Annotated in this window: 101 protein-coding genes, 1 pseudogene and 2 riboswitches (1 of these 104 cut by a window edge); of the genes and pseudogenes, 9 read left to right on the top strand and 93 right to left on the bottom strand. The window is 48.9% G+C overall.

The features are described 5' to 3' along the window. The 3 genes from HMPREF0980_RS13210 to HMPREF0980_RS13200 form a co-directional block, all read right to left on the bottom strand. Positions 1 to 711, bottom strand: the 5' portion of a protein-coding gene (locus tag HMPREF0980_RS13210) for a substrate-binding domain-containing protein (protein ID WP_049729562.1). 354 nt of this gene lie to the left of the window's left edge; 711 of the gene's 1,065 nt are visible here — the first part of the coding sequence; it begins with the start codon at positions 709 to 711; the stop codon falls past the left edge of the window. Between the two features lie 150 nt (positions 712 to 861). Beyond that, on the bottom strand, positions 862 to 1,269 hold the full coding sequence (locus tag HMPREF0980_RS13205; protein WP_049729561.1) for a VOC family protein: 408 nt from the start codon (positions 1,267 to 1,269) through the stop codon (positions 862 to 864). Positions 1,270 to 1,383: 114 nt separating this feature from the next. Beyond that, positions 1,384 to 2,130: a GntR family transcriptional regulator gene (locus tag HMPREF0980_RS13200; RefSeq protein WP_049729560.1), complete on the bottom strand. Its 747-nt coding sequence runs from the start codon at positions 2,128 to 2,130 to the stop codon at positions 1,384 to 1,386. 217 nt (positions 2,131 to 2,347) lie between these two features. On the opposite strand from HMPREF0980_RS13200, the gene HMPREF0980_RS13195 reads away from it, so the two are divergent. Beyond that, on the top strand, positions 2,348 to 3,106 hold the full coding sequence (locus HMPREF0980_RS13195; RefSeq protein ID WP_049729559.1) for a GntR family transcriptional regulator: 759 nt from the start codon (positions 2,348 to 2,350) through the stop codon (positions 3,104 to 3,106). A gap of 3 nt (positions 3,107 to 3,109) precedes the next feature. On the opposite strand, the gene HMPREF0980_RS13190 is transcribed toward HMPREF0980_RS13195, so the two are convergent. The 7 genes from HMPREF0980_RS13190 to HMPREF0980_RS13160 all read right to left on the bottom strand — a co-directional run bounded on the left by HMPREF0980_RS13190 (position 3,110) and on the right by HMPREF0980_RS13160 (position 11,552). Next, positions 3,110 to 4,771, bottom strand: coding sequence for a GGDEF domain-containing protein (locus tag HMPREF0980_RS13190; protein WP_049729558.1), 1,662 nt, complete (start codon positions 4,769 to 4,771; stop codon positions 3,110 to 3,112). Positions 4,772 to 4,966: 195 nt separating this feature from the next. Further along, positions 4,967 to 7,969 carry an InlB B-repeat-containing protein gene (locus HMPREF0980_RS13185; RefSeq protein ID WP_049729557.1) on the bottom strand — a complete coding sequence of 1,001 codons (3,003 nt, stop codon included), beginning with the start codon at positions 7,967 to 7,969 and terminating at the stop codon, positions 4,967 to 4,969. A gap of 114 nt (positions 7,970 to 8,083) precedes the next feature. Next, complete coding sequence (locus HMPREF0980_RS13180) at positions 8,084 to 8,707, bottom strand: prepilin peptidase (RefSeq protein WP_049729556.1); 624 nt, start codon at positions 8,705 to 8,707, stop codon at positions 8,084 to 8,086. Positions 8,708 to 8,728: 21 nt separating this feature from the next. Further along, positions 8,729 to 9,697: a tRNA dihydrouridine synthase gene (locus HMPREF0980_RS13175; RefSeq protein WP_049729555.1), complete on the bottom strand. Its 969-nt coding sequence runs from the start codon at positions 9,695 to 9,697 to the stop codon at positions 8,729 to 8,731. An 84-nt stretch (positions 9,698 to 9,781) separates the two neighbouring features. Continuing rightward, the gene (locus HMPREF0980_RS13170) at positions 9,782 to 10,612 is read right to left on the bottom strand and encodes an MBL fold metallo-hydrolase (protein WP_049729554.1); all 831 of its coding nucleotides are present in this window, start codon (positions 10,610 to 10,612) and stop codon (positions 9,782 to 9,784) included. 3 nt (positions 10,613 to 10,615) lie between these two features. Next, positions 10,616 to 10,906: a DUF1330 domain-containing protein gene (locus tag HMPREF0980_RS13165; protein ID WP_049729553.1), complete on the bottom strand. Its 291-nt coding sequence runs from the start codon at positions 10,904 to 10,906 to the stop codon at positions 10,616 to 10,618. A gap of 67 nt (positions 10,907 to 10,973) precedes the next feature. Next, complete coding sequence (locus HMPREF0980_RS13160) at positions 10,974 to 11,552, bottom strand: TetR/AcrR family transcriptional regulator (protein WP_049729552.1); 579 nt, start codon at positions 11,550 to 11,552, stop codon at positions 10,974 to 10,976. Positions 11,553 to 11,731: 179 nt separating this feature from the next. On the opposite strand from HMPREF0980_RS13160, the gene HMPREF0980_RS13155 reads away from it, so the two are divergent. After that, positions 11,732 to 12,148 (top strand): DUF2000 domain-containing protein, encoded by a 417-nt coding sequence (locus HMPREF0980_RS13155; protein WP_049729551.1) that lies wholly within the window; start codon positions 11,732 to 11,734, stop codon positions 12,146 to 12,148. Positions 12,149 to 12,181: 33 nt separating this feature from the next. Here HMPREF0980_RS13155 and HMPREF0980_RS13150 read toward each other — a convergent pair whose 3' ends face one another. The 22 genes from HMPREF0980_RS13150 to HMPREF0980_RS13045 all read right to left on the bottom strand — a co-directional run bounded on the left by HMPREF0980_RS13150 (position 12,182) and on the right by HMPREF0980_RS13045 (position 37,713). Beyond that, positions 12,182 to 12,802 carry a formate/nitrite transporter family protein gene (locus HMPREF0980_RS13150; protein ID WP_049729550.1) on the bottom strand — a complete coding sequence of 207 codons (621 nt, stop codon included), beginning with the start codon at positions 12,800 to 12,802 and terminating at the stop codon, positions 12,182 to 12,184. A gap of 24 nt (positions 12,803 to 12,826) precedes the next feature. Beyond that, positions 12,827 to 13,684: a bifunctional 5,10-methylenetetrahydrofolate dehydrogenase/5,10-methenyltetrahydrofolate cyclohydrolase gene (locus HMPREF0980_RS13145; RefSeq protein WP_049729549.1), complete on the bottom strand. Its 858-nt coding sequence runs from the start codon at positions 13,682 to 13,684 to the stop codon at positions 12,827 to 12,829. Between the two features lie 16 nt (positions 13,685 to 13,700). Beyond that, the gene (locus HMPREF0980_RS13140; protein WP_049729548.1) at positions 13,701 to 14,327 is read right to left on the bottom strand and encodes a cyclodeaminase/cyclohydrolase family protein; all 627 of its coding nucleotides are present in this window, start codon (positions 14,325 to 14,327) and stop codon (positions 13,701 to 13,703) included. Between the two features lie 16 nt (positions 14,328 to 14,343). Further along, a complete protein-coding gene (locus HMPREF0980_RS13135) occupies positions 14,344 to 16,023 on the bottom strand; it encodes a formate--tetrahydrofolate ligase (RefSeq protein ID WP_049729547.1) in 1,680 nt (559 codons plus the stop codon). 69 nt (positions 16,024 to 16,092) lie between these two features. Next, on the bottom strand, positions 16,093 to 17,502 hold the full coding sequence (gene lpdA, locus HMPREF0980_RS13130) for a dihydrolipoyl dehydrogenase (protein ID WP_049729546.1): 1,410 nt from the start codon (positions 17,500 to 17,502) through the stop codon (positions 16,093 to 16,095). A 13-nt stretch (positions 17,503 to 17,515) separates the two neighbouring features. Further along, positions 17,516 to 18,514, bottom strand: coding sequence for a lipoate--protein ligase (locus HMPREF0980_RS13125; RefSeq protein WP_049729545.1), 999 nt, complete (start codon positions 18,512 to 18,514; stop codon positions 17,516 to 17,518). Positions 18,515 to 18,529: 15 nt separating this feature from the next. Further along, a complete protein-coding gene (gene gcvPB / locus HMPREF0980_RS13120) occupies positions 18,530 to 19,960 on the bottom strand; it encodes an aminomethyl-transferring glycine dehydrogenase subunit GcvPB (RefSeq protein WP_049729544.1) in 1,431 nt (476 codons plus the stop codon). Beyond that, complete coding sequence (gene gcvPA, locus HMPREF0980_RS13115) at positions 19,961 to 21,274, bottom strand: aminomethyl-transferring glycine dehydrogenase subunit GcvPA (protein ID WP_049729543.1); 1,314 nt, start codon at positions 21,272 to 21,274, stop codon at positions 19,961 to 19,963. 12 nt (positions 21,275 to 21,286) lie between these two features. Continuing rightward, a complete protein-coding gene (gcvH, locus tag HMPREF0980_RS13110; RefSeq protein WP_049729542.1) occupies positions 21,287 to 21,667 on the bottom strand; it encodes a glycine cleavage system protein GcvH in 381 nt (126 codons plus the stop codon). A 40-nt stretch (positions 21,668 to 21,707) separates the two neighbouring features. Next, a complete protein-coding gene (gene gcvT / locus HMPREF0980_RS13105) occupies positions 21,708 to 22,796 on the bottom strand; it encodes a glycine cleavage system aminomethyltransferase GcvT (protein ID WP_049729541.1) in 1,089 nt (362 codons plus the stop codon). 151 nt (positions 22,797 to 22,947) lie between these two features. Then, a riboswitch (glycine riboswitch) is annotated at positions 22,948 to 23,037 on the bottom strand. Between the two features lie 117 nt (positions 23,038 to 23,154). Beyond that, on the bottom strand, positions 23,155 to 25,944 hold the full coding sequence (locus tag HMPREF0980_RS13100; RefSeq protein ID WP_242847409.1) for an ABC transporter permease: 2,790 nt from the start codon (positions 25,942 to 25,944) through the stop codon (positions 23,155 to 23,157). After that, on the bottom strand, positions 25,941 to 26,621 hold the full coding sequence (locus tag HMPREF0980_RS13095) for an ABC transporter ATP-binding protein (RefSeq protein ID WP_049729539.1): 681 nt from the start codon (positions 26,619 to 26,621) through the stop codon (positions 25,941 to 25,943). The genes HMPREF0980_RS13100 and HMPREF0980_RS13095 overlap by 4 nt, the downstream gene beginning before the upstream one ends. Before the next feature lie 57 nt (positions 26,622 to 26,678). Next, on the bottom strand, positions 26,679 to 27,593 hold the full coding sequence (locus tag HMPREF0980_RS13090) for a sensor histidine kinase (protein WP_242847408.1): 915 nt from the start codon (positions 27,591 to 27,593) through the stop codon (positions 26,679 to 26,681). Positions 27,594 to 27,638: 45 nt separating this feature from the next. Continuing rightward, positions 27,639 to 28,307, bottom strand: coding sequence for a response regulator transcription factor (locus tag HMPREF0980_RS13085; RefSeq protein WP_049729686.1), 669 nt, complete (start codon positions 28,305 to 28,307; stop codon positions 27,639 to 27,641). Between the two features lie 179 nt (positions 28,308 to 28,486). Next, positions 28,487 to 29,593: a hypothetical protein gene (locus HMPREF0980_RS13080; protein WP_049729537.1), complete on the bottom strand. Its 1,107-nt coding sequence runs from the start codon at positions 29,591 to 29,593 to the stop codon at positions 28,487 to 28,489. A 114-nt stretch (positions 29,594 to 29,707) separates the two neighbouring features. Beyond that, complete coding sequence (tsf, locus tag HMPREF0980_RS13075) at positions 29,708 to 30,628, bottom strand: translation elongation factor Ts (protein ID WP_049729536.1); 921 nt, start codon at positions 30,626 to 30,628, stop codon at positions 29,708 to 29,710. A 50-nt stretch (positions 30,629 to 30,678) separates the two neighbouring features. Continuing rightward, entirely contained in the window at positions 30,679 to 31,428 is a 750-nt protein-coding gene (gene rpsB / locus HMPREF0980_RS13070) for a 30S ribosomal protein S2 (RefSeq protein ID WP_049729535.1), read from the bottom strand. 216 nt (positions 31,429 to 31,644) lie between these two features. Beyond that, on the bottom strand, positions 31,645 to 32,892 hold the full coding sequence (locus tag HMPREF0980_RS13065) for a C40 family peptidase (RefSeq protein WP_242847407.1): 1,248 nt from the start codon (positions 32,890 to 32,892) through the stop codon (positions 31,645 to 31,647). A 144-nt stretch (positions 32,893 to 33,036) separates the two neighbouring features. Continuing rightward, entirely contained in the window at positions 33,037 to 34,122 is a 1,086-nt protein-coding gene (locus tag HMPREF0980_RS13060; RefSeq protein ID WP_049729533.1) for a C40 family peptidase, read from the bottom strand. A 239-nt stretch (positions 34,123 to 34,361) separates the two neighbouring features. Then, positions 34,362 to 35,441 carry a C40 family peptidase gene (locus tag HMPREF0980_RS13055; protein ID WP_049729532.1) on the bottom strand — a complete coding sequence of 360 codons (1,080 nt, stop codon included), beginning with the start codon at positions 35,439 to 35,441 and terminating at the stop codon, positions 34,362 to 34,364. Positions 35,442 to 35,470: 29 nt separating this feature from the next. Next, positions 35,471 to 36,553 carry a C40 family peptidase gene (locus HMPREF0980_RS13050; protein ID WP_330375911.1) on the bottom strand — a complete coding sequence of 361 codons (1,083 nt, stop codon included), beginning with the start codon at positions 36,551 to 36,553 and terminating at the stop codon, positions 35,471 to 35,473. A gap of 218 nt (positions 36,554 to 36,771) precedes the next feature. After that, positions 36,772 to 37,713, bottom strand: a complete 942-nt coding sequence (locus HMPREF0980_RS13045; RefSeq protein WP_049729530.1) for a CPBP family intramembrane glutamic endopeptidase — start codon at positions 37,711 to 37,713, stop codon at positions 36,772 to 36,774. Positions 37,714 to 37,893: 180 nt separating this feature from the next. Further along, positions 37,894 to 37,999: riboswitch (TPP riboswitch) on the top strand. Between HMPREF0980_RS13045 and thiT the strand changes: the two genes are divergently transcribed. The 4 genes from thiT (at position 37,996) to HMPREF0980_RS13025 (ending at position 40,062) form a co-directional block, all read left to right on the top strand. Next, the gene (thiT, locus tag HMPREF0980_RS13040; protein WP_049729529.1) at positions 37,996 to 38,562 is read left to right on the top strand and encodes an energy-coupled thiamine transporter ThiT; all 567 of its coding nucleotides are present in this window, start codon (positions 37,996 to 37,998) and stop codon (positions 38,560 to 38,562) included. Its footprint overlaps the riboswitch before it by 4 nt. Before the next feature lie 106 nt (positions 38,563 to 38,668). Beyond that, on the top strand, positions 38,669 to 38,917 hold the full coding sequence (locus tag HMPREF0980_RS13035) for a DUF3781 domain-containing protein (protein WP_049729528.1): 249 nt from the start codon (positions 38,669 to 38,671) through the stop codon (positions 38,915 to 38,917). 82 nt (positions 38,918 to 38,999) lie between these two features. Then, the gene (locus HMPREF0980_RS13030; RefSeq protein WP_049729527.1) at positions 39,000 to 39,554 is read left to right on the top strand and encodes a helix-turn-helix domain-containing protein; all 555 of its coding nucleotides are present in this window, start codon (positions 39,000 to 39,002) and stop codon (positions 39,552 to 39,554) included. A gap of 16 nt (positions 39,555 to 39,570) precedes the next feature. Continuing rightward, positions 39,571 to 40,062, top strand: a complete 492-nt coding sequence (locus HMPREF0980_RS13025) for a prolyl-tRNA synthetase associated domain-containing protein (protein ID WP_049729526.1) — start codon at positions 39,571 to 39,573, stop codon at positions 40,060 to 40,062. A gap of 74 nt (positions 40,063 to 40,136) precedes the next feature. Here the strand turns inward: HMPREF0980_RS13025 and HMPREF0980_RS13020 are convergent, their stop codons facing one another. From HMPREF0980_RS13020 to HMPREF0980_RS12860, 33 genes are all read right to left on the bottom strand, one after another. Continuing rightward, positions 40,137 to 40,913, bottom strand: coding sequence for a hypothetical protein (locus tag HMPREF0980_RS13020; protein WP_049729525.1), 777 nt, complete (start codon positions 40,911 to 40,913; stop codon positions 40,137 to 40,139). 60 nt (positions 40,914 to 40,973) lie between these two features. Next, complete coding sequence (locus HMPREF0980_RS13015; protein WP_049729524.1) at positions 40,974 to 42,155, bottom strand: ABC transporter permease; 1,182 nt, start codon at positions 42,153 to 42,155, stop codon at positions 40,974 to 40,976. After that, a complete protein-coding gene (locus tag HMPREF0980_RS13010; protein ID WP_049729523.1) occupies positions 42,152 to 42,823 on the bottom strand; it encodes an ABC transporter ATP-binding protein in 672 nt (223 codons plus the stop codon). The genes HMPREF0980_RS13015 and HMPREF0980_RS13010 overlap by 4 nt, the downstream gene beginning before the upstream one ends. A gap of 12 nt (positions 42,824 to 42,835) precedes the next feature. Continuing rightward, positions 42,836 to 44,782, bottom strand: a complete 1,947-nt coding sequence (locus tag HMPREF0980_RS13005) for a permuted SH3 domain-containing protein (protein WP_049729522.1) — start codon at positions 44,780 to 44,782, stop codon at positions 42,836 to 42,838. 154 nt (positions 44,783 to 44,936) lie between these two features. Beyond that, positions 44,937 to 46,103, bottom strand: a complete 1,167-nt coding sequence (locus tag HMPREF0980_RS13000) for an MFS transporter (protein ID WP_049729521.1) — start codon at positions 46,101 to 46,103, stop codon at positions 44,937 to 44,939. A gap of 43 nt (positions 46,104 to 46,146) precedes the next feature. Then, on the bottom strand, positions 46,147 to 48,192 hold the full coding sequence (locus HMPREF0980_RS12995) for an oxidoreductase (RefSeq protein ID WP_049729520.1): 2,046 nt from the start codon (positions 48,190 to 48,192) through the stop codon (positions 46,147 to 46,149). A 104-nt stretch (positions 48,193 to 48,296) separates the two neighbouring features. Then, positions 48,297 to 48,785: a PaaI family thioesterase gene (locus HMPREF0980_RS12990; RefSeq protein WP_049729519.1), complete on the bottom strand. Its 489-nt coding sequence runs from the start codon at positions 48,783 to 48,785 to the stop codon at positions 48,297 to 48,299. Continuing rightward, on the bottom strand, positions 48,775 to 49,809 hold the full coding sequence (locus HMPREF0980_RS12985; protein ID WP_049729518.1) for a GGGtGRT protein: 1,035 nt from the start codon (positions 49,807 to 49,809) through the stop codon (positions 48,775 to 48,777). The genes HMPREF0980_RS12990 and HMPREF0980_RS12985 overlap by 11 nt, the downstream gene beginning before the upstream one ends. 9 nt (positions 49,810 to 49,818) lie before the next feature. Continuing rightward, positions 49,819 to 50,511: an iron-sulfur cluster assembly scaffold protein gene (locus HMPREF0980_RS12980; RefSeq protein ID WP_049729517.1), complete on the bottom strand. Its 693-nt coding sequence runs from the start codon at positions 50,509 to 50,511 to the stop codon at positions 49,819 to 49,821. 4 nt (positions 50,512 to 50,515) lie between these two features. Further along, positions 50,516 to 50,992: a LeuD/DmdB family oxidoreductase small subunit gene (locus HMPREF0980_RS12975; protein WP_049729516.1), complete on the bottom strand. Its 477-nt coding sequence runs from the start codon at positions 50,990 to 50,992 to the stop codon at positions 50,516 to 50,518. Positions 50,993 to 51,009: 17 nt separating this feature from the next. Further along, entirely contained in the window at positions 51,010 to 52,266 is a 1,257-nt protein-coding gene (locus HMPREF0980_RS12970) for a 3-isopropylmalate dehydratase large subunit (RefSeq protein WP_049729515.1), read from the bottom strand. 11 nt (positions 52,267 to 52,277) lie between these two features. Then, positions 52,278 to 53,426, bottom strand: coding sequence for a 2-methylaconitate cis-trans isomerase PrpF family protein (locus HMPREF0980_RS12965; protein ID WP_049729514.1), 1,149 nt, complete (start codon positions 53,424 to 53,426; stop codon positions 52,278 to 52,280). Between the two features lie 63 nt (positions 53,427 to 53,489). Beyond that, the gene (locus tag HMPREF0980_RS12960) at positions 53,490 to 54,896 is read right to left on the bottom strand and encodes an aldehyde dehydrogenase family protein (RefSeq protein WP_049729513.1); all 1,407 of its coding nucleotides are present in this window, start codon (positions 54,894 to 54,896) and stop codon (positions 53,490 to 53,492) included. 52 nt (positions 54,897 to 54,948) lie between these two features. Continuing rightward, positions 54,949 to 55,851, bottom strand: coding sequence for a hydroxymethylglutaryl-CoA lyase (locus tag HMPREF0980_RS12955; protein WP_049729512.1), 903 nt, complete (start codon positions 55,849 to 55,851; stop codon positions 54,949 to 54,951). Positions 55,852 to 55,862: 11 nt separating this feature from the next. Beyond that, positions 55,863 to 57,056, bottom strand: coding sequence for a CaiB/BaiF CoA transferase family protein (locus tag HMPREF0980_RS12950; protein ID WP_049729511.1), 1,194 nt, complete (start codon positions 57,054 to 57,056; stop codon positions 55,863 to 55,865). A gap of 30 nt (positions 57,057 to 57,086) precedes the next feature. Continuing rightward, positions 57,087 to 58,205, bottom strand: coding sequence for a 3-dehydro-scyllo-inosose hydrolase (gene iolN, locus HMPREF0980_RS12945; protein WP_049729510.1), 1,119 nt, complete (start codon positions 58,203 to 58,205; stop codon positions 57,087 to 57,089). 19 nt (positions 58,206 to 58,224) lie between these two features. Continuing rightward, entirely contained in the window at positions 58,225 to 59,319 is a 1,095-nt protein-coding gene (locus HMPREF0980_RS12940; RefSeq protein WP_049729509.1) for a zinc-dependent alcohol dehydrogenase, read from the bottom strand. Positions 59,320 to 59,353: 34 nt separating this feature from the next. After that, on the bottom strand, positions 59,354 to 60,313 hold the full coding sequence (locus tag HMPREF0980_RS12935) for a transketolase family protein (RefSeq protein WP_049729508.1): 960 nt from the start codon (positions 60,311 to 60,313) through the stop codon (positions 59,354 to 59,356). Between the two features lie 12 nt (positions 60,314 to 60,325). Further along, positions 60,326 to 61,237, bottom strand: coding sequence for a transketolase (locus HMPREF0980_RS12930; protein ID WP_049729507.1), 912 nt, complete (start codon positions 61,235 to 61,237; stop codon positions 60,326 to 60,328). A gap of 232 nt (positions 61,238 to 61,469) precedes the next feature. Beyond that, complete coding sequence (locus HMPREF0980_RS12925; RefSeq protein ID WP_084002777.1) at positions 61,470 to 62,255, bottom strand: Uma2 family endonuclease; 786 nt, start codon at positions 62,253 to 62,255, stop codon at positions 61,470 to 61,472. A 225-nt stretch (positions 62,256 to 62,480) separates the two neighbouring features. After that, a complete protein-coding gene (locus tag HMPREF0980_RS12920; RefSeq protein WP_049729505.1) occupies positions 62,481 to 63,488 on the bottom strand; it encodes a sugar phosphate isomerase/epimerase family protein in 1,008 nt (335 codons plus the stop codon). Between the two features lie 35 nt (positions 63,489 to 63,523). Beyond that, positions 63,524 to 64,651, bottom strand: a complete 1,128-nt coding sequence (locus HMPREF0980_RS12915) for a Gfo/Idh/MocA family protein (protein WP_049729504.1) — start codon at positions 64,649 to 64,651, stop codon at positions 63,524 to 63,526. A 36-nt stretch (positions 64,652 to 64,687) separates the two neighbouring features. Further along, positions 64,688 to 65,734 carry an autoinducer 2 ABC transporter substrate-binding protein gene (locus HMPREF0980_RS12910; protein WP_049729503.1) on the bottom strand — a complete coding sequence of 349 codons (1,047 nt, stop codon included), beginning with the start codon at positions 65,732 to 65,734 and terminating at the stop codon, positions 64,688 to 64,690. 53 nt (positions 65,735 to 65,787) lie between these two features. Next, entirely contained in the window at positions 65,788 to 66,741 is a 954-nt protein-coding gene (locus HMPREF0980_RS12905) for an ABC transporter permease (RefSeq protein ID WP_049729502.1), read from the bottom strand. After that, complete coding sequence (locus HMPREF0980_RS12900) at positions 66,734 to 67,708, bottom strand: ABC transporter permease (RefSeq protein WP_049729501.1); 975 nt, start codon at positions 67,706 to 67,708, stop codon at positions 66,734 to 66,736. Before HMPREF0980_RS12900 ends, HMPREF0980_RS12905 begins: the two co-directional genes overlap by 8 nt. A gap of 20 nt (positions 67,709 to 67,728) precedes the next feature. Beyond that, positions 67,729 to 69,258, bottom strand: coding sequence for a sugar ABC transporter ATP-binding protein (locus tag HMPREF0980_RS12895; RefSeq protein WP_242847406.1), 1,530 nt, complete (start codon positions 69,256 to 69,258; stop codon positions 67,729 to 67,731). 17 nt (positions 69,259 to 69,275) lie between these two features. Continuing rightward, positions 69,276 to 70,112 (bottom strand): sugar phosphate isomerase/epimerase family protein, encoded by an 837-nt coding sequence (locus tag HMPREF0980_RS12890; RefSeq protein ID WP_049729500.1) that lies wholly within the window; start codon positions 70,110 to 70,112, stop codon positions 69,276 to 69,278. Positions 70,113 to 70,140: 28 nt separating this feature from the next. Beyond that, a complete protein-coding gene (locus HMPREF0980_RS12885; RefSeq protein WP_049729499.1) occupies positions 70,141 to 70,971 on the bottom strand; it encodes a sugar phosphate isomerase/epimerase family protein in 831 nt (276 codons plus the stop codon). Positions 70,972 to 70,997: 26 nt separating this feature from the next. Continuing rightward, a complete protein-coding gene (iolM, locus tag HMPREF0980_RS12880) occupies positions 70,998 to 72,173 on the bottom strand; it encodes a scyllo-inosose 3-dehydrogenase (RefSeq protein WP_049729498.1) in 1,176 nt (391 codons plus the stop codon). Between the two features lie 57 nt (positions 72,174 to 72,230). Next, complete coding sequence (locus HMPREF0980_RS12875; RefSeq protein WP_049729497.1) at positions 72,231 to 73,187, bottom strand: ABC transporter permease; 957 nt, start codon at positions 73,185 to 73,187, stop codon at positions 72,231 to 72,233. Then, entirely contained in the window at positions 73,171 to 74,709 is a 1,539-nt protein-coding gene (locus HMPREF0980_RS12870) for a sugar ABC transporter ATP-binding protein (RefSeq protein ID WP_049729496.1), read from the bottom strand. The genes HMPREF0980_RS12875 and HMPREF0980_RS12870 overlap by 17 nt, the downstream gene beginning before the upstream one ends. A 117-nt stretch (positions 74,710 to 74,826) precedes the next feature. Beyond that, positions 74,827 to 75,792, bottom strand: a complete 966-nt coding sequence (locus tag HMPREF0980_RS12865) for a sugar ABC transporter substrate-binding protein (protein WP_049729495.1) — start codon at positions 75,790 to 75,792, stop codon at positions 74,827 to 74,829. Positions 75,793 to 75,810: 18 nt separating this feature from the next. Next, positions 75,811 to 76,827, bottom strand: a complete 1,017-nt coding sequence (locus HMPREF0980_RS12860; protein WP_049729494.1) for a Gfo/Idh/MocA family protein — start codon at positions 76,825 to 76,827, stop codon at positions 75,811 to 75,813. Positions 76,828 to 77,102: 275 nt separating this feature from the next. On the opposite strand from HMPREF0980_RS12860, the gene HMPREF0980_RS12855 reads away from it, so the two are divergent. Further along, a complete protein-coding gene (locus tag HMPREF0980_RS12855; RefSeq protein ID WP_049729493.1) occupies positions 77,103 to 78,005 on the top strand; it encodes an AraC family transcriptional regulator in 903 nt (300 codons plus the stop codon). A 103-nt stretch (positions 78,006 to 78,108) separates the two neighbouring features. On the opposite strand, the gene HMPREF0980_RS18690 is transcribed toward HMPREF0980_RS12855, so the two are convergent. From HMPREF0980_RS18690 to glmS, 19 genes are all read right to left on the bottom strand, one after another. Further along, a complete protein-coding gene (locus HMPREF0980_RS18690) occupies positions 78,109 to 78,276 on the bottom strand; it encodes a hypothetical protein (protein ID WP_084002769.1) in 168 nt (55 codons plus the stop codon). 11 nt (positions 78,277 to 78,287) lie between these two features. Then, positions 78,288 to 79,349, bottom strand: coding sequence for an inositol 2-dehydrogenase (gene iolG, locus HMPREF0980_RS12850; protein ID WP_049729492.1), 1,062 nt, complete (start codon positions 79,347 to 79,349; stop codon positions 78,288 to 78,290). Positions 79,350 to 79,374: 25 nt separating this feature from the next. After that, positions 79,375 to 80,352: a sugar phosphate isomerase/epimerase family protein gene (locus tag HMPREF0980_RS12845; protein ID WP_049729491.1), complete on the bottom strand. Its 978-nt coding sequence runs from the start codon at positions 80,350 to 80,352 to the stop codon at positions 79,375 to 79,377. A gap of 13 nt (positions 80,353 to 80,365) precedes the next feature. Next, positions 80,366 to 81,514 carry a Gfo/Idh/MocA family protein gene (locus HMPREF0980_RS12840; protein WP_049729490.1) on the bottom strand — a complete coding sequence of 383 codons (1,149 nt, stop codon included), beginning with the start codon at positions 81,512 to 81,514 and terminating at the stop codon, positions 80,366 to 80,368. A gap of 2 nt (positions 81,515 to 81,516) precedes the next feature. Further along, positions 81,517 to 82,713, bottom strand: a complete 1,197-nt coding sequence (gene iolM, locus HMPREF0980_RS12835) for a scyllo-inosose 3-dehydrogenase (RefSeq protein WP_049729489.1) — start codon at positions 82,711 to 82,713, stop codon at positions 81,517 to 81,519. A gap of 31 nt (positions 82,714 to 82,744) precedes the next feature. After that, on the bottom strand, positions 82,745 to 83,920 hold the full coding sequence (gene iolM / locus HMPREF0980_RS12830) for a scyllo-inosose 3-dehydrogenase (RefSeq protein WP_049729488.1): 1,176 nt from the start codon (positions 83,918 to 83,920) through the stop codon (positions 82,745 to 82,747). Positions 83,921 to 83,962: 42 nt separating this feature from the next. Beyond that, a complete protein-coding gene (locus HMPREF0980_RS12825; RefSeq protein ID WP_242847405.1) occupies positions 83,963 to 85,492 on the bottom strand; it encodes a sugar ABC transporter ATP-binding protein in 1,530 nt (509 codons plus the stop codon). Between the two features lie 8 nt (positions 85,493 to 85,500). After that, positions 85,501 to 86,457 carry an ABC transporter permease gene (locus HMPREF0980_RS12820; RefSeq protein ID WP_242847404.1) on the bottom strand — a complete coding sequence of 319 codons (957 nt, stop codon included), beginning with the start codon at positions 86,455 to 86,457 and terminating at the stop codon, positions 85,501 to 85,503. Positions 86,458 to 86,566: 109 nt separating this feature from the next. Further along, positions 86,567 to 87,595, bottom strand: a complete 1,029-nt coding sequence (locus HMPREF0980_RS12815; RefSeq protein ID WP_198146268.1) for a sugar ABC transporter substrate-binding protein — start codon at positions 87,593 to 87,595, stop codon at positions 86,567 to 86,569. A gap of 328 nt (positions 87,596 to 87,923) precedes the next feature. Then, positions 87,924 to 88,823 carry an AraC family transcriptional regulator gene (locus HMPREF0980_RS12810; RefSeq protein ID WP_147629830.1) on the bottom strand — a complete coding sequence of 300 codons (900 nt, stop codon included), beginning with the start codon at positions 88,821 to 88,823 and terminating at the stop codon, positions 87,924 to 87,926. 232 nt (positions 88,824 to 89,055) lie between these two features. Then, positions 89,056 to 90,522 (bottom strand): cohesin domain-containing protein, encoded by a 1,467-nt coding sequence (locus HMPREF0980_RS12805; RefSeq protein WP_049729484.1) that lies wholly within the window; start codon positions 90,520 to 90,522, stop codon positions 89,056 to 89,058. A gap of 85 nt (positions 90,523 to 90,607) precedes the next feature. After that, positions 90,608 to 91,849, bottom strand: a complete 1,242-nt coding sequence (locus HMPREF0980_RS12800) for an LCP family protein (protein ID WP_049729483.1) — start codon at positions 91,847 to 91,849, stop codon at positions 90,608 to 90,610. Positions 91,850 to 91,954: 105 nt separating this feature from the next. After that, positions 91,955 to 93,049 carry a UDP-galactopyranose mutase gene (glf, locus tag HMPREF0980_RS12795; protein ID WP_049729482.1) on the bottom strand — a complete coding sequence of 365 codons (1,095 nt, stop codon included), beginning with the start codon at positions 93,047 to 93,049 and terminating at the stop codon, positions 91,955 to 91,957. 7 nt (positions 93,050 to 93,056) lie between these two features. Further along, on the bottom strand, positions 93,057 to 94,577 hold the full coding sequence (locus tag HMPREF0980_RS12790; RefSeq protein WP_049729481.1) for a lipopolysaccharide biosynthesis protein: 1,521 nt from the start codon (positions 94,575 to 94,577) through the stop codon (positions 93,057 to 93,059). 2 nt (positions 94,578 to 94,579) lie between these two features. After that, entirely contained in the window at positions 94,580 to 95,656 is a 1,077-nt protein-coding gene (locus tag HMPREF0980_RS12785; RefSeq protein ID WP_049729480.1) for a glycosyltransferase, read from the bottom strand. Positions 95,657 to 95,665: 9 nt separating this feature from the next. Further along, positions 95,666 to 96,646 carry a glycosyltransferase family 2 protein gene (locus HMPREF0980_RS12780; RefSeq protein WP_049729479.1) on the bottom strand — a complete coding sequence of 327 codons (981 nt, stop codon included), beginning with the start codon at positions 96,644 to 96,646 and terminating at the stop codon, positions 95,666 to 95,668. Between the two features lie 15 nt (positions 96,647 to 96,661). Beyond that, positions 96,662 to 97,675 (bottom strand): alcohol dehydrogenase catalytic domain-containing protein, encoded by a 1,014-nt coding sequence (locus tag HMPREF0980_RS12775; protein ID WP_049729478.1) that lies wholly within the window; start codon positions 97,673 to 97,675, stop codon positions 96,662 to 96,664. Continuing rightward, on the bottom strand, positions 97,668 to 98,384 hold the full coding sequence (locus HMPREF0980_RS12770) for an IspD/TarI family cytidylyltransferase (protein WP_049729477.1): 717 nt from the start codon (positions 98,382 to 98,384) through the stop codon (positions 97,668 to 97,670). The genes HMPREF0980_RS12775 and HMPREF0980_RS12770 overlap by 8 nt, the downstream gene beginning before the upstream one ends. Positions 98,385 to 98,542: 158 nt before the next feature. Then, positions 98,543 to 100,369, bottom strand: coding sequence for a glutamine--fructose-6-phosphate transaminase (isomerizing) (gene glmS, locus HMPREF0980_RS12765; protein WP_049729476.1), 1,827 nt, complete (start codon positions 100,367 to 100,369; stop codon positions 98,543 to 98,545). Positions 100,370 to 100,632: 263 nt separating this feature from the next. On the opposite strand from glmS, the gene HMPREF0980_RS12760 reads away from it, so the two are divergent. Together HMPREF0980_RS12760 and HMPREF0980_RS12755 are read left to right on the top strand one after the other, a co-directional pair. Next, positions 100,633 to 102,042 (top strand): MBOAT family O-acyltransferase, encoded by a 1,410-nt coding sequence (locus HMPREF0980_RS12760; protein ID WP_049729683.1) that lies wholly within the window; start codon positions 100,633 to 100,635, stop codon positions 102,040 to 102,042. A gap of 14 nt (positions 102,043 to 102,056) precedes the next feature. Then, positions 102,057 to 103,202: an alginate O-acetyltransferase AlgX-related protein gene (locus HMPREF0980_RS12755; RefSeq protein WP_049729475.1), complete on the top strand. Its 1,146-nt coding sequence runs from the start codon at positions 102,057 to 102,059 to the stop codon at positions 103,200 to 103,202. 36 nt (positions 103,203 to 103,238) lie between these two features. Here HMPREF0980_RS12755 and HMPREF0980_RS12750 read toward each other — a convergent pair whose 3' ends face one another. From HMPREF0980_RS12750 to HMPREF0980_RS12710, 9 genes and pseudogenes are all read right to left on the bottom strand, one after another. Beyond that, positions 103,239 to 104,630, bottom strand: coding sequence for an LCP family protein (locus tag HMPREF0980_RS12750; protein ID WP_049729474.1), 1,392 nt, complete (start codon positions 104,628 to 104,630; stop codon positions 103,239 to 103,241). A 63-nt stretch (positions 104,631 to 104,693) separates the two neighbouring features. Beyond that, the gene (locus HMPREF0980_RS12745; RefSeq protein WP_049729682.1) at positions 104,694 to 105,557 is read right to left on the bottom strand and encodes a LicD family protein; all 864 of its coding nucleotides are present in this window, start codon (positions 105,555 to 105,557) and stop codon (positions 104,694 to 104,696) included. A gap of 7 nt (positions 105,558 to 105,564) precedes the next feature. After that, entirely contained in the window at positions 105,565 to 106,785 is a 1,221-nt protein-coding gene (locus HMPREF0980_RS12740; RefSeq protein ID WP_049729473.1) for a glycosyltransferase family 4 protein, read from the bottom strand. 135 nt (positions 106,786 to 106,920) lie between these two features. Next, positions 106,921 to 108,116: pseudogene (locus HMPREF0980_RS12735) on the bottom strand (DegT/DnrJ/EryC1/StrS family aminotransferase). Between the two features lie 45 nt (positions 108,117 to 108,161). Next, positions 108,162 to 108,845 (bottom strand): sugar transferase, encoded by a 684-nt coding sequence (locus HMPREF0980_RS12730; RefSeq protein WP_049729472.1) that lies wholly within the window; start codon positions 108,843 to 108,845, stop codon positions 108,162 to 108,164. Between the two features lie 25 nt (positions 108,846 to 108,870). Further along, positions 108,871 to 110,043 carry an aminotransferase class I/II-fold pyridoxal phosphate-dependent enzyme gene (locus HMPREF0980_RS12725; protein ID WP_242847403.1) on the bottom strand — a complete coding sequence of 391 codons (1,173 nt, stop codon included), beginning with the start codon at positions 110,041 to 110,043 and terminating at the stop codon, positions 108,871 to 108,873. Between the two features lie 2 nt (positions 110,044 to 110,045). Then, a complete protein-coding gene (locus HMPREF0980_RS12720; protein WP_049729471.1) occupies positions 110,046 to 111,311 on the bottom strand; it encodes a glycosyltransferase in 1,266 nt (421 codons plus the stop codon). 70 nt (positions 111,312 to 111,381) lie between these two features. Further along, positions 111,382 to 113,328, bottom strand: a complete 1,947-nt coding sequence (locus HMPREF0980_RS12715; protein WP_049729470.1) for a polysaccharide biosynthesis protein — start codon at positions 113,326 to 113,328, stop codon at positions 111,382 to 111,384. Between the two features lie 220 nt (positions 113,329 to 113,548). Next, a partial coding sequence (locus HMPREF0980_RS12710; protein ID WP_304437663.1) for a glycoside hydrolase family 25 protein occupies positions 113,549 to 115,343 on the bottom strand: 1,795 nt, incomplete at its 5' end.

The raw sequence follows: 115,343 nt of genomic DNA, 5'->3' as shown, positions 1-115,343 counted from the left end.
TATCTGAGTCTCTACGTTAGACTGTGCATTATTTACGTCATTTTCGTTATAGAGCGTGTCAAGGCACTCGATATCAGGCGCATGCTCTGCCATATAAGCCTTAAAGCCATCCATTCTTTCTTCCAGCGTCTCTACGACAACCGACATACGCATCCCTATCTTGCCTTTTGGCTCTATATTGTTGGCTTCCAGTCCATCCAGCATCGACTGGGCCGCCGTCTCACCGATGGTCGTATTGTCGCAGTAATAGTGCACGCCATAGTAGTCGCCATAGTCATTGGAATCTCCGCCTTCGAGTCCCATGCTGACAAAGTTGACATAGATGCCGGCATCCTTGGCTTCCTGCGTCTTCGGAACCGTTCCGTCCGGAGCCAGTGTAGCTGTGATGATTGCATCGGGTGAAGATGCGATAACGCTTTCATATGCCTTGATGTAAGCATCCGTCTCGGATTCGGAAGCAGGTCCGCTCACCGAGTAATTAATCTTGATTCCTTCTTTCTCTTCAATATCGGCAATCGCGTTTCTCATTCCTATCTCTGCATACTGCCAATACTCTGACTCTGTAGATGGTGACAGATAGACGATGTCATACTCATCTTTTCCATCTCCGCCTTCTTTTTTGGAATCTGAAGATTCCTTGTTTCCACAGGCTGCCAGTCCGAAGACCATAAGACCTGCCAGGACTGCCGACAACATTTTTTTCACTTTCATATCTTTTCCTCCTTCTGATATCCGTTTCATTAAAATGATGACGTTACTATATAGTATTGTTATGACATATTATATTTCTATTTATCTCATTTGTCAATTATGAACTATATGTTTTTGCTTTTTTTTTACTATTTGTGCATTTTGACTACACTACAGTCTCTCGTTCAGCTCAATGTTCTCTCCGTCCGGTCCCCTGAAGAATACCCATCTTGATCCCCCCGGCGGAAATACATGTAGCGCTTCTGTATAGCTTCCTTCCTCGAATCTAATCCCTTTCTGCTCCAGCTGCTCCATCACCTTGTCCAGATCATGCACTGCAATCGAGACGTGGTCAAACCACCCGTCTTCTCTCTTGACTGCATACGGAAACTGCACAAGTTCAAGCATACAGGAACCATTTTGAACAAACTTTACAAGCACATCCCCTTCCGGAATCTTGTTTACCGCCTCATGAATCAGTTTAAAATCCAGCTTCTCTTCGTAAAATTCCAGCGTTCTTCTGATGTCATTGACATACAGGCCTACGTGTGCAAGGCCTTCCACCTGTATCTCTCCCATATGATACCTCCATTTGATTTCATCCATATAGCAATTCATCATTATATAGTAATGATATAACATAATCAGTTATTTGTAAAGGAAATTCAAAAGAATTTCCTTTGGCCATTTCGTCTATATATTCACTTCACAACGGAACACATTTCTGTCACCCCTGAATTTGGCAATAGAATACTCGATTGGTTTCCCGTCTGCCGTGTAGGTCACGGATGTCGTCAGCTGAATCGGATCCCCTTCCTTGATACCGAGCAGTTCTGCCTCGCTTTCCTCGGCGGAGATAGCTTCCAGCTCCCTGACTGCTTTTACCGGTGTCGTCTCGGCATTCTTATCGAGGAATTCATACAGCCCCGTCTTGTTCATGTCCATATCGAGCATACCTCTGCAGCTGATGGGCAGATAAGCATCGGCCAGGACATTCGGCTCATCATTCACAAACCGGAGCCTGCGCAGATGAATCACATCATCGCCTTCCATCAGCTGAAGCATCTTGCTCACAAGGTCATTAGCCTTTATGACTGACAGCTCCAGCACCTTCGTCGTCGTCTTGACGTTCTGAGACCTCAGCAGATTGTGTGAAGCCCGGATAACATTTGTAAAATCTTGTATTACTCTCTTTTCTGCAACGAAAGTTCCCTTACTCTTGATGCGGTAAAGCTGCCCTTCCATCACCAGTTCCATAATCGCCTGTCTGGTTGTTGTCCTGCTGATTCCAAATATATCACTTAGCTCCAGTTCTGTAGGAATCATATCGCCCGGTTTCAGTTTGCCCTCCCTTATCATATCCAGTATAATCTTCTTTAACTGGTAGTACATCGGCACCGGTGTGTTTTTATCGATACTCTCTTTTGAAAACTGATTCATATTTGATATCCTTTCTCTAACTCAACCTTACCCTTTTATATTATTCTATTTTTCTGCAAAAGGCAACGTGTATTTGCATTGTATTTTGCCTTAGCGGTCCCTTTCCACCAATGCAGTTTTATTTTCTTGACCTCTTTTATTTTTAATGATATTATAATGATATGACATAATTACATAAAAGCAAATGACGAATAAAATATGAGATAGGAGTTATCGTATGTTGACAAATGCATCGAAAATTGACAAATCAACACCCGTACCACTTTATTTTCAGCTAAAACAGCTGATTATGGAAGAAATCAAAAACGGCAGCTATAAAGTAGGCGGCCTGATACCGACAGAAAAAGAATTGAGCGACACCTTTCAAATCAGCCGCACCACCGTACGCCAGGCTATCACAGAGCTGGTGCAGGAAGGATGGCTGTACCGTATCAAAAGCAAAGGGACTTTCGTCTCACAGCCTAAGATAAGCCAGGATTTTATCAAAAGACTGGAAAGCTTCAACGACCAGATATTAAGGACCGGCATGTCGCCCAGCACCGAAGTGCTGAAGCTCGAAGTACGGAAGGCGACGGCAAAAGTAGCCGCGAGCCTTGAAATGAAGGAAAGGGAAGCCATCATATATCTTCACCGAAAACGGCTTGCAAACGGAGAGCCGATAGTCACAATCGAGACCTGCCTGCCTTATGAGGACTGCAGCTTTATCCTGTCACACGATCTGGAAAAGGAACTGCTATACAATATACTGAATGAGAGGAAAGAGACGAGCGTCTTCCGCGTTAACAGAATCGTAGAAGCTGTGGAAGCCGATTCCCGTGATGAACAATTTCTGGATATAGAAAAGGGAAAGCCAATCCAGCACTTCACTTCTACCGGCTATAATGCCTACGGCAAGCCGATAGAGTATTCCCTGGCCAGATACCGGGGCGACCGCAGCAGCTTTGAGATTACGGTCTTTCCCGACAATTCCCAGTAATGCCTACCGACCATTGTGAAAGCGCTTCTTCTCTTCATACATCCTGGCATCCGCCTTCTCTATAAGTTCACGTATGGCTGCCGTACCTGTCTCCCTGTCTGGTGCGGCATAGCCCATAGAGACAGACAGCTTGATGTCCAGGCTGTCATTATGCTTCTTAATACAGCTCCCGAGCAGCCTTCGGCATTCATCCTCTCCGATATATGCCCCTTTTAATATGATGACAAATTCATCACCTCCGATGCGGTAGTACATCCCCCGGTTTCCAAAAGCTTCTCTGAGACACCTGGCGGCAAGTTTCAGCAGCTCATCACCCGTCCTGTGCCCAAACCGGTCGTTGACCTCCTTCAGATTGTTGATATCAAGGGCTATGACACCTGTAATTTCCGCAGAGCGGCCGGCTTCAAAGGAGGTTATATGCTCTTCGTACAGCGTACGGTTTCCAAGGCCCGTCATCATATCTTTGTAGGCCAGCCCCTGCAGCACTTCCGACCGGGCAGATTCTTCGGAAACCTCTTGGAATTTATGTATGGCAAGCATGATGAGAATGGAAAGGAAGATAAAAAATCCGATAATAAAAAACTTTTCATTTTGATTTCCGCCTGTCTCGTAAAAGCTCAGCAGAGACAGGGAGGAAAACCCTGCAAATATCCCGACGCCTCCCAGCGTCCACCTTGCATACAGGGAATGTCTGTTTACCGCGCCACGCATGATATAGTAAGCAATAGCTATGATACTTACGATGATTAGTATATGGGTCAGATATACCATATGTTTAAAATCTGATATCTTGACTGCATACGCCACGTTCTGTACCAAGAAATTTGCAATATATCCTGTCACCAGAATACCGAACACTTTCCTGCTGTACTCACACACAAGCTGGACGAACAGCAGCAGCGGTACTGGCATAAGCATAAACAGCTCGAAGGACAGCACCATCAGCATCTGGCTGTCGTCAAATATGAGCTGTGGCAGTCCTGAATCGGTAAATACCCAGGCAGACGACAGAAGGGCAAACAGTCCGAGAAAGAAGAATATCATCGGGGAATCTTCCGCTTTCTTAACATGCTGCCAAAGCGACATCGCTAAAATGCATATACCTGAAATAGCCGACATCACACAGAATAAAAGGGCCCACAGGTTATCGGCCAGTATGCCGTCCGTCATCTCTCCCGCCGTAGTAAGATAGCCCTGCTGCAATACGGCATTTCCTGCTTTTTCTGTATTTATCAGATGTATCTCCAGCTCCTGCCCGCCGCTGCCTGCGGGCAGCCTGATGTCGCAGTTGATGCGCGCCTCCATATAATATGGAGACGCATTATACATTCCATATTCATATAAAGGCTTGCCATTAAGCGACACTTCTATCTTCTGATATCCGTTTGGCAGTACAAGAACTGTGCCATCTATTATATCTTCTGGAAGCTGAAGATAAAAATAGCCTTCCTTCCCTTCTGAACGGTAAGGGTATGATCTGATTTCTTTTCTCACACCGCCTTCCAGGCAGCTTGCACCTGTGTCTATATAACGTTTTTCAGCATTTTCAAGCCGCATGCTGTCATCTTTACCAGACCAGCCGGCAATTGCCATAACAACAAGAAAGGATACTGCTACAGCGATACAGATAACAAGAACAGGCAGCTTCTTCTGATTCAGATTCATACAAAGTCCCCTTACGTTATTTCTTAAGTTATTATTATAGCATATATCGTTCATCTGATGATAAAAATACTTTATTATTACCTATTTAGTAACATTAGAACTGTTACAAAAGGATATCCGAAAGCGGGGACAGGGATGTCATATCAAGTAACATCCCTGTCCCCGCTTCCGGATTCCCTTTATATTTTAATTGTCTTATTTCGAATGGGCAGATACGGTGTGCATTGCAAAATATTTAAGCTGCTCTTTCTTCCTGCTTCTGATATAGAACAGTTCCAGTACAAAGGCTGCCAGGATTATGAAGAAATGAAGGATGCACTGGCTCTGTACCGATGTCTTACCACCATCCGCAAGAGGCACTTCTTCATCCTCGCTCTGTACCGTCTTCTGATAATCTGCTATCGAGTCTGCCACCCTTCCGGCCAGCGTTGTAACTGGTTCAAATATAGTCTGCACGACATTGGCAGGAGTTACGGCCCCGTCAACGGCATCTGGTGCGGGCGGAGAAGCCGACGCCGGTGCCGACGATGTCCCTGCCGCGGCTGCGTCTGTATCTGCCTTATACTGTACGCTTATAATGTTCTCTTCCGGCTTGTCACTCACGAGAAGCTCATACGTGCCGTCCGACAGCCGATACCTCTGTCCGTCATACTCTGCCGTCTCCGGCGCCTGCGCGGCAACCGTGGTTCCGTATTCAGCCTGCGCCGACATGCTCCGGGATTCGTCCAGGACATCCCCATAATAATACTGTACCGTATAATCGTAGCTGTTTACTTCAAAAGTCCCTTCTATCACGATATTCTCAGCCGGCATGTCAAAGCTGTAAGGATGGTTCCACCCGCTGAAGCGAAAGCCCCTCTTGACAGGCTCCGGATCCGGTGTAACCGTACTGCTGTATTCATGCATAACAGGCATCCCATATATCTCGCCGTCAACCATATATGTGACGGAATAGCTGTTGATATCATAGCTTCCCTCGACAACGATATCCGCTGCAGGCATCGTCTCGGGAAGGGCATCTATATTCCACCCGCCAAACGAATATCCTGTCTTCTCAGGAGCTTCTTTGAGTTCTCCTGTCTGTTCTCCGAACAGATAAGTATCTGGTTCTGCGATACGCTGCCCGTCCGGCTGCTGATAGATTACCTGGTAGTTTTTCCGGTCATAGTACAGCCTTAAAACAAGCTCCTCCTCTGCGCTGACAGTGCCTGCCGCTTTGCTGCCTTGCGCATCCGGATTGTAGTCAAACCCTTCAAAATCAATCGGCACCGCCGTCACCTCATCACCCGTTTTACCACTCCTATCTTCGGCAGCATTGGCATCCAGGACATATGATCCGTCCAATCCTTCTTTATAATGCTCTACCCGGTAAGGGGTGTCGCCTCTGGCCACGAAACTGCCGTAGATAGTTACATCTTCATCCGGCATGTCAAAATCCTGATCCACGTTCCACCCGTCAAAGTCATAGCCCGCTTTTGCAGGAACTTCACGAAGAGTGACTTTATCCCCGTATTTATGCGTCTCTTTTACGGCGTCGGCCTTACCATCTATCACATAAGACACTTCATGGACATTTCTGTCATAGTACAGCTTCAGTACCAGGCTTTCCAGACCAGTCACCGTTCCTTTAGCCACAGTTCCTTCTGCGTCCGGGTTGTAAGCATATCCTGTATACTGTGCCTGCTCAGCCTCGACTTCCGTGCCCGGATCGTATACGTCCCCTTCCACATCATCTTCAAGCCGATAGCTGCCGTCCAGCTGTTCCAGATAATGTTCGGTATGGACTTTGAACAATGCCGGCTCCACCTGGATATGGATATCCGAATCTGGTTCAAAATAAGTAAAGTTAAATCCATTGCATACGTATGCACCTGTCTGGCCGTTTCCGCTCGTTCTTAATTCTGATATAACGCTTCCTTTTGCGAATGCCACCGGATTCCCCTTGTCATCGGTACCCTTTGCCTCACTTGACAACGTCATCTTCACCGGCATTACCTGGCTGTTTCCGGCCTTCAGCCATACGCCGAATGAGGTGAAACGGCTGCTGCACCATTGCGAGTATCTTGTATAGTCCAGCCCGGAAGCACCGTTCCCTGTCAGCGTATACCCATCCCTGTATCCGTCCGCCACATGGTACGTCACCTGATATGTGGCTTCTTCCGCCGGCGCCACTTCTATCTGTATCTTAGAATCAGCTTTAAAATACGTGTGGCTGTACGGCATGACGACTTTGGCATTCCTTCCGTCCAGTTTGGATATTACGGTGCCTCTCGTATACCTGACCGGATTTCCGTTCGTATCTGTACCTGTCACGTCATTGGCAAGTGTCATCGTCACCGGCATCACTGCCGTGCCTGACTTTGTTTTGAGCCAGACTCCGAAAGACGTCAGTCTTTTTTCACAGGCAATCGAATCTGTCGTATATGTCTTTCCGTCGCCGCCCTTCGTAAGTTGATATGCGTTCTGGAACTGTCCGGCCACCTTATACGTTATCGTATAATTGCCCTCAGGGACTGCCGACCTGCCGCTTCCGACAGCGTCTGGCGTACCAGACGCCCCCGCGCTGGCGTCAAAGGATATCTCGACCATTTTATCTTCTGTTATTTCCCGCATCTCATATGTAGAGGTGCCATCTTCCGTTCCCATGGCATCGAGCACGGTGCCGTTAACCGTCACCTGCCTGATCTCATACCCGTCGTCCGGCCTGATTGCCAACGTTACAGAGGACGCTTCCTCTATCTGCTTCTCGTAATCCTCTGACAAATCTATTTCCACCGTTTCACCGACGGTTTTCATCACCACGCTGCCTGGGGCAGTATCTGCCCCCTTAAAGGTCACTTTGTGCTGTACCACATCGGTCGTATCCTCTTCACTTGAAGACGGAACTGCCGCCTCCGGCTGTACCGGCTCGGATACTTGCTGCTGTTCCTGCGCCGCCTGTCCTTGTCCTGCCTGTTCCTGTCCTGCAGTGCCTTCTTCCTGTCCGGTTAGATCCGGCCCGGAATCCGCCACTTCCACGTCCACTCCGTCTGCGCTGAACTTCTGCTGTCCGGTCTCGACCGTACTTTCTGGCTGCGCTTCCGGCTGTTCCCCCTCTAGCTCATTCGCCTTGAGCTCGCTGCCCAAGGAGTAGATCACATTGGCGCCCAGAAGAGCAACTGCCAGAACAAGAGCCAGCCATTTCTTTAATCGTTTCATAATTCTATTCCGCTCCTAACATCGTATATCGTAAGCTAGATAATTACACTCTATAATATAAAGACAGTTTTGAAAATGGAAAAGGCTCACAAAAGCAGCAAAGTTTACACCTTTTTATAATAGATACCACCCTATCATCCGTTCGCCCCATATCATTCCCGCCAGCATACCTGTACATAGAAAAGGGCCAAACGCAATGGCATCTCCTTTCTTCATCCGGCCGGAAATCATACCGAACAAAATGCAGCCGCCGGCCGACAGGATGGCTGCTGCCACCGACACGACCGTAATCCTGCACCCAAGAAACAGACCACAGGCGGCCGTCAGCTTCACGTCCCCGCCGCCGAAGGAACCTGGCACGACAGTGGCAATAAGCAGAAGCGGCACGCTGACGCAGAGGGCGCCGGCTGCTCTTTCCCACACGGCCAGGCCGGGAAGCGTCCATACGGATAGGAATGCCAGTACAATGACAGCGGCCAAGTATATGTCCGGAATCTCTCTGCGATGCAAGTCCGTTAGCGTCACTGCTGCAAGTATGCATAAAAAGCCAAACATGGTAAGGCGCGCGCCTGTGCCCTCGTACCGGTGCAGGCAGTACAGTACAGCCGCCGCACCTGAGGCACGGCAGAACCACGCGCGCGCAATACTGTTCCCAAGCCTGTCTCCCCTGGTGCAGCATAGCTGTATTGTACGAAATGCAGCGGCCCCTGCGGCCGCTGCTGTAATAGTACAAATCAAATGTATCCGGGTCTCCTTTCCTTAATCGCCCATGTCTTCTGGCTCCCTGTCCGGTTCCCTTGCCCGGCACTCCCCGAACAAGGCATCTATTGCATCATCATAGGCAGCAAGCCTCTCTGACTTACGTATCCTCTTGGCATATTTCTTGCTGTCCGGGAACAGGTGAATCATATAGCACCACAATTCTTTCATCTTGAAAAGGATGACTTTGTCCCCCGAAAGCACTTCTCTGTAACCGCTGTACACCCTGTCGTGGAACGCACGTATCCGCTCCTGATCCAGAACCTCTCCTTTTTCTGCCGATTGTATCAGCATCGGATTGACAAGCAGACCTCTTCCGAGCATCACCTTATCTACCCCTGGAAAGCGTGCCCGGAACATTTTCAGGTCCTTTGCCGTAAATATATCCCCATTATAGCACACCGGGCATCCGCTCATCGACAGCGCTTCTTTAAACACTTCCAGGTTGGGGCTGTTCTTATAGAAGTCCTGCTGCGTCCTTGGATGGATGATAAGCTCTTTCAAAGGATACTTGTTATAAATCTCCATAAGCCTGTGGAATTCTTCCGGACTGTCTCTTCCAATCCTCGTTTTGACCGATATGTCCGCCTCCACTTTGTCAAATATTTCATACAGGAACCGATCCAGTTCCGTTGGCTTTGCCAGAAAACCAGATCCCCTGTATTTGGATACTACCGTCCTGGACGGGCAGCCAAGGTTCAGATTTATCTCACCGTAGCCGAAGTCTTTCAGCTTTTTTGCCGTCAAGATAAAATCGTCGGCATTGTTCGTGAGAAGCTGCGGTACGACTCGCATCCCCCCGTTATGTTCCGGAAGAATGTCGTTTTTTTCCCTGGAGCTGAGCTTCCCGTGCTGGTTTGGCGCGATAAATGCAGTGATATATTTGTCAATGCCAGGAAAGGACGCCTGGAATGCATTGCGGTGTATGTAACCGGTAATCCCCTCCATTGGGGCAAAATAATACTTCATGAATCATCCTCCCATCCCCGCCCTCTGTATCATACATCTTGCTATAATGCGGAGATACAGATTATTATACCTGCCCGGCGCCCGTTATTCAATACAGGCTTTTATTGTAGCCGCAAATAATGGGTTCGTCGCCAGGTGGCTCCAGCCCATATGTGCCTTAACTGCCTCCATTTTTTCTGCTTCTGTCCTGTCCGGATACAACACCTCCACCCGCAGCACACACTGCTTCAGCTTATCCAGGAGTGCTCCGCTCCTCCGGAGCGCTTCTGTTATCCCGCTGCCTTCATATATCTGGTCCCATGCGGGACAGCAGTACCGTATATGTTCCAGCGTCTGTAATGTCTGAATGGAACGCATACTTCCACTTATATCTGTAAGAATCGGCAGATCATCCCGCGCAGGTATGGCATCTCCCGTAAAGACCACGCCTGCTTCTTCAAATACGTAGGATACCGAGCCGGCAGAATGCCCTGACGTCTCAAGCACCCGTATCGTCACGCCTTCCCCGGGCCTGATGATGCTCCCTTCCCTGACCGGTACGTCTACCATAACGGAAGCCCCGGCCAGGGTATAGAAGTTAGGTATGGGACGCTTCTCAAACTGTACGCCGATATCCTCTATCCACTCCCGTTCCGCCTCCGGCGCATATACGTTACAGCCCGTAATCTGCCTGAGTGCAGAAGCCCCGCCGATATGATCGGGATGGGCATGTGTCAGGAACAACGCATCGATTTCGTCCGGACTTCGTCCTATCTGTCTCATGTACTCTGCGATACTATCTTCACATCCCGCAACCCCGGCATCTATGAGGCAGCACCTCCTTCCTGTAATGAGGTACATATAGACATATCTCTCAATCTGATCTGTCACATGAAAATTAATCCTGATCTGATGTACATTGCTGCATACTTCCATCTTCTACCCCTCCACGATAACTGCCCTGCTGTCCACCGAGTTCTCTCTTTTTGACGCAATCTTTCTATATGCTTCCGACTGAAGGCATCTTTCAAGATTCCTTCTGCTCTCCCACTCGATGACGATGACGCGTGCAGGACTCCATCTCCCATCCAATGGCGTGACTTTGTCGGAACGCACGATATACCTCCCTCCGTACGCTTCAACGAGCGGTCTGACTTCTCGTATGTATTCGTCATATTCCCCTCGTCCCAGATTCTTGTCTGTATAGATCGTAACGATAAAATAGACCATTTTCTCCCTCCTTTACGCAAGTGTACACTTGCATCACTGTTATAAAAGAATGGTACCGGAGGTACCATTAGCTTTTCCGTATCCCGTCCGCAAATACACGGACGCTGCTGCAGATATACTTCTCTTTTTCAATCTCGGTCAGATTCGTTCCGAAGGATGCCTGTAAGAATACAAATCCGAAGTTCATGGACAGGAACATCATTGCCAGGCTCTCATAGTCACTCTCTTTTATCTTCCCTTCGCCGGCCATCTTTTCCAAATACTCCGTCAGCACCTTCTTGAATACCGCCGGCACTTTTAATATGGATTCCGCGGTATGTGGATATAGTTCCGGCGTCCGCAGCCCCACCGACACTTTTACCATACGGGGCGTCACCTTCCGCATATATGTCCTGGAAAAGGATATGAGGTCGCTTAAGACATCCCCGCCATATGAAAAATCTTCCTCCGACAGACATGGATTCCACTCCGGCAATTCCATTGCCGACAGCACAATCTCTTTCTTCCCCTTAAATTTACGGAATATCGTGCATTCGTTCACTCCGGCCTTTTTCGCTATATCTTTTGTCGTCGTCGAAGAATACCCCCGCTCCATGATAAGCGACATGGCCGACGATATGATCTTCTCCTGTGTTTCGTCCTGCATGTACATCACCTCCTCCGCTTAAGCAAGTATATACTTGCATATTATCATTTCTGATACGATGTGTCAACCGGTTGGTTCACGGTGATGTTATGCGGGGACAGGTGTCATATCTTACAAGAATCTTTTCTCGGTTTGTATTAAAATAGCCCAAGAACAGGAATCAGGAAAGGAAAAGAATAATGGAAATACAGAATCAAAAATGTGTCATGGTAATAGACGAAGCGCTTCCGTCCGGCATTGCCGCCAACACGGCCGGCATCATGGGCATCACCCTTGGCAGACATATTCCCGAGGCCGTAGGGCCTGACGTGCGGGATAAAAACGGCAGGACCCATCTCGGCATCATCGCGGTACCGGTACCCATCCTCAAAGCGTCCGCTGATAAAATCAAAGAGATAAGGGAGCAGCTCTATGCCCCCGAGTTCTCAGACTTGACTGTCGTCGACTTCTCAGACGTAGCACAGAGCTGCAACGTATATGATGAATTCATAGAAAAAGCGGCAGGTGCGGATGGATTTACCTATTATGGCATCGGAATCTGCGGAAGGAAAAAAGCAGTAAACAAGCTGACCGGTAATCTTCCTTTGCTGAGATAGCTTTGCCTACGGGCTTATATCGTCCTGACCGTGTTATGCATTCTCTGCCTCCACCTTCGTTATTGCCGGTATGAGCATGCCCCCAAGGCTGTTGCCCAGTGTCATAATCAGCAGATATCCGGCCGCTTTCGGCGACCATGCGCCGGCCAGCGTGAAATAGAACATATTTGCGACACAATGTTCAAAGCCGCACAGGATAAACACGCTGACACAGAGAAATAAAATCAGCGGGTTCCCCTTCTGTTTGAAACCGTCTACGGCGATAAACATAAGAAGGCCGCAGAAGATGGAGAGCAGCAGGATGCTGAAAGGTGTATCGTCAAGCTTCGTCCTGCAGATTCCTGCCGCTGCTTTTCGTATCCCTCCTATCCGTGTCATGAGCACGGCCTGTGCGGCAAGCGCGGCCCCTGCCAGATTGCCGGCCCAGGTGACAGAAAGCAGAAGGCCGTATGTCTTCTTATCCGTCTGGTTTATCAGATATCCCACTTTTCCGGTGTAGAGATAGAGACCGTTCAGCACGACCGCATACAGTCCTACCGTAAAGAGCACGGACCCCAGTACCTTATGATCCACAGAGAGATAGACGGCTCCCCCGACGCCGATAGACAGTCCGGCGGCGACCGCCAGAAAGAACATCTTCGTATATCGTCTCATAGTTCCCCCCTTCCGGAAAATCTTCTAGTTGACCCCACTGAAATATGCCGCTCCTCTTACAACGTGCTTCGCCAGCACCGAAGATGTCACGCTGCCGACCCCTCTCGGCACCGGGCTGATATAGGACACCTTGTCGCGTACAGCATCATAATCCACATCACCGCATAGGTTTCCTTCTTCATCTACATTGATTCCCACATCAACCACGACGGCGCCGGCCCCGACCATATCACCGCCGACCATCTTCGCCCTGCCGGCAGCCGCCACTAATACCTCCGCCTCCCTGCATGTCCTTTCAAGCTCTTCCGTCCTTGTATGGCACACTGTAATCGTGGCATGTCTCTTCAGCAGAAGCATGGATAATGGTCTGCCGACGACCATGCTCCTGCCGATGACTGTCACTCTCTTTCCTTTCAGGCTTATCTTATAGTAATCAAGCATCTCCATCACTGCCTCCGGTGTACACGGAGCATAGCCTGTCTCATCATCGGTAAACACCTTGGCGATATTTACAGGGCTCATGCAGTCCACGTCCTTCATCGGATGTATCATCCCCCTGGCCGGCTCTTCATCCAAGTGTGCAGGCAGAGGCCGGAAGAGAAGGATTCCGTGGATGTCCGGATTGTCATTTACTCTGCGGAATTCTTTCTCAAACTCTTTCTGCGTGATGTCTTCCGGCAGTTCCGTCACCTGGCAGCCGATTCCAATGCCCTCCAGCCTCTTTCTCGCCCCCCGTTCATACGCCAGATCGTCCGGTCTCGCCCCCACACGTACGATGCCAAGACATGGAAGTACCCCTTGTTCTTTTAATATCTCTGTTTCTTTTATGAGGCTCTCCTTCATAGCCGCCGCTACGTCCGCCCCTTTCATCTGCATGCCCATTGCCTTCCCTCCTGCCCTAACGGATATGCTCCAATACGTTTCCGTATATCTTTTCTTTCAGAAGCCTTTCTTCCCGGATAAGCGCGTCTGCCGTTTCATTCAGCTCCTCTGCCCGTTTTCTGTCCTTCATCAGCTTCGTATTGATGAATACATTCAGGGAAGCCCCTTCCAGCGCCGCTTGGGCGAACAGTATGCCTACGCCTACGTCGCTTAAAGCTATCCTGCTGCCTTTCTCACCGAGCACGCCGAGCAGACGTATTACTTCTGTCACCGTCTCCATGATTTCAAGCGGCACGATGCTTGCATCGTAAAGCGCCTGTTCCAGCACTTGTGCCTTTTTCTCTTTTTGTTCTTCCGTCTCTTTCGGCATTCCGTATGCTCTTGACAGAGGTTCGAAAGCCTGTGCATCCTTGTCTGTAAGTTTCACGAGACGGTTCCGCAGCATTTCCAGTCTGTCTCTGACCTCTGTTACTTCTGCCTCCACATCTGCATACCTTTTCTTGCCGGCCGTCAGGCTTGCCACCATCATGCCAAGGGCGGCACCCAGAGCCCCCGCTGCAGCGGAAGCCCCTCCACCACCCGGCACCGGGGCGGAGGAGGAAAGCGCCTCAAGAAATTCCGTCGTCTTCATCTCCAGCATCATCGTTCTTATCTCCTCCTTAGAACAGCCCGGATATCACGCCGTTCTCATCCACATCAATCTTCTCTGCAGACGGCACCTTCGGAAGTCCCGGCATCTTCATGATATCGCCTGTCAGCGCCACGAGGAAGCCGGCTCCTGCAGATGCGGCTATGTCCCGTATCGTAATGCGGAAGCCTTCCGGCCTGCCAAGCTTTTTCGGGTCATCGGTCAGAGAGTACTGGTTCTTTGCCATGCATACGGGAAGACTGCCAAGTCCGATGCTTTCCAGGTTCCTGATTTCTCTTATTGCCTTAGGCGTGTAGTCTACGCCGTCCGCTCCATATACTTTACCGGCTATGGCCTCAATCTTATCCGGTATAGATGCTTCCGTATCATATACGAACCGCATCGTGCTCTCTCCTTCGCAGAGGCGAATCACTTCCTCCGCCAGCTCCCGTCCGCCGGCGCCGCCGCCAGCCCACACATCGGACAATGCCACATGTACGCCTAGCTCACGGCATTTTTCCCGTACAAGATCCAGTTCCCGCTGCGTGTCTGTCGGAAACTTATTGATTGCCACTACAGCCGGCATGCCGTATACTTTTGTAATGTTCTCGATATGCTTCAATAGATTTGGAATCCCCTTCGTTAGCGCTTCCAGATTCTCTTCCTGCAAATCCGCTTTCGCCACTCCCCCGTTGTATTTCAACGCCTTGATGGTCGCCACAAGGATTACGGCATTGGGGCGGAGGCCAGACATCCTGCATTTGATGTCCACGAACTTCTCCGCGCCCAGATCTGCACCGAACCCGGCTTCCGTCACCATGTAATCCGCCAGCTTCATGCCCATCTTCGTGGCAATGACGCTGTTACATCCGTGTGCGATGTTGGCGAACGGACCGCCGTGGATAAACGCCGGCGTCCCTTCCAGCGTCTGAACGAGATTCGGCTTCAGGGCATCCTTCAGCAATGCCGCTACGGCCCCCTGTGCATTCAGGTCGCCTGCTGTCACAGGCTTTCCTGTCCTGGAATATGCAACGATGATCCTGGCTACCCTCTCCTTCAGATCCGTTATATCATTCGCAAGACAGAATACCGCCATGATCTCAGAAGCGACCGTAATGTCAAAGCCGTCCTGCCGCGTCACCCCATCTGCTTTTGACCCGAGCCCGTCTACGATGCTTCTAAGCTGACGGTCATTCATATCCACACACCTTCTCCACGTCACTTTGTTCGTGTCGATATCCAGCATGTTGCCCTGATGGATATGGTTATCCAGCATAGCGGCTATCAGGTTGTTGGCCGCCCCGATAGCGTGCAGGTCTCCGGTGAAGTGTAGATTGATATCTTCCATCGGTACGACCTGTGCATAGCCACCTCCCGCCGCGCCCCCTTTGACTCCAAATACCGGTCCGAGAGACGGTTCCCTTAAAGCTACCATCGTCTTTTTGCCAAGGCGGTTCATGGCATCTGCCACGCCGATGGTCGTCGTCGTCTTTCCCTCGCCTGCCGGAGTCGGATTGATAGCTGTTACAAGCACCAGCTTTGCGTCCGGACGGTCCGCCAGCTCCTCCGTGTAATAACGATAATCAATCTTGGCCTTATATCTACCGTAATTCTCTATATACCTGTCCGGAATCCCAATAGAGGCGGCAATATCATTGATTTTTTTCATTTCCGCATCCTGGGCAATTTCAATATCACTTCTATATCCCATCGTTCTCTTCCTTACACCTTATGACAGATGTATTTTCCTTTCCTATATGCTTGCTGAATATGTCCCGTCTCAACGCCTGCGCGGAATGACGTGGATTGCCTCTCCAAATACTTCTTCCAGAGCCTCGCCGATTCCTTCATTGTAGGTCGGATGCGCACGCATTCCTCTCAGGAGCTGCTCCACCGTCAGTCTGTTGGAAACGGCTGTAGTAAATTCGCCTATCATATCTGTGGCTCTCGCGCACATCATATGCGCGCCTAAGACAACCCCTGTATGGGCCTCTGCAACCACTTTGATAAAGCCCCGCTCTTCTTGGGTGATGAGAGACTTTCCATTGGCGCTCATGATGAATTTGCCCGTCTTTGTATCGAACCCTTTTTCTCTGGCCTCTTCCTCCGTCATCCCGACCGATGCAATCTCTGGATTCGTATATACGCAGCCGGGAATCACGCTGAGATCCACAGATGGATTCCTTCCGGCAATGATATCCGCCACATACATTCCCTGTGCTCCGGCCGCATGAGCAAGCTGCGTGCCCTTTATCAGATCGCCGACCGCATAGACGCCGTCCATATCTGTGCAGAACCTGTCATCCACCACGATTCTCCCTCTTTCCAGACGGATTCCCGTACTCTCGTCCAGAAGGGCGTCTGTATCCGGGCAGCGTCCGGCGGCGCACAGCACGTGCCTGGCCGTAATCTTCACTTCCTGCTCCTTTTCTTCAAATGTGCATACAAGATGCTCTCCCTCATTCTCGATACGCTTTACCGACGCCCCTGTATGGATATCCAGTCCCCGTTTTTTCATGATCATCTTCAGATTCTGGGATATCTCCTTATCCATGTTCGGCACCAGGCGCGGCAGCGCTTCTACGACGGTCACCCTGCTCCCAAGAGCCAGATACACGGTCGCAAATTCCATGCTGATGACGCCGCCGCCGATAATGAGCAGGCTTTCCGGCACTTCCGTGAGCTTAAACAGCTCATCGCTCGTCAGCACTCCCTCCAGGCCAATTCCTGGAATAGGCGGCAGCATGGGCTTCGACCCCGCCGCCAGCAGCACATGCCCGGCCGCATACATATGTTCCGTCCCGCCGCGGTCTACGACCCTGACTTCCCGGTTCTTCCCCAGCGTCCCTTTTCCATATATCACCGTCACCTTATTGGCCTTAAGGAGCTGCTCCACCCCATTGCAGAGCTGATCCGCCGTCTCTTCCTTGTAGGCCAGAATCTGGCCGTAGTCATATGTGACGCCAGAAGCAGTCACCCCGAACTGTCCACCCGAAAGCATCTCCTGATACAGGGAGGACGCATGGATCATAGCTTTTGCCGGGATACACCCCCGGTTCAGGCAAGTTCCGCCGACCCGGCCGGCCTCTACAACCGCTGTCTTAATCCCGTTCTTCGCAGCTCTGATAGCGGCTGTATATCCTCCCGGCCCCGCGCCGATTACAATCAAGTCAAATGTATCTTCTACCATATCAAGCCTCCTTTCAAAATTCTGCCGCTGACAGCCATGTGATGATATCCGCCAGCATCGCTTCTTCCTGCCCGTCATCAGACCAGAAGAGCCCGAGCTGCGCGCACACGGCAGAGCGCCTGTAATCCAGATTCTTCATATATTCCGGCAGCGCAAGCATGAAGCCCGGCTTCATGGAATCCGACCAGACAGCCACATCTTCTATCCTGCCATTCTTCACCTTGAACTGTAATGTTACATTCCCCCATGAAAATTGTTGGGAAAGCTCATGCTCGAATTCCATCCTGCGTCCATAGGTCCACTCCCAGGATGCATATTTATGCTCTGCCGCCGACAGCCCTGCTCCTTCAAATTCTCTTTGCCCGCGAAGTCCGGACTGTCTTCCGTACACTTCCTCAAATGCCCGGCGCAGCGATATTTTCAGCTGGTCAATGGTCAGTTCCGGACGGAGCTGCCTCAGATTGACGACTCTCGACCTGACAGATTCCACACCCTTCGACTTCAGCTTCTCTTTTGACACGGTCAGGTATTTTGACAGTTCCCCGATATTGACATCGACCATCAGCGTGCCGTGATGATAACAGTAAGATCCCTGTTCATAGAACGCGTTGCCGGAGAACTTCTTTCCCTGCGCCAGTATATCATTGCGCCCGGACTTCTCTGCTTCTATGCCGAGCTTCTGCACCGCACGCACGATGACCTCCAGCTGTCTGTCCATGTCATAATTCCCTTTTCTTATCAGAAAGGTGAAGTTCAAGTTGCCCAGGTCATGATATACCGCGCCGCCGCCGGACAGGCGGCGTACAAGATATCCGCCGTCGTCCTTAAGCCTGCTGACAAGGCATTCCTTCCAGGCATTCTGGTTCCGACCGATGACGACCGTATTGGCATTCTGCCAGAGATACAAGATACACTCATCCTCTGCGCAGCTTAGAAGAAGCTGCTCTTCCAGCGCCAGATTCTTCCGGGGGTCTGTCTGTTCTGCCTCTATGTATGTGATTCGTTCCACCATATGTCCATATTCTCCCTATGCTTCAAAATGGTAACGAAGGACCGGATGTCTGGCGGCACCCACCTCATCAAGCCTTGACACCGGCGTGGCCGTCGGCGCGTCATGCAGACGCTGTGCATCTTCCTCCGCCTCGTGATACAGCCTGCGGAATACCTCTATCGCTTTGTCCAGCGTCTCTTTCGATTCTGTCTCGGTCGGCTCAGCCATAAGCGCCTCTTTTACAATGAGGGGGAAGTACATGGTAGGCGGATGGATGCCGTTATCGAGAAGCCCCTTGGCAACATCTGTCGCGGCTACCCCGGTCTTCTTTTTCAAGTCTTCCAGGCTCATGACAAATTCGTGCATACATACTTCGTCGTAGGCCATCGTGTACAGGTCTTTTAACTTATACATCATGTAGTTCGCATTCAATACCGCGTTCTGGCTTGCCTCACGGATTCCTTCTCTCCCAAGTGTCAGCATATAGGCCAGAGCCCGTACGACGACGAGGAAATTTCCGTAGAAGCTCTTCATCTCGCCGATGCTCTCCTCCGGCCTGGCGAAGGACAGCCGTTCTTTTCCGTCCACAAGTACGGAAGGAAGGAACGGGACAAGAAAGTCCTTGCATCCTACCGGACCGCTTCCCGGGCCTCCGCCACCGTGCGGGGTGGAAAATGTCTTGTGCAAATTCATATGGATGACGTCAAATCCCATATCTCCTGGTCTCACCGTTCCCATCACCGCATTCAGGTTGGCTCCGTCATAATAGTTCACGCCGCCGCAGCTGTGGATGATTTCGGTAATCTCCAATATATTCTTGTCGAACAGACCTACCGTATTCGGATTAGTCAGCATCAGGCCTGCTATGTCGTCTCCTGCCGCTTCTTTCAGCTTCCCGATATCCACGCATCCGTCCGGACCGGAAGGCACGCTCACGACAGAATAGCCGGCCATAGCTGCACTTGCCGGATTCGTGCCATGTGCCGAATCAGGAACGATGATCTTCGTGCGTTTCTTGTCTCCCCGGCTTTCATGATACGCCTTGATCAGCAGCAGACCTGTAAATTCTCCGTGGGAGCCTGCCGCCGGCTGCATCGTCATGCGGTCCATCCGTGTGATTTCACAGAGATACTCTTCCGCAGTCTTTATGACTTCAAGGCAGCCCTGTACCGTATGTTCCGGCTGCAGCGGATGAACTTCTGTAAATCCCGGCAGGTCAGCCATGTCATTATTGATCTTCGGGTTGTACTTCATCGTGCAGGAGCCGAGCGGATAGAATCCATCGTTGACCCCGTGGGACTTTTTCGCCAGCTCCGTATAGTGCCTGCTCAAATCATTTTCCGACATCTCCGGCAGATGCAGCTCCATCTTCCGCCTGTCTTTTTCTGCAGGCTCCACTTCCGGCACATCACACGCCGGAAGCATATCCATTCCTCTGCCCGGTCTGCTTTTTTCAAATATAAGCATCTACTGCACCTCCTTCAGTATACGGACTACCCTGTCGATATCCTCTTTTGCGTTCCTCTCTGTACAGCACCAGAGCATATTACCGTCCGCAAGCGGATAACCTCCGAGAATCCCTTCCTTTTCCAATGCTTCCAATACTCTGTCTGCCGGCACTTTTGGGCTGGTGACAAATTCATGGAAGAATTCTGCCTTGTTCAGAGTCTTATAACCAATCGCATCCAGTTCCGCCGCCATATAATGGGCCTTAGACATGCACTGCCGTGCGGCTTTTTGGATACCGTCCCGCCCCATCGCCGCCAGATATACGCCCACTCCGAGCGCACAGAGCGCCTGGTTGGAACAGATGTTGCTGGACGCCTTCTCCCGCCGGATATGCTGCTCTCTCGCCTGGAGCGTCAGCACATATCCGGTTCTTCCTTTAGAATCTTTCGTCTCACCAACAATGCGGCCCGGAAGTTTCCTTGTCATCCCTTCCACGCAGGTCATGAAGCCGAGATACGGCCCGCCGAAGCCCAGCGGAAGCCCTAGCGGCTGCCCTTCACCGACAGCCACATCGGCACCGTACTCCCTCGGCGTCTTCAGAACGCCAAGCGATATAGGGTTCACGCCCATGATATATCTGGCACCCGCACCATGGGCGATCTCGCCTGCCTTTGCGGCGTCTTCCAGATTGCCATAGTAGTTCGGATGCTGGATATAGACGCAGGCTGTCTGTGCGTCAATATGTGCATCCAGCCAGGACAGGTCTGTTACGCCGCCGGCCTCCGGTATTACTTCCAGCTCCATCTCATTGCCAAAGCAATAGGTCCTGACCGTTTCCAGTACATATGGAGGTACCGTTGCCGATATGAAGGCCTTCTTCCGTTTCCGTTCCCGGCACATGGCGACACCTTCCGCCGCGGCCGACGCTCCGTCATAGACGGAAGCGTTGGAGGCGTCCATACCGGTCAGGTCACAGATCATCGTCTGATATTCGTAGATCGACTGGAGGATTCCCTGGCTAATCTCAGCCTGGTACGGAGTGTAGGCCGTCATCAGGTTCTCTTTTGAAGTGACGCTTTTCACGATAGCCGGTATAAAGTGGCGGTAGGCCCCGGCCCCTCTGAAAACGATAGGAAATACCGTATTTTTGGCAGCCATCTGCTGCATCCTCCTTCGGACCTCCAGTTCGGACATGCCTTCCGGCAGATCCAGGACGCCCTTTACTTTTACTTCATCCGGAATGTGGATGAACAGATCATCCATGGAAGAAAAGCCAATTTCGGCCAGCATGGCCTTCTGCTCTTCTTTGGTGTTTGGAACGTATGAGCCCATAGGAACACCTCCTTACTCTTTCTCGCTCTCGACAAATGCTTCATACTCTTTGGCTGACAATAATTCTTCCTTGTCAGACACGTCCTTCACTTTTACGAACCATGCTTCATAGGGCGATTCGTTGATACGTTCCGGAGCGTCCAGCAGTTCTTCATTGATCTCGCTCACAACGCCGGATACGGGCGCATATACGTCCGAAACCGCCTTGACCGATTCCACGTCTGCAAATGACTCTCCCACCGTTATCTCATCCCCCTCCTCCGGGAGGTTGACAAATACAAGATCGCCAAGCTCAGACTGTGCATAGTCTGTCAGGCCTATCACAAACGTTCCGCCTTCCTCTTTTACCCATTCATGTGATTTGGAATACAATACTCCTTGCTCTAATTTCATACGATCCCTTCCTTTCTTGTTCTTTTATTCTATCATCCGTTTACTTGCTTCTTTTATAAAATGGAAGTGCGGTAATCTCCGCTTCTACCATACGGCCACGTACTTCTGCCGCTACCTTTGTGCCCGGTTCCGTATATTCCGCCTCCACAAGTGCCATGGCCACGGGGTAGCCAAGATAAGGACAGTGCGTGCCGGACGTCGTGTGTCCGATTACGGTATCCCCCATATATACATCCTGATGCTCCCGGATGATTCCCCTCCCGGTTACTTTAAGCCCTACCCGCTTTCTCTTTGGCTCTCCTTGCTCTTCCATGGCTTTCTTGCCGATAAAGTCTGCCTTGGCCAACTTGACCGCAAATTTCAGGCCTGTCTCAAGCGGTGTCACCTCTTCGTCCATCTCATGTCCGTAGAGCGGCATGGCCGCCTCCATACGCAGCGTATCCCTGGCTCCGAGCCCGCAAGGAATCAGTCCGTCCTCCTTTCCGGTTTCCAGCAGAAGATTCCACATCTGCTCTGCTTTCTCATTGTCCAGATACAATTCCACTCCATCTTCACCGGTATAGCCTGTCTTTGACACGATGCAGGGAATCCCGCCTACTTCAGCCTCAAATACCGCATGGTAATACTTCTGGGGAATGCATTCCTCCTCTGTGAGCCTGCGGAGGATATCCATGGCCTTTGGCCCCTGGAGCGCGAGCTGTGCGTAACAGTCAGAAACATCAGTAAAAACAGCCTCTCCCGACTGGTGTGCCACCATCCATTCATAATCCTTATCTTTGTTTGCGGCATTGACTACGATAAAGTAACGGTCATCCCCTTCTTTATAGACTATCAGGTCGTCTACCGTCCCTCCATCCTCATTGCACATCGGACTGTACCTCGCCTGTCCGTCTGCCATCCCTTCAAAGTTGTTCGTAAGCAGCATCTGCAGATTGGAAAGTGCATCCCTGCCCTCACACCGTATCTCTCCCATGTGGGAGACATCAAACAGCCCTGCCTGTGTCCGCACTGCCATGTGCTCTTTCATCACCCCCGTACCATACTGCACGGGAAGTATGTATCCGGCAAACGGGACCATCTTCCCGCCTGCCTTCACATGCGCTTCGTAGAGTGGTGTCTTCAGCTCCATATCTCTACCTCCTTCATAGTCTGTATAGATTATCTTTACAAGTTTATATCGATAATGGGCTGCTCCTGAGTCTGCTGCCTCCGATGATACAAAAAGGGGCAAATATAAATATCACGCTGATATCCATACTCACCCCTGTCTTCCAGAGTATCGTCCGAACTTAATTCCTTTGCCTGAGAGTTTCGGTCACCCCTTTCCCCTTCGGCGCTATCACTCAGATAGACTCTCTTAAATCCATCACCCGATATATGAAACTATCTTGATTATACTGGGCTTTGAATTATCTGTCAATAATTGTTTTTTATTAACATTTCGCTCAATTGATTTATATTTCACATAAATGTCTATATGTTGTCAATCAGTACATTAGTGCCAGCCGCCGCGTCAGCTCTGTCTTCTCCATCCTTTTATAGACAATCGCAGGAACGGAGGCACAGATGCATGCAAGCACGAAGATCATAACCGCAAACAGAGCCCAAGGATAGGTAAATGTAAAGTATGCAAGCCTGGCCTTCATATACATGCATACAAGACCAAGTATGCCGCTGCCTGCCGTCAGCATAAGCCCTGCTGTCAGAAGACAGTAATACAGGCCTTCTGTCATAAGCATCCGCTTAAGCTGCCTGTGCGTCATCCCCATGCCTTCCAGCAGTGCCAGCTCTTTCTGCCTCGACCAGATGCCTGTCACCATGACATTCAGGTAATTCATAAGTCCGGCGAATATCAGTATCATGCCGAGCACGCCCAGTATGAGCCGGCTTCCCTGCATATATCTTTGGGCCTCTAAGAGCAGGCCCGACTTGCTGAGGACAAAGAGCCCTGCCTCTTCTCCGCGTCTGATGTTCTCCCTGCCTGCTATCTGCTGAATCGCTTCTACTGCGGCATGCTCCTTGCCTTTCTCCACGCTCAGCTCCAGAAAAAAGGTCTTCTTTGTAATCCCAAGCTTTTCAAATCCTTCCTCGCTGATAACAAAATAGTCGATGCGGGGCCCGTGCCACGTACGTTTTAATTCCGGGAATCCCTCCGCACTCGTGTCCATATAGCCGCACAGCGTCATCGGCTCCGACCTTTCCGTCTTTACCTCTCCCATCTCTTCCAGCTCCTGCACGGAGGCATCCATCCGCCTGTCACGTTCTTCTTTGGACCATAGCCTGGAAAATACGATCGGTTCCCCGACACTTTCCACGGCCTGCTTTTCCTTGTCCGGTGAAAGGATATGGTCGTGCAGGTACAGTACGCCGGTGCCATCTTCCAAACTCTCCATATCGGCCTCCGAGCCGCTCTCCCTGGCATATTCCTTCAGCTCTTTTATCTCTTTCCTGTCCAGAATCTGTATCGTACAGCTTCCTGCCGCCTCGATAAGGTCTATGACCGTGCCGATGCTGTCATCGTAATTCTCATCTGTCTCCTCCTCTTTGTCCCTCACCAGCGGGCGGACACCTTTTTTCGTATATTTCGGATACATGTATCCGCCGACAGCCGCGTATGATTTCTCCTTATCCACCCCGTCCACGGCCAGCAGCCGTTCAGTTACTTCCTCGCTTAACGGCGAGAACGTATCGTAATCGTTGTCTGTCAGAAGGGCAAAGTTATCCCCTTCTGTCTCCAATGGGTCCTCCTGGGGGGCTCTGCCTTTATATTCCTCTCCATATCCCTGCGACTTTCCCCATGGACCAAATGCACCGGACACGAGAAAGTCCGGCCTGCTTTCTATCGCATGGCTGTAATCGGTCCCCGCTGCAATTACGGCGGCTCCCAGAGCCACCTCCAGCCCGAGGAACAAGGACAGAACCGTACGCAGGCATCTGCCGCGGTGGCGGAACAGGTTCTGCCACGCCATGTGGCACACTTCCCGTTCCGGCGACCTCTCTCTCCTTCCAACCGCGCCTTCCTTTGGCTGCCGCCTTGTCTTCTTCTGCCCTGTTCCGGTATAGTGCAGCGCCTCTACACAAGAACGGCTGACTGCACGGCAGATCGTCTCTGCCGCAGCGCCTAAAACCACTAAGCCTGTGAAGATTACGGCAAGGGCAACCAGCTCCGGGCGAAGCACCTTTAGCCCTGCTGCCCCTCCGTACCGGAACAGGTACTGTCTGCCGAGTATCCGGGGAATGGCGGCTGACAGAATCACTATGGATAAGATCACGCCCGTGGGAATCCCCATATATAAGATGCGCCATATCTGCCCGAAGTAGATGCGGCGGACCTGCTTTTCAGTCGTGCCGACCGTATTCAGAAGGCCGATCTGCCGGATATCCTTTGCCATGGATATGTGCATAACGTTATGTATGAGGAAAAAGATGCTTGCAAGCACGAGCGCTGCACCGGCTGCCGCCAGGCCATATCCTCCCATAAACCGGTTCACGGCTTCATATGTGTATGTATTGCCTCCTGTAAACCTCTGAGACGTGCTGTCCATTTTGATATCGTCATAGAGCCTTTCTTCCGTCCTCCGCCCGTCCATGCTGTCTTTCTGCCGGATGAGAAGAGCATCCGGCCTCTCAATGCAGCCGCCCCACTTCACCAGCTTCTCTTCTGAAATGTATCCTTTTGCCGTATGTGAGGACGGTTCCGCATAATCTTCGTACCAGCCGCACAGGGTAAATGTCTCTTCTTCTGTCCGAAACAGCCCTATTTCTACCGTAAGCCGGAATTTCATCCCCTTCTTGGGCTTACGGATGCCGAGATGTTCCAGCGCCCGAAGCGGCAGCATAAGGTCTTGCCTGCCCTCCGGATAGTCCCCGTTTATACCTGTATATGCAGGCCTTTCCATCACTTCCCACGCCGTATTGTCCAGATATGTCATCTCGCAGAGAGGTGTGCTGTCCGGTTCTCCATATGCATACCCAGGGGTGCTGCTTCTTCCCACTTCCTTTATGTAGCTTAAGCTCTTAATCTTTTCATACTGTCCCTTCGTCGGGTCTTCCAGATATGTGGCAGCCGCCGTACCGTCCTGCCGCACGGACTTCAGGTATTCCGCCTGAATCTTCCCGATGGAAACGCCGAACACCATGCAGAGCGTCACGATGCCAAGCACTACCGCGCCGAATAGGATCCGGTTCCTGCCTCTGCCTGCCTTCCCAATCTTCCTTGACAGCATACGTATGACCTGGCTATTTGTATTGGGAACATGGCCGCTGCTTCGTCTCATAGCTGTTCCTCCTGTCCCCATATCTTACCGTCTTCGATACGAACAATCCGGTCCGCCATCTGGGCCGCTTCTTCTTCATGGGTGACGATTATGAGCGTCTGATGGAACTGCCTGGCACATGTCTGAAAGAGGCCCATGACTTCCATGCTTGTCCGGGAATCCAGATTGCCGGTCGGCTCATCTGCCAGGATGATTGCCGGCTTGACGGACAGCGCTCTCGCAATTGCCGCCCTCTGCTGCTGACCGCCGGAGAGTGTCTCCGGCATCTCGTAAAGCTTCTCCTTCAGCTTCAGCACTTCGGCAATATGGTCTATATACGCTTCGTCAACCGGAATCCCGTCCAATCTGAGCGGCAGAACGATATTCTCGTACACGTTTAATACCGGCACGAGATTGTACTGCTGGAATACAAATCCGATATTTCTTCTGCGGAAGATGGTACGTTCTTCCCTGTCCATATCCCTCAGGCTGTTCCCTCTGATCCATACCCCGCCCGCGGTCGGCTCGTCCAGCCCGCCCATCATATTCAGAAGGGTGCTCTTCCCGCTGCCGGAACTGCCGACGATAGCCAGGAATTCCCCTTCCTCAACCATCAGGCTCACTCCATCGAGCGCACGTACCTCGTTTGCCCCATTTGTATAATACTTCCTGAGACCTGCTGCTTTCACCATCTCCATATGCTGTCTCCTCCTCTTGCATACTGCTGTATATAAGTGCCAGTATAGAGGATAAATCTAACAAAGTTCTAACAACTGAATCTCTACTTTTACCCCCGGTTCCATCCTGCCTATCCTCATGAACCCGCCATGACGGGTTACAATCTCTTTTGCGAGGTACAGACCGATGCCAAACCCTTCCTCGGACGTGACCCGGCTGCCCCGGTAGAAACGCTGGAATACCTTGTTTTCCTCCCCTTCCGCTATGCCGATTCCGAAGTCCCGGACCTGGATGCAGCAGAACATCTCATTCTTTACAGCGGATACTTTTATCAAGCCTTTGGCCCTGCTGTACTTTACGGCATTGTCCAGTACATTTACCAGGGCTTCGCCGAGCCAGCCGGCATCATGGGGGCACTGTATCGTCTCCGGGACTGCCGTCTCGACAGTGATTCCTCTTTCTTGCGCCTTCCGTCCTATCTGCCTTAAAGCCCCGGATATCGTGGCGGACAGATCTGTCTCCTCCTTCCTGACCTGTAAGATGTGGTGCTCCAGGCGGGACATCTTGATGAAGCTCTCCACGAGAAAATGCAGTTTCTGTTCCGCACATCTTACTGCCTCCAGATACTCCTTCGAATCTCCATCTTCCATGCTTTCCTCCTGCAGAAACTCCAGATAAGTTTCCATATTCGTAAGAGGCGTACACATCTGATGGGCAATCTCCGTAATCAGCTGCTGTATCTGCGCGCGGCTTCTCTCCACCTCTTCCTGCCTGCCCACCGTCATCCTCTGGATTCTGGACAGCATATGCTCAATATGGGCATAGAGCGTTTCCTCACAGGCAGACACGCCTGTAACCTCCTTTCCATTCAATATGTCGGCAGCCAGCTCTGCTATCTCTTTGAGCTCCTTCTCCCGTCCTCTCCTCTGCCTGTAATACGCAGCCCCAAACCCGGCGCACAGCCCGCCAAGGCCGGCTCCAATCAGTCCCATCCACATGTGCTTCCCGTCTGTCCCTTTCCTTTGTACCTTGCTCTGTCATTTACCAAACCTGTACCCTATGCCGAACACATTCTCTATGTACTTCTCCCGTCGTTCTTTTGGTTCAATCTTCTTTCTCAGCCGGTTCACGGTGACGCTGACCGTATTCTCACCGACAAATTGTCCGTCGATGTCCCAGATATGCTCCAGTACACTGTCCTTCGTCAGCACCTGTCCCTCATTCTCCATCATAAATTCCAGAAGGCGGTACTCCTTTGGCGTTAGATGGACTTCCTCTTCTCCAACCCAGACCTTCTTCTTACCCGGATGCAGCCTTAATCCGCGGCAGGAAAGCACTCTCTCCTGACCGCCGCATCGACGCGTCACCGCCTCAATCCGTCTTAAGAGCACTTTCATCGGAAACGGCTTCACCACATAATCATCCGCGCCTGCATCAAAGGCCGCCAGCATGTCTGCCTCTTCATCCCTTGCCGTCAGGAAGATGGCCGGTAATTTCCTTCCCTTTGAGATGTCTTTAAAAAGTCCTATCCCGCTGCCGTCCGGAAGGCCGATATCCAATATGAGCAGCGCTGTCTTTTCGTCCGCCGCGACCGCTCTTGCCTCCTTACACGTATAAGCCTGCAGCGTCTCATATCCTTCTTTTTTCAAGGCAATATCCAGAGCCTTGTTCAGCAGCCTGTCATCTTCTATGATTCCTATCGTCATTTTATTTTCCTTTTTTACAATTTTTCTTAATCCGACGGTTATATTATATAATAGCAGAGCGGGATACACAAGCAGCGTCCATATCCGTATCACAGGAACAGAAAGAGCCGGAACGGGGAAGGAAGATGTCTCGTAAGACAACATCTTCCCCCGTTCCGGCTCTTTCCTGGTTTCCTTGATTATTTCAACTGCAGCTCTTCTGATAAGTATATCTGTTGACCATCCTTTTCGATGATCTTCGGCATGATGACCGGGAACCTGCTGCCATCTTCTAATTCCATGATATTGGTGGCACTGCCCCAGAGTTCAATCTTCTCGCCGGCCTGCATCTGCGGAAGCTTGATGGCTGCGTCTTTCGTATCTGTATATCCTTCGTAGATATAGTAGATCTGTCCTGATTCATCTTCTGCCATGTAGAAAGAAGCTTCACTTTCCATCTGTATGTTTATCATATTTTCCCTTATGCCCGAAGCTTTGCCCTGCACCGCACCTTTACTGTGAAAACCGGCCGTCGTAGATTCCAGGTCCTTCACCAGCTTATCGTAGTCCTTGGCATAAGGCTTCATGCTTTCCTCTGCATTCTCTTTTACTTCAGTAATCTTTGCGGCTGCTTCCTGTTTCTTTTCTTCTGTTGGAATATAGCTCGTATATGTAAACCTGTCTGCAGACGCAATCTTTATCCGCGCAAATCCCTGGCTGTTGGAAAACGTAAGATAATCTACAGGTCTGTCTTGTTCTTCCATCGTCAGGATATAGGTATCACTTCCATTTTCATGTTCATATCCATCCTTTTTACTCAACAGCTTCTCAGCATCTTTCTCAGGAGTGTTCAGGCAGATTCCCTGCTCGGTCACGAAAAAATCAGAAGAGGACGTGTCTGAAGAAGCGTATGCCTCGACCTGGATTACCTGGCATTCATCCCCCGCTTCCAGCAGGTCCACTGTCTGGTTAACAACAACGGCATTCATTTTTCGTTCTTCTTTTGAAAAAGTAACGTCGATACTCTCTCCGGGCTGCAGCATAACTTCTCCGCCCTCATATCGTTCCAGTGACATATCCCACCCCTGCCCGGTAAAGTCACCTACACTGGCCGGAAGTTCATAATAGACGCCATCGAGCACAAATTCCGGCGTGCCATCATTCTTCAGCATCGAAAGAATCTCCTTATCCGTACAGTATGCAGGCCCGCTCTGTCCTTTTTTATCTTCCTGACCTTTTGCACACCCGGCTAATACAGATAATGTCAACAAGCCTGCAACACACAGGCGGATATAGTGATTCCTCATATTTTCCTCCTATTACAAATCGCCTGATAAAATTGAGGGCATATCACTTTCGCAATATACCCTCGACATTCATACGTTTTCAACTAGCATTCTACCATTATTGCGATTGAGAAATTAGTTTCCCATCTGTGCCGCTACTTCAGCCGCGAAGTCTTCGTTCTTCTTTTCAAGTCCTTCTCCGGTCTCAAAACGGATGAATCTCTTCACTGACATATTCGCACCAGCTTCTTTAGCAACCTTCTCTACATACTTGGCAACTGTCAGGTCGCTGTCCTGTACATATACCTGGTCAAGCAGGCAGATTTCTTTCATCTCCTTGTTGAGACGTCCGATGATCATCTTCTCGATAATGTTGTCCGGCTTGTCAGGATTCTCTACTTTAGCCTGGGCAAGCAGAATCTCTTTTTCATGGTCGATATATTCCTGTGACACTTCCTCACGAGACGTATACTTCGGAGACATTGCAGCAACCTGCATAGCCACGTTCTTCAGGCATGTTCTGATATCGTCGTTGACAACATCTGTATCTGCTTCTACAAGAACACCGATACGTCCGCCACCATGGATGTAGGATACGACACATCCGTCCGTCACTACTTTTTCAAATCTTCTGATGTTCAGGTTTTCACCTATAACAGAGATTTTTTCTGTGAGGGCATCTTTCACCGTCTTAGAAGTATCTTCCTTCCATGCCTCAGCCATAAATGCATCCATATCAGCCGCGTCCGTGCCGACTGCCTGTTCTGTCACCGCTTTGACGAATCCCTGGAACTCGGCATTCTTTGCCACGAAGTCTGTCTCGGAGTTCACCTCTACGATTGCCGCTGTCTTATCATCTTTTACCTCAGCCATGACAAGACCTTCTGCTGCGATACGTCCAGCCTTCTTCTCTGCTTTGGCCTGTCCGTTCTTCCTCAGGTATTCTACTGCTTCATCCATATTGCCGTCTGTCTCGTTAAGAGCCTTTTTGCAGTCCATCATACCTGCGCCTGTCATCTCTCTTAACTCTTTTACCATACTAGCTGTAATTGCCATCTTATCGTCCTCCATCTACAATTATAATCAGGAAGTTCCCTTCCTCTGAATTAGTTTGCTTCTGCTGATTCCTCGTAAGCGTCTTCGCCTTCTACGTATTCTTCTTCGTATCCGGTTGCTCCCTGGTTAGCTTCGATAACAGCATCCGCCATCTTGGAAACGATTAATTTAACTGCACGGATAGCATCATCATTTCCTGGAATCACATAATCCAGCTCTTCCGGGTCGCAGTTCGTATCAGCGATTCCGATAAGCGGAATGCCAAGCGTATGTGCTTCCTGTACACAGATTCTTTCTTTCTTAGGGTCGACTACAAAGATTGCATCCGGCGCTTTCTTCATCTCTTTGATACCGCCAAGGTTCTTCTCAAGCTTCTCCCACTCTTTCTTCAGCTGGATAACTTCTTTCTTAGGCAGCACATCAAAAGTACCGTCTTCTGACATTCTTTCGATTTCTTTTAAGCGGTTGATTCTGCTCTTGATCGTCTTGAAGTTCGTGAGCATGCCGCCGAGCCATCTTTCATTTACATAAAACATTCCACAACGTTCAGATTCCGTCTTGATAGCGTCCTGCGCCTGCTTCTTCGTACCTACGAACAGGATGGATCCGCCTTCAGCCGCGATATCAGAGATTGCCTGGTAAGCTTCATCTACTTTGCCTACAGACTTCTGTAAATCGATAATATAGATACCGTTTCTCTCTGTGTAGATGTATGGAGCCATCTTAGGGTTCCATCTTCTTGTCTGATGTCCAAAGTGGACACCTGCTTCTAAAAGTTGTTTCATTGATATAACACTCATGTCTTTTCCTCCATTTGGTTTTCATTCTTCCGCATACTTCTTTTCTGTAAGACCGTCTCATCTGAGCTTAGGCACCGATACAGACAACCATATGCGTGTTTTTTTGCGACTGTTGTATATTACCACAAAAAGCCTGTAAATGCAAGGGTTTTCTTGCATTTACAGGCTCGATTCTACATTTTCTGATGATATGGATATCCGTCCCGCTCTTCCCGATTACCAGTAACGTCTGACACCGAGGACGGTCCTGTAGTTCGCCGGGCTGCTGATCTTGATTCCGCCGGCCGGATATGGCTTGCTGTTGGATGCGTGGACAATCTGGTTGCCCCCTATGTATATCGCGACATGGTCGCTGTACACGATGACATCGCCTGGAAGTATATTAGAATATGCTACTGCTTTCCCTCCGGCGAGCTGTCCCCACGAATCCCTCGGTGTCGAGATGCCGAACAGCTTGTGTACCGATTGTACAAAGCCGGAACAGTCAGCTCCGTTTGTCAGGCTCGTGCCCCCGTAGACATAAGGATTGCCTACATATGTACATGCTTTTGACGCGATCTGCTGTCCGAGAGACGCGTTGCTTGGCTTATTCGTACTGTTGCCGCCGTTATTATTGGACGGCTTGTTCGTATTACTGTTATTATTCGAGGGCTTGCTGGTGTTATTGTTGTTTGTAGGTTTGCTCGTATTGTTATTCGCATTGCCGGACGGCTTCGACGTTCCGCCTGTGCCGGCGTTGTTTGTATTCCCTCCGGATGACGGCTTGCTGCTGCCGTCTGCCGTTTCATCGGAGCCGCCTTCTTCGATAGCCGCCGTCATGTTTTCCGTATCTTCCGTCAACTCTCCGAGCTGCTCGGCAGCTTCTTCCTTTGCAGCGGCCAGCTGTGTGTCAAAATCGGCTATCTGGCTTCTCATACTGGACAGTGTACTTTCCAGACTCGTCTGCTGGCTGCTCAGGTCTTCCGCCATAGCCTCCATCTCAGCTTCACCGGACTCCAGTTCCTCTTTCAGCGACGCGACCTCATTTTTCGTATCCACATATTCCTTGAGCATCTTTCTATCGTAGGAATGTACTTTCTGCACGTATTCCGCCTTATTGACCAGATCGGAATAGCTCTTGGCAGACACGACTGTCTCGAGAAAGCTCGTATCGCCCTGTTCATACATGTACTGGATGCGAAGCTTCATCGCCTCATACTGTTCCTGCTCCTTTTCGCTGGCTTCCTTATAATCACTCTCAGCCTGCGCGATACGTTCTTTCTGCCCAGCCATATCCTGCTTCAAGGCGTCAAACTGTACGAGTAGGCTGACCAGCCTGGCATTGACACCCTCAGCCTGGGCTTCCACTGCCTGCTTCTGACCTTCCAGGTCCTCAACGCCGTCAGGCGCTGCCATTACAGGAGCTACAATTAAAGAACTCATCACTAAAGTAGTGATGAGTGCCTGTCCTAAACGTTTTTTCATATTCTCACCCATCCTTATTAATCATTGGACGGCAGAAATTCATATCTTCTGCCGCGTTCTCTCATACGCCCCCGCATATCTAAGGTCAGAATACTACATTTTTCTATTTTTTTCAAGATATTTACATAAATTGCCAGTTTTTTCCTACCAGTATCTTGCATATCCTACTGCTCTTACATTGCTGACCATAATATTCGTACCGGTCTGCTGCGCCTCAATCATCTTGCCATTGCCGATATAGACACCTACATGCCCGGGCTTCCAGGCGATATCTCCCGGCTGTGGATTGGATACTTTCTTTCCGGCGGCATATTGCGCCTCAGAGTTTCTCGGAATCGATATCCCTGCCACGCGGTGGGCATACTGGACGAGCCCCGAGCAGTCAAGCCCGACTCCTGGTGTCGTTCCTCCCCACTTGTACGGAACGCCGAGCTGTGAATAAGCAGCGCTCACTATCGCTTGTGCGACAGACGTATCTCCTTGTCCCTGATAGGACGGCTGAGGAGCGGAAGGCGTACTGCCGCCTCCGGTGCTTCCTGAACCTGCATTGCCCGACGGAGCCTGTGCCGTCTCCTGCTGCCGTGCCTGCTGCTGTCTTTCCTCTTCCTCTTTCCTACGTTCTTCCGCAGCTTTTTCAACCGCCGCCTGTATCTCTCCGTCGAGGTTGGCAATCTCTGCCTGCTTGCTCTCAAGTGTCACGTCAAGGCTGTCCTTGTCCGACTCGAACTGCTGCTGCATGCTCTCCATGCTGGCCATCTCATCTTCCAGCGTATCCTTAAGGTCTGCTACCTTCTGCTTCGTCTCCACATACGCTGTAAGCATCTGCCGGTCATATGTATGTACATTCTGGACATATTCCGCCTTGTTGACAAGATCCGAAAAGTTCTTAGCGGATACAAGCGTCTCTACAAAGCTCGTGTCTCCCTCCTCATACATGAATTTGATGCGGAGCTTCATGTCTTCATATTGCTCTTCTTCCTGCTTCTGGGCTTCTTTTAAATCATCTTCCGCCTTTGTAATCTCTTCACCCTTCTCTATCAAATCACTTTCCAGCTGGCTGATCTTGGACACGAGTTCTGTCAGTTCCTCCTGAAGGGAACCGACTTCGCTCTCGGCTGCCGCTTTATTCTTCTTCAAATCCTCCACTGACGGCTCTGCAAATACTGGAGTCGCGATGAGCACGCTCGCCACGGAAGCTGCTATGACAGCCTGGGTCAGTCTATTCTTCATATTTTCACCTTTCCTGTAAATTGTTCTTTTTATTCTGCGTGTGTTCCATGCCGCATACCTGCTGCACCGCTGGCGCTCTTCGAGATATGCCTGGCTAAAATTTCATATATACATGTAAAGGATACTATATATTGTTACCGGATTCAACATTTTTCTGTAAAATGCGACAGGTAAATTATAGAACAGGTAAAAGTTCCGGTACAAAAAACGGACCGGTCGGGACCGGTCCGCTGATTTTATTAGAAAATTCTTCTGACACATTTGATAGGTCTGTATGTAGCGCTGCTGATCTTAATTCCGCCTTCTGGATAAGGTGCGGAATTTGAAGCATGCACGATGCTGCCTCCACCGATGTAGATGCCGACATGCCCGCCGTAGAAAATCAAATCTCCGGGCTGAGCCTCCGAATAGCTTACCGCCCGGCCACAGCCTTCCTGCGCGGCGTCGTTATGAGGAAGAGATACTCCGAACGCTGCATATACCGCCATCGTAAAACCAGAGCAGTCGGTTCCATTCGTCAGGCTGCTTCCGCCATATACGTATTTGTTGCCCACGAACTGGCACGCATAATTGGCGACTGCTGAGCCGTTGCCGCCGGAAGGAGGTGCGTATTGTTTGTCATCATTACCGCCCCCGTTTTCTGAACCGCCCTGGCCTGCGCCATTTGCATTTGCCTCATCCTGTCCGCCTGCTTCTCCTGCTGCCTGCTGCTCTTCCACCGCTGCCGCCAGCGCATCCTGAATGCTCTGGTCCAGCTGTGCGATCTGAGACTGCTTGGAAGAAATCGTGCTGCTTAAAGATACTTTCTCCTCCTCCAGAGCGGCCTGTTTGGACTGCATATTTTCAACTTCCGTGTCCAGGCTGTTCTTCAACGTCTCAACTTTTTCTTTTGTCTTAATATATTCTTCGAGTTTTTGCTTATCATAACTGTGCACATTCTGCACGTATTCCGCTTTGTTAACCAAATCGGAAAAGCTCTTCGCAGATAATAGTGTCTCTACAACGCTGCCGTCCCCTTCTTCATACATATACTGGATACGTAGCTTCATGTCGCTGTACTGCTGACGTTCCTGATAGGCCGCTTCTTCCAGCTCTTCGTTCGTCTTCACTACCGCTTCCGTCTTTTCTTCCAGTTCCGCTTCCAGTGACGTAATCTTGGCTAACGTAGCGGACAATTCGCTCTGCAGGGAATTGACCTCGCTCTCGGCTGCCGCCTTGCTGTTCTCCAAATCGTCTACCGACGGTTCTGCGAACACGGGCGTTACAACCAACGCCCCCGCCAATAATGAAATAGTACACACTTTACACAGTTTCCTCATAAGTCTCTCCTTAGTCTAAGTATTTCCCCTTACCAGTAACGTCTGTACCATGGTGAACCATATACATTCGCTACCCTAACTACATCCCCTGTGTGTGGTGCATGAATCATCTGTCCATTTCCTATATATATGCCAATATGGGTTCCGTAACATACCAGGTCTCCCGGCTGCGGGCTGCTGACAGCTTTTCCGCCGCCTCCCTGCACCTGTGATGTACGTCCGATACTGATTCCGGCTACTCTGTGACAATATTGCGTAAGTCCTGAACAGTCAAGGCCTACTCCCGGTGTCGTGCCTCCCCATACATATGGCACGCCGAGCTGGCTGTACGCTGCGCTGACTATCGCCTGCGCCGTAGCGGTATTACCTGTTCCGGTATAATCGATACCCGAGGAACCGCTTCCGCCGCCGTTTCCACTGCCGGAGCCACCACCTGTACCGGAACCGCCGCCACCGTTATTGTCTGCTGCCGCCTGACGTTCCGCTTCCTGCTGTCTGGCAGCCTCGGCTGCCGCGGCCTCTGCCGCCGCCTGTATCTGTGCGTCAAAATCTGCGATTTCTGACTTTTTCGTCTCAATCGTCGTGTTTAATTCATCTTCTTTGCTTTCATACTCAGACTGCATCCCCTCCAGGTTCGTCTTTTCTTCCTCCAGAGTCGTCTTTAAATCTGCAATCTTTTTCTTTGTATCCACATATTCCTGGAGCTTGTCACGGTCATAGTCATGTACATTCTGTACATATTCGGCCTTGTTGACCAAGTCTCCGAAATCTTCTGACGTTACAATCGCCTCTACCGCGCTCGTATTGCCTTCCTCATACATGAACTGGATACGGAGCTTCATGTCCTCATACTGCTGCTTTTCAAGTTCTTCTGCTTCCTTAAGATCCTCTTCTGCCTTTGTGATTTCCTCCCCTTTGGCAATCAAGTCTTCCTCCAGCTGCCCGAGCTTGTTCAGCAGGTCTGTCAGCTGACTCTGCAATGAACTGACTTGTTCTTCCGCCGCCTTCTTGTTCGCCTTCAAATCATCTACCGACGGTTCTGCGAACACAGGCACAGCAATCAAAGAACTGGTCAGCATCACCGTCACCAACGTAGCTTTCCATCTCTTCATACTAATCATCCTTTTTACTTATTTTTAACTCCCTCATTCGTCTAACATAGACATAGTACCCCTACATCTAGGAATGATTATACCTTATACTGCCAAATTTTGCAATAAAATTTAATAATTTCGTAACAATTATCTTCATAGAATAATAAGGTCCGCTTTTACAATATATTCACTTTCGGCTGCTTCTGCCATTATCGTGCATTAAAAAATCTGGCAGCTTATATAGCCGCCAGATTTTCATTTTCACCCGGTTTATTTGGATAATCCGGTCTTTCTTCAATTCTCTGTATGAATACGAACATCGTTGCCGCTACTGCCGCACATACGACTGTGACGATCCCTATCCTCATGATATCTGCTGCCAGCCAGTCTAGAAGCTCGTATTTCGTTGCCAGCACCGAGAATATGTTCATGACTACATGAGCAGCCACAGGTGCCTTTATCGAACCATATTTTTCGTAAATGTATGCCAGCATCAGGCCAAGTACAAAGCTGTAGATCATCTGCACAAGGTTCACATGCAGTATCGCGAACACGACAGATGAGTATATGGCAGACTGCAGATATCCCGCTCTTGCCCTCATACGTTTGAACATGAGTCCCCGGAATACGAGTTCCTCACAAATTGGCACAAGAATTCCAAGACAGATGACCTGAATCAGCAGAGGCGGCGTATAAAGTATCTCCATCGTCTCCTCGTAAGTACCGCTTATGGCGGACACCCCGCTGATTGCAATCAGATTGTTCAGTCCCCAGCACATCGCCACTGACATCAGCAGCACGGCACTGTATTTCCATATAGGTGCTTTCTTGTTAGGAAGGATTCCTGCCGCCCGCTCCTTCACCCTGTCCTTGTGAAAGAATATAAGCATCACAGGTATGGTGATAAATGCCGCTATCCCTTCAATAGCCGTCTGCCATTTCATGAGTTCCTCAAGTATGGCATTATACAGGTTCATCATCTGCTCCTGATTCTCCATCGCTTTCATAGCCGCGTCATAATGCGCTGACATATATAAGAAAGAACATACCATAGCACCGGCCATCATCGTGGCGAACGCGATTCCCCACTTGATGAGCAGCGGACCCCACAGACGCATGAACCGCTTACCGCCGCTCTCGACAGGTACAGGCGGTGTTCCATTTTGCTGCTGTTCCATATTAAACCTCACTTTCTTTCAATTACTCTCTCTATTCTACTTCTCATTACCATAACATGCAATTAAAAAAGTATAAATTCTTTGAAACAATTCAAAGGGGTCAGACCCCTATGGCCATAGGGGTCTGACCCCTTCCGTACAACCCCCGTACTTGACACATCTGTATTTTCTGACTATTATAGTAATGGAACGGGGCGCCGAAGCGGCTGAGATGTGCGCGGTTGTGCACAGACCCTTATAACTTGATCCGGATAATGCCGGCGTAAGGAAGGAGAATTTAATATGTCAAAATCAAGTGTCAAGACAAGCACTTCTTCAGGTGTTGTCATTAAGAAACTCGTTTTTTCTGCAGTTGGAATCGCTCTTGCTATGGTGACTTCTTACATTAAAGTGTGGGACATGCCTATGGGAGGTTCCGTCACTTTATTATCCATGTTGTTCATCTGTCTCATAGGATATTGGTATGGGCTGAAATATGGTCTACTGACCGGGGTCGCCTATGGAATACTTCAGTTTGTCGTAGATCCGTACATGCTCTCGATTCCTCAGGTGGTGCTCGATTATCCGCTTGCCTTCGGGGCGCTCGGTTTGTCGGGCCTCTTTTCAGACAGGAAATATGGCCTGCAGACGGGTTATATCGTGGGAGTCCTTGGCAGGTTTATCTGCTCTCTTCTCTCCGGTGTCATATTTTTTGCATCTTATGCGCCGGACGGGATGAATCCGTGGGCTTATTCCGCACTCTACCAGGGTTCTTACCTTGGGGCTGAAGCTGTGATTACTCTCGTCATCATATCGCTGCCGCCGGTCACGAAGGCGCTGAAATATGTAAAGGGGCAGACAGACGCATAACAAGAGAAAGGTGCCGCAAAACAGTTCGTTTTCTGCTGTTTGGCGGCACCTTCTTTAAAATAGATCTTGTAGTATCATTATTAGAAAACACGAAGGAGATATAGAGATGGATACAATGAATGAACCGCTTCTTAATCTTGACCGCTTACATACAACGGAGCAGGGTGTCTTACGTATCAGGCGAAACCTTTCTTTGGAAACGGATCAGGTGGTTGACTGGTGCAAGGCAAAACTAAAACAGCCCGGTGCCTCTGCCACCAGAAAAGGAAAAAACTGGTATGTGCGCATTGACGGCTGTATATTAACCATCAATGCCAGCAGCTACACGATCATAACAGCGCAGAAAGAAAAGTAGCAGAACCTGTCTTTACTTTCTTCCTGGTTTGCAATATAATAGAAAAAAATTCTATATACCGGAATATCGGGGAGGGATCCAATTGGATGATTTAAACCAGCTCATTGCAGATAACTTAAAAGAGATTCGCAAGGCCAAGGCATTGAGCCTTGAACAGGCATCTTCCCTCACCTCCATCAGTAAAAGCATGCTGAGCCAGTTGGAGCGGGGCGAAGTAAATCCAACGATTTCCACTGTATACAAGCTTTCTCTCGGCCTGAAAGTACCGGTGACCGCATTCACTGCTCCGAAGCCGACCCCCTTTTCCCGGACAAGCAAAGCCGATGTCGCTCCTCTTATCAGCGATGACGGCCGTTACCGGCTTTATCCGGTCTTCAGTTTCCGGGACGGACAGGATTTTGAAATCTTTGATTTCGAATTTGACGAAGGCGGACAGATGGCGGGAAACAGGCAGATGGCAGGCACCCAGGAGTTCATCACCGTATACAGCGGACAACTGACGCTCGTGTTCAAGGACACGGAATATGTGCTGGAAGCCGGCGATTCCGCCGCATATAATGCATTTGATGACTACATTTACAAAAATACAGGGAAAGGGATGATAACTGCATGCATCGTAGTGCACTATCCGAATTAAGAAAGGAGCAAGAGACATGGAAGATCAAAAACAACGCGTATACGACGCACTGAACAAACTGAACATCAAATACGAGGTGGTGGAACACGAGCCTGTACACACGATGGAGGATATGGACCGTCTGGGGCTTCCCGCCAAAGGAACGCTCTGCAAAAACCTGTTCCTGCGTGATGCCAAAGGTAAGCGGCACTTTCTCGTGACTTGTGATGAGAAAAAGACGGTTGACCTGAAATCACTCGGCCGTGCTCTTGGCGCGGGCAACTTAAGCTTTGCCTCCGAAGAGCGGCTGGAACAGTATCTTGGGCTTAAGCAGGGCAGCGTCTCTCCCTTCGGGCTTATGAACGATGCTGACCATGCGGTAGAATTTTTTATTGACAAGGATCTCGGACGGTGCAAAAGTCTCGGAATACATCCGCTGGAAAACACCGCGACTGTATTCCTGTCCTTCAAAGACCTGGACAAGTTTCTCTGGAATCTGGATGTGGATGTCATGAAAATCAAATTATAGCCATGTATCATGCAAGGGACAGACTGGCCGCCTCCGGCTGTCTGTCCCTTGCTTATACCATGTCAATGATGTATTTATACTACCAGTTTCCCTGCTTTTCCGAGCACCTCGCCTCTCGTTCCTCCGGCGTCTGCCAGTCTCACATGTGTTCCCGCCACCCGGCTGGAAGCATCCGTACCATACTTTGCGTGATAGTGATTCCCCACATCGTTACGGAGCAGTTCCCCGACCTTGTCATTGAACTGGTCCATATTAACCGCGGAAATATCAATTCGTTCCCGGCCTGCCACCTGTGTCAAAGCCTCACCGATGTTTCCTTTTACCGTAAAATTCCCCAGATTAACACTGGCCGCCAAATATGCAGCCTGCAGTTCCTGCTTAAAATGTTCAATATAAGATGTTCCCTGCTGATTCAAAAATCTCTGTCCGGTATCGCACCCGTCTAGATATATTTCTCCACTGTAACCTACAGGCAGTATATTATTAACTTCAAACAAAAGCGCCAGCTCCCCAGCTCTGTAATCTCCGAATGTCCCCTCCTGGGCAGCACTTACCGGAGCTTCTCCATGTCCGACCAGTATGAGGGATTCCGCCGGTGCTATCGGATCCATATACTGAATGCCTGCCTGTTCGGCCGCGGAACCTCTGGAAGGGATGTATCCGATACGCTTAGGGACAAAAGCCGCATCTCTGTGCAGTACCCGTTTTCTTGCGTCGATATGCTGTGCGTCTGTCATCAGCTGTGCATCCAGCGGCGTTACCGTAAACGGCGCCGCGGCTGAAACTGTAAAATCCTGTATCGTGTATGTCTTCAGTCTCTGAATCGGCTGTGAAGATTTTTGCTCTAGCATATTTCTATTTCACAACGACGTCTGAAACATACTTTCTTAAGATCTGTCACGGATGGCCGCCTATCCGGCATACCTGAGCGCATCAATCGGCTGCTTTTTGGCGGCTTTATCTGCCGGGTATATGCCGAAGATAATACCGATACCCATGGAAAATGCAATTGATATCCAGACAACACCCAGCCTCAGCTCGTAGTTCATATCATCTCCGCCCACTCCTGATATAATCCGAAGGGTAACCCAGGACAGAAAGATTCCAACGGCACATCCCATCAGACTGATCATGAGCGCCTCGATAAGAAACTGAAGCATAATGGTGCCTTTCCCTGCCCCGATTGCTTTGCGGATTCCGATTTCACGCGTACGTTCTGTTACGGACACAAGCATGATGTTCATGATGCCAATACCGCCCACGAGCAGAGAAATCGCCGCAATACCGCCGAGCAGAAGCGCCAGTGTGTCGGTGACACTCTCCATGGCCTCCATGACCGCGGACTGGTTGATAACAGTAAATGCATCCTCGTCCTCGTTGAACCGTTCCATCAAGGCCGCCGACAGGGCGTCCTGTGCATCGTCGAGCGTCTCTTCACTTGCTGCTGACGCGCAGAACGCCGTCACATCGGACGATACGTCGTCCGTAAGACGGATGAGGGACGTGTACGGAATATAGGCCTCATAGTTTTCCGTTGTGCTGGAATCACTGTCCTTCGCAGCCAGCACGCCGATAATCTGATACTCCGTCCCGTTAAACTTTATCGTCTCGCCGGCCACATCCATCCGCCCCATCACCTCTGTGGCGAGACCGGCATTGATGACCGCCACGTTCGTATGTTTTTCCACGTCAATATTTTTGATAAACCGGCCCGCATACAATTCCAGCCCCTGGATGTCATAATAATCGCCGGTCGTCCCATAGAGGGAAATGTATTCCTCCGAATAGGAACTGGCTGCGGCCACACTGCTCTGTGCCACCGGCGCAGCCGCCTCTAGCTCTTCATCTTCCGCCAGTTCGGATACATCCGCCAACTTCAACGGCCTGCCTTTGTCATCCTGTACCGTGACCGTCAGCAGATTGGTGCCGATGCTGGAAATCTGGTCTGTCACGGATTCCGTTGTCCCGCTTACGAGCGATACAAGCACGACAAGCGACATGACACCGATGATGATGCCGAGCATGGTCAGAAAGGAGCGCATCTTGTTTGAGGCTATCGATTTCCATGCCATTTTTACAGCCTGCCGTATCATGCTTCTACCTCCTCTACCCTGCCGTCTAGTATATGGATACTCCTATTCGCCTGGCTGGCTACGGAATCGTCGTGGGTGATGAGTACAATCGTATTTCCCTGTTCGTGCAGCTCGTGGAACAGGTTCATAATCTCTTCACCTGTCTTGGAATCCAGATTCCCCGTCGGCTCATCGGCAAGAAAAAGTGACGGGGACGTCGCAATCGCCCTTGCAATGGCAACCCTCTGCTGCTGTCCTCCAGACAGCTCATTTGGCCTGTGGGACCCTCTTCCTTCCAGCCGTACTTTAGAAAGAGCTTCCATTACCCTATCCTTTCTCTCATTTTTCGGCATCCTCTGGTAAATCAGCGGTAACTCTATATTCTCTGACGCTGTCATATTTCCAATCAGGTTAAAGCTCTGGAAAATAAACCCTATCTTCTTATTCCGTATCCGGGCCAGCTCTGACTCGGAATACGCTTCTATGGCCTGGCCGTCCAGCGTGTACGTCCCCTCGTCCGCCATGTCAAGACATCCGATGATATTCATCATCGTAGACTTTCCACTCCCGGAGGGACCGACTATGCTGACAAATTCTCCCTCCTCTATCTGCATGCTCGCACGGTCGAGGGCGCGTACCTCCGCCCCGCCAATCCGGTATATCTTCGATACATCATGAAATGTAATCATATCTGTCCCCCTTTACTGTTCCACCCCGTTTTCCGGCCCGCCCTGTGGCATGCTTCCCGAATCCGGCATCTCGCCGCCTGGCATCTGACCGCCATCCGGCATACTGTCGGCACCGTGCATCATCCCATCCTGACCGCCCTTCACTCCGCCGGACCCTTCCGTAGCTGTACTGCCGGCCTTCAGATAATACACGGTGTCCCCCTCACTCAGGCCGCTTACAATCTCCACCTGGCTTCCATTGGACAGACCGGTCTCTACTTCAACCTCATCCGTCAATTTTCCCTTCTCATCCTTTCCTGTATATACGAAAGTGCTGTTCCCTTGTTCCTGGAGAGCATTGACCGGTATAAGCACCGCATTTTCCGACTCCTCGATGCGAATGGTTGCCGATGCGCTCATGCCCAGCATCATGCCCTCTGTCTTCCTCAACGTGATTTCCACCGGATATTTCGCACTGCTGCCGCCTGAAGAGGCCGTCTGGGCTACATTAGTGATAGTCCCTTCAAATTCCTCCCCATCCAGAGCATCCAGTGTGACAGCGGCCGACTGTCCTTGTTCCACAGACAGGATATCCAGCTCATCAACATTGATGGATACCGTCATGTCCTCTCCCGATGCAATCGTAAATGCTGCTGCTTCATATATGCTGTATTCGCCGCTGTCTGAAGTGCCGGTATCGCCGCCGGATGTGCCGCCGCCCGAAGCCGCGCTCCCTGCACCGGCGCTTCCTGTTCCGGAGGTATCCCCCAAGGAGGCCCCTGCGGCCTCCGCCCCGGCAGTCCCGGCGTTCCCTCCTGACAGGCCGCCTGTGGCACTTCCCGACGCAGAACTGCCCTCCTGACCGCTATTTTTCGCATCATCTGTACCCGGTGCCGCCGTCTTGGCAAATCTGGCCTTTATCTTAAGTATGCTGTCCCCGGAATCACTTTTCAGGACTTCGCCTGTGACATCGGCACCTTTTACCTCCGGGATAATGTTGGAGGAAAACTCATACCCGCTCTTAGCCGTCAGCTTAATGGTCGCCGTGTAAGCCGTATCGGCCTGAAATACGTCCGTCGCGCAGTTCCACGTAATGGTCCCTGCGTATTCGTCCGTCTCTTTGATGTCGGACTGCGGCTTTTGTCCGGCCGCCGGCGCCTCCACAGTAAGGCAACAGTCTGAAATGCTCTGGACACCCGATGTTGTGTCCGCCGCAGAAAGTAAGATAATCTCCGCTTTGCTGCCCGTATCCGACATGGCCACGCCCCCGGAGGAAGTGCCTGATTCGTTTCCTGTCCCCGACGCATCTGCAGCGGCTGCATCTTCTGAACTGCTGCCTGTCCCTGATGATGTACTCTGCATAATCTCCGTGTCCGCAGACACATTGACACTGTCGACCGTACCCGCACACGATGCCGTTACCGCCTTTGTCTCCAGCAGCGTGTCGAGAGATTCCTCCGCGGCTTCCAGCTCCTCCATCTGCCCGTACAGCACCTTTGCCTCAAGGTATTCCATCGTGCCGGATTCCTCCGCATCGCTGGACAGGCCGTCAATCTGCTCCTGCACACTTTCTTTGCTTTCTTTTACTTCCAGCAGCTCGCTGGCAATGGACGCCTCATCGAGCGTGGCCAGCATCTGACCTTCCTCTACCGTGTCTCCGGGCTCCACAAGGACCTCCTTTACCTTAATACCGGTCGGTACCACAACGTCCGTAGTCGCCCCGCTCTCAAGCGTTCCCGTGCCGGCTACAGTCGTACTGATGTTCCCTTTTTCCGCCGTTGCAGACTGAACCGTCATCTCCGCCGCCTGACGAGTCTTTCCCTTCGCCCGTATAATGAGCCCGGCCGCCATTGCCAGAAGAAGCACCGCCATAATTGCCGCCATAATCCAAAACGCTTTCTTCTTCCTGACCCGCTTGAACTTCCGGCCCAATTCCTTCCTATCAACATGTAGTGAAAACTTCTTGACCCGATTCTCCATAATCTCCTCCTGTAGCTGTAAATAGGTTTTAACAAAATCAACTATCATAAGATTACTGGAAAAATACGGGTATTTTGTGAGTAGAATGTGAAAGAACTGTGATATCGGCACTAAATTGGGGACGGGGTATTTTTAAAAATACCCCGTCCCCAATTTATGTCTTTCTCGCCGGCAGCAGTATGAGTGCAGCGGCAGCAGCGGCGGCAAGGCAGAGTACATCCAGCATCATGGCTCCAAAGAGGCCGAAACTGCTGATGCTGATGCCCATGAGCCATGGAAATATGACCGCCCCGCCTGCTATGCAGAGGAACAGGAGTGTGGATATCTTTCCGAGCGCTGCCGGGAACCAGCCATATCCAATCGTGAGCACAAGCGGGATGCATGCTCCCGAGAGAAGGCCGGCCCCTGTCACTCCGATTACGGTGACTGCCGGCATTCCGCTCATGATACCCGCCGCGAGGGATGCCGTACCTGCCAGAAGGCCTGCTTTCAATATCCGCTCCTCGGACGTATATCTTGTGAGGACGGCACTTATGAGCCGGCTGAATATAAGGCCAATCCAGAATGCGGACACGCTTAAATTGGCTGCCGCAGGTGTCAGATGAAGCGTTTCCTGCATATACGCAGGCAGCCAGCTGTTGATGCCCATTTGATGCCCGCAGTAAAAGAGCAGAATTCCCATAAGGCAGAAAGCTCGAAGGCAGATAACGCTGCCGCCTTTGCCGTTGTTCCCTGTGCGCTCCGGCTCCTCTGCCGCATATCCCTTCTGTACGGCAAAATAGGCCAGCCCTGTCACGATACATATGATGCCGAGATAAAAGTACGTGTCCCGCCAGGCCGTTCCGTTTTCCATCAGCACCGTCGTAAAAAGCGGCCCTGCGAACGCCCCGATTCCGAAGCTGCAGTGCAGCAGGTTCATATAGAAGCCGCTGTTCACCGTATTCAGTCTCGATATGGATGCATTCAGCGATGCATCCAGGAACTTCATGCTGACGCCAATCCAGAGCAGCAGCAGGAGAAAGCTGTAATAGGATTGCGAAAATTTTATGGCCGTCAGCAAGAGCCCAAGGAGGAAGTAAGACACGAGCACCAGGTGTCTGCTGTCGAAGCGGTCGATGAACAATGCGGACAGCAGAATCCCGACAATACAGCCTGTATTGATAATGACCGCAAATATTCCGCCCTGTGCCAGCTCGATTCCAAACTCTCTGACGAGGATAATCATCTGTGTTCCCGTCATCGTCGTAAAGACTGCATACACAAACATCAAGACGTACAGCACCGCTGTAATCTTCAAATTATCTGACTTGTTCTTTTCCATACCAGCACCTCTCTTAAAAGCCTGTCCGTCTTTTCGTAAGACGCTATAGGCATATCACCTGCATATGCGCGGTATAGACAGCATCTTTTATCTTTCCTGCCTGCACGGCGTCTCCAATTCTGACAACCGGATACGGCTTATCAGGAAATGCTTCCTGACCGTTCGGTTTCAATCCTCCTGCCAATATTACCGTATCTGCTTTCAGCACTTCCTCTTTTTTATCCTTCAGATTGAAAATGCGCACTTCCCCTTCTGTAATCTCCTCCACCCTGCAAGACGGGCAGAGCCTTACGCCGTTCTTTTCAAGCGTATACAGGACTGGTTCTCTGCAGAATGCGTCCATGTCGCTGCATATGCCATCGAGCATCTCCACAACTGTAATCTTATGTCTTTGCACCGCCCCGGCCCGTTCCCTCGCCTCAAACTTCAGTCTGCCTCCAAGCTTCTCTGCTCCAAGGCAGACCACATCCACCAGCTGACCGGAAAAATATTCCGCCGCTTCGGCACCGGAAGCCCCGCCACCGACAATGACAACATTCTCCCCCACGCTGTCAGGCGCCGTCAGTGCGTCATATGCGCTGATGACATTTGAAAGACTGCTCCCCTTGATTCTCCTAATGTAATGGGAACCACAGGCAAGGAACAGCACATCGGGCTTCAGGGCGTCAACCGCTTCTTCCGTCGCTTCCGCACCAAGGCGTACCTCTACGCTCAGCCTGGCAAGTTCCCGGCGGTACCAGTCCACAAGCTTTCCAATCATCTCTTTATGGGGCGGTACTTTAGCTGCGTTTATCGTGCCGCCAAGCTGCCGGCGCTTCTCAAACAGAACCACTTCATGCCCTTTCAGAGCCGCAACCCGGGCTGCTTCCATCCCGGCCGGCCCCCCTCCGGCTACGACAACCCTTTTTCTGCGGGTATTGACTGCCGGCGCGGCGCAGTCAGCCATATGGCCGCAGCATACGGTATCAAGGTCCGGGAACTCTGCTTCCCTCCCCGTCTCAGGATTAACCGCACAGCATATCTGTCTGTCGTCATCGAGCGTGTCCAGGCAATACTCGCAAGACAGGCAGTGGCGGATGGCCTCCGGCCTGCCGGCCTGTACTTTGGCTGCATAGTCAGGGTCCGCAAGCTGTGGCCTGCCGAGCGCGATAAGGTCTGCCTTCCCCTCCGCAATAATCTGCTCCGCATATTCCGGCTCACGGATTCCGATGGCCGTGAACACCGGTATATCCACCACCTGTTTGATAGCTTCAGAATATGGCACAAGCAGTCCCTTTGCCTGGGGCAGACAGTAGGGCGGTGTCGTCATGAGATAGGCAGACGGCTGTGAAGCTGAGATGTCAATTGCCGCCACACCGCTGTCAGCAAGCACCTTTGCAAGCGCCACCGCCTCTTCTAGCTCCCTGCCCCCTTCTACAAATTCATTGGCGCTGAAACGCACCATAACAGGAAATCTGGGTCCGAGTGCTTTCCGGCACTTTTCTATTATTTCAAGAAGAAACCGGTTCCGGTTCTCAAAACTTCCACCGTATTCGTCCGTCCTCTTGTTGAACACAGGTGACAGGAATTCCGCTATCAGATATCCGTGGCATCCGTGCAGCGTTATGGCATCCATGCCCGCCTGCTTCGCATACATAGCAGCAGCCACAAACTGTTCCTGGATGCGGTGGATTTCCTCTACGCAAAGTATCCTGCCAGGATGATCCTTATACTTAGACAACCCTGACGGGGACACCCGAGGCGGTATGGATGCTTCGCTTCCATAGTGAACGAGTTCAACCGAGACCTTTGCATGGTAACGGTGGAGCTTCTCCACAAGCCTCGCCCATGACGCCGTATACTTCCTGTCACAGATCATCGGCTGCCGCGGGTGGTTGCGCGTATCCGCAGCTACCCCTGCCGCCTCCAGGATAATGAGGCCGGCGCCTCCCTTTGCCCGCCTGACATAGTATTCTTCCATCTGGGGGGTCACACACCCGTCCTCGGATGATAGATTTGTGTTCATAGGCGGAAATACAATTCTGTTCTTCACCTGGACAGATCCTATCTGCACAGGCGACATCAAGTTCTTAAATGCGTTCTGCTTCATACTCTTGTCCTCTCTTACATGTATTATCAAACTGTCAGCATCACCCGGTCATATCTGCATGCTCCGTATCTGTGCATCCATCATGGAGCATACGGTATTTGAAGCTATACGAAGGTTCCAGATGCCGTAGCTGCAGGCTGTCTGCCGTCCGACGATACGACCTCGGCTGTCAGGAACAGAATCCGTCTGCCCTGCCTGTTTATCTTCGCCCGTACGGTAAAGACTTCTCCAAGGCGCAGAGGTCTCAAAAAGTCTACGGACAGGTGTACCGTAGCAGCGCTCACTGACTGCTTATAAAAGCGGACCAGCAGGCCACACGTCATATCTACCGCTGTAGTTATCAGTCCCCCGTGCATCGTCTGCATCGGATTCAGTTCCCATTCCTGCACCTGGAATTCCATCTTAAGCTCCTTGTCCGTGAAACAGCAGCCTGCAAAGGTCCCGCGCATCTTATCATAGATATACCGCGTCTCCTCCTCTCTTTCGCCGAGGAACGCCGCCTTCATGATTCGGTCCATATAGGCCTGCCCGTCTTCCATGTCCTGCCTTCCATAGACCGGACCGTCGAGCTGGCCGAATACTTTATAATCCACCTTCTATCCCTCCCACGGTCCCGCTGCCGCCTCTGATTTCCCCGACAGCTACTGCGAGGCGGACGGTCGCCCCGACCATCGGATTGTTGCCCATCCCGACAAATCCCATCATCGCAACATGGGCCGGTACAGAAGAGGAACCGGCAAATGTCGTGTCACCGTACATCCTGCTCATAGAGTCTGTCAAACCGTAGGAAGCCGGCCCTGCTGATGTCTCATCCGGTCCGAGCGTCCTTCCGATTCCACCCCCGGAAGCACAGGCAAAGTAAGTCTTGTTTCGCTCAAGACATCTCTTCTTGTACGCTCCGGCAACAAGATGGGTAAATCTCACCATATTCGTCCCGTTACCGGAGATTGACACATCCACGTCCTCCCACTCCATGACCGCCACGCCCTCTCTGGCCTCGTCGGCTCCATAGCACCGTATGCGGGCCCGCTCACCGCGTGAGTAAGACTTTTCATCCAGAATGGCAAGCACGTCGGTCTTATAGTCATAGCGTGTCTTCACATACGTAAATCCGTTCATTCTCGATATTATCTTTGCCGCATCTTTGCCCAGCCCGTTCAGTATCACTTTCAGCGGCGTCTTTCTCACCTTGTCTGCCGACTGGACGATACCGATGGCTCCTTCTGCGGCCGCAAACGATTCATGCCCCGCCAGAAATGCGAAGCACTTGACTTCCTCCGACAGAACCATGGCCGCCAACCGTCCGTGCCCGGTACCCACCTGACGTTCATCAGCCACTGAGCCTTCCGCACAGAACGCCTGAAGCGCCTCTCCTATGACCAGAGCCGCTGCCGAGGCGGTGGCGGCGCCGGAGGACAGTGCGGCTGCCGCGCCGGCCGCATATGCCCAGCAGGCATCGTCAAAACAGATAGGCTGGATGCTTCTTACGATGGCACGGACATCCAGGCCATGGGACAGGCAGACGGCTTCTGCCGTCTCCAGATTTTCGATGCCATAATTATTTAAAAATGCTTCTATCCGGACAATCTTCTTGTCCATATTCTGAAATCTTACCATTACAGTCACCTACTCCCTTCGCGGGTCGATATAGCGGACCGCCTCTTCGTACCTACCACTCACGCCTGTCGCTTCCGCCAGCGCTTTATCCGCCTGCAAGCCTCGGCGTATGTCTTCCATCATCTGACCGATATTGACATATTCATAGCCGATGATTTCCTGCTCCTCATCCAACGCCATCTTCGTCACATAACCTTCTGTCATCTCCAGATAGCGGGGGCCTTTCAGCTGTGTCGCATATGCGGTTCCCACCTGGCTTTTCAGCCCTCTCCCCAGATCTTCCAGCGCGGCTCCGACATCAAGGCCGCCTTCCGAGTATGATGTCTGTGTCCGCCCGTACACGAGCGCGAGGAATATCTCCCGCATGGCTACGTTGATGGCGTCACAGACAAGGTCTGTGTTGAGCGCCTCCAGGATCGTCTTGCCTGTAAGTATCTCAGACGCCATTGCAGCCGAGTGGGTCATGCCGGTGCAGCCGAGCACTTCTACGAGCGCTTCTTCTATCATGCCCGCCTTGATATTCAGTGACAGCTTGCACGCTCCCTGTTTTAATCCGCACGTCCCCACGCCGTGGCTGAAACCCGAGATATCTGTTATCTGCTTTGCCCGGTTGAACTCTCCCTCCTGTGGTATGGGGGATGCTCCTTCATCTGCGCCGCACTTTACACAGCATTTATCCAGCAATTCTTTCGTATAATTCATCGTCTCACACCTCTTTCAGATACGGGAACAGACCTCCGGCCTCGATAATCTTCATCAGATGCCCCGGCAGCTTCTGGCACTTATACCGTTCCGATTTCGTCAGATTATAGATATATCCTTCCTCTGCATCTACCTTCAGCCGGTCCCCTTCCCGTATTTTATCCGTGTCTTTACACTCGATGGCAGGAATGCCTACATTGATCAGATTCCGGTAGAAGATCCGGGCAAATGACTTGGCTGCCACCACGCTGACTCCAAGATATTTGAGCGTCAGAGGAGAAGTCTCCCTGCTGGAACCCGAACCAAGGTTGCTGCCCGCCACAAAGATATCGCCTTTCTTCACTTTCCTGTAAAAATCCGGATCCACCGCACTCATGGCATATCTGGCCGCTTCCGGTATTGGAAGCTCCATATACTGGGGCGGGGAGATGATATCTGTGTTGATATTGTTTCCATACTTTAATGCATTTCCTTCTGTCATATTACGTGCACCCCCTGTCACTGTTCTTCGGCAGCTCTTATCCTGCCTGCCACCGCACTGGCCGCCACCGTAAGCGGAGATCCCAGGTAGATTCTGCCGTCCCTGCTGCCCATACGTCCGAGAAAGTTCCGGTTGCTTGATGAGATGCACGTCTCGCCGGAAGCGATAAGTCCGCTGTGCAGCCCTACGCACACACCGCACGTAGGCGCCATGATGATGCCTCCTGCCTCTGCAATCATATCAAGATAACCGAGTCTGCCCGCCTCCTGCCATATATTTCTCGAAGCCGGGGATACCAAAAGGCGCACGCCCGGAGCCACCTTTTTCCCCCTCAGATATTGCGCTGCCATTTTCAGGTCGTTCAGCCGCCCGCCGGTACAGGAACCGAGGTACGCCTGCTGTATCTTTACATCGCCCACATTGTCAACATCCGTCACACGGTCCACCTCATGGGGACAGGCCACCTGTGGCCTCAGCTCCTCCGCCCGGAACCGGTATGTCCGGCAGAAGGAGGCATCTTCATCACTGAAGCACGGTTCATATTCGTCTATGCCAAGACTTTCAAGATATTCCTTTGTCGTAATGTCAAAAGGCATAATTCCGGCTTTTGCCCCCATCTCAACCGCCATGTTCGTTACCGCCATGCGTTCATCCATGGAAAGCTTCTGAATCGTATTCCCCTGATATTCCACGGACATATACGTCGCTCCCGCGTGACCGACTGTCCCTATCGTGCGAAGAGACAGGTCCTTTGCCATCACATTGGATGACATGCTGCCTTGCCATATGACCCGGATAGACTCAGGCACTTTCAGCCACGTCCTCCCAGTCGCAAGGATACCGAGCATCTCCGTAGACCCCACTCCACTTGCAAATGCATTGAGCGCGCCGCCCATGCAAGTGTGGGAATCTGTCCCGAGCACTATCATTCCGGGCCTGACATTGCCCGTCTCTGCCATCACCTGATGGCACGGCCCCTCGAATTCATAATAGTTCCGTATGCCGTTCTCAGCAGCCCACTCCCTCGTAAACTTCACAATCTCCGCCTGCTGTATGCTGGCCGGAGGCGTATAATGGTCTGAGATGATGACAACCTTCTCCGGGTCCCATACCGGCTTGCCAAGTTCCTTCAGCTGTTCCGCAATCTGGATACGGGGGCCGAGGATATCGTCCATCATGGCCCGGTCCACGTCTACCCATACGATATCGCCCGGTTTCACTTCCGGCTCTTTTGCCGCTCCGGCAATCATCTTTTCCGCTAACGTCTTTCCCATATGCATCACCCTTACTGTCTTTCCGGCAGATATACGATGCCGTCCATTATCCTTCTCGCCGTCCTGTATACGCCTGCCTTTTTCAGCTCGATTCTGTCTCTGTCCACATCCACCTCGGATTCGACTGGAATCCTGCCGGACGGATGGCCGATATACACTTGCGCTCTATCTTTTGCCTCTTCTTTCAGTACGTCATACACGACACTTCCGGGTATGCGCAGTGCCGCCGCCGTTGCCACGGTACCTGTTATCGGATATGCCTTGTGCATCTTCAGCATGAACAATAGTCTGGCTGTCACGTCAATCTCCTCTTTACCGACCTTCACTCCATTGACCGCCACATAGCCGGCCGGTTCAGACACGATGGAAAAAAACGGGTTATACGGACTTTTGACAGCCGCCTCTTCCGGCCTGCCGCATAGACCGAACATCACCGCCGCCTCGCCTCTTATCTCCTCTATCAATCGCATCAAAGATGCGTTATGTTCTATTTCATACGGACTTTCTGTCCCTTTCATATCAAGGGCTTCAGCCTTGATAAATACGACCGGATTGCCCGCGTCTATGAGCGTGACCTCATATGGCCGTCCCTCTGCCCGGATTACATCTCTCACATTGCCGGTAGGCAGAAGCTTTCCTGTAAGCCCACCTGCCGTGTCCGACCAGTCCAGTGTGATCTTCGCTCCGGTTCCAGGCACTCCGTCAATCCGGAAATCACCCGCACATATCGCCCTGCCTTCTTCTGTCGGCACATAAGCGGTCAGAATCTTACCGGTATTTTTCATGTGGATCCGCACCTTTGTGAGCTGACCGTCCGCACGGACCATCCCTTCGTCGATGGCATAAGGACCCACAGCTGAGGATATGTTCCCACAGTTTCCGCTGTAATCCACCTTATCGGTATCAAAGCTGACCTGGGCAAACGTATAATCTACGTCCGCGTCTTTTCTGGACGAAGGACCGATGATGGCCAGCTTGCTTGTGAGCACGTCAGCCCCTCCCAGCCCGTCTATCTGTCTCGTATCAGGGCTGCCAAACACAGCCCTGATAACCTCATCCCTTGCTTCAGCGTCTGACGGCAGTTCATTTTCCCTGATAAATATTCCTTTGCTCGTTCCGCCCCTGACAATCGAACATCTTAAGCTTCTTCTGCCTTCCATCTTTACATGACCTCCTTCAGACCCATTTTCCTTCTTATGTCATATCGCAGCTTTGATTCTGCTTTAATTCTTCATCACATCCCCGAACAATGCTTCATCTGACGGTATCGTTCCTTTGATTGGAACCGACAGCCACGTATTGTTCAGGAAATGCTTCAGCGTGATATTCTCTGATACGATATTGCCGCCCCACGTGCCGCACCCAAGCGAACCGGTAAACGGCATTCCATTGTTCCAGTCCCCGCTGTTGCCCACGCTCTGAGGCTGACGCACCATCACCCGCGTCGTCTTCGTGTTCAGCGCGAGCGCAAGGATATGCTCCTCATCATTGGATTGGATGCCGCAGGAATGTCCTGCTCCCTGATACGCGTGAATCTCATTTACTATCTGCACAGCCTCGTCAAATCCCTTATACTTATATACTGCCAGCACAACGCTCAGCTTCTCTCCTGAGAATGGGTATTCTGCTCCTCTGCCTGACTCTTCCACGAGGATAAACTCACAGTCATCCGGTACGTCATCGATTCCTGCTATCTGTGCGATTCTTTTTGCCGGCTGTGTCACGATGTCCCGGTTCAATATGTGGTTCTCCGGGAACTGTGGCCACAAAGCTTTCTCAAGCTTCGGCTTGTCTTCTTCCGCCACAAGATACGCTCCCTCTTCCTTCAGACATTCGATGAACGCGTCATAGATACCCTCCTGCACGACGATAGAATTCTCGCATGAGCAGCCGGACGCATAGTCGAACACCTTGCTCACATGTACATTACGGGCCGCCTCCTTTAAGTCCGCCGTCTCATCGATGACTACGACCGCGTTGCCCACGCCCACACCATAGGCGGGGGTACCGGAACTGTATGCTGCCTTCACCATACCTGCACCGCCCGTGGCGACGACAAGATCTGTCTGTGCCATAATCTCCCGGCTCATCTCCATCGTCGGGTGCTCCGCACAGATAAGCAGATCCTCCGGCGCCCCGTAGCGCTTCAGTACATCCCGCATCACTTCTACCACGAGATATGTCGTCCTCTGGCTTCTCGGATGAGGGGAGAAGATGATTGCATTGCGGCTTTTCACCGCCAGCATCCCCTGGGTCGCCGGACATAATTCCGGCTGCGTCGTAGGGATGAGAGAGCCGATGACGCCGACCGGCTTGGCAATCCTGCGGATTCCCGTCTCCTTGTCTTCTTCCACCACGCCGACAGACTTCTGTGGATTGATGTCGCTTAGCACGCCTCTCACTTTTTTGTACAGCTTGCCAAGCTTCGCCTCATAGGTCCCCATCCGCGTCTCCTCAAGGCAGAATCTGGCTATCTTTTCTACTGTTTCCTCCTGGACGAGCGCCCATCCAACGGCTCTTGTCAGCCGGTCCACCTGTTCCTGGCTGTAGGTATCTGCCACAGCCTGGGCTTTTCTCGCCCGCTCCACCAACCCCTTTACATATTCGTGCTCGTTCCTTTTTTCTGACATGATTCATTCCTTCTTTCTCTCTAATATCCATATGTACCGTCCACGTTGACTGTCAGATGTTGTCATACGTGCATGCATTCAGCATATTGCCCGTCAACTCAGCATGTACCGTCTGCCTGACAAGCGCCGCGGCCTTCAGCAGCTTCTCCTGGCACACGCCGTGGGCTATCTCCATATAGTCCAGCATGTTCACCAGATCTTCCGTGGCCACATTCCCTGCGGCTCCCGGTGCGAACGGGCATCCTCCGAGCCCTCCAACGGAAGACTCGAACGAATCTATGCCCTCCTGCATGGCAGCCAGGATATTGGCAAGCCCTAATCCTCTCGTATTATGAAGATGGAACGTAAACGCGGCATCCGGATAGCTCTGTCTCACATCCGCGGCAAGCATGGCGGTCTGCTTCGGATTAGCAATCCCAATCGTATCACACAATACAAACTCTTCTATCCCCGCAGCCCTTCCTGTGTCAATCAGCTTATATACCTGTTCCCGGCTCACATTACCTGCATAGGGGCAGCCGAATGCTGTCGCGATATCCAGCCTTATCTTCAGCTCCGGCACAGCCTCCCTAATGTTCCTCAACTCTTCTGCCGACTCCTCTGTCGTCCTGTTCACATTCGCTTTATTGTGAGCCTCGCTTGCAGAAATGACATAGCTTACTTCTTTTACACCGCAGGACATGGCGTTCCTGGCCCCTCTTGCATTCGGCGCGAGAGCGATCTTGCGAAGCCTCTCAGCCGGATAGTCCACGGATGCCGCAAGTGCCATCGCATCCGCCATCTGCGGCACGGCCTTCGGATGCACGAAAGATGTAATCTCCATATCTCTGACCCCTGCATCCACAAGGCTGTCGATAATCCTCTTCTTATCTGCAGTGTCTATAAAGTCCTTTACATTCTGGAAACCATCCCTTGGCCCAACTTCTATAATCTTAACCTTTTCCGGCAGTCTCATAAGAATCTCCTTTACACTATCCCCTGCTTCGCCAGCTCTTCTAACTGGCCGGCGGACAGGCCGAGCAGGTCCCTGTACACTTCTTCATTGTGCTGCCCGAGCAGCGGGGCAGGTCTGTCGATCTGCGGATTCGTCTCGGTCATCTTGAACTGCGAGCCGTTCAATACCGTATCACCGGCAGCCGGGTGCTGCACATGTACGAACATTTCCCTGGCCTGTGCATGAGGGTCTTCCACGACCTGCGCCAGATTATTGATCGGCGACGCAGGGACGCCGTTCTCAAGAAGCAGCTCCACAACATCCTTGGTCGTATAATTACTCGCCCATTTCTGTATGATTGGACGGAGTTCCATGTAGCGCTCCACACGCTTCGGGTTCTTATCATACCGTTCGTCCAGCGCCAGCCGGGGCCTGCCCATCACCTCGCACAGCTTCACCCAGAGCTTGTCGTTCGCCGCCCCGATTACCATCATCCCGTCTTTCGTCTCAAACGTATCCGTCGGGTAGTTGGATTCATAGCGGTTTCCTATCCGCTCCGGAAGCCTGCCGCCCATTGTATAGATCGGATAGATGATCTGCATGCTTGCGATGCCGCAATCCATCATACCGATGTCCACTTTCTGGCCGACGCCTGTACTGTTCCGGTATTGGAGCGCAGCCAGCAGGCCGATGGCGAGAGAATATCCCGCCAGGCTGTCTGCCATGGCCGTCCCGACTCTTGTCGGACCGCCGTCCGGCCACCCGGTCACGCTCATGAGGCCGCAGCTTGCCTGTCCGATGACATCGTAACCCGGACGCTGCGTATACGGACCATAATGCCCGAAACCGGACACTGCCCCGTATATGATCTTCGGGTTTCTCTCTTTCAGCACCTCATATCCAAGGCCAAGCTTCTCCATCACGCCCGGCCGGTAGTTCTCGACTACGATATCGGCCTTTTCCACCATCCCAAGAAACAGCTCTTTTCCTTCCGGTTTCTTCAGGTTCAACGTGATTCCCGTCTTGTTGCGGTTTACATTCATATAGTATCCGCTCTCTCCGTTCACGAAAGGGCCGAAACTGCGGCTGTCATCTCCCTTGCCCGGTATCTCTATCTTAATTACTTCTGCTCCCAGATCTGCCAGCATCATCGTGCAGAACGGACCTGCAAGGACACGGCTCAAATCCAGGATACGTATACCACTCAGAGCGCCTTTTGTCTTCATATCATTCACCTTCTTCTGCCCCAGCGCCGCTTATTCCATTCCGACTCTCGGAAGTCCATATACAGAACGCCAGCCTTCGCTTCCAGGTTCTTTTAAATAAGCAGCCATCTCTTCCTCCGTGCGGTATGTCACTTCTTCCGTCGGCGGAACCGTTCCGGCCGGGAATGCCTCCAGCAGTTCGTCCACACAGTAGGTGAGATATTCACATGCCGCCAAAATCGGACGCTTTGCTTTCCTCGCCTCGGCGATGGCAGGGCTTCCCACTACCCCCTCTGGCGTACCTTTATACGTAATCGGAGAAGTCATCTCCGTCTCGCTCCATCTCTGAGGCCTGTGGAAGCTGTCGGTGGAATTGTCGAATCTTCCCGGCTCGAAGTAGCTCTTCGGATGTGTCTCATCTGCATGGCTTAAGTCCACCATTCCTTCAGGAAAGCAGAGCATCCCCACCGAAGTCTCACATTCGTCTGCATGTACGAACGGCGTCTTCACCATATCTTCTTTTGCCCCCGGGTAGAAGAATTCGCGGATAGCGCGGTGCCAGTCCATCACCTGGATGATACATGGAAGCTGATACCGGTACAGGAATTCATGGAGTGCCGTCTCCAGCACCCAGAGCTGCCCGTGGTTGTTGATATAGATCTGCTTGCGGAATCCGTCGTTCCACAGGCCAAGCATCGTCGCGACAAGCGTCTCCACCGCTACCCTCTGTGGTACCATAACCGTGCCCGGCATACCGAGATGGTGGTATGGATGTGCACCATACGGAAGCGGATTGTACGCCAGATTCACCTCGCAGCCGTCTTTTGCAGTCGCACGGCGGACACCTTCTGCGATGGACTGGCACTGGAACGTATCGAGCGCAGATACGGTATGCATACCGTGGCATTCGGTACACCCTACCGGTACGAGCACCACATCATTTTTCTTTCTCTTCTCGACGACCTTCCACCTCGGTGTCGTCTGGATATATGTGTCTGCGATACCAATCTCAGAAGGCGACGGAATCTCGTAACGTTCTTTCAAGAGCCGGTCTACTTCTTCCTCGCTCATATCCCATATTTTTTTCTTCAGCTGCCCGACCTTCGTATTCTCAAATGTAATTGCCGGATGCTCTGTCGTAATCCATATGTTGCTTCCATAGTCTGCCATATTCTCTTCCTCCTTTTAATTATCTGTTCCTGTATTCTTCCAGCCTGTCTTTTTCTTCATTGGCCAGAACCATCACCTTCACCGCCTCATCTTTGTGCTCGATGGCCCGGTCGAATGCATCCTGAATCTTCTCCAGCGGATAATATGATGTGATGAACCTTGTGAAATCAATCTCATCCTTTACCCGTCCCATGAACTTGATTGTCTTTGTAAAGAACCACGGCTGTCCGGCGCTTCCCTGAAGATTCAGTCCCTTCCAGATCGCTTTTCCTATTTCTATCGGAATCTTCCGGCCGATAGAGTGCCCGATAAAACGGATCCTCGCATGAGGTCTTGCGACGTCTACCGTCATGCTGACACCGGCATCGCTTCCGGTACATTCCACGACAAAGCTTGCGCCTTTGCCTTCCGTATGCTCAAGCACGACTTTCTCTACGTCTTCCTCGAACGGATCAATCGTCACGTCAACGCCGACGACCTCTTCCGCCATCTTCCTGCGGAACGCGATTGGTTCCACCACGATGACTTTTGCACCGGCCGCCTTGCAGATCGTTGCCGCAAAAAGTCCGATTGCGCCTGCCCCGAAGATGACGCAGTCATCTGTCCTGGCCACATATCCGTCCCTTCCGTAGATACTGTAGTAAGCTACAGAACAAGGCTCCACGAGAGCGCCTTCCACATACGTCATGTTATCCGGAATCTTATAGCAGAACTGTTCTTCGCCTACGAGATATTCTCCCATACCGCCAGGCGCTGATGGCATGAAGCCGACTTCATTCCAGTTCGTACAGTAGGAATTGTTGATTCCTTCCTTACAGATGTCACACCGGTTACAGGAATTCGCACATTCGCCTGTGACGCGGTCTCCCACTTTGAGAGAGATGACATCAGAGCCGACGGCCACTACTTCGCCACACCACTCATGTCCCGGCGTGTAAGGACCGAGGTCATAGCGCCCCTCTTTCGAATGTCCGAGATAGCATTCCACGTCTGATCCGCATATGCCTGACGCATGCACCTTTACAAGTATCTGTGTCGATTTCAGTTCCGGCACCTGGACTTCCTCCAACCTTAAATCTTTTGGTCCATACATAAAAGCATCTAATGATTTCATCGTTTCTCCTCCTTCTTTATGTGCAGCAGTCCGTTTATACGCCTGCCAGCATTCCTTTTATCTCTCCGGCCATATGCTCGGGTGTGAGGCCATTCTTCCTAAGCTGGTATCCAAGCGAGGCCGTCACGCCGAAGGTGTCCTGAATCCCCATCATGCGCAGCACCGCATTTGTCTTTATCCCGGCGAGCACCTCAGCTACGGCACTGCCAAGCCCTCCGATTATGTTGTGGTTCTCACATGTCAGTATGTAGTCCGTCTCTGCCGCTGCTTTTTTGATGATATCTTTATCGATCGGCTTGACAGTCGGCATGTTGATGACCCGCACATCGATTCCCTCTGCCGCCAGCAGCTCTGCCGCGTCCAGCGCGGTAGCCACGGTTATGCCGCAGGCGAAGACAGTCACGCTGCCACCGTCCCTCATCGTCACGCCCCTGCCTGGTTCAAAGTGCGGAACTTCTGTATAGACATTGCGCAGATACATCTTCGGCTGCCGGAAGTAGACCGGACCTTCATAATCCGCCATGTATCTCGTAATTGCTTCCAGTTCATACGTATCTGCCGGTTCCACCACGCACATGCCGGGTATGCTTCTCATCAGTGCCACGTCTTCCACGCCGATGTGGGTCCCTCCGTTCTTTTCTGCTGTCAGCCCTGCATAGAGCCCGCACACTTTTACATTTGCTTCATTATAGGCAACCGCGATGCTCACCTGGTCGCAGGCACGCTTCGAGGCGAAATTGGCAAAGGAACTGGCAAACACGTTTTTGCCTGAGAGGGCAAGGCCCGCGGCTGCGGCCATACAGTTCTGCTCTGCAATGCCGAAGTTAAAATGCCGCTCAGGGAACTCCTGTGAAAATGCCTTTGTTCCAAAACACCTCATAAGGTCTGTATCACAGACGACGATGTCCTCCTTATCTTTCCCGAGCTCAACGATTACTTTTCCGAAGATTTCCTTGCTGACTAACGTCCGTTCTTTCTGTAATGCTTTCTCCATCTCCTTCACCTCCTATGCATTTTTCAATTCCGTGAGTTCATCTGCATTGAGAAACAGAATCTTTTCATCGATATCTTTCCCGTATGCCGCATAAGCCTGCTCAATCTCTTTCAATGCGGCAGCTCCCTCTGCCTTTGTCATCTTTCTGCTGTGCCAGTCCGCCTCATTCTCCATATATGACACTCCTTTGCCCTTAACCGTGTCGGCGATGAGAACATGCGGAAAGTCTTTCGTCTCATCCATTCTGTCGAAAGACTCCCTCAGCGCTTTCAAGTCATGGCCGTCGCACTCCTGCGTATGAAAGCCGAAGGCTTCCCACTTTGCCTTCAGGTCGCCAAGCGGCATGATATCGTTCGTAAAGCCGTCAATCTGAAGCCTGTTGTTGTCGACGATTACCTTAAAATTGTCGAGATTATATTTGGCGGCCGCCATAGCCGCCTCCCACACTTCTCCTGACTGGCATTCCCCGTCCCCGAGAACACAGTACACATCATATTGCTTTCCATCCATCTTCCCTGCCAGCGCCATCCCAAGCGCCATGGAGAATCCCTGTCCAAGTGCTCCTGTCGAGGCTTCCACCCCCGGAGTCTTCAGACGGTTGCAGTGCTTCGGCAGCATGCTGTCATCCGCGTCAAACTCTTTCAGCTTCGCGGCGGGAAAGTATCCCAGGTCTGCCAGAATAACATAGAGTGCCGGACTTGCATGGCCTTTCGACATGATAAACCGGTCCCTGTCTTCGGCGTGAGGATTCTTCCGATCAAGGCGCATCACCCCGCCGTAGTACAGCGTAGTCAATACCTCCAGGACTGACAGTGAGCCGCCAGGATGCCCTGAACCCGCGTAGGCCATCATGGCTGTCAGGTTGTAGCGTATCTCTTCCGTCTTTTTTCTGAGCTGGTCATAATCCTGCTGCAATTCATTCATATCTCTTCTCCTTTCTGCTCGTACTGTTATAACAGAATTTGCACGTATTATAACAATATTCTTATCAATGATTATTTTTGAATATAATTCCGTTTATTCAACTTACTATTATATTAACAATATAGCCAAACCACTTCTATAAATTTATTGCTATATAAAATAACAATATTCTTTACTTCGCAAAAAGAGAAAGCCCTTCCCGTATAAACGGAAAAGGCTTTCTCATCTGAAATTAAACATCAAAAACAGAAAAATCAATGGACAGGCCGTCAAATATTCCGACAGGTACATTATCCCGGAAAGAATACGTCTGAATGTGGAAATTCTCTTCCCTGTCACCAAATTCATATACCGTAACCGACTCATTGTCCGGGTCGACTACCCAGTATTCCCTCACCCCGGAAGTCCAGTATTTGTTCAGCTTGACGAGATAGTCCCTCTTTCGGCTGCCCGGCGATACGACCTCCGCCACCAGATCGGGCGCTCCATTGATTCTTCTGCCATCACTTTTATCTCTGTCGCAGACGACAACAAGATCTGGCTGCAGCATCGTCCCGTCGTCATTGTCAATCCTGACATCTACCGGTGCGAGAAGCACTTTGCAGGGGCCTCCCCGCCCTTTGATATGATGACGGATGTAATAATACAATTCCCCGACAATCTCCTGGTGCCGTACGGTAGGCGCCTCCATGAAGATAAGGTAGCCGTCCAGAAGCTCAGCTCTTACGTCATCCGGAAGGTTGTAATAATCCTCCTCGGTGTATGTGCCATTTCGCTTTAATGCGTCATAAGCTGGTACCGGCTCACATATCATATCTGCCCGCGCACTGGGACGGTAACGGTCAAAGTCCAGACCAAGAGCAGCCGAGAGCGCATTCATCGTGTCATTCTGTGGGGATCTGGTAGCACCGCTGAATATCTTGTTGACCGTTCCAAGCGAGACTCCCGACATCCGTGCCAGCTGCTCATTCGTCAGCCCCAGCTCTTTCTTCCGCTCCCTTAACAACCGAATCTCCATCGGCATCCCTCCTCTCGAAAATAGATACTGCCTGACAATATCAATCAACATAAGCTTCCTATGTAAATTATTATATATAAATATAAAAAAGTCAACCTATTATTATATAAAAATATAAAAAGCCATATTATACCCTTTGCAAAACTGTCACGTTCAGAAAGGATACAATATGGCCGGCCAGAAAGCCTTTCTATACTATGTTATTGCCACGGCCCGTATCATCTGTCAGATATCAAACCCCAGCCCTTTGATTTCCAGCAGATGCTGTGGGAAATCTCTCGTATAATCGTGCGGCATGGCCTCTTTCAGCAAATCTGCCGACTTGGCTGTCGCGATGACGCTTGGCATGACAACGTCTTCAATCTCCAGACTCAATGGCCCGTCATAGCCAAACTGCAGCAGCGTCATGAGATAACGCTTCCACCAGAACACGTCATGCCCGTATCCCAGCGCACAGTACGTCCAGGAACGTTCAAACGCCGGATTGCTCAGATAAGCCGCCGTCTCATGGCAGCCGTTCAGATCCTTGACATCTTTTTCGATATGCGTGTCCTTCGCATGAACATGGTGGATGGCCTGTTCCGCCCCGAGTGCCTTCGCCGCCTCTATCGGATCCATCCCCATGAAAAACAGATGGCTTGGGTCCAGATTGGCACCGATGATTGGTCCTATCGCATTCCTCAGCCTCAGCAAAGTCGGCACGTTATAGACTATCTGTGTCGGATGGACCTCCAACGCAATCTTTTTGATTCCGTGGCTTTCTGCAAGCCTTGCTGTCTTTTCCCAGTATGGTATCCCGACCTCATTCCACTGGTAATCGAGCATCTCCAGCATGACAGGCGGCCAGCAGCAGATAACCCAGTTGGAGTACTTTGCCTCCGGCCCCCCGCCCGGCAGCCCGGACATCATCGCTATCTTCTCCACTCCCAGCAGTTCTGCAAGCCGGAACGTCTTCTCTACGAGCAGCGCGTCCTTTTCTCCCTGGGCATCCGGGGACAGCTGATTCCCGTTGCAGTTGAGCACTTCCAGCTTCAGCCCTCTGCTCTCTATTGCCCTCATGTAGCTCTCTCTTGCCTCTTTGCTTTCCAGCAGCCTGTCGATATCCATATGAGGCGCGTTGGAATATCCGCCTGTCGGAATCTCCAGCGTTTCGACTCCGAGCATCGAGGCCGTATCGAGCATCTCTTCAAAAGTAAGTTTACCGAGACTGTCTGTCATTAATGATAAGTGCATATTTTACCCTCCTTCTCTCTCATGTCCGGTATGCATCATCTTCCTATCTCGTCTACAGAGACCCATCTGTTCTCCTCTGCGGATTTGACTACGGCATCCAGCACCTTCTGCGCTTTCATCCCATCCTCAAAGCTGGGGCTTGGCATGCTTCCTTCCTCGAACGCCTTGAGAAATTCATAATATTGATGCAGCACCGTATGTTCCCATCCGAGCATATGTCCGGCCGGCCACCAGTTCTTCATGTATTGATGCATCTCCTCTGTCACGATGATATTCCGGAATCCTCTGCGGTCTTCGCAGTCATTACTCAGATATACATTTAATTCATTCATCCTCTCCAGTTCAAAGCGCAGAGAACCTTTCGTTCCGTTTATCTCGAACCACTGGAAGTTCTTTCTTCCCATATGAGCCCTCGATGCCTCGAACATACCCATGAAGCCATCTTTGAACCTGGCCAGCCATACGGTGTTGTCATCATTGGTAACCGCCTCCTTGCTGCCGTCTGCCGTCTGCCGTTCCTTTACGACTGTCTTCATGACAGATACGACTTCATCGATTTCGCCCACAAGCCATCTTGCCATATCAGTGATATGTATGCCCATTTCCAGCGGCCCCTTGCCGACCATCTCGCTCTTATATCTCCAGGACATCGGTGCGCCGAACAATGCCCAGTCCTGCTGGTAGAAGCCCTTGTAGCTTACTATCTGTCCAAGCTGCCCTTCTTCAATCAACTGCTTTGCCAGCGCCACCGCCGGAATCCTCCGGTAGTTGAAATTCACCATATTCAGGACGTGATTGTCCCTGGCGGCCTCATACATCTCATACGCTTCCTCATAATTGCGGGCGAGCGGCTTTTCGCTCAAGATATGTTTTCCATTTCTGGCTGCCTCCACAGCAATCTCTTTGTGGAGAAAACCAGGAACTGCGATACTGACTACATCAATTTCCGGATCCGTGACCACCTTGTGCCAGTCTGTCTCACTCTTTTCCCAGTGGAATCGTTCCCTCGTATCCTCCAGACCTGCTCCGACCCCGCATATCGTCTTCAGTACCGGCCGTATGCCCAGATCTTTCATGAACATAGTGACATCATTGAGCGCGTGGCTGTGTGCCCTTCCCATGAACATGTGTCCTACGAGCGCAAAGTTTATTGATTTCTGCATCCTTTTCCCTTCTTTCCAGTTCCTCATGCCACACAATCAGAAATTATAGTCATCTACATTATCCTTCGTAAATATGAGCGGTTCTCCCAGCAGTACGATGCCTTTATCCTTGTCTATTATCTCAAGCTTTCCAAGTCTTCCCGCCTCGATATACCCCTGCTCCTTTGCCTTATCTACTTTCCCGTCTATCTGTGTCTTAGCCAGGTACATCGCCCCGTAACCGATGTCATACGGGCTCCACAGGCAGCATTGCTTGATTGTTCCCTTCTTTAAGTAGTCTTTGATAAGGCTTGGAACGCCAAGTCCCGTAACGGCAACTGTCCCTACAAGGTCAAGCTGTTCAATCGCCTCGCATACTCCAGGGCTTGCCATACCGGTCACGGCAAAGACACCTTTCGTGTCCGGATGGCTTCTCAAGTAGTTTAGCGTGACGTCCCTGCTTTTTGCAAGATCCTCATCACCGGCCAGGATATCTGCAATCCTCATGTCAGGATAGTTGGCTTCCATGTATTTCTTCATCTCTTCAATCCATGCGTTCTGGTTCGGGGCCGTAAGCACAGCGGTCACTACGAGAAAATCACCGGAATCGCCTGCTTCCTCTACCATCATGTCCACCATCGTCTTGCCCATGCCTTCAAATGTGACCTGATTCAGGAATAATTCTCTGGAATCTGCATTCACGTCTGCATCCCATGCTGAAGTATAGATGCCTGCATCCATAGCTGCTTTCATAGCAGGGGAAAGCGCATCCGCATCATTGGCCGATATGGTGATGGCGGTATATTTCTTCTGCGTCCACTGGTCGATGATATCGGACTGTGCCGCGATATCTGCGTTGACCGGCCCGTTAAAGTCGAGCGTATATCCGAGCTCGTCGCAGGCCTCCTGCGCCCCTTCTCCGGCTGCTACCATATATGGGTCGCTCGTGAACTTCGGGCACATCCCAATCGTCACCTTCTCTTCACCTTTTGTGCCGTCTTTCGCGTCCTTGGACGTATCCTCTGCTTTCTTCGTCGTACATCCAGCGATACCACAGACGAGCAGCATTGCCGCTAATACGGCTGATAACATTCTTTTTCTCATAATATCTTCTCCTTTTTTTCTGTTTATTTATACTGCCGGCAGCAGTATAGTTCTTACTCTTGTCTGACTTCCAACGCACGGTTCAATAAGATACCGAGCAGAAGGACGACGCCTGTCACACACAAGGCCCAATCGCCCCGGATGGACAGCATAGCCAGACCATTTTTCAGGAATGCCAATATGACAACCCCCAGAAAGGTTCCGATAATCGTTCCCTTTCCGCCTTTTATATCCGTCCCTCCAAGGACGACGGCTGCAATCACATTCAGCTCCATGCCGATTGCCGCATTTCCTCTTGCCGTGGACACCCTTGATGTATAGATAATGGCTGCCACTGCTACGAGGAATCCTATCAGTATGTATACGAGCATTTTAAATTTTCTGACCTGCACACCTGAAAATTTCGCTGCCTCTTCGTTATATCCCATGGCAGTGACATATGTCCCAAACGGCGTCTTCTTGCTCAGTATCCAGACGAGTATCGTCAGTACGATAAACACGACGACCTGAATCGGAACGACTCCCAGTATATATGCTCTTCCTGCGTAGGCATAGGCATCAGGGAACACAGATACCGCGCCGGCGTCTGTGGCTGCATAGGCGATTCCCCTGTAGAAAGAGAACGTTCCAAGCGTCACTACAAACGGATGCAGCTTTCCATATACGATGAGCACCCCATTAAAAGCTCCCCCCGCAATGCCTACCACAATTCCTAATATCAAGGAAAGGAAGAAGGGGCACCCCGCCTGATACGTGAAGCCAATCGTCACCGAGACGAGCGCCAGCAGCGAACCGACAGACAGATCGATTCCCGTCGTCATAATGACGAAAGTCATTCCAAGCGCCGCCAGCCCGATTTCTACCGATGCCCTGAGTGCATCAAAGATGTTGCTGGCCGTAAAAAAATATCCGGTGCTTGAAAATACGACACATTCCACGACGATAATGAGCAAAAGCATGCAGATACGAGCCGGTTCTTTTCTTATAAATGTCTGAAATTTATTCATAATGCTTATCCACCACCTTATGCCGCGCTGCGTCTACTGCAACAGCTAATAGTATAATCGCTCCCAATACAAGTGACTCGAATGTTGAAGGCACTGCCATCACCGACATGCCGTTCAATATGATGCCAATCAGTATCGACCCGACAAGAGGCGACAGCGCAGAGCCTCTTCCCCCTGCCATGGATGTTCCCCCAATTGCCACCGCCGCAATGACACGCATCTCGTAACCATTTGCTATCGCCGCCTGAAGCTGCCCGATCTGACAGAGGAAGATTCCCCCTGTGAGTCCGCAGCATATTCCGAGCAGCATGTAAGCTCTTATATATGTACTGGCAACGGGGAGTCCTGCCATCCCGGCCGCCCCTCTGTTCCCGCCGATTGCATATACGTCCCTCCCCCATGTCGTGTGCCTGCTCAATACGGCACAGACGGCAAACACGAGGAGAAATACGTATACGGAATTATTGATCCCAAGAAATGTACCGATGCCAAGCGCCCGGTGCTCCGCCGTCAGGTTCATCGCCCCGCCGCCTGCATACACAAGCAGTATCCCCCGCAGCACGTTCTGTGTGGCCAGTGTCACGATAAACGACGACAGGTTCAGCTTCGCAACGAGCAGGCCGTTGATCAGCCCGAGTATCCCCCCTCCGGCCATAGCCGCCAGAAGACCGAGAAGCAGCGAATCCGTCCAGGTAACGACATAGCCGAATGCATAGGCACAGACGGCGAGCTGCGATCCGACCGATATATCAATCTCTCCGAGCAATATGACAAAATTAAGGGCGATCGCCATAATGCCGATGACCACAGTCTGTACGAGTATCGCCTGAATATTGTCAAAAGTCATAAAGCCGCTGGCAGCCGCAGAAAAGGCCATAAGCAAAATAATAGAGAATACAAGCGACGGTGTCGACGGACGAAGGAGCAGCCTTATAACTGTGGCGTTTATACTTTTTTTCTTTTCCATAGTCTCCATTCCTCCCTCATTTAATCCGTATCAATCTGTCTGCCGTCAGCCACTCCGGAAGCGGCCAGACCTATCTTCTCCTGTGTGGCCTCCTCTTTGTCAAACTCTCCGGTCAGCTTTCCTTCATGCATGACAAGAATACGGTCCGACATGGACAGCACTTCCGGAAGCTCTGATGATATGAGCAGAATAGCTTTGCCCTGGCCTGCCAGTTCATCAATCAATTTGTATATCTCTGATTTTGCGCCGATATCGATGCCCCTCGTAGGCTCATCCAGTATGAGTATCTCCGGCTCTCTCACCATTATCTTGGACACTACGACTTTCTGCTGATTGCCTCCTGAGAGCTGGCTTACCGGTTTATCGACAGACGCGCCGCGTATGCTTAAGGTATGGATATATCTGTCTGATATCTCTTTTTCTTTCTTAAAGTTGACGAAACCGTATCTTGTCAGGCTGCCAAGCGATGCCAGAGAGATGTTGCTCCCGATGCTCATCGGCAGAATCAGCCCCTGAGATCTCCGCTCTTCCGGCAGATAGACGATCTTTTTCCTCATCGCGTCCTCGGGCGACTTGATATGCACTTCTTTCCCGTGTATCTTTACGACTCCGGAGGCCACCGGAAGCACCCCGAACAGTGCCTGTCCAATCTCACTGCGCCCGGCCCCTATGAGTCCGGCCATGCCTACCACTTCGCCTTCGCGTATCTCAAAGCTGACATCGGAAAACCTTCCATCTGACGATAACCCTTCGACAGACAGCACAGTATTTCCTATCCTGCTCACTCCTCTTGTGAAGAGCTGCGACAGCGGGCGGCCTACCATCAGCTTCACCAGCTTGTCCTGGCTGAATTCAGAGATTACATCTGAGGCGACCCATCTTCCGTCCCGAAGCACCGTGATTCTGTCACAGATACGAAAGATTTCTTCCAGCCGGTGGGAGATATACACAACGCCCACTCCCGCCTCTTTCAACTCCTGGATCACTTTAAAAAGACGCTCGGTTTCCCGGTCGGTCAGAGAGGCGGTCGGTTCATCAAAGATGATGACCTTGGCCTGCCGGATGAGCGCTCTGGCAATCTCTATCATCTGACAGTTTGCCACGGAAAGATGTTTTACCTGAGAGGCCACATCCAGATTGACATCGAGCTTTTCAAATACCTCTCTTGCCTCTTCCTGCATCTTCCCGGTGTCAAAACCGCCCCATCTTTTTCTCGGCCGCTTCCTTCCGACAAAGAGATTCTCCGTCACGGTCAGCTCTGGAAACAGGTCAATCTCCTGCGGTACCATACCTATCCCTGCCGCCTCTGCATCGTGGGTAGAGTTAAAGTGCACTTCCTTTCCCGATACCTTTACGTCTCCGGATGTCCTGCTGTAATATCCATATAAAATCTTCATCAGTGTACTTTTCCCGGCACCGTTTTCTCCCATCAGCGCGTGAACCTCTCCAGCGTAGATTTCAAAATCAATATCTTTTATCGCTGTCACTTTATCGAAACATTTGGTAATCTGCTTCATCTCACATAGTGTTTCTTTCTGCCCGGTTCCCAACTCTTCCCCCTCCTATCCTACGTATCACCGTTATACTCCCGGAATGATTCTTTCAGTATCGCGATATCCTTTCTGAGCAGCTCTACTGCATCTTTATCGCAATGGTTCATCGGCTGCCGTTCATAAAAGTTCTCAAGGTGAACGTAACCGGTATAGCCGATATCACAGAGCGCTTCTACCGACTCATAGAAGGAAGTCACACCCTGTCCGAGTAAGGCTGCGCTCAGTTCTCCTTCTTTACCATCCTTTACATGCACTTCGCAGATCTTGTCTCCAAGGGCATATATCATCTCTGGAGCAGAATATCCTTTGTTGATATATGGATTCTGTGTATCCATATATATCTTCAGGTTCGGGCATGCCACTTCTTCGAGCAGCCTTAAGTCTTCCTCCACAGACAGGGCATTTTCAGAAGCCACCGTGATTCCATCCTCCGCAGCCAGGCGGCAGGCATATGCAAGACAGGCCGCCACACTTCTGAAATCTTCTTCCGAATGAATGGCACTCTCTCCGAACGCCGGTATCTGTACGAGGGGGAGTCTCATCCTCTTTGCCGCCTCCACCGCTTTTTCGATAGCCAGCACAGCTGCCTTTTTCTGCATAGAACCGTCGGGCTTCGTCATCCCATAATAATCCAGACAGTTTACGGCAATGGCGGTCAGCGCGATGCCGTTCCTTGCCGCCTCTTCCAGATATATATCCTGGATATACGGGTTGGATAAGGGAAAACTGCGCTCATAATCCCCCTGTGCCAGTTCTACCCCGTCAAGCCCCATATCCTTTGCAAACCTGCACACATACGGCCCCTGAACAGGAGAGCTCCATTCGCACAGACCAAACATTACTTTTTTCACTATGTATCCCTCCTTGCATGAACACCGCTTATCTGCACGCTTCCTTCAGTATCTCCAGATCCTTCTTCGCCACGTCAATATACGTATCTGCCGTTCCACACAGCGGCATCCTGTCATAGAAATTCTCCAGGTGAAGCCATCCGCTGTAGTCTATCTCGTGAAGAACCGCCATCGTCCCTTCAAAGTCAGTATCCCCTTCTCCGAGATATGCGGAACTTCCGCTTTGCCCGATACCGTCTTTGACATGTATCTCTGGATAGAGGATGTTGTTTCGCGCCAGCTTTCTTAACATCTCCGGCTGTGACCAGTTCTTCCAGACACGGTAATTCTGCGAATCGTACAGGCAGGAAAAGTTCGGCTGTCCTACCTTGTCGAACAGCTCCAGGTTCTTTTCTATCGTCAGCAGATTCTCCGTCGCAATCGTAATACCGTGCTTTGCCGCTTCCTTACATGCATAGGTGAGCGCTTCGGCGGTGACATGCATGTCCTCCTCCGTCTCAATATATCCGTCACAAAAGCTTGGCATCATGACCATCTCCATCTTCATATATGACGCCGTGTCAATGGCCAGATCGATGATTTCCCTCACCCGTTTTCCTTTTTCTGTCGTAGTCGGATGCTTCAGCCCACAGAAATCGAACTCGCACACCGCCATAGACGGAAATGCAATCCCATACTTCTCTCCTTCTTCCAGATAATAGTCTCTGAACCATTTCTGTCCGAGCATAAAGCCCCTCTCCTCATATCTCAGGAAGCCGAGTTCCAATCCGTCCAGTCCCATCTCATGGGCAAGCCTGATATTACCGACGAGCTGTCCCGGAAGCGCAAAATCCAGTGCACCGTATTTAATATTCAACATAATATAGCCTCTCTTTCTTTCCTTAATTACCAGTTAGGGGTTATCACAAATTTTCCGCCTTCCAGTCTCTTTGCCGCCTCAATCGCCTCGATAGCCTCATCCAGGCTGTAACACTTTGTCAGGAACTTGCCGGGATCGATACGCCTGCTGGCAATGAGCCGTATGACATGGGGCCATATGTCATGCCCGGAGCTTCCGATAGAGCAGTGGTAGTTCACACCCTTCTTCTGGAGGTATGTGGACATGATTGGAGTTCTTACCGGAGATATCCCAATCTGTGCAATCGTTCCGCCGACCGCAACCATCTGTTCAATCTCAGGAATCGTCTCTGCCTGATGGTGGGTCGCCTCCACCGCCATCTCTACTCCTATCCCTTCCGTCAGCTCCAGCACCTTTTCACTCGGACTTGTACCTGCGGCATAAAGCTCATCCGGATTGAACACGTAATCCGCACCCACTTCCTTTGCCAGCTTCATACGTAATGGTTCTTTTTCAAAAGTGATGATCTTTGCCGCACCTGCCGCCTTTGCAAGAGATGTGGCCGACAGACCGATAGGCCCTGCCCCAAAGACAGCGACATTACCTCCCGGGCGGAATCCGCCGCCCCGGACGAACATTCCGTTATAGGCCACAGCAGTAGGCTCTACCATGGCAGCCACTTCCAGGGCCCGCTCTTTGCTTCCATACACAGATACAAGATCGCCGACGTGGAAGCAGAATTTTTCCTTCGCAACGAGATATTCCGCATATCCGCCGTCCAGCGTGAACCCAATCTCTTCCAGATTCTCGCACTGGTTGACGAGCCCTGCTCTGCATGCGGCACATTCCCCGCACCAGTTCATCGTCTCTGCCACGACGAGGTCGCCTTCTTTGAAGTTCTTGACATTCGTTCCTACCCGTACGATTTCACCGGAAAATTCATGTCCGATTACGACCGGCAGCCTGCAGTGCCCGCAGTAATACAGGTAATCGTCCTCATCCGCACCGAGAAACATCGTGTCAGAGCCGCATACCGCCGCCCCGCCTACTTTCAGGAGCACTTCATCGTCTTTTGGTTCCGGCACAGGTATATCGACGAGCTTAAGTGACGGATGGTAGAAAAGATCGCTGCCCATGCTTGCTCTTCTGTCCCTGCTCTCCCTTTCTGTCGGCTTATAGCCTTCCCTTGGTTTCCACTGTGCATCTGCTTGTAATGCTTTCATGTTCTAATTCCCCCAATCATCTATTATTCAATCCTGTCACCTGCCGTACATAAGAGACTATTTCCTTATCTTGACTGCCTTGCTGCGGTAGGTGTCGAGTATTACAGATACGATAATCAATGCCCCCTTGAATATCTGCTGATAGAAAGCAGATACACCAAGCATCGTCAGACCGCTGTCTATGCATCCGACGACGAGCGCACCGATGATACATCCAAAGATAGTACCAATGCCTCCCGCCAGGCTCGTACCTCCGATAACGGTGGCAATAATGGCGTCGAATTCATAATTGACTCCTACTGATGCATTGCCTGCATTGACGCGGGAAGTCAGGATGATTGCCGCGATACCGGTCATGATTCCCATATATGCATATACTAAAAATGTTATCAGCTTTACATTGATGCCACACAGATGGGCAGCTTCTTTATTGCCTCCTATCGCATATACGGACTTTCCAAAGGCGGTCTTGGCCAGTATAAGATGGCTTAAGACTGCCAGGACGGCATATATGATAATCGGTATCGGTATGATTCCGACACTCCCTCCGCCTATCTGTCTGAAAGTATCGTTCAGATTCGTGATTGGAAACCCTCCGGTCACGATATTAGCGGCTCCCCGCGCCATCAGCTGCATGCCGAGTGTCATGATAAACGGCGGGATTCCTGTCACTGCGATGACACCTCCGTTGATGACACCACACAGAAGGGCGATTCCGATACCAGACAGCGCGGCTGCTATGTTGTTACCTGCACTCGCGAAGATGGCTATCACCATTCCGGCAAATGCGAGGGTTGATCCAGGTGACAGATCAATTCCACCGGTTATGATGACCATCGTCATACCAAAAGAGATAATACCTGTTACAGATACCTGTCGCATTATATTTGTAAAATTTTTGAGGGACAGGAAGTTAGGCTCCGCAATGCTCAGTATGACAATAATAAGCAAAAGGACTAACAGCGTGCCGAATTTCCCGATTCGTCCCGTGATTCCTCTAGATAAGTTCTTCATCTTTTACCATTCCTTTCGGCTCTTTTTCCAGCTTTGCGGCATATTCCATAATATTCTCCTGCTTGATTTCATCCCCCGTCAGTTCACCTGTAATCCTGCCGCCTGATATGACGAGAACGCGGGAACTGATGCCTACGACTTCGGGCATCTCAGAGGATATCATGATGACTGCCTTGCCGCTCTTAGCCAGATCGCACAGAATCTTATGTATCTCATATTTTGCGCCTACGTCAATTCCACGCGTAGGCTCATCCACAATCAATATCTCCGGCTGACGGCACAGCCATCTGCCGAGCAGCACTTTCTGTTGATTGCCTCCGGACAGATTCTTCGACTGGACGCCCAGTCCGGCTGTCTTGATCAGCAGTGACTTGACCTGCCCGTCTGCTATCTCATCCATCCTTTTCCTGGACAGGAAAAGAGCTTTCTTCACCTGTCTTAAGCTGGGCATTACGATATTGTCCGTAATGCTCATACCGAGGAACAGGCCTGTCCCTTTCCGGTCTTCCGTGAGCATAGCCATCCCTCTGCGTATCGATTCTCTCGGATCTCCCTGTCTGAGTTTCTCGCCGTGAACGGTAATCTCTCCCGAATCTGGTTTCGTTATCCCAAATACAGCCGACATCAGCTCGGATCTTCCGGCACCCATCATCCCTGCGATTCCAAGTATCTCTCCCCTTCGTACCTCAAAAGAAATGTCCTGGAATTCTCCGGCTTTGCTAAGATGTTCTACCTTCATAGCGACCTCTCCGGGTACTGCCGTATTCTCCGGAAACATCTGTGTAATTTCCCGCCCTACCATAAGCCCAATCAAAGACTGGTAATCCAGCTCACCTATCGGTATGCTGCTGGCTACACTCTGACCGTCCCGCAGAACAGTGACCGTATCTGCTATCTGGAATATCTCATCCATCTTATGCGTGATATAGATGATAGACTTTTTTTCTTCTCTCAGCTTGCGGATAACCTGAAACAGCATATCTACTTCTTGTTCTGTAATCGCAGATGTAGGCTCATCCATAATGATGAGCTTCGCCCCTGCAGATACGGCTCGTGCAATCTCCACCATCTGTACGTAACTCGTCGTCAGCTCCTTCATCTTCCACTTCGGATCTATTTCAAGACCGATGGAGCAAAACAGCTTAAGCGTCTCCTCGTTCATCGTCTTTTCATCGACGAACACCCCCTTATGAGGCATACGGTTCATGTACACATTATCCGCTATCGTCATCTCCGGAACTGCCGCCAGCTCCTGATGTATCATCGAGATGCCGTCCTCGAGCACCTTCTTCACCGAGAGATGGCCGCTTCGCTTCTCATTCATAAAGTAGACTTCACCTGCATCTGGCGGATAGATTGACATTAGCACTTTCATCAGTGTCGACTTACCTGCACCATTCTCTCCGAGCAGCGCATGTACCTCTCCTTCTCTTACTTTCAGAGATACTTTGTCTAAAGCCAGCACGCCCGGAAATTCTTTTGTAATCTCCTTCATCTCAAGAATATATTTATTTTTATCCATATATCATCCACCGATTTCTTTCCGTTTTTAATGGCAGTATTTCTTACCGACAGACGGGCATATCCCCTGCCGTATCGTCAGCTACATGAACATGCCCGTCCGCTTTTTATGCTGCCACTATTGCATATATTCTTTAAAGTTATCCTGTGTCACCATTTCAAAATTAATCTGCACCCACTCCGTCTTCTCTCCGGTATATTTCCCGTCGATGCAGTCCAGGACCGTCTCTACCGCAGTCTTGCCCTGTTCTCCTGCGGGCTGGAATACAGAGGCTGTCAAGATTCCGTCTTCCATCGCAGCCAGGCCGTTTTCCTGGGCGTCGATGCCAATGACCGCCACATCTTCCAGCATATCCGATGCCTCCAGTGCGAGACCTACTCCAATTGCCATCTCATCGTTGTTGGCCACTACGACATCGATATTCTTCTTGCTCTGTATCCAGTTCTCGGCAATCGCCATACCTTCGTCTCTGTTCCAGTTGGCACAGTCTTCAAACACGATATTGATATCCGGATATTTTGAGAGCACTCCCTTCAGAGATTCTGTCCTCTTAGTCATATCCTCTGAGCCGAGTATACCTACGAGCAACGCCACATCCAGTTTCTCTCCGTAATTTTCTACGATGTATTCTCCCTGCATCTTTCCTGCTTCTGATGAGTCTGTCGACACCATGACCCAGGCAGACTGGCACTGGCGCACTGCCGAGACGAGAGGAACTTCGTATTCGTCTGCTATCTTCCTGTACTCCGATCCATCGCCGTTCGTATCAACCGGGACGAGAATAACGCCGTCCACACCACTTTCACATATGGAGTCCATCTTGCTCAGCTGCGTGGCTGTGTCGTCTTCACCGTCCACGAGCACGAGCTCTATGCCCTTCTCCTCACAATATTTTTTAGCTCCTTCATATACATATACCTCAAAAGTGTCCGTGGAGCTGTTGATGCAGTAAGCTATCTTCTTGGATTTGTCCGATGACTCTCCTGTTTCCTTTGTGTCTTCTTTCTTTTCTTTACTTCCACATGCTGCCAGGCTCAATATCATTGTCAATACTAAAATAATCGATACTATTTTCTTTTTCATACTTTTTCCCTTTCTACTCTACTGCTGAGCACACATAATCTTTCCATCATCATATGATTTCTGCGCCATGAACGCCATCTCTACAGCCTTCCTTGCATCGCCTGTATCAACCCCGGACGCCTCCCCGGTGAGAGCCTTGTCCACAAATGCGGCCACCTCCCGCAGGTAAGCTTCCTCAAAACGCTCTCTGAACCACGGCTGGCACTCGTTCCTCATCCCGTATTCATCCTTCTGCGTCACATAAGAAGTCGTACCTGAATTCACAAGCAACGTCCCCTTAGTCCCTACGATTTCCATCCATACATCATATCCGCACACTCCTTGTTTCGACCCTTCTACCTCGGCCATTACACCGTTGTCAAACTGCATGAGCACGGAACAGTTGTCTATATCATTGAACGCCTCAAACTCTGTAAATTCATAGATGCCACCTATCGCATACATGGATTTGACTTCCCCTCCTGCAAACCAGCGTACAAGGTCAAAATCATGTACGCTCATGTCAAAGAACATCCCTCCGGCTCCAGGACCAAAACGGACATAATCTTCTCTCTGGCAAGCCGGATCTCGCGTGATGCTTCTAATCTTTATGATTTTTCCTATATCACCGCTGTCCACCCTCCTCTTTGCGTCCTGATAAGAACGGTCGAAACGGCGCATAAATCCTACCTGAATCGTCCTGCCGGGATTCGTCTCCACAGCCTTGTCAATCTCGTCAAGCTCTTCTATCGTAAGTCCTGTCGGCTTTTCACAATAGATGTGCTTGTGGGCGGCACATGCCGCTTTGATACAGGCACAGTGCTCGCTTGAAGTATTCGTAATCATCACCGCGTCGATGTCCGACTTTTCCAGCATCTCGTTGTAATCTCCGTAGTACTCTGCCGCACCGAGCTGTCTGGCCGCTTCTTCTGCACGATCCATATTGATGTCGCATACAGCAGCCAGCTCTGCATTTGGAATCCGGTAAGCTACGTTTTCCGCATGCTGGTACCCGAGGCGCCCAACCCCGATGCAGCCAATCCTCAACTTCTTCATTTTCATCTCCTCCTTTGTTATTAAATTTACAGGTGACCTTTACCTATAAAACAGATAATCTATAACAAAACTGCTTATTCTATAACTATATTCTTAAGTTGCTTTTTTGTGTCAATATCCACAATTCAACTTAATACAATTACATTTTTGTATATTTTATCTGTTTTATTTGTATTTTCCTCTATTTTGTAGTATAATTGTACCAACAAATGTTTTTTTGTTCTATAATTATATTCCTGTTTAAAATAACAATATTATGCAGTTGGAGGTATGTTATGATTCGTGAGATTATTACCGATAAGAACATGTTAGAGTTGAATCCCCACGGCGACTATGGTTTTCCGTTCTATCTGATCAATGTGACTTTATCCGCATATCAGTTTGGACGCTTCAACTGCCACTGGCACCCGGAACTTGAGATTGCGTGCATTCTTGAAGGAACGATGACTTACCAGGTCAATCAGAACCACTACCACCTTGTGAAAGGAGACTGCCTCTTTGTCAATTCCAACGCCTTGCACTCCGGATGCATGTATGAGAAAAACGACTGCAGGTATATCGTATCCACTTTTAATCCGTCCCTCGTATACGGCTACGAAAAGAGCGCGATTGATACGAATTACACGTTCCCTATGCTGAACACCGATAATTTCTCTTCCTGCGTCTTCCACGAGGGGACGAAAGCAAATGCCACCTTCCAGGCTGTCATGAAGGAAATGGCTGCCTATTACACGGACAGACCTGTCTGTCATGAGCTGCATATCAAAAGCCGCCTCTGCGAGCTGTGGGCCGTCTTATATGAAGAGTTCAGGCAGAAAGAGAGTTCTGCAGGAGCGGGGCTGTCTGAGGCCAAGCAGATATCACGTCTCAAGAATGCCATCATATTCATCCATAGCAACTATAATGAACCGATAACGCTGGACGAAATGGCAGAGTCTTGCCATACGAGCAAGAGCGAGTTCTGCCGCATCTTCAAGAAGACGCTGCACCAGACGCCATTTGAGTACCTGCTCCGATACCGGATACAGAAAAGCCTCTCTCTTCTCGTATCCGATACATGCACGATTACGGAGATTGCCAACCAGGTCGGATTCTCAGGCTCCAGCTATTATTCCGAGGTCTTTCGCAAATACATGCACTGTTCTCCGAGAGAATATAAGAAAAACACGATAAAATGACAGGACAAGGGTCTTTGTTCTTCTGATATAAATTATACCAGAAGGACAAAGACCCTCAGTTTCCATTATTTACCATATTATCTTCTTGCTGCTCCCGCTCTTATCAAAAGCGGAAGTTCAGGTCACCTCTTCCCTCAAACGGCGCCCCGATGAGCATCGGCTTCAGGTAGGCCGAGGTCTTGCTTATTCCATCCAGGCGGCTCATCGTGATGTCTTCATGCTCAAAGTTGAGGGAGCCAAAATAGCCTACCATGGCCAGCTCTGTAATCACGTTCTCCCAGCTTATGTTTCACTATCTGTGCATCCTTGGCGTGCCTTTTCAGATTCCGAAATCTCGCAAAGCTTCACAGGTCGTCTCTGCTCCAGCGACATCTGGGCGGCCTTGGCCATCCTGATTGGCTCCACGCCGTCAGACGCCGTCACGGGTACAGGTGTGCCGTACAGGATGCTGTCGGCAAAAGACTGATTCTCGGCTATATATGCATCATAATAGCGCTCGATGAAAAAATCGGGCGGTTTCGGATATACGATACCATCACCCTTTTTCACCACTACCGTGTCCTCCCTCTCGTTCATCACCTGTATCGTGCCATCGGTACAGAATATTTCCGACCGCTGGTCATGCCCGTACCAGCACTGCCGCCCATTATCGATTACCGCCATCATGCCATTCTTCATATGGATTACTGCCGCGGCCGTATCGACATCCGGTATCCCTGCAAGTCTTTCATCCACATATACGCCTCCTGCCGCATAGATTTCCTCTGCATCGCTTCCTGACAGGAATCTGACCATGTCAAAATCGTGGATCATCATGTCGAAGAATATGCCGCCGGATACTTTAAGATATTCGTACGGGCTCTGCCTCGTGTCTCTGCAGGATATCCGTATCATCTGAGCCTTACCGTAATCACCGGACTGTATGAGCCGTCTTGCCTTGCTGTGGTTCCTGTCGAACCGGCGCATGAAGCCGGTCTGGAACAGGACTCCTGCTGCCACCACCTCCCTAAGCGCCCTGCCAAGCCGCGCAAGATCAGAATCGAGCGGCTTCTCGCAGAAGATGTGCTTGCCTGCTCTTGCGGCCTTCACGATATATTCGGAATGTGTATCCGTACTCGTGCAGATATATACCGCATCCACCTCCATGTCGGCAAAGCAGATATCCGGATCCTTCACTACATTTTCAATGCCAAGCTTGCCGGCCCACTTTCTCATCTCATCATTCAGGTATATGTCTGCCACATATTTTACGGTTACATTGGAGACACGTCTGGTAAGAATCTCCGCATGTGTCCTGCCGATTCTCCCAAGTCCGACTACCGCAGCTGTTACTTCCCTGTCCATATGTCTGCTCCTTTCATGTTACATGTCAGAATCTGAAGTTCAAGTCACTCCGCCCTTCAAACGGGGCTTCTATCAAGAGCGGCTTCAGGTATGCTGCCGTCTTTTTCATCCCGTCCGTGCGGCTCATCGTTATGTCTTCGTGTTCAAAGTTGAGTGCTCCAAAATAACCTACCATCGCCAGTTCTGTAATTATATTTTCCCAGTTCACGTCGCCCCACCCTGGTATGCGGAAACGGAACCCCCGGTCAATCCTCCGGTAGTTCCCGTGGGGGTTCAAGCCGGAGCGTCCTACATTGTGCCTTACAATCTGGGCATCCTTGGCATGTACTCCATAGATACGGTCTCCGAGCAGGTCGATGAACGCTTCCACATCGATGCCATACATCATCATATTCGCAGGGTCAAAGTTGAACCCCCACGACTTATGACTTCCAAGCAGCTCTACGCTTCTTTGTGCTGTCTCTATATCATAGACCATCTCGTTTGGATGTGGCTCATGGGCAAATTTCACCCCATACTCCTCGTATTTATCAAGTATCTTCCCCCATCGCTGCGCAAATATCTCCTCTTCCCGTTCCCACGCCCCGGCGTCCGGCCACTGGCATACGCGGCCGAAGTTCTCACATCCGGTGAATCCGACGACGACAGGTATCTCCAGCTCATTGGCCGCCTGGGCAGCCCGGATGATGGCTTCCGTGCCGAACCTTATCTTCTCCTCCTTCGTGCCGTGATAGATGTCATCGGTGTCTTTCCCATACGGGCCCATCACGAGCTGGCTCTCCGGATGGTTGCCAAGGGACGCTATCTCCAGGCCGTAATCCTTTATTTTCTTCTTATATTTCTTCCCGTTGTCCCCGTCAAAAATCGTATGGATGTCGAAGTGGAGGTTGGCCCTCTCAAAGGTCTCTATCTCCAGCGTCTCATACCCGTACTCCACAGCCAGCCGGCATACCTCGTCAAGAGACAAGTCTGAATATGTTCCGGTACACAATCCAAGTTTCATGAGTGCTCCTCCTTTATGCTTCTGCCAGTCTGATCCACTGCTTCGTGCGGCTGCTCTTAAGAATCGCCTCCGTAAGCCTGTTCAGATAGTGGCATTCTTCAAATGTGGCAAAATCAGGTGTATCATGTGCATGCTTTTTCCCTTCCTGGATATAGCTGTAAAAAGCATGGATGTTGTTGTACACAGCGTCATTCCATCCCTCCGGATGTCCGGCCGGCATATAAGTATAGGGAAGCACCTCAGCCGGCAGCATCTTAGGATCGCGGAATATGTATTCATTCCCTCTCTCTCTGTGTCCAACCCACAGGCGGTCCGCTTCCTCCTGATTCCAGTGAAGGGAGGCGCTTGCTCCGTCAACCGTCAGATCCAGATGACATTTTTTCCCGGGTGAAATCTGGCTTACATGGAACATGCCGAACGCCCCGTTTGCAAAACGGGCAAAGACTGCGCCGTAATCTTCCGTGTCTATCTCATATTCTTCATACGCTACGGTTCCAGTCTCCGGATTTTTTACCGGCCTTTTCCTCACGGGAAGGGCAGTTTCAAGACTGGCAAATACCTCTGTTATCTTCGAACCTACGACGGTCTGGGCCGTATCCATCCAGTGCGTGCCTATGTCTGCCACGGCGCGGGACGTCCCTGCGAACTTTTTCTCCAGCCTCCAGTCATAATCCGTGTCATAGAGGAGCCAGTCGAGGAGATAGGAACCGTAGACGAGCCTCGGGGCGCCAATCTCCCCTGCCGCCACACGGTGCTTCATATCCTGGACCATGACATTCATGCGGTAGTTATGGTTTACCCCCGCAACCGTATCGGGATATCCTTTCAGCACGTCCAGCAGTTCGGCGGATTCTTCTGCCGATGCCGCCACCGGCTTCTCACTGAAGATATGCTTTCCTGCCCGGATAATCTTCTTGTTCAGCTCCAGATGCATATGGTTCGGTGTACAGTCATGGATAACATCTATCTCCGGGTCTTTGATTAACGCTTCTACATCATCATAAACCCGCTCTAATCCGAGTTCTTCCTTCTTTCTGGCTAGCAGCTCTCTGTTCGAATCTGCCACACCATACAGAACTGCGTTGCTGCAGCGGCGTATCGCCGTGACATGGGCACATCCGATATAGCCGATACCAATAAGTCCTACTTTTAATTTCTCCATTATTACCTCTTTTCGCAAATACTTAGACTTGGGTCTACCACATTCTTTCCGGCCGTACATTCTGCCGCGTCCCGGATAGCTTCAAGCGCTTCCTCCAGCGCATAGATACGCGGGTTCATATATACAGAAGGATCCACCCTTCCCTCGGCAATAAGCCGGATGACATCCTGCCAGATGCCATGCCCCGCGCTCCCTATCGTCCCGTAGTAGGAAGCTCCTGCAATCTGAAGCCTCTCCACGTCCATCACGACCGGTTTCGATGAGATGCCTGTCTGTATGATCTTCGCTCCGACTGCGAGTGCTTTCTCTATCTCCGGTATATTATAGCGCTGGAATTCTGTCGCCTCGATAAAGACATCCGCGCCTTTGCCCTCAGTCAGCTCTCGTATTTTCCGTCCGGCGCATGAGCCTTCCTCATCCAGCCTGCCAATATCATATACGAATGTGGCACCCATACGCTCCGCCAGCTCCATCCTTGGCGCTGACTTTTCAAAAACGATAATCCTGCCCGCGCCTGCCGCTTTCACAAGCGCCAGAGCCGACAAGCCGATAGGGCCCGCTCCGAATATCACGACATCGCTGCCCGGGCGGAACCCTCCCCCTCTGACGAATATCCCATTGTACGCCACCGCCAGCGGCTCAATCAATGCCCCGACATGCAGTGCCTTCTCCCTGGAACCGTATATGTCCACGAGAGATGAGATATCAAAGCAGAATTTCTCCTTTGCAGTCAGATACTGCGCATAACCGCCGTCCAGCGTAAAGCCTATCTCTTCCAGATTCTCGCACTGGTTGTACATCCCTGCGCGGCACGCCTCGCATTCGCCGCACCAGTTCATCGTTTCCGCCGTCACCAGGTCTCCTTTTTGAAACATGGTGACATCTTTGCCCACCTTCACAATCTCACCTGCAAATTCGTGACCGATGACGCACGGAAGCTTACAGTGCCCTGCATAGCGGGAATAGCCCTGATCATCTTCTCCGAGAAATGTCGTATCAGAACCGCATACCCCGACTCCCCCGACTCTCATCAGCACTTCGTCATCTGCCGGTTCCGGCACCGGTATGTCCACGTACCTGATCTCCGGCCGGTAATAGATACGGTCACCGCTGACAGCGCGCCTGTCACGCTTCTCTCTTTCCGTCGGCTCATAGCCTGGCTTCGGCTTCCACGTGCCATCTACCTGTAATGCTTTCATATTCTTATACCTCCGTCTTCTCTTCCTGCCATCAGCGGTTCGGTGTTATGAGATATTTGCCGCCGCTGCCGGTCTTTGCCTCTCGCAGCCCTTCTATGGCCTCATCCAGTGTAAAGCATCTCTCAATCATCCGGCTTGGGTCTATCTGCCCTGAAGCAACGAGGCGTATCACATTCTCCCATATCCCATGCCCTGAACTTCCGTTGCTCCCATACAGAGAAGCGCCGCTCTTCTGAAAATACTGTCCAAGTATCTCTGTCCTGCCCGCATGATGTCCAATCTGTACCACCTTTCCCCCGACTGCAAGCGCCTGCTGAATCTGGGGGATGTTTTTATTACAGAACGCCGTGCACTCTACCGCCATGTGTATTCCTCTTCCTTCTGTCAGTTCCCGCATGACTTCCGCCGGGCTGCTTCCGTCTCCCGCGATTGCTCCGAGATCGCACACATCTGTAGCCCCGGCCTCTGCGGCCAGCTTAAGACGCGGCTTCGAATACTCCAATACGATTACTTTGGCGGCTCCGGCCGCTTTTGCAAGCTGTACGGCACTGAGCCCTATCGGCCCGGCACCGAATACTGCCACATAGCTTCCCGGGAGAAATCCACCTGCGCGGACGAACATTCCGTTATACGCCACTGCTGTCGGTTCAATGAGCGCTCCGGCTTCCAACGCCTTCTCCTCGCTCCCGTATATGTCACGGAACTTGTTGATATCGAGGCAGTATTTTTCCTTTGCCGTCAGATATTGCCCGAATCCTCCGTCAAGGGAAAAACCAATCTCCTCCAGATTCTCGCACTGGTTGAACATACCCTTTCTGCACGGCATGCACTTGCCACACCAGTTCATCGTCTCTGCTGTCACAAGGTCCCCTTCCCGGAACCGGGTCACGTCCTTTCCCGTCCTGACTACCTTTCCGGCAAACTCATGTCCAAATATAACCGGAAGCCGGGTATGCCCCACATAGTCCAGATACCCTTCCTCGTCCGTATCTACAAAGCACGTATCGGAACCACATATCCCACAGGCTCCGACTTCCATAAGCACTTCATCATCTTCAGGCTCCGGCATTTCTGCCTCCACCACCTCCAGCCTCGGTTCATACCATATGTTTTTTGCGCACAGCGCCCTTTGGTCCTCCTCTTCCCTCTTTGTAGGAACATACCCTTCACGAGGTTTCCACGTTCCGTTAAGCCTCAGTCCTTTCATCTTCGTAACCTCCTGTCTTTCCTCTATCTCTCCACACCCGCGTCAGTCCAGCAGATCCACCGCTTCTCCTTCTCTGTCTGTTATCATCTTCTCAAACAGTTCTGCCTTCGTAACCTGTCTGTCATAGTTGTCCATGTCTGCGACAATCTGCCCTTTTTTAATGACAAGGATACGGTCGCAGAGATTATACAGTTCCTCCAGCTCATCAGAGATGTATATGATAGACGTGCCTTTCCTCGCAAGCTCATCTGCCAGCACATAGATCTCATTCTTAGCCCCCACATCGATGCCCCGCGTCGGCTGGTCCAGTATGAGGAGGCTGATATCTGTCGCCAGCCATTTGCTCAGCACGATTTTCTGCTGGTTTCCTCCAGACAGAGAATCTGCCGTCTGGCCCATAGAGGAATACTTAAGGCTCATCCTGCTTCCCATGTCAGCCGCCGTCTTTTCCAGCCTCCGGTGATTCACCCAGGGAGTTTTCTGCCTCGCCAGCGGCACGAGGGCAATATTGCTCAGAAGGGAGGCCGTCATGATGAGACCCTCCGTCTTCCGGTTTTCTGAGACGAATGCCATCCCGTGGTTCACCGCCTCTTTCGGACTTCTCATGCCGCATTCTTCCCCGTTCAGGTATATTTTATATCCCGGCTTCTTTTTCATGGCGCCAAATATCATCTTCCCGATCTCTGTCCTGCCAGAACCTAAGACACCCGCAATACCGAGAATCTCTCCTTCGTGTACCTTGAACGCAATATCACGCACCTGCCCTCTCATCTGGCTCATCCGGCTCACTTCCAGCCGGACTTCCCCGGATGGCCGCTCCCTTATATACTTCTTATCATGCTGGTGCTTTTCGCCGACCATCATGGAAATCACTTCTCCTATATCTGTCTTTCCTGCCGCTTTTGTCCCGATGAGCCTGCCATTCCTCAATACAGTTACCCGGTCGGCTATCTTAAAGATCTCTTCCAGAAAATGAGAGATATAGATGATACTGATTCCCCTGTCTTTCAACTCCTTGATTACCCGGAACAGGTTGTCTATCTCCGAGATTGAAAGAGAGGATGTAGGCTCATCCATGATGATGAGGCTCGCCTCCATAGAGACCGTTCTGGCAATGAGCACGAGCTGCTGCTTGGCTGTCGGAAGGCTGCTCACCTTTTCCCTTGCTTTTACGTCAAATTGAAGCTCATCCAGCAGCCGCTGCGCCTCTTCCGTCATCTTCCTCTTGTCCATCATGAGGCCGCGGCACGTCTCCCTGCCAAGATATATATTTTCCGCAACGGTCAGATTCGGTGTCAGATCCAGCTCCTGATGTATCATGCCGATTCCCCGCTTCGCGGCGTCGACAGGATTTTTAAACCGCACTTTCTCGCCATTTAAGAATACTTCGCCTGAGTACCTCACCCAGATACCGTTGATAATCTTCATCAGCGTGGACTTGCCTGCACCGTTGGCGCCTACGAGCGCATGTACCTCTCCCCTATTGAGTGTAAAGTCTATCTCTTCCAGCACGGTAACTCCGCTGAAATCCTTTGATATATGTTTCATCTCCAAGACATTTTCTCTCATCATATGCCACCTCAGTCTCTCTTAAGCTTAGACATGCAGTCCACAGCCACGGCACCGATAATGATAATTCCCTTTACCGCGTCCTGCCAGTAGCTAGAGACGCTCGTAAGCTGCATGATGTTCAGGATAAGTCCAAGTATGAGCACTCCTACTACAGATCCCCATACATTGCCCCGCCCCCCGTCCAGAGACAGGCCTCCCACGATACAGGCCGAGATGGCTGTAAGCTCATATGTATCCGCGGCATTGGCCGCCGCCAGAAGTGTCCGGCACGACAGGACGACCCCTGCAAGGCCGGCGAAAAAGCCGCACACCACATACACTACCGTCTTTACGAGACGGGTGTTGATTCCCGACAGCCACGCGGCATTCATATTGCCGCCAATGGCATACACATACTGTCCGAATCTCGTATACTTCAGCACAAAGAAGGCTGCAACGACACAGACGAGCCAGATGATGCCCGCCACCGGGACAGGACCTAGATATCCCATGCCCACGACGCCGTATTCCTCCGGTATGCCGTATATGTTGAACCCGCTTGTGATGATGTATACTGCACCCCGGGCAATCGTCATTATGCCGAGGGTAGCTACAAAGTGATTCATCCCCACCACAGTCTGAAGGACACCATTGACGAGGCCACACGCGATACCTATTGCCAGCCCTGCCGCCACCCCTGCTATAAATCCATAGTCTATGAACGCATAGGCGGACAGTACCCCTGACAATGCACAGACAGAACCGACCGACAAGTCGACGCCCCCTGTTATGATGACAAAGGCCATCCCCACCGACAGCAGCCCATAGACTGCATTATGCCCGAGCAGGTTGATCAGGTTCTGAACCGTACGGAATGTCGGTGATATGAACGCACATATAACCAGCATAACGACGAGCACAAGGAGCATATTATATTCCCGCTTCATTTTGAATCTTTTCTTTTTTTCTGCTTCTTCTATTCCCATGTATGTTCCACGCCCTTTCTGTATAAATAGCCAATTATAGAATATGGTCTTCTATATTCTGAAAAGGCTGCGGCATATCAGCCCCCCGAATGCCGCAGCCTTCTGCCCCTTACCAGGACGGTGTCACGTCATTGACATTCTCAGCCGTGACCATCGGCAGATCTGTCTCGATGAACTTCTCTGTAAGAGAGTCTTTATCTCCAAAGAAATACGTCTCTATCGTCTTGATGCCTACCTCACACTGTTCTGCCGGATCTTGCAGAACGGTGCCGTATATCTTATCAGCCTTGATTGCATCCCACACTTCCGTTGGCATATCCATTCCGACAATCTTGCCCACCAGTTCCGTTCGTCCTGCAGACTGTACGGCCTGAAGCGCGCCTACCGCGTCGTCCGGCCCTTCGCAGACGATAGCGTCTATCTCGCCTGCCGGGTATTTGTTCAGCATATTCTGAACAGAGCTGATGACCGTCTCTTTGTCGTGCTTGCACGGAATCCTTTCCAGTATGTTGACTCCCATATCATAGCCTTTTTCTTCCATGATGCTGTCAAATCCGCCCTGGCGCAGCGTCTGGTATGTAGCACCGATAACGCCCTGGATATAGATGATATTGCAGCTTTCCATCTTTTCCTTTTCTATCATATCGAGCAGGCAGTTAGCCATCTGCTCCCCGCTCAGCGTGTCGTTGGCACCGATAAAATAGCTGTACGCATTTTCATCGGAGATGGACCTGTTTACCGCAAATACCGGAATCCCTGCTTCCATCGCCTTCTTCAGTGACGGTTCCACAGCGTCGCTCACGGCATTGATGAGGATTGCGTCCACCTTCTGGGTTATGAAGGTTTCTATCTGGTTGACCTGCAGCGCCGAATCCGATGCTCCGTCCTGAAGGATAAATTCAATATTATCGTATTCTTTCTGCGCATCGAGCAGCTCATTATACATGGCTGCCTGGAAGCTGATAGTGAAGTCGCTCAGCGTAGCCCCGACCGTAATCTTATCCTTCTTCTCACCGCTCTCCGTCTTTTCTCCTGCCTGCCCCGCCTCTTTGTCTTTACCGCCTCCGGAAGAACATGCACACAGGAGCATGGAAACAGCCACCAATACTATCGTTATGTTTTTTAATCTTCTTGACATACGTCTCCTCCTTAAATAAACTTTTTCATCTCCGCGTTTCTGATGCATCCCTGCCACTGCAATCATGCAGCCCGCACCTCCTTTCTTTATCATTTTTCATTCAAATTGTACAATCTTGTCCAGCCCGCAGATATGCAAAATATGACATTTGTCTGTTATCTTGCAGACAAATTGTCTTTCTGTAGATTTATTATATTTTTATAATTGTTTCAATGATATAACATAGTTTTCACTTTTTATAACAGAGTTTGTAAAAACACGCTATTGACGCACAAAAAAAGCATTAAGGTGTAATTTACTGTCTTTTTCACACCTTAATGCCTCTTGTCTATCTCCTGCACACTTCCTTCTTATACTGCGTCGGAGTCATGCCGGTCACTTTGCGGAACATCTCTGTAAAGTAGCTGCTGTTCGTGAACCCGGACTCGTATGCAATCTCTGTTATGGAGCATCTTCCGTCCGCTATGAGCATAAAGCTCTGCTGTATCCGGTACGAGGTGACATACTCCATCGGGCTCTGCCGGAATACCTTCTTAAACAGGCGGCAGCATGAGCTCTTGCTCATCATGCACGCCTCCGCAATCTCGTCCAGTGTCAGCGGATTCTTATAGTACATCTGTATGTAGGCAAGCGCGTCCTGGATCTTATACATCTCTCTGTTCATCTGTATCTCATTTTCCTCTACATTGCCTATAAGCTTAAAGAGCAGCCCCCACAGCTCCAGCATGAGCCCCTGTACTTCCAGCTCATAGCAGATTTCCCTTTTGACGTATGTGTCTGTAATCTTGTATATCAGGTCCACCATCCGTCTCTGCTGCATGTCTTCCGGGCGGAGGATACGGTAGCGGAGATCCTTGAGCGACTGCAGCGTCTTCACATACTTCTCATATATGAGGCTCTTCGTCCCCCCGCCAAGCAAGGCCGGCTCAAACCGGATGACACGGTAGCTGCAGTCTTCATGGTCTACCATCCTCGTACCGTGCATGATGTGGCTGTTTATGAATATCCCTTCATTTTCGCTTATCTTAAGTATCTCTCCGCCTACCTGCTGCTCCAGCACCCCTTCCGTCACGATGAGCAGTTCCATCTCCGGATGCCAGTGGCAGATGCACATGCCGTATGCATAGTACGACAGCTTCTGGAACTCCGCGGATATCGGGAACTTTCCGTCAAGCGGCTGGCGTAGTTCTTTCCCCTCTTTGTCAATCTGTATCTTCTTCTTTTCCATGTACAACCATCCAACTCCTTTCCGGCTCTCGCACGCTGCATATCCTGCTGAAAACGCATACTGAGCCCATTATGATTGTACAATATGAAGATTTTATTATTCTATCACAAACAAACCGTACCGCTATCACGATATTGCCATCCTTTATAACACGATTGCTTATAGACCTGCCAGAAAAAAACATCCCGCAGATCCTGTAAGGTTCTGCGGAATGTTTTTGATACGCCGTCTGTTAATCCAAGTCTATAAAGTCTACCTTGAACAAATCGTCTGTCTCCTCGTGTCCGCGCTTCTTCGGCTTGGTTTCTCCGAGCAGATCGTCGAGATCGTCTATCTCATCCTCATAGGAATCGTCATATGGCTCAAAGTCGTCGTCATCCATCAAATCGTCGTCATAGTCATCATAATCATCGTCACCATAGGAATCGTCGTCAAAGTCTTCTTCATCAAAGTCATCCTCGTCAAAATCATCGAAACTATCTTCGTCCTTCTTCTTTTTGAGCCCGGATCTTGTTGCCGACTTCTCTTTTACCGCCGGCTTGTTTCTCTCCGGTTCCTCCTCTTCATCAATCCCGTATTCGTCATACAGGTCATCTAATTCTGCATTGCGGTTGTGGAGCTTCACCGCCAGAACGATGATGAGGATAAGGACGATAATCACACCGAGTCCTGCAATAAGGACCATCATCTGGATATGCTTGTCGATAAAACGTCCTATCTTTCCCATCAGGGAATCATCCGTCTTTTCTTCCGTACTGCCGGAAGCCTCATAACGCTGGTATGTCCCCTCGCTGTCGTCATACTGGTAATATCCTTTATCTCCGTTGCTGTTCACGGCATACACGACGTAGAACCCGTCCTTTTCCGTATTCTGCCATGCCGGGAAATCTTTTCCGTTCAACGTCAGCGTCACTTCCTGGAATGTCTTCGGCAGTTTCTTGCCGGCTTTTTCACTGAGTAGGGCTATAGAAGTCGTTTCGGAGATATTTATCTGCTCAAATGGAGAAAAAGTCGCGTCGTCTGCATTATAAAGGAAGAAATCGCCTTTCCCTTCCCCGTCCAGTAGATAGCCGAGTGTGACTCCGCTTGATTCCTGAGCCACCATCTGGCGGGCCTGTCCTTCAAACTGTACTTCTGTCTTCGTATAGCCAGCCGGAATATCGGCTTCCGCAAAATTGTCGGATAATTTGTATGTTGTCCCGTTTACATCCACTTCGATGTCATCAGCGCCTGATGTAGTGCCTTCGTCTGTAATCTTGGAAGGGTCGCCTTCTGCAATCTTGACCGTGGAACTCCCCTGATCAAGAGTAAGAGTTCCTCCGCCGCTGGAAGCTATCGTCGCACCAGCCACGCTGACACTCGTATCCCCTTCTTTTAACGCCTGGAACTTCATATTGAATGTGGCTTCCTCTGATCCGCCGGAGCCGGTACAGGTAAGGGAACCGTCGCTGTCCGCCGTCACCCCGTCACCGGAGTCAAATCTGAGCGCCGCACTGTCATAGGTCAGCTTTACCTCTATATTGCCAAGGCTTCCGCTCGTCGACTTGACAACGCATTTCACTTCAACCATATCTCCGACCGCCGTCTCAGGGTCGGTAAATGAGATACGCCCGTCCGCCGCCTGGGCAACCATTGAAAAACAAGGGACACATAAGCACAGACTTAATAATATTATGCTGATCTTCTTTAATATCTTCATGTTCTTATCCTCTTTCTCCTTCGATTCTAATCATCAATGCTAGAAATATTCTATCACATCCGACCGGATTTTACAAAAAATGTTTCTACTCGTATGTGCCGGAACCGTCTGCGTTGCCGACTGTACCTCCGCCGCCATACCCACCATCTGTTCCGGTGTCATATCCGGCATCCGCATTGCCACCGGTTCCGGCGCTGCCGTCTCCGTCTTGACTGCCTCTACTGTCATTGCCCTGATCCAGCGACGCCGGCCTTACGACGCCGGTCACATATGCTATCTCGTCAGATATATTCCGGACTGTCTCAGATACGTCCTGTTCTTCCTCATTCGGATACAGGAACTCGTGCAGCTGCTTCACATTCTCTGCCAGCCCGAGAGCGATGACTACGCTTCCTGCGTTCTGGTATGTGAGGCCATCCTCTACATCAAACGGAAATCCTGTATTTTCGCCAAGCTTGTATTTTGTGACATCCGAAGCCAGGCCAATCAGCTCCTTCAGCGAAAAGCTTGTAGATACCTGTTCAAATACCGTATCGATAATCTTATTGATGGTGGCCAGATCTGTATGCAGCACTTTTTCAAATATCTTCTCAATCACAAGCCTCTGGCGTTCTGTACGGGTATAGTCACCGCCAGCCGTAGAACGGATACGCGCATATGTAACTGCCTGCGTCCCATCCAGATGCTGCTCTCCTGACTCCTCTATGAATTCAGCGTCCGTCCCGGCAACATCCGCCGTCTCCTGAAGGTACTCATTCAAATATTGTACTTCTTCCTGTTTGATATCAATATCCAGCCCATCCAGCAAGTCAATCGTGTCAACGAGTGCCTTAAAATCTACCGTCACGTAGTCCTGTATATCAAGATCCAGATTTTTATTCAGCATATTGATTGCGGCTGCAGGACCCCCTTCAAAATAGGCATAGTTTGCCTTGTTGAATGATGAATTCTTCTGTTGCAGAAGTGTATCCCGATAAACGGATGCAAGCCTTATCTCCTTAGACTTGTTGTCGATGGACGCCACGATGATCGTATCTGCGTGCGTGCCTTCCTCAAGCTGCCCGTCCCGTGAATCTCCTCCAAATAGAGCGATAGTCGTGTATCCCTCTTTTTCTTCCACACCTTCGTTCAGCTCCAGGTCTTTCTTATCAATATTCACCGCCTGCAGTTTGTCAAACTTCATCATTGCGTAAGCCACGCCTGATAACAGAAGCAGCATGATTACTTCCACTACCAGTACGACCGCCCTGCGCCTTCTTCTCTGTTTCTTCTTTCTCTTTGCCTTGATTGCCTTCTCAGCTTTTAGAGACTTTTTATTTTTCGCCATAATCAGTTCCTTTTTTACAATTTGCTTTTTAATTCTACATCATATTACTATATTATGGAACGTTCCGCAACTTATGCTTGTCGAACTACCGATGTCCGATAAATTTTACAGATACTCTCCCGCACATGTAAGCGCTTCGGCAACTATATGGTGCATATCATAATATTTGTATTTTCCAAGCCGGCCACCGAAGATGACCTTTTCTTCCTGCGCAGCTTCCGCGGCATACTTCTCATACAGCAGATTGTTACGCTCGTTGTTGACCGGATAATATGGTTCATCCCCCCGTTTCCACGGTGCTGAAAATTCTTTTGATACGACTGTCTTCGGCTGTGCGCCAAATTCAAAATGCTTATGCTCAATGATTCTCGTATATGGAACCTCATATTCCGTATAATTTACAACCGCGTTTCCCTGATGATTTTCCTCATCAAGCACTTCGGTCTCGAACCTGACAGACCGGTACTCAAGCTCCCCGTATTTATAATTGTAATAGGCATCGATAGGACCTGTATATACAATCTTGCCACATATGCCGTCCAGCTCTTCCTTCTCTTCCAGATAATCCGTATTCAGCCGTACTTCTATCCCCTCCAGCATCTTTTCTATAATCTGCGTATATCCTCCTATCGGTATACCCTGGTAACAGTCGTTGAAATAATTGTTATCATAGGTCAGGCGTACCGGAAGCCTCTTGATTATCTCCGGCGGAAGTTCTGTCGCCCTGCGCCCCCACTGCTTTTCCGTATATCCCTTTACCAGCTTCTCGTATATATCCTTTCCGACAAGGTTGATTGCCTGTTCTTCCAGATTTTTCGGCTCGTCCACCCCGAACTCCTCTATCTGTTCTGCAATCTTCTTCTGCGCCTGTCCTGGGGTGACAACGCCCCACATCTTATTGAACGTATTCATATTAAAAGGCATGTTATATATCTCACCTTTATAATATGCAATCGGGCTGTTCGTATACCTGTTGAATTCAGCGAACTGCTGAATATACTCCCACACATCTTTATTGCTCGTATGGAAGATATGCGCCCCATATTCGTGTACCTGGATTCCCTCAATCTCCTTTGTATAGATATTTCCTCCGATATGGTCTCTTTTTTCGACCACCAGGCACGAATACCCCTTTTTTCTGGCTTCGTATGCAAATATCGAACCGAATAATCCTGAACCTACTATCAAATAATCATACATAACGTTACTATCCTCTCTGTCTTCCTATACTTTTCATTCTCTGTACTACCTTTTTAAATTCTGCCGGCTCACATACATAGTTCAATCCGAGCAGAACTGCCAAAGAAATTCCTCCTGTGATGGCCGCATACATGCCCCAAGTCAAAAATGAAGTCATCTGCTGTGGCACGACGTGCATCAGCAGGAACACGATAACTGCAACTGCCAGTACGTTGCGCACGATTCTCTTTAACGAAATGATTCCCGTCCCTTCTACGAGATACTTTCTGTTGTACAATATGATCTCTACAGACCGGAATGCATAAGAGCTTACTGTTCCGAACAGCACTCCGTTCATCCCGAACTTCCATACGAGCGAAAGGGACACGACGATATTGATGACAGCTTCCAAGACAGCCTGCCCTCTCGTCTCTTTGAAATGCCCTGCGGCACAAATGATTGTGAGTCCAGGTATCCTCACATTCTGCAGAAATATGATGAGGGTAAACAACATAGCTGATACCGGCCTTATATAGTTGGCATCCGTGACATGCAGCGTATAGACGGATACAAACGGCAGAAGCAGCACGCCCATGCAGGTACATACGCACATGAGTATGATCATGTACATATATTCATAATTGGAAAAGCTGTCCTTCAGCACTTCCTTTTCCCCCTTGGATATCACTTCTCCGAATCCCGCCGTCAAACCATTCGAAAATGAGGTGAGCAGCAGATTCATTGCATATATGACCATATTATAGATCCCATATACGCTCACTTCTATAAGCGACCTGCTCCCAAGACATACCGTCAGCAGCACCACGTCCGTATTGTTCACGATAACGCCTACAATCTGATGCAGAAGCGCGGCCCCCCGCTGCTTCAGGCCGTTCATCTTAGGCGCGGCCTGAAAATCCACCTCTTTATACCATCGCCTGACATATGCTTTTACCAGAAAGAACCGCAGAATATACACGAGTGTCGCGATTCCCTTTACCAAAAGCACATTGGCATGGTTATATATCAACAAGATGGTAACTGCCATGTTTAACGTTGTGCCGAGCGCCTGTATATAAGCAATCACATATCCTTTTTGGTTGGCGGTAAGCAGCACCTTGTATTTGCCAAGGCAAAAATAATCTACGAGCGTACTGCTTGCCAGAATCAATATCATCGTCCTCACGAGAGAGGCACTCAGCTGTTGGGTGATAAGGTACGGATAAATGAACACAAATCCCGCCACAAGAGCTCCGAACAGATACCCGGATCTATTATAGAACCTTCTCGTCGCTGACAGGATACCATTTATCTCATTCTGATTCTCCTCTGCCAGCGGTCCGTACAACGCGACGACAGACGCCGTCCCGACACCGGCCTCTGCAAGGCCAAGATATATGAGGAACTGGTTGACCGATGTCACCATGCCATTTATGCTGGAACCATACGCCTCCAGAAAAAAACGCGGAAGAACTATACCTGACAGAAACACGATTACCTGCAGAAATATGTTGGCAATCATGTTCTTCATCGCTTGTCTGCTTCTCATCACTACTCCTCAATCAAATCTATCCATTCTTTCAGGATAGTTTTTTTACTGAACTTGTCCTTCACACCGTCATATGCCGCCATCTCCCTGCGTATATCCCTGTCTGCCATCAGCTCTTCCATCTTTTCTTCCATCTTAGCCAAATCATAAGGCGGTATCAGAAATCCGTTCCTTCCTTCCTGGATAATCTCATTCGGACCCGTCTCAATATCAAAACTCACCATCGGAAGGCCGACAGCCGCAGCTTCCAGCAATACGAGCGGGAGCCCTTCACGGTAAGAAGGCAGGACAAGGAACGCATAATCCAAATAGAGCCTGTAGGCATCTTTGACATTTCCTTTCAGGATGAGCTGATTTTCCAAAGCGTATTCCGATACTTTGGCGGCCGTCTCCTCAAATGTCTCGCCGGTGCCAAACACGTGCCACTGCCAGTCCGGGTGGGCAGGCAGTACGGCCTTCGCCACTTCTACGAGCATATCATACCCTTTCTCTTTTCCGAACCGGCCGACAGACAATATCTTCTTCGACTCCGTATTGTATCCCTTTCTTGCATGGACCACTTTATCCTCAATCCAATTATAGATGCATCTTACTTTCCCAGGCTTCAGATGGAATCTGGATATATAATCCCGCCTCGTCTTTTCCGTCAAGACAATGACCTTATGGGACGTCAGCGCATCCCAGAAGCGGATGGCCGTTATATCTTTCTGCTTCCACTGGTTCATCAGCCCGCCGTGATCGCAGTAGATATACCTTGCCTTCGTAAAAAAGCGGGTAAAAGAAGCGACCAGGGCCGGATAGTTGCCCATCAATATGACAACATCAATCTTATTCTCTTTTACAAAATGAATAAAAGGCCGGAACGTCCCCTGAATCATTCCGCGGAGACGCGTTTCACCGGTCAGCCCTTCTATGAACACTACTCTTTCATCTAATTCATAGGCGGACTCTCCGCCTTTATTTATAGCATATACAAAGGTTTCATATATGCTGCACAGCTCATTGGCCAAGGAGGAGGTAACCTGCTCGACCCCGCCAGTAACCGACATGTCAAAATCCACAAAACAAATCCTCTTCATTCTTATCTCCTATGAAAAAAGCTCTTTGCTCCTTTTTTCGTTTATCCTCGTCAATGTACGGTACAGCCGGACATTCATCAGAAGAGCGATTGCTCCTATTTTTCTGGCTTTATGAAAATATGGATTCCTCATTATGCGAATCGTATTTCTTTTCAGGTATTGTCTTACCTGCCTGTATTCCCGTATCTTCCAATATCGGTCTTCCTGCAGCATCCGGTCCAGTATCGCAAAATATGCCCAGATCAGCTTGAATCTCGCCTCTGTCAGTATGCGTGGGTATTTTTGCTCCACGACCCGGAGCGTATCTTCATAGGCATATATGAACATCATCGCATCCGAGTCAAACTTCCTGGTAGTAATGCTGTTTTCACGGTGTACATAGTAATACAGGGGGGTCGTATCCACATGAACGCTCCGTACCTTCTGCATCAGTTCGGTATGGAATCCGACATCTTCGTATACAATTCCTTCCGGATACCCTATGTCCTTAAGAATCTCTGCTTTTATCAGCTTATTGCATGAGCTTCCCGGTATTTTTTCCCCAATCAGTAGCAGTCCGAATGCCTCCGCGGTGTCACATACAAACTGTTCCGTACCTTCATATTGGGGAATACATCTGTTCTGGTATACATTATATAATCCGCACGTTGCCATGTCAGCATCACTGGCTGTAATGTTTCTATAGAGTATTTCCACCATATTTACGGCGATATGATCATCGCTGTCGACAAATAAGATATACTTACCCACCGCCGCTGCAATGCCTACATTCCTGGCTCTTCCAGGCCCCATATTTTCCTGGGTGATATAATGTACCCGTTCATCTTTGCCGGCGTAGTCTCTGCAAATGGCCGGACTGCCGTCGGTCGAACCATCGTTAACGAGTATAAGCTCGAACGCTTCAAACGTCTGTCCCAATATGGAATCCACGCATTTGTTCAGATATTTTTCCACATTATAGACCGGAACAATAATACTAACTGCTGCCATAAGTTAACTATCTCCTTATAATCCCCATTCAAATACAGTCTTAAACGGTGTATTTCTGTCCATTCTAAATGCCCTGTGAATATCTTCCACAGAGCTGACTTTTTCATCTTCAAATATTATCATATCCAGACGCCTTTGAAAACGCTCATTTTTCATCCAGCTCACAGCCTGCTCAAAGTCTGCTCTGCCCGACCTGCTGCTGCCAATTACCGCAAGCCCCTTCTCCAGTACGTCTCTTGTGTTCACAGCCACGCGGTTCTCACTGACTCCCATCAGCATCACCGTTCCCTGTGGGTTGATATGGTTGATAATATCTTCTATCGCATAATAGCTTCCATCTCCGCCGCAGCATTCAAACGCATGATCTATCTCGAACTGCGCAGGCAATTCATCTCTCAGTATAGTCTCATCCGCAAACGTAAAGTAAGACAGCTTACCTGGATTCTTGCCAATGACTATGATCTCACTGCCCGGATACGCTTGTTTCAACAGATTTGCAACTATAAACGACAGGCTTCCGTCTCCCCAGACTCCTATCCTGTTCCGGATTCCATGGGAAATGCAGTCAAATCTCCGGATGCTGTGTGCGGCAACGCTTACAAACTCAGTGATTGCCGCCAGCTTCTGCGGTATGCCCTCATGCCTGACGAGCCTGTCTTCCGGCAGGCTGATGAATTCTCTCAGGAATCCATCCCTTCCGCTGGACAAGAAGCCCGCACCTTTTGCATAATTCTCCAATATGATATCGCTGTGTTCTCCCGGCACGTTCGGGATAAGCACAACTTCTTCTCCTGATTTAAGCTTTCCCGACGGGTCGAACAGCACCTCTCCGCAGCACTCGTGAATAAGCGCCATTGGAAGCTTCCTGTCAAGGATACTGCGCTCACGCTGCCCCGTATAATATCTCTGGTCTGCATGGCAGATCGACATATACCGCGGCTTGATGATGACCTGGCTTTCGAATTGTGCCTCTTCGTATTTGACGGAAAATGTACCAGGCGCCACTAACTGATATACATAATTAATCAACGACTTTTCCTCCGACCATAGCCTGTGCAACTTTATAATCACTCACTGTCGTAATCTTCAGATTGGAAGGCTCTCCTTTCACAAGATATACGGGCTCATTCTGCACGACCGCAATCTTGCATGCATCTGTCAGCACTGCTTTTTCTTCTTCGCCCAGTGCCCGATATAATTTTTTCAGAAGATTCACTTGAAAGCTCTGCGGCGTCTGCCCCTGGTACATTTTGCTCCTGACAGGGATATCTGAAATCATATTTCCGTCCTCTGACACGACGATAGTGTCCGTGGCTGCAATCACGGTATCACATATATTATGGCTCAGTACCGTGTCTATATTATCGTTAATTATCCTCGATGTGACAAACGGACGGACAGAATCATGTGTGATGATATAGTGCTCTTCGCTCTCACCGTAATCCCTTTCAACAGCATCCACGATATTCATAATAGTCACATTGCGGTCGCCGCCGCCAGACACGATATGGACACAATCTTTCCGTATATTGATAAATTTATTGACCAGGTCTTCCATATGCAGCACCCAATTCGGATGTACTCCTATATATATCTGTTCAATCTTCGGGCAAAGCAGAAACTTTTCCAATGTATGGACTACCATCGGCTTGTCACCCAGGTTTAAAAATTGTTTCGGCATATCCGCCATATTCATCCTTGAACCGATACCTCCTGCCAAAATTCCTCCAAATATCATATCTATCCTCCGTAATAATCATTTCTTAATCTATTTTTAACACTCACGTAACATATTATAACAAATTTCACCAGTGACCTCAACCGGAACAGCTTAATATTCCATTAATTCTTCCTGAATATACAAAAGGCATGGGATGCCCATGCCTTAAACTGACTCTATTCAACCGTAACCGACTTCGCAAGGTTGCGCGGCTTGTCGACATCACAGCCCCGCCCGACAGATACATAATAGCCAAAGAGCTGAAGTGGTATGATTGCCAAGGAGTTCGTAAAGTATTTATTCGTCTCGGGAATATAGATTACATAATCGGCTGCCCGTTCTACTTCCGTGTTCCCCTCCATCGTTACAGCCATTACAAACGCTCCTCTTGTCCGTACCTCCACCATATTGCTTATCATTTTCTTATACAGTTCTTTCTGGGTCAGGACAGAGGCAACGAGAGTTCCCTCTTCCACAAGCGATATCGTTCCGTGCTTGAGTTCACCCGCCGCATATGCCTCCGAATGAATATAGGAGATCTCCTTCAGTTTAAGAGAGCCTTCCATCGATATCGCATAATCTATGCCGCGTCCGATGAAGAATATGTCTCTGGCCGCCAGATAACGGTTTGCAAAACGCTGTATCTTCTGCTTATTGTTAAGCAGCATCTCCACCTGTGCCGGCAGGCTTTTCAAATCTTCCAGCATGTCTGACAGTACCGCGTCATCCATCTCACCTTTTACGTATGCGAACTTCATGGCCAGTAGGTACAGGGATATAAGCTGCGCCGAGTAAGCCTTCGTCGTCGCTACGGCTATCTCCGGTCCGGCCCATGTATACATGACATTGTCTGCCTCTCTTGCTATCGAACTGCCGACCACATTGACAATACCGAGCACTTTAGCTCCCCTTGCCTTAGATTCTCTCAAAGCTGCAAGCGTATCTGCCGTCTCTCCGGACTGGCTTATGACGACGACGAGCGTTCCTTCTTCCAGAATCGGATTGCGGTACCGGAATTCAGAAGCCACGTCTACTTCTACCGGGATACGCGACAGCCCTTCAAACACATATTTGCTAGTAACGCCCGCATGGTAGGCAGAGCCACAGGCGACAATCATAATCTTACTGATAGCTTTTATCTCCTCATCCGTCATGTTCAGTTCATCGATAACGATTCTGCCATCCTTGATTCTTGGGGAAAACGTGTCTGTAATCGCTTTTGGCTGCTCATACATCTCCTTCAGCATAAAATGTTCATAACCGCCTTTTTCGGCTGCGTTTACATCCCATTCAATCCGTACGGACTCTTTCTCAATCGGCTCCTCATCTACATTAAAGAACTCCATCGTAGCGTCCGTCATACGGACAATCTCTTCATTTTCGATGAAGAACACGTCTCTCGTATACTTCAGCACAGCTGGTACATCGGATGCGATAATATTACCGCCATTTGTATGTCCTACGATGAGCGGGCTGTCCTTCCTGACTGCATACAGTTCATCAGGATGATCTTGAAAAACTATCCCGAGCGCATAGGAGCCTTCCATCCGGTGCATGATCTTCGTTACCGCCTGAAGGGGGTTTCCGTTGTAATAGTAGTCTAACAGATGCGCGATGACTTCCGTGTCCGTCTCTGACACGAACTCATATCCGTGTTTCTCCAACTTTTTCTTCAGCTTCAGGTAATTCTCTATGATTCCGTTATGTACGACTACGATGCTTTCATCCTTGTTAAAATGAGGATGTGCATTGATATCAGAAGGCGAACCATGCGTGGCCCATCTCGTATGTCCGATACCCGACGTCCCGGGCAGCGTCTCTCCGTCGTGTGTCAGCTCGCTTAAAACCTTTAGCCTCCCTTTGGACTTTATCATATCAATCTTTTCACCGTTGTAAACTGCGATACCGGCAGAGTCATAGCCCCTGTATTCCAGCTTAGAAAGACCGTCGAGAAGAATCGGGGCCGCCTGCTGATTGCCGATATAACCTACTATTCCACACATATTTGTACCTCCGTTTTATATAATCTGCTTCTACATTTGTACAAAACGCCATTTTTTTTGCACTATCAGATAGTATTGTAACAAATCCTTAACAATTTGTAAACCTTATATTCGGCAAATCAAAATCTGGTCTACCGTGAGAACAACCATAAAATTCGTCTGATGTTTTCCGTAGTTGGTAATATAAGTATTGCATTAAACTAATAACAATTATATAATATTTAAATTGACAAAGGACAAAATAAATGCAAAGGATAAATATTATGTTATTCACATCTCCTGTTTTCATTTTTTTATTTTTACCAATTACATTAGCAATGTACTATTTGCTTAGAGGTCACAGAAAAACTCAAAACATAGTATTATTAGCCGTAAGTATTATATTTTATGCGTGGGGAGAGCCAGAGTTTGTTATACTATTAATCCTTTCTATTATTTTCAATTGGTTGTCCGCAATTATTGTTGACCGCCTGAAAAATACCCCCCCCCTGGTATACACGGCTTTATTCTTTATGATAGCAGGAAACCTGGGATTATTATTTCACTTTAAATATCTAGTGTTTACTCTAAACATTTTAAATCGATTAGCTTTATTTGATTTTAATATTCCTGATATAATTCTACCTATTGGCATTTCATTTTTTACATTTCAGGCCATTTCTTATGTAATAGATGTGTATAGGGGAAACGGAAAAGTACAGTTGAATCCGTTAAATGTAGGATTATATATAACCTTGTTTCCCCAACTTATCGCCGGACCTATTGTCAGATATGAGACGGTAGCAGACGAAATAAAAAACAGAAAAGAAAGTATCCACGATTTTTCTTCTGGAGTTTACCGTTTTATGATTGGTTTCAGTAAAAAAGTTCTATTATCTAACACAATGGGGTATATTGCTGATTCAGCCTTTGGCCTGCCTGGCAATTCATTAACTGCTGGAATGGCATGGTTGGGTGCTGTTTCATATACTTTTCAAATCTTTTACGATTTTTCCGGATATTCTGACATGGCCATAGGCCTGGGTAAAATGTTTGGATTTCATTATCTCGAAAACTTCAATTACCCTTACTGCTCCACAAGTATCACAGAATTTTGGAGAAGATGGCATATGTCTTTAAGCAGCTGGTTCAGGGACTATGTATATATACCATTAGGGGGTAGCCGTAAAGGACGACTCAGAACTATACTTAATCTTTTTATAGTATGGAGTTTGACGGGGCTTTGGCATGGTGCTAATATTACTTTCATTATATGGGGGCTTATGTATTTCTTCCTTTTGGTTCTAGAAAAATTCACTCCAATGGGCAGTTTTTTTAAAAATCATTTTTTAGCTGGCTGGCTCTGGACTATTCTGTTCGTCATCGTAGGTTGGGTCTTTTTCCGTGCCGATAGTGTCACAAAGGCTGTCAGCTACTTACAGGCTATGTTTTTTGGGGGCAGTTTATCAGCCGTAAATTTTAAAACTATGGTATTCATAAAAGAATATATTGTATTTTTCATACCTGCATTTCTTTTATCATTTCCGTTAAATAGTATAAAGCAGGTTAGAAAACTTTCAACCGGTAATATGATAGAAGCTCTCAAGGGTGTATGTGTTGTCATAATATTTTTTATTTCACTAATTTATGTATTAAATTCAACTTATAACCCCTTTATCTACTTTAATTTTTAGGCAAGGAGGATAATATGAAGGCAATCAGGATACGAAATATTATTGTGGCCATTTTATTTATTTGCGGCATACTCTTTGGTATGGTTATATCTTTTCCATCTATAGCTTCTATAATCGATAAAAAATCGGCTTCTCAAGAAACCACAAGATTTAAGGCTTTTGAAGAAAACTATTCCAGTATATTTACAAATTATGATAGTACCATTAATATATACGGTGCAATTCAGAAAATATTAGGAAAAAGAGAGGTTAAGAATTTTGATGTAGTAAAAGACGATGCCGGGCAGCTCTACAAGACAGAACCTATGGAACGCTCTTCTTCAAAAGAAGTTAATCAGACGGCTGATATTTATCAAAAGCTTGCCTGTGCCACAGAAAATAATGGCGGTGCCTTCTTTTTCGTTCAGGCTCCATTTAAAAGTACAGAAGGTATACATGAACTTAAAGGATATGATGATTCATATATGGATACTAATTACACCAGTCTGCTGGATGAACTGGAACGTAGAAATATATCAGCCATTGACTTAAGAAATTTTAAAGAATGCTGCCAGTATTATAAAACCGACCACCATTGGACTGTAGAATCCTCTTTCTTGGCTACTGTCAAAACACTAGAATTTATACAGAGTGAAACAGATATAGGATGGGAACATGACAAATATAACTTATCAAATTTCAGCACGCTGTCTTATCCTTCATCTTTTCTTGGCTCTAATGGTATACGGGTTGGGAAATACTATGGTGGGGTAGATGATTTTAACATACTTGTCCCCAATTTTAAGACTGACTTTACGTATCAACATTTAGTAGATGGAACAATAACAAAAGAACAAAGTGGTGACTTCTTTCAGGCTTTTATTGATAAATCTATACTTACAGATGAAACATATCACAACAAATATAATGCCTTATTACAAGGAGGATATGTAGAAAATATTATTACAAACCACAATATTAGTAATGATAAAAAGCTGCTTTTCATCTCTCATTCTTATGGACGGCCCATGACACAGTATCTGTCGCTTTCATTTTCTGAAGTTCGTTATCTAGATCCACAGGATGGACGCTATAACGATAATTATCTGACTTATATTAATGATTATAAACCAGATATAGTTATAGTCATGTATGATGATTTCATTAATATAGAAAACTGATGCTGGAGCATCTGCTCCAGCATCAGTTTGGCTTATTTATTCTGTTGTACCGCCTTCTGATGGAGCATCAGGTGTAGAAGGAGTCGTACCGCCTGAATCCCCTCCTGAATCTGGCTGTTCCGTATTTCCTGAATTCCCTGAATTTCCATCGCCGCTACCACCGCCATTTCCATTCCCGGAGCCGCCTGTACTTCCTCCTGGCGTAGTATTTCCATCATTTACGGTTCCCTGGCCGCCTGAATCGGCTGGCGGCGTATTATTATTTGTACCTCCGCCATAATTATTTCCCTTTTCCTGCGCAGCATCCTCAGGCGCGGTATTATACGTCTGGCTGTTCAGCGTCTCGTCGTCAGTCGCCTCACGCTGTCCTATCCTGCTTACTATACTGCCGCTGATACCCTGAACCGTAGATGATACGGCGTAATCTGTAGTTCCGTATAGGAATTCATGCAGTTTCTCGACATTGTCCGCAAGCGTTACCGGGATGACTATACTTCCGAGACCGGATAACGTATCTGTAGTCTTGTCGATTGGGAATCCAGAGTTTTCTCCAAGCGTATACTTAGCAAAGTCCTTTGCATAGCTTATTATTTCTGCAGATGTAAAATTAGTAGATATGCTTGGCAATACTTTATCAATAATCTCATTAATCGTGCCCAGGTCGCTCTTCTTTATCTTCTCAACCATCTTTTCAATTACGATCCGCTGTCTCTCCGTTCTAGTAAAGTCGCCGCCTGCAGTCGAACGAATACGTGCGTATGTTGTGGCCTGTACACCATCAAGCGTCTGTACACCAGGTTCGTGGACAAAGTACGCTTCTTTTCCCGCGACCTGCCCTGTCTCATACACAAACTCGTTCAGATACTGTATTTCCTCTTCCTTGACATCGATATCAATGCCCCCGAGCAAATCGATTGCTTCAGCTACAACGCTGAAATCAACAGTCACATACTTCTGGATATCCAAATCCAGATTCTTATTCAGCATGTTTATGGCCTGTTCAGGTCCTCCAAAGCTATATGCCGCATTACATTTCTGCAGTTCTCCGTCTTTTATATCCAGCAAAGTATCCCTGTAGACTGAAACCATCTTTATCTCTTTCGTCTTGTTATTTAAACTGCCCACAATTATACAGTCTGTACGAGTTCCTTCAGCCAGGTCGCCCTCTCTGGAATCCACACCGAATAATGCAACATTCGTAAAGCCTTCGCCGGCTTCTTCTGCCTCTGCATTGATTACGATATCTTCCTGAGGTATATCCTGAGTATCTATTTTACCCAGCTTGGCAGCTACATATATTACGCCAGATGCCGCTAGGGCCATAAAAACTCCTCCCAGACAGACTCCTGCCTTTTTTGCCGTGCTCAGCCTTGTAAACCAATTGCCAGACTTCCTGGTTCTTCTGCCCCTTCTCCTTCTTCTTGCCATATAACACCTCTTTTGTTCTATTTTCTACATATAATATAGAATTGCTACAGTAATTGAACAGGATTATCTGTTAACACAATATAGCTTGCCTTTATATTGTTTATAACCTGCCTTCAAATCACATTTTATCACGTCATGATGCGCAACCTGCTTTTCTTTAGGTGGCAACTTCATATAATCACCAAAGGCAATTCTAAGATAATCATCATATCCTTGCGGTATCGGCATCATGTGACCTTCGAACTCTTTATATACTGCTGCGTCAAACGCTTCTTTGGGGTACTCATTCTTCATATAATGGGGACCTGCACATAACTCTGTCACAAATCTGCAGTCTTCTATGTTATACTTCGTCATCTTTTTCTCTGCAAAGCGCCATATTTTATACCGCATCTTTTTAGAAGGTATCAGGGCAAGGGCTGATTTTCCAGCCACTTCCATAAATCTGCCGTGGTTTGAGGGCACCATTTGTGAACGGTACAGTGAATATACCATAGCCCACATCAGCTGTAATTTACGTTTGAATTTATTTGATGGGCATCCATCTAAAGGGAGTACATCAAGTATCAAACCATGGTTTATATCTAACTCTTGTTGATATGGTCTGATAAAAGTAGTTGAATTGTCTCTTATATTTAAAAACAAATTATAATCTATATGAAATTCATCAGAATTCTCTAATGTATATCTGGAAGTGTCGGCTTTCATTTTCCATATTCTTTTTAATAATTCATAGTCTCTTCTTGGCATAAATACGTCAACATCATCATCCCATGGAATAAAACCTTTATGGCGTACTGTGCCGATACAGCACCCTCCGCAAAAATAAAACAAAAGATTGTTTTCATCACATATCTTCTTGAAGTAAAGCGCCATCTCCAAACTTTTTTCTTGTATTTCACGTATCTCTTCTTTACTGTACTCCATTCCCAAACTAGTCCTTCTTTATGAGCTCACTAATTAATTTTACTATTTTATTGTAAGAATTAGGCCTGTCAAACTGTTCTTCTGCAACTTCCCTGGCCTTTCGTCCCATCAATTCACGTTCTTCTTGATTATTATAGAGTCCCAGAATTGCATCAGCCAGAGCTTTCTTATCCTCTGCCTCAATATTAATGCCAAAACCATCACTTAAAACTTTATTCTTAAACTCGTCACTGCTGCAAGTATTAATCATAGGCTTTCCCGCTGCAAGATAATCCCCAATCTTATTCACAATGCTCTGAGGAGCTTTCTTTACAAAAGAATTGACAAGTATATCCGATTTTTTCAAATAAGCGGCCATCTTCTCATACGGTACATACCCTGCAAATTCTACATTTCCTGTCAGCGACTTTGCATAGTTTTCAAGCTCAACTTTAAGCGGACCTCCTCCTAGAATTTTAAAATAAATATCTGAATAGCCTCTCTTTTTCAATTCATCAGCTGCCTGTACCATTGTCCTTATATCATAGCTAGTCCCTATTGTCCCCGCATAAGTCACCCAAAATTCATCAGAGCCTTTATTAACTTCCTGCATATTCGCTTTCGCACCATCATCAAATGCACTGATTTCATTTCCTACATAAACTGTTTCTTTGGGTATATCTTTCGAATTTCTCTGGAATGGCCTGCCCGCATATTCGTCTGAGGTTCCTATTACGCCCGAGCAAAGCTTATAAACCTTTTCTGCATCTCTCAACAATGGATAAAATAATAAATTGCTTATTATTGGTATATCAATAACCATCTGCATCGCTTCCGGCCACAGATCATTTACGTCAACCACAAAAGGAATGCCACGTTCATTTGCATATTCTGCGGCCGACAACGCCACGTCGTTTGGGGGTATCTCACAGTAAATCAAATCATAGTTTCCATCCAGTTCCAGCATTTTTCTAAGGTTTTTTGCAGCAATCCTGTGACTGCGTATTCTTCGAAGATCTATATTCTTTTTATAACCTGGCTCCTCTATAAATCTAAGCCTGAATGGATAATTGCCTTTATTAATATCTTTAATATTACGCTGCTCTTTTGCCCAGTGCTGAAATGACGAGGTGATAAGATCCACCTCGTATCCTTTTTCTACTAAAAACTCAGGAAGAAAACGAAATCTTGTATATCCGTTCTCATCGTCTAACTTTACTCCCATTGTTATAACAGCTATTCTTTTCATAACATTTCCTTTACAATCCAAGACATATGACGAGGATTTCCAAATTTATCGCTATTAGTATACATGTTACCCAGGCATTTGTCAATCTGGCTATAATGCTCTCTTATTACATCTTTTCCAAGAGACATACGATTATTAACTGCCGATACATGCCTTTAAGTTTTCTACGATATATTTTACATCCTCATCTGTCAGTTTAGAATACAGCGGTAATGTAATTTCGTTAGAAAAAATATCGAATGCATTTGGAAACTCTTCAATATTAAAACCAATATTTTTATATGCTGTCAGCATCGGTAGCGGTTTATAGTGTACGTTTGTAGCTATACCACGTTCTGCCATTTGATTCATTATAACGTTACATTCTTTTCTGTTTTTTCCTAATATTCGTACACAATATAAATGTCCACTCGAGGAAAAGTCTCTCCCGTAATGTTTTAAAACTTGCACTGGAAGTTCTTTAAATGTATTGTCATAAGTCATTATAATTTCTTTTCTCCTGTCAAGCATATCTGGATACCGCTTTAGCTGAGCTATACCCAAAGCTGCCAAGACATCTGTCATATTACATTTATAGTAGGTACCAACCACGTCATATTCCCACTCACCCAGCTTTGTTTTTTCTAATGCATCTTTTGACTGTCCATGAAGAGACAGCAGGTTCAGCCGTTTATAGATTTCTTCATCATCTATCCCTTGAATTGGTTTCCAAGTAAGACCTCCTCCCTCTGATGTAGTAAAATTTTTAACTGCATGGAAGGAAAAGCTTGTAAAATCTGCTACTTCTCCACATTTCTTCCCCTTTCGAGTAGCTCCCAAAGCATGTGCCGCATCAGCTACCACGACTATACGCCCTATAGCAGACTGTATCTTATTTCCGGCCGAATATAAATGCCTCTTTCCTGTCACTATACTAAATATACGGTCATAATCACACATTACTCCACCCAAATCTACAGGTATGATGGCCTTGGTTTTTCCGTTATCGCTTTTTCCATCTGATCATAATCCATTTCAAATGAATCTTTAGCGGTATCAACCAGTACCGGCGTTGCGCCCACATGGCAGATGACGCTGGCTGATGCCGTATAAGTATACGCAGTAGTTATAACTTCATCCCCAGGGCCGATACCCAGTATGCGTAATGCCATTTCTGTACATGCTGTAGAAGAATTAAGGCAAATTAATCTTTTCGTATTACAAAAATCTGCCAGCTCTCTTTCCAGCTTTTTGGTTTTAGGACCCGTGGTAAGCCAACCACTTTTTAATGTATCAACCACCTCATCAATTTCAGCTTCTGTAATATCCGGCACTAAAAAGGGAATCTGCATTTCCTGATTTCTTTTCATTTCTTTCCTCCGATTCCGATACTTATTTTAACTGTTTATCAGTAATTTACTTTTTTCCAATCCCGCTCTATATTCTTCTTCCGTTATTCTGCCTAGCCGCAACAGATAATCTCCCAAATCCTCCGAAGTAGCCAACCCCTCCGTATTGATTCCTTCTTTACAGAAAACCTTTTGCACGGTCTGAAACATAATCTTCCAATCATTATAGAAAGTTATATTTCTTATATATTTCAAATCAAATCTGAATTTTTCGTCCCAATTAATATTATTTCTGCCATTCACTTGTGCAAGGCCTGTCAAACCTGGTCTGACCCTGTGCCGTTTCCTTTGTTCCTTGTCCATGAATACCAAATCTTTCACTAGCTGCGGACGTGGACCGACAATGGCCAGGCTTCCATTCAGTATATTAAACAATTCAGGAAGCTCATCGAGGCTTGTTCCCCTCAGCCACTCGCCAAAACTGGTCATCCTGTCTTTATCCGGCAGCAATTCTCCATGTTTGTCTTTCTTATCGGTCATCGTCCTAAATTTATATAACGTAAATATTTTATTATTCAATCCGGGACGTTTCTGCTTAAAAATTACCGGACTTCCTAGTTTTATTTTTACCAGCAGCGATACTATAATTAATACAGGACTTAAAATTATACTTACTGCCAGTGCAATAACAAAATCTTGTACCCTTTTTATTAAGTGTGCATATAAATTCATATTTCAAATAATTATCCTTTTTTAATTAAAACATTGTTTTTATAATTTCTATTACTGAATTTTGTACATCTTCAGTCATCTTAAGGTCACTCGGAAGACATAATCCACGTTCAAAAATGTCTTTACCCACATATTCATCACCTGATGCAATAAAATCATTACTTTCATAAACAGGCTGCATATGCATCGGCCTCCATATCAATCTCGACTCTACATTATAGCTTTCCAGCTTTCTCCTTATTTCATCAGGTGTCGTCTTACACCCTCTGTCCAGAAGGATACAGCTTAGCCAAAAATTAGGCATGCTGCATGTCTCATAAGGATTCATTGATAAAGGCAGATCGCTAAAGCCTTCTTTATAGTTTTCATATATTTCTCTTTTTTTCTTACAGTGCTGATCCAAATGTAACAGCTGGCCCCTTCCTATTCCTGCAATGATATTGCTCATCCTATAGTTATATCCTATTTCTTTGTGGTAATAATAAGGCAGGTCTTCCCGGGCCTGAGTCGCCCAGAACTTAGCTTTTTTTAATGCTTCTGTATCATCTGACAGCAGCATGCCTCCGCCCGATGTCGTAATAATCTTGTTTCCGTTGAAGCTTATCGCATTATACACTCCAAAGCGTCCTGTCTGCATTCCTTTATATGTGGCCCCTAATGACTCTGCCGCATCCTCAATCAGCAATGTCTCATATTCATTACAGATATCCCTGATTTCATCCAGCTTGGCCGGGGTACCATAGAGATTTGCCACAATCACCGCTTTTGGTTTCTTGTACAATTTACCATCTTCATGTACATTATCATCATATTTTTGAAACGCTTTTCTCAATGCCGCGGGATCCATATTCCAGGTATCCCTTTCTGCATCAATAAAAACAGCATTTCCTCCTTCATAAGATATAGGATTTACCGTCGCGGCAAACGTAAGGTCTGAGCAAAACACCGTATCATCTGCTTCAATTCCTGCAAGTTTTACCGCCAGATGTATTGCAGCAGTTCCGGATGATAAAGCGGTTGCACCAACACACCCGATAAATTCTGCCATATCCTTCTCAAATGCGTCTACATTTGTTCCCAGAGGTGCAATCCAATTAGTGTCAAATGCTTCCTTTATATATATTTGTTCATCTCCATGCATCGTTGGACTGGACATAAAGACTCTGTTTTCGAATTTTTCCATCCTGCTCTTACTCATTTTTAACCCTTTCTCTTCTTAAAAACATGCTTCCTAATCAATTTAGCCGCATATATATCCAGAGGATATGTAGAAGCTGTTATAACGACATCTGGATTCATAACCTGTGCTATTCTTTTTGCCCCAATACATAGTTTGCTGATAAATTGAAACATTGTCAATGCTCTCTTGACTCCGTTTCCTTCATATTTTCCTGTTTTTATCCAGTAATATTCAACTCCATCTATCAGCTGCCTTTGAAAATCCTTGGCAACGCATGGATTTTCCCTCCGCAGATGTGAATAATCTGCTGCTATAATCTTTACTTTATGGCCTTTGCGAACCCATTCTTTGGCTAGATAGTAAGGTCTGAAATCCATTCCCATGCTGCTGCTTCCCGCATAATGGTTTATTAGTAATATTGTTGCCTTATTCTTGGGAAATAACGCCTCATATTTTTCAGCCAGCTTTCCATATTCATAATTCTCCAAGACTGCCTCTTTCCCGTTCTTGCCCATTATCGCCCTATCTTCTTCAGGCATGGCATACATCTTTTCGATACAGTCTTTCAGCCTATACTTATCCACCGATGTCTTTATGCCACACTGAAAAGTCTCTACAGGTGTTGCCACATCTGACATGCTGATAATAATCGGGCAGCCTCCCATCATGGAATCATACATTTTAGTAAAGCTGATGCCATACTTATATATTTCTAACTCTTTTTCTATTCCCATATATACACAGTCAAAATACTTTAGTAAGTCCGGTATGCTTTTTTTCGGTATAGGCTCTAAAAAAATCACATTTTGAATGCCTTCTTCTTTTACTCGCCCGCACAGGCGTTTTTTTTCCGCCCCCTTGCCTACCAGGACAAAAACAATGTCTTTATTTTTAATAAGCTCGGCTGCGTCTAATAGTCTGTCCAAAGCATTCGATATCGCAAAGCCGCCAAAATAGCCTACAATAAATTTATTTTCCCCCTTAATTCTGTCTAAGACCTCTTTATGATTTTCTGGAATACATTCGGTTAATTCCCAGTCCGCTTTAGAAATGCCGTTAGGGATATACACAAATTTCCCACGCTCTAATCCATGCTTTGCCATGTGTGGTTCGGCAAATTCCAATGTGCTTGCGACATAGTCAGCAGATTTGTATGACTCATTTTCTCCTCGCTGCATTAGACATACAAAGGGGCTGCTTTTTTTCATCCCGCCAATATCAGTTAATGTTTTTGGCCATAAATCATGTACCTCATGAATCAAAATCGGCCGATTGTTTATGCTCATTACATTCCTCTTTCTTCTTAGATTCTTATACCTGTTTCTCGTTAAACATCAGTATATTAGCTGGCTCGGGTTATTTCCGCTCCTCCACTACAGCACCTTCGTGGCTGATAGCTCCAAGGCTGTTGAGGACTCTATAGTTTTTCTCATCCCTGGCTTTATCTTCCGGTTTGATATGGTAAGTCGTCACAATACCGGAAACTATATTTTTTACTTCTATATCCTCATTAATGGCAGCCTCTTCTAATTTTTTTAACTCACTTAGAAAATGAACTTCATCAAACTCTAATGGCTCCCCAATATATATCAAATCATTTTGTGTTTTCTGCAGACCTTCGTCTGCTATGAGAAGTTCCTCATATAGCTTCTCTCCTGGTCTGAGCCCGGTATATTCAATTTCCATATCCGCCCCTAAAGTATATCCGGACAAACGAATCAGATTTTTTGCTAAATCTGCAATCTTCACAGGTTCCCCCATGTCCAGAACAAATATCTCTCCGCCTTTTGCATAAGCACCAGCCTGTAGGACCAGGGATACGGCTTCTGGTATCGTCATAAAATACCGGATAATGTCCGGATGGGTAACCGTAACAGGTCCGCCCTCTTCCATCTGCTTTCTAAATAATGGAATTACACTGCCATTACTGCCCAGGACATTGCCAAAACGAACCGCGACGTATTCGGTTGTCGAATACTTGTTAAACGTCTGAATAACCATCTCGCATAAACGTTTAGATGCTCCCATGATATTGGTTGGATTCACCGCTTTGTCCGTTGAAATGAGAACAAATCTTTTTACACCAAATTTGTCAGCAGCTCTTGCAGTTTTATAAGTCCCAAACACATTATTTTTAATCGCCTCATTTGGACTGTCCTCCATCAGCGGTACGTGTTTATGCGCGGCTGCGTGATATACAACATCGGGCCGATAACGTTCCATCACCCATTCTATCCTTTTTGTATTACGGACAGAGCCAATCAGCACTTCCAGACGAAGATGTGGATACTTCTTTTTCAATTCCTGCTGTATATCGTAAGCATTATTCTCATAAATATCAAATATAATCAGGCATTTAGGGCAATAATTGGCAATCTGACGGCACAGTTCACTGCCAATCGATCCGCCGCCGCCTGTTATTAATACTGTTTTGTTATTCACATACCCTGCCACACTGTCCAAGTCAATGTTAATACTGTCCCTCCCAAGCAAGTCCTCAATCGATACTTCTCTCAGCTTGGAGACACTCACCTCTTCGTTAATGAGCTGATACATTCCTGGCAGTACTTTCAGCTTACAGTTCGTCTCGTTGCAGATACGTAATATCTCTTTCGTAGTCTTAGGACCTGCTGAAGGTATGGCCAGAATTATCTCTTCAATACTGTATCTCTTAACCGCGGCGATAATATCATCCCGGCCTCCGGCAATTCTGATTCCTTGCAGATACTTTCCCCTTTTTGAAGGGTTGTCATCAATAATACAGACTACATTACGGTTAAGGTGGCGGCTCGTTTTCAGCTCGTGTATAATGACGCTTCCCGCTTCCCCTGCCCCAATGACCATAGTATTTATTAGCCTGCCACCTGAACGCTTAACCTTACTTTGCAACGTCCTCAGCAGTCGATAGGAGAATCTGGTGGACGTTGTCGTCATAGTCAGTAAAAAGAAATAGATGATGTAATAGCTTCTCGGTACAATCAGATTAAAAATTAAAAATCCCAAAGCCTGGAAAGCTGTAGATAAAATACATGCTGCTATGATGGATGCGACTTCATGTACTCCTGCATATGTCCAGATACTTTTATATAGATTTAATAGTAAAAAGATAATTATAGTGATAACAACATTAATCAAAGCGTATTTCTTGATACTGTCAAGATATTCCGGCAATATCCACTCATGGTGGCCTTCATAGCGAATCAAAAGAGAAAGATATGAATTTAGCAGTATGGTGCCAATATCTACTATACAAAGTAAGAACATCCTCGTTTTAGAACTTTTTAAATTTATGATATTTTTCATAATATGACCTCTTTATTTCAAAATGTTACAAATTTTTTACACTTAATTATGATATCAAATTTTGGTACAAATTACAATGTTTATATATTACTTAGTGACGCTAACGATTGAAATATGCTGTACATTAACGTTAGCTTTAGTATTTTCACTTTATTTAAAGTAATTCAGCTGTCAGCAAATAAAATACGGCAGTATCATTGAGTGATACTGCCGTATTTTATTAATATGATTTATATCCTATATTCATATCGACATCGCCGCTGATTCCAGGGACTCTTCCCTGACTAGAATACTGCCATATCGTAACCGTTCCCGGTCCGTTATATCCATGATTGTGATTCGGGGTTCCATCTAAAAACCAGCTTGCTACCCATACATCAACATCTGCAAAGCTGCTCATGTCAATTTTATTTCTAAGCCAGTCTGTATTTGCATATATCATAAACTTATAACCATTATTTTCAATAACTCCCTTATAAGCTTTTATTATGGCCGTCAGCTGCGATTTGCTCAGCTTTCCTTGAGTATTTGCATCTTCCACATCATACGCTATTGGATAAGTGATATTATATCCGCTGGCTTTAATAGCATTTACCGTCTCTTTCGCTTCACGCTGCGCCTCAGCTACTGTCATAGCATAGCCGTACCTATATGCACCTACTGCGATGCCATTTTTAGAGGCACCTGAAATGTTAGCATTGAATTTTGAATCAACTGTCAGGTTTGACATTGTTCCCGACAGAACTCTCAGCATCGCAAAATTAATTCCACTGTTTTTCACGCTCTTCCAGTCGATATTTCCCTGATATGCTGATACATCAATGCCTCTTAACGTATCGTCATACACCATCATTGTATATGCTACGGATGTTGTTTGGCCTTCTTTATCTTTTACAGCTATCGTATAGGTATGCTCTCCTATTCCTGTAGCTGTAAATGTATACGTGTTTTTTGCGCTGTATGACTGCCTAGTAACGGCAGCTCCCTGATATGTCTCAGTAAATCGATACTGTGTCTCCCCGTATCCACCTTTTGCCGTTGCAGTTAAAGTCACGCCCGTACCAGTCTTGACCCTCTGTGGCTGACTGCTTTTCATTGAGACAGAAATCTCATATCCCGCCTCCGGCCTAACTGTCACCGAATATACAGTTGAACCTATCCTTCCATCCGCGTCTCTTACCGCAACTGTATATTTATGCTCGCCTACTCCCTGAAGTACAGCGGTATATGTAGACTTGGTACTGTATGGCTGTACCGTCGTCGAAATCCCCGCGTATGTATCTGTAAAGCGGTATTCATATGGCTCAATGCCATCATCTGCTTTGGCTGCCAGAGTTATCTCTGTACCTAATACCTCGCTTGCAGAGTTGCTGCTGGTAACAGATATCGAAAGCGGCTTTGGTGTCACTGTCAACGTATATATAATGGAAGTTGTATTTCCCGCACTGTCTCTCACTGCAACTGTATATCTATGTACACCAGCTTTGGCTGCTTTAAACGAATATGCTGCCTTATTGCTGTATGCCTGTACTGTAGTGACATCTTCCCCATAAGTTTCGGTAAACCGATATTCATAATCGCCGCTTCCACCGTTTCCTTTGGCAGTTAATACTATATCTGTTCCTTCTGTTTCTGTAGTGCTTTTATCGCTTGTAACTATTAATGATATGGGCGACTCTTTTATGATAACGTCACAGTTGCTTGAAGCTACATTGCCACTTCTGTCCTTCACCGCTACAGTGAATCGGTGCAGCCCGTTCCCGGATGCCGTGAATGTATACGTCGGCGTCGAACTGTATGCCCGCACCGTCGTCACCGTTCCGTTGTACGTCTCCGTAAAACGGTACTCATAGCCTCCTGAGCCGCCGCTTCCCTTTGCCGCCAGCGATACCTTATCTCCGGAATCCGCACTGCTCCTGTCGCTGCTCACGGACAGCTTCAGCGCCTCCTCCTTTACCGTCACGTCTCGGATCCCTGAGGTCACGTTCCCGCTCCTGTCCTTCACCGCTACCGTG

It is taken from the genome of Dorea sp. D27, from assembly GCF_001185345.1.
In the GTDB taxonomy this organism is placed as follows: Bacteria; Bacillota; Clostridia; order Lachnospirales; family Lachnospiraceae; genus Extibacter.
This window is presented reverse-complemented; position numbering and strand designations above follow the sequence as displayed.

Bases quoted from the DNA above. Each gene is read 5' to 3' on its own strand.
- HMPREF0980_RS13165 (WP_049729553.1), bottom strand. From the start codon at position 10,906: ATGGTCTATTTTATCGTTACGATCTATACAGACAAGAATCTGGGACGA.
- HMPREF0980_RS13090 (WP_242847408.1), bottom strand. From the start codon at position 27,593: ATGGGACTGATTGGAGCCGGCCTTGGCGGGCTGTGCGCCGGGTTTGGG.
- HMPREF0980_RS12805 (WP_049729484.1), bottom strand. From the start codon at position 90,522: ATGAAGATATTAAAGAAGATCAGCATAATATTATTAAGTCTGTGCTTA.
- HMPREF0980_RS12920 (WP_049729505.1), bottom strand. From the start codon at position 63,488: ATGCACTTATCATTAATGACAGACAGTCTCGGTAAACTTACTTTTGAA.
- HMPREF0980_RS12965 (WP_049729514.1), bottom strand. From the start codon at position 53,426: ATGGAAGGCAGAAGAAGCTTAAGATGTTCGATTGTCAGGGGCGGAACG.
- HMPREF0980_RS12905 (WP_049729502.1), bottom strand. From the start codon at position 66,741: ATGAATAAATTTCAGACATTTATAAGAAAAGAACCGGCTCGTATCTGC.
- HMPREF0980_RS13035 (WP_049729528.1), top strand. From the start codon at position 38,669: ATGGATACAATGAATGAACCGCTTCTTAATCTTGACCGCTTACATACA.
- HMPREF0980_RS12810 (WP_147629830.1), bottom strand. From the start codon at position 88,823: ATGGAAAAGAAGAAGATACAGATTGACAAAGAGGGGAAAGAACTACGC.
- HMPREF0980_RS13125 (WP_049729545.1), bottom strand. From the start codon at position 18,514: ATGGTGGAACGAATCACATACATAGAGGCAGAACAGACAGACCCCCGG.
- HMPREF0980_RS12940 (WP_049729509.1), bottom strand. From the start codon at position 59,319: ATGAAATCATTAGATGCTTTTATGTATGGACCAAAAGATTTAAGGTTG.
- HMPREF0980_RS13015 (WP_049729524.1), bottom strand. From the start codon at position 42,155: ATGATACGGCAGGCTGTAAAAATGGCATGGAAATCGATAGCCTCAAAC.
- HMPREF0980_RS12790 (WP_049729481.1), bottom strand. From the start codon at position 94,577: ATGAGAAGCAGACAAGCGATGAAGAACATGATTGCCAACATATTTCTG.
- HMPREF0980_RS13170 (WP_049729554.1), bottom strand. From the start codon at position 10,612: ATGGAAGTATGCAGCAATGTACATCAGATCAGGATTAATTTTCATGTG.
- HMPREF0980_RS13160 (WP_049729552.1), bottom strand. From the start codon at position 11,552: ATGCAGGACGAAACACAGGAGAAGATCATATCGTCGGCCATGTCGCTT.
- HMPREF0980_RS12715 (WP_049729470.1), bottom strand. From the start codon at position 113,328: ATGAAAAATATCATAAATTTAAAAAGTTCTAAAACGAGGATGTTCTTA.
- HMPREF0980_RS12955 (WP_049729512.1), bottom strand. From the start codon at position 55,851: ATGAGACTGCCGGAAAAGGTTAAGATTATAGAAGTTGGGCCAAGGGAT.
- iolM (WP_049729488.1), bottom strand. From the start codon at position 83,920: ATGAAAGGACTGAGGCTTAACGGAACGTGGAAACCTCGTGAAGGGTAT.
- HMPREF0980_RS12770 (WP_049729477.1), bottom strand. From the start codon at position 98,384: ATGATATTTGGAGGAATTTTGGCAGGAGGTATCGGTTCAAGGATGAAT.
- HMPREF0980_RS12780 (WP_049729479.1), bottom strand. From the start codon at position 96,646: ATGGCAGCAGTTAGTATTATTGTTCCGGTCTATAATGTGGAAAAATAT.
- HMPREF0980_RS12960 (WP_049729513.1), bottom strand. From the start codon at position 54,896: ATGTCAGAAAAAAGGAACGAGCACGAATATGTAAAGGGGTTGGTGGAG.
- HMPREF0980_RS13060 (WP_049729533.1), bottom strand. From the start codon at position 34,122: ATGAAGAATAGACTGACCCAGGCTGTCATAGCAGCTTCCGTGGCGAGC.
- HMPREF0980_RS12875 (WP_049729497.1), bottom strand. From the start codon at position 73,187: ATGAAGAACTTATCTAGAGGAATCACGGGACGAATCGGGAAATTCGGC.
- HMPREF0980_RS12800 (WP_049729483.1), bottom strand. From the start codon at position 91,849: ATGGCGAAAAATAAAAAGTCTCTAAAAGCTGAGAAGGCAATCAAGGCA.
- HMPREF0980_RS12995 (WP_049729520.1), bottom strand. From the start codon at position 48,192: ATGAAGCAGAACGCATTTAAGAACTTGATGTCGCCTGTGCAGATAGGA.
- HMPREF0980_RS13095 (WP_049729539.1), bottom strand. From the start codon at position 26,621: ATGGAGATGGTGAAAGCAGCAGGTCTCAGGAAGTATTATACAAATGGG.
- HMPREF0980_RS13155 (WP_049729551.1), top strand. From the start codon at position 11,732: ATGGAAATACAGAATCAAAAATGTGTCATGGTAATAGACGAAGCGCTT.
- HMPREF0980_RS13065 (WP_242847407.1), bottom strand. From the start codon at position 32,892: ATGAAAAAACGTTTAGGACAGGCACTCATCACTACTTTAGTGATGAGT.
- HMPREF0980_RS12885 (WP_049729499.1), bottom strand. From the start codon at position 70,971: ATGTTGAATATTAAATACGGTGCACTGGATTTTGCGCTTCCGGGACAG.
- tsf (WP_049729536.1), bottom strand. From the start codon at position 30,628: ATGGCAATTACAGCTAGTATGGTAAAAGAGTTAAGAGAGATGACAGGC.
- HMPREF0980_RS13085 (WP_049729686.1), bottom strand. From the start codon at position 28,307: ATGACGATAGGAATCATAGAAGATGACAGGCTGCTGAACAAGGCTCTG.
- HMPREF0980_RS13025 (WP_049729526.1), top strand. From the start codon at position 39,571: ATGGAAGATCAAAAACAACGCGTATACGACGCACTGAACAAACTGAAC.
- HMPREF0980_RS13175 (WP_049729555.1), bottom strand. From the start codon at position 9,697: ATGAAGTATTATTTTGCCCCAATGGAGGGGATTACCGGTTACATACAC.
- HMPREF0980_RS12970 (WP_049729515.1), bottom strand. From the start codon at position 52,266: ATGGGAAAGACGTTAGCGGAAAAGATGATTGCCGGAGCGGCAAAAGAG.
- HMPREF0980_RS13050 (WP_330375911.1), bottom strand. From the start codon at position 36,553: ATGAAGAGATGGAAAGCTACGTTGGTGACGGTGATGCTGACCAGTTCT.
- iolG (WP_049729492.1), bottom strand. From the start codon at position 79,349: ATGGACAGGGAAGTAACAGCTGCGGTAGTCGGACTTGGGAGAATCGGC.
- HMPREF0980_RS13010 (WP_049729523.1), bottom strand. From the start codon at position 42,823: ATGATTACATTTCATGATGTATCGAAGATATACCGGATTGGCGGGGCG.
- HMPREF0980_RS12870 (WP_049729496.1), bottom strand. From the start codon at position 74,709: ATGGATAAAAATAAATATATTCTTGAGATGAAGGAGATTACAAAAGAA.
- HMPREF0980_RS13150 (WP_049729550.1), bottom strand. From the start codon at position 12,802: ATGAGACGATATACGAAGATGTTCTTTCTGGCGGTCGCCGCCGGACTG.
- HMPREF0980_RS12865 (WP_049729495.1), bottom strand. From the start codon at position 75,792: ATGAAAAAGAAAATAGTATCGATTATTTTAGTATTGACAATGATATTG.
- glmS (WP_049729476.1), bottom strand. From the start codon at position 100,369: ATGTGTGGAATAGTAGGTTATATCGGCAATCAGCAGGCGGCCCCGATT.
- HMPREF0980_RS13140 (WP_049729548.1), bottom strand. From the start codon at position 14,327: ATGATGCTGGAGATGAAGACGACGGAATTTCTTGAGGCGCTTTCCTCC.
- HMPREF0980_RS12925 (WP_084002777.1), bottom strand. From the start codon at position 62,255: ATGGAGATTCGGTTGTTAAGGGAGCGGAAGAAAGAGCTGGGGCTGACG.
- HMPREF0980_RS12745 (WP_049729682.1), bottom strand. From the start codon at position 105,557: ATGGAGTACAGTAAAGAAGAGATACGTGAAATACAAGAAAAAAGTTTG.
- iolM (WP_049729498.1), bottom strand. From the start codon at position 72,173: ATGAAAGCATTACAAGCAGATGCACAGTGGAAACCAAGGGAAGGCTAT.
- HMPREF0980_RS12720 (WP_049729471.1), bottom strand. From the start codon at position 111,311: ATGAGCATAAACAATCGGCCGATTTTGATTCATGAGGTACATGATTTA.
- HMPREF0980_RS13135 (WP_049729547.1), bottom strand. From the start codon at position 16,023: ATGGGATATAGAAGTGATATTGAAATTGCCCAGGATGCGGAAATGAAA.
- gcvH (WP_049729542.1), bottom strand. From the start codon at position 21,667: ATGAAATTAGAGCAAGGAGTATTGTATTCCAAATCACATGAATGGGTA.
- HMPREF0980_RS12855 (WP_049729493.1), top strand. From the start codon at position 77,103: ATGATTCGTGAGATTATTACCGATAAGAACATGTTAGAGTTGAATCCC.
- gcvPB (WP_049729544.1), bottom strand. From the start codon at position 19,960: ATGCTTATATTTGAAAAAAGCAGACCGGGCAGAGGAATGGATATGCTT.
- iolM (WP_049729489.1), bottom strand. From the start codon at position 82,713: ATGAAAGCATTACAGGTAGATGGCACGTGGAAGCCGAAGCCAGGCTAT.
- HMPREF0980_RS13195 (WP_049729559.1), top strand. From the start codon at position 2,348: ATGTTGACAAATGCATCGAAAATTGACAAATCAACACCCGTACCACTT.
- HMPREF0980_RS12760 (WP_049729683.1), top strand. From the start codon at position 100,633: ATGTTATTCACATCTCCTGTTTTCATTTTTTTATTTTTACCAATTACA.
- HMPREF0980_RS13055 (WP_049729532.1), bottom strand. From the start codon at position 35,441: ATGAGGAAACTGTGTAAAGTGTGTACTATTTCATTATTGGCGGGGGCG.
- HMPREF0980_RS12820 (WP_242847404.1), bottom strand. From the start codon at position 86,457: ATGGGAATAGAAGAAGCAGAAAAAAAGAAAAGATTCAAAATGAAGCGG.
- HMPREF0980_RS12740 (WP_049729473.1), bottom strand. From the start codon at position 106,785: ATGAAAAGAATAGCTGTTATAACAATGGGAGTAAAGTTAGACGATGAG.
- HMPREF0980_RS12935 (WP_049729508.1), bottom strand. From the start codon at position 60,313: ATGGAGAAAGCATTACAGAAAGAACGGACGTTAGTCAGCAAGGAAATC.
- HMPREF0980_RS13100 (WP_242847409.1), bottom strand. From the start codon at position 25,944: ATGAGACGAAGCAGCGGCCATGTTCCCAATACAAATAGCCAGGTCATA.
- HMPREF0980_RS12950 (WP_049729511.1), bottom strand. From the start codon at position 57,056: ATGAAGACAAAAGGCGCTCTGAGTGGTATACGTATCCTGGATTTGAGC.
- HMPREF0980_RS12975 (WP_049729516.1), bottom strand. From the start codon at position 50,992: ATGACAGAAGGAAATGCATTAAAGTATGGAAACAATATCAACACAGAT.
- HMPREF0980_RS12915 (WP_049729504.1), bottom strand. From the start codon at position 64,651: ATGCAGAAATCAATAAACTTTGCGCTCGTAGGACACATGTTCATGGGA.
- thiT (WP_049729529.1), top strand. From the start codon at position 37,996: ATGTCAAAATCAAGTGTCAAGACAAGCACTTCTTCAGGTGTTGTCATT.
- HMPREF0980_RS13005 (WP_049729522.1), bottom strand. From the start codon at position 44,782: ATGGAGAATCGGGTCAAGAAGTTTTCACTACATGTTGATAGGAAGGAA.
- gcvPA (WP_049729543.1), bottom strand. From the start codon at position 21,274: ATGGGCTCATACGTTCCAAACACCAAAGAAGAGCAGAAGGCCATGCTG.
- HMPREF0980_RS12840 (WP_049729490.1), bottom strand. From the start codon at position 81,514: ATGGAGAAATTAAAAGTAGGACTTATTGGTATCGGCTATATCGGATGT.
- HMPREF0980_RS12845 (WP_049729491.1), bottom strand. From the start codon at position 80,352: ATGAAACTTGGATTGTGTACCGGAACATATTCAGACTTGTCTCTTGAC.
- HMPREF0980_RS12750 (WP_049729474.1), bottom strand. From the start codon at position 104,630: ATGGCAAGAAGAAGGAGAAGGGGCAGAAGAACCAGGAAGTCTGGCAAT.
- HMPREF0980_RS12860 (WP_049729494.1), bottom strand. From the start codon at position 76,827: ATGAAGAAGTTGAGGATTGGCTGCATCGGGGTTGGGCGCCTCGGGTAC.
- HMPREF0980_RS13145 (WP_049729549.1), bottom strand. From the start codon at position 13,684: ATGGGCATGCAGATGAAAGGGGCGGACGTAGCGGCGGCTATGAAGGAG.
- HMPREF0980_RS12930 (WP_049729507.1), bottom strand. From the start codon at position 61,237: ATGAATGAATTGCAGCAGGATTATGACCAGCTCAGAAAAAAGACGGAA.
- HMPREF0980_RS13205 (WP_049729561.1), bottom strand. From the start codon at position 1,269: ATGGGAGAGATACAGGTGGAAGGCCTTGCACACGTAGGCCTGTATGTC.
- HMPREF0980_RS12785 (WP_049729480.1), bottom strand. From the start codon at position 95,656: ATGAAGAGGATTTGTTTTGTGGATTTTGACATGTCGGTTACTGGCGGG.
- iolN (WP_049729510.1), bottom strand. From the start codon at position 58,205: ATGGCAGACTATGGAAGCAACATATGGATTACGACAGAGCATCCGGCA.
- HMPREF0980_RS13045 (WP_049729530.1), bottom strand. From the start codon at position 37,713: ATGGAACAGCAGCAAAATGGAACACCGCCTGTACCTGTCGAGAGCGGC.
- HMPREF0980_RS12725 (WP_242847403.1), bottom strand. From the start codon at position 110,043: ATGAGTAAGAGCAGGATGGAAAAATTCGAAAACAGAGTCTTTATGTCC.
- HMPREF0980_RS13200 (WP_049729560.1), bottom strand. From the start codon at position 2,130: ATGAATCAGTTTTCAAAAGAGAGTATCGATAAAAACACACCGGTGCCG.
- HMPREF0980_RS13190 (WP_049729558.1), bottom strand. From the start codon at position 4,771: ATGAATCTGAATCAGAAGAAGCTGCCTGTTCTTGTTATCTGTATCGCT.
- HMPREF0980_RS13185 (WP_049729557.1), bottom strand. From the start codon at position 7,969: ATGAAACGATTAAAGAAATGGCTGGCTCTTGTTCTGGCAGTTGCTCTT.
- gcvT (WP_049729541.1), bottom strand. From the start codon at position 22,796: ATGGAGCTGAAGACACCACTCTACGAAGCGCATGTGAAGGCAGGCGGG.
- HMPREF0980_RS12900 (WP_049729501.1), bottom strand. From the start codon at position 67,708: ATGGAAAAGAAAAAAAGTATAAACGCCACAGTTATAAGGCTGCTCCTT.
- glf (WP_049729482.1), bottom strand. From the start codon at position 93,049: ATGTATGATTATTTGATAGTAGGTTCAGGATTATTCGGTTCGATATTT.
- HMPREF0980_RS12755 (WP_049729475.1), top strand. From the start codon at position 102,057: ATGAAGGCAATCAGGATACGAAATATTATTGTGGCCATTTTATTTATT.
- HMPREF0980_RS13080 (WP_049729537.1), bottom strand. From the start codon at position 29,593: ATGAGGAATCACTATATCCGCCTGTGTGTTGCAGGCTTGTTGACATTA.
- HMPREF0980_RS12910 (WP_049729503.1), bottom strand. From the start codon at position 65,734: ATGAGAAAAAGAATGTTATCAGCCGTATTAGCGGCAATGCTGCTCGTC.
- HMPREF0980_RS13000 (WP_049729521.1), bottom strand. From the start codon at position 46,103: ATGGAAAAGAACAAGTCAGATAATTTGAAGATTACAGCGGTGCTGTAC.
- lpdA (WP_049729546.1), bottom strand. From the start codon at position 17,502: ATGGTAGAAGATACATTTGACTTGATTGTAATCGGCGCGGGGCCGGGA.
- HMPREF0980_RS12825 (WP_242847405.1), bottom strand. From the start codon at position 85,492: ATGATGAGAGAAAATGTCTTGGAGATGAAACATATATCAAAGGATTTC.
- HMPREF0980_RS12730 (WP_049729472.1), bottom strand. From the start codon at position 108,845: ATGAATTTATATGCACACTTAATAAAAAGGGTACAAGATTTTGTTATT.
- HMPREF0980_RS12985 (WP_049729518.1), bottom strand. From the start codon at position 49,809: ATGGTAAGATTTCAGAATATGGACAAGAAGATTGTCCGGATAGAAGCA.
- HMPREF0980_RS12815 (WP_198146268.1), bottom strand. From the start codon at position 87,595: ATGTCAAGAAGATTAAAAAACATAACGATAGTATTGGTGGCTGTTTCC.
- rpsB (WP_049729535.1), bottom strand. From the start codon at position 31,428: ATGAGTGTTATATCAATGAAACAACTTTTAGAAGCAGGTGTCCACTTT.
- HMPREF0980_RS13020 (WP_049729525.1), bottom strand. From the start codon at position 40,913: ATGCTAGAGCAAAAATCTTCACAGCCGATTCAGAGACTGAAGACATAC.
- HMPREF0980_RS12980 (WP_049729517.1), bottom strand. From the start codon at position 50,511: ATGAATTATACGAAAGAATTGCTGGATAAATGCTGTGTAAAGTGCGGC.